Genomic DNA, 115343 nt, shown 5'->3' with positions numbered 1-115343 from the left:
TGGTTAGTCGCAGGGAGGAGAGATGTGGTTCGTGGGGGAGGCGGGGTAATTGTCGCGCCACAATTCTCGCCGTCGTCCTGGCGAAAGCCAGGACCCATTACCCCAGAGAGAAATTTGGCGAAGATTGTTCGTCGGTACCAGGACCATCCGCGCTCGATAGATTCCGCGGTATGGGTCCTGGCTTTCGCCAGGACGACTCGGGGTGGTTTTGGTCGCCTCAAAGGCCAGAGGGAGATCGCGAACTCACCCCCTCCTTCGCGCCGCCGCAGCAGCATCCACCACATTCTCCACTTCCTCGCGCCAGCTCAAAATCTCCATCGCCAGCACCGGGTGATTGAATCCCTTGAGCTGGAGATCGTCGAGTGCGCGGGCCTCGACCCAGGGCTCGACCATGCCGTAGACGCGGCGGCTGACGACGATCTGGTTGGGCTTGGCTTCGCTGCAGAGGCGGGAGGCGAGGTTGGTGACGCTGCCGATCGCGGCATATTCCAGCCGCTGCTCGAAGCCGACCTGGCCGAGCGTGGCATAGCCGAGCGCGATGCCGATGCCGAAGCCGAGGCTGTGGCCGCGGTTGCGCCAGCGCTCGGTCAGCGGGCCGATGGTGTCGCGCATCTCCACCGCCATCTTCACCGCGCGCTGGGTGTGGTCCTCGAATTGGATCGGCGCGTTGAACAGGATCATCACGCCGTCGCCGGCATATTTGTCGAGCGTGCCCTCATATTTGAAGATCAGCTTGCCGAGCGCGGCGTGATACTCGCGCAGCACGTTCATCGCCTCTTCGGGCTCGGTCGCTTCCGTGAACGCGGTGAAGCCGCGCAGGTCGCAGAACACGACCGTGACCTCGCGGCGCTGGCTGGTGAGCAGCCCCTCGGGGCTGTCGGAGGAGGCGATCAGCTGCGCCACCTGCGGCGCCAGGAAGCGCTCGAGCTTGCGGATGCGCTCGATTTCGCCGAGCTGGGTCTTGACGCGCTCCTCCAGCGACTTGTTCCAGTCCTTGAGCTGCTCGGTCTGGACGCGCAGCTTGTCGGCCTGGGCGCGTACGGTCTCGTGCGCCGCCTCCAGCGCGTGGCTCTTGTGATCGACCTCGGTGAACAGCTGCGCATTGCGCATCGCCAGCACGGCCTGGTTGGCGAAGGTGCGCATCAGGCCGATGATGCTGTCGGCGAACTCGCCACTGGGGCGTCGCAGCACCACCAGCGAGCCGAGCGTGCCCTGCTGGTCGACCAGCGGCACCACCAGCACCGAGTGGAAGCCGGCAGCGATCGCGGCGTCGCGCAGCGGCTGCCCGGCCGCATGGTCGAGATCGGCAAGCGCGATCGGCTCGCCGCTTCTGGCGGCATCGCTCAGGATGTTGTCGCCTTCGTCGATGGTGACATGGGCGCCCTCGGCTGATCTGTCGATGCCGCCCGCTTCCACCAGGTTGAAGCGGCGCGCCTCGGCGTCATAGCCGTAGATCAGCACCGCTTCGGCATGGGTGATCTCGATTGCGCGGGCCGCGATCGTGGGCAGCACGGCGTTGAGATCGAGTGAGGAGGAGACCGCGCGGCCGACCTCTTCCAGCACCTTGAGCTCGTTGATCGACTGCGCGAGATCGCGGGTGCGCTCCTCGACCTTGGTCTCCAGGCTCGAATAGGTCTCCTGGAGTTGCGTCGCCATGCGGTTGAACTGGCCGGCGAGATCTTCCAGCTCGTCGGAGGTGTGCACGTCGATGCGATGGCTGAAATCGCCTTCGCCGAGCTTGTGCGCGCCGTCGCGCAGCGCCGTGATCGGGATGATCATGCGGCGTGCCAGCAGCGTGCCGGCAAGGATCGCGACCATCAGGCCCATGCCGATCAGAAGCGCGATGCGCACCAGCTGGTCGCGGATCGGCGTCAAGGCCTGCGTGGTCGGCTGCTCGAACATCACGCTCCAGCCGAGCTTCGGCACGGTGCTTGCGGCTGACAGCACCGCATGGCCGTTGAAGTCGGTGCCTGACGTCTCGGGCGCGCCTCCGGGCGAAATCGCGGCCGCCACCTGCGGCAGCTTCGACAAATCCTTGCCGATATCGGGGCCTTTGGCTGATGTCGCCAGCACGCGGCCGCGCGGATCGACCACATAGGCGAAGGCGGCCTTGCCGACCTGCGCGTCGGACAGGAAGTCGGAGAGGAAGCTGAGGTCGATCTCGGCGACCGTGACGCCGGCGTTGAAGCCGGAATGCGCCACCGAGATCGACATGAACGGGGTCCGGTCGGAGAACCAGGCCGGCGCGTAGCTGACGCCGCGCGCGACGGTGTCGGTGAAACGCATGTCGCGGGAGAGGTCGGCATTGCCACCGGTCGTGGTCGACTGCCGCGAGACGCGCAGCACCTCGCGTCCGTCGCCGTTGAGCTGGAACAGCTGGTTGACGACCGAGACCTGGTGCAGCAGCGAGGCGTAGTCGGCGCGGCGCTTCTCGAGCGTGTCCTGGCTCGCCCGCGTCACCCAGCTGATCTGGCGCTCGAGCTCGGAGATCGACTGTTCGATCCGCCGGGCGGCGCCTTGCGCCTTGTCCTCCAGCCCGCCGGTCAGCTGCGTCTTGGTGGCGCGGTAGGAGATCCAGGTCTCCATCGCGCCGTTGACGGCGAGCACGAACACGACGAGGCCGACGAGGGAGACGACGTATTTGGCGAACAGGCCCTCGCGCAGAAACCGTGTCTTGTCGTTCGCCCCAGCCATCCGGATCCTCTCGCGCCGCCATTGACGGTGCGCGCTACGGGCCGTGCAGCCCAATGGCCCTTCTAGCACAATTTGGGCCGGCGGACGGGTGGACCGCCGGCGTGGTTACCCGTTGTCGACGCCGGGACGGGTCGAAGGGTGGTGAATTGTCGCAGCCTCATCCGTTTGGAGGAGGCAGCAGATGGAGAGGCCGATGTAAGGGGATCGGCGTGAATTCATCGATTGAAAAGCTGCCGCAGAACGTCGTTCATCGGCTGACTGTCCTGCTGCGCCACCGGCGGGTCGTCCGGGGCGGGGGGCGCGGGCGAGGCCTGCGGCGCCGGGGTCGACGGCGTTGCCGGCAGGCCGCGGCTGCGGCCGGTGCTGGCTCCTGCTCCGGCGCCACTGGAGAGCCCCTGCTGGATCAGATTGCCGAGCGCCTCGCCGAGGGGGCCACCGAGCAGATTGTTCTGCCCCGGTTGCTGGGCTTGCGGATTCGTATTGCCGGTTGCGTTGCCGCCGCCGGGCGTGGTGGCGCCGCCGAGACCGAGGCTGCCCAGGATGTTGCCGAGCCCGGCGCCGTCAGGTCCGAACAGGCCCTTGCCCATCTCGCGCAGCTTGGCATAGGCGGCGTCGGGATTGTCGAGCATGCCGGCCATGTCGGGGTAGATCTTCGGCTGCGACCAGCTGCCCTGGATCATCACGGGGATGCCGAAGCCGACCGGGTCGGAGGTGCGGCCCTGGCCTTCGGTCGTCATCACCAGCTTGGGCTCGACGCGAAAGCCCATCATCTTGGTATCAAGCGCGATGGTGCCGGCGCCGGTGACGCGCACCAGCGGCCCGATCAGGTTGAGATCGGTCGTCACCGCCTGCCCCTTGTCGATGCGGAAGGAGGCCGAGAGCTGCGACAGATCCGTGCTCTGCTCCTGGCTGCTGTTCTGGTTGTCTTGCCAGCCGGAGAGCGTGCCCGTGGTCAGCGAGCGGATCATCTGCGCGACGTTGATGCCGCGGATGGCGCCGTCCTGGAAATTGACGAAGGCCGTACCCTGCATGTTCGCCATCAGCGCGCGCTGGCTGGTGCCGGCGCTGCGCAAAGCGAGCTTGGCCTGCAGCTTGCCGTCGATCCGGTCGAATTCGGCGAGGCCCTGGAGCAGCGGCAGCGCGCGCACGCCGACGAGGTCGGAATGCATCGCAAAGCTCGGCGCGCCGGTGGTTGCATCCAGGATCACCTCGCCCGAGACCTGGCCGCCATAGGCGCCGAGATTGGCGGTGCCGACCTTCAGCACGCCGCCGGCGAGCTTTGCATCGAGCGCCAGCGGCGCAAGGCGCGCATCGCCGATCACGGCCTCGTTCGCGGAGATCCGCAACTGCGCATCGACGTAATTGAGCCCGGACACGTCGATCGGCGCATTGCTCCAGGGCCGTCCCGGCACGCCGTCAGGCGTTTTCGCCAGCGGGATCGCGAGGCGCTGGAAATCGAGATCGACCTTGACCAGAGGCTTGCTCGCGATGTCGACGGAGGCCCAGCCGTTGAAGGCGCCGTCGCCGAGCCTGCCGCTCACGCCGTTGATCATCACGACATCGCCATTGAGCCGCATCTCGGCATGGCCGGTGAGCTGGGACTTCAGCACGTCAGGCATGTCGATGGCGAAATCCACCGGAACGGTCGGCCGCTCGGCCGGCGGCGTCGGCGCCGTCGCCTTGATGTCGAACTTGGTCGGGTGATCGCCGACCCGCGCGGTGCCGGTGATGTCAACCTTGCGGTCGCGGCCGACGACGGCGTCGGCGTTGATGGCGCTGATGCGGCCCTCGACGCGGTCGCGCAGGCGCGCGAATGCGACCTCGCCATCGGTGACCTTGACGCGGTCGATGGTCGCCCCGGCCGTGTCGAGCGCGATCGGCTTCGTCGCGGCGCCGGCATTGGGCAGGCGCTCGCGCAGCAGCGGCTGGTAGAGCACGGGATGGGTGACGATGAGCTCGCGGATCTCAGGGGTGCCCGACCACACGCTGGAAAGCGACATGTCGGCCTGCACGCTGTCGATCGTCAGACGGGTGATGCCGCTGCGGTCCTTGGGGTCGGCAAGGGTGAGGTCGTTCAGCGTGACATTCAGCGTCGGCCACAGGCTGATCTTCGTGGTGCCGTCGATCGAGAGGCGATAGCCGGTCGCGCTCTCGACGCGCGAGGCAATTGTCGAGGTCAGGAAGCCCGAGGGGATTCCGACCACGAGCAGAAGCGCGATCACGATGATGACGGCGGCGACCGCGGCGCCGGCGAATTTCACTGCTCTCATGTCGACTTTCCAACGACGGACGAACGGCGCCGAAACCGGCCGCTTACCCGTCCCTTGCGCGTGAGTTTATCCCCGGACGGGAAGCGGCTCCAAGCGATCAAAAATAGTCAGGGGGTGCTGCAAAGTTATGTGACTTATGACACACTTCTCCGGCGCGATTTTACGCGATCCTGATGCTGATGGTTCCAAGCGGTTTGCCGGCGAAATTTGACAAGCAAATTCACAAGGACGTTCAAATGAGCAAACAGGCCGAATTTGCGGTCATCCTGAAGATGAACCCGATGTTCGCCGATCTCGGCGCGGACGAGCTCCAGCGCCTGTCCAATCTCTGCCACACCCAGCATCTGGCGAATGGCGAGGTGCTGTTCCAGAAGGGCGACCCCGGGGACGCGCTGTTCGGGGTGCGCCGCGGCCAGGTCCGCATCGAGACCGGCGCCTCGGACGGCAGCCGGCTGACGCTGAATTTCATGGGGCCGGGTGACCTGTTCGGCGAGGTCGCGGTGCTGGACGGCCAGGACCGCACGGCGGACGCGACCGCGGGTGAGGTCAGCGAGCTGTTCGTGCTGCGGCGCGAAGACTTCCTCGGCTTCCTCGAGCGCGAGCCGAGGGTCGCGATCAAGATCATCGCGCTGCTCTGCCAGCGCATCCGCTGGCAGAGCGAGCGCATGGAGGAGTCCATGCTGCAGCCGCTGCCGGTGCGCCTCGCGCGGCGGCTGTGCGCGCTCGCCGCCGATTTCGGCTCCGAGGTGCACATTTCGCAGGAGCAGCTCGGCGTCTTCGTCGGCGCCGCCCGCGAGAGCGTCAACCGCCAGCTCCAAGCCTGGCGCAAGGAAGCCATCCTCGATCTCCAGCGCGGCCGGATATTGCTGCGGAACATGACCAAGCTGACGGCGATCGCGCGGAACGAGTAGAGGTGGCTAGGCCGCTTCCGGCACGTAGTGCAACGTCAGTAACTCAGATCGCGGGCACGGGGCGACGGCATATGGCCGCCCATCGTCGTCGCTGAATTCGACGAGCACGGTCTTGTCGTCGAGCTCTTCGAGGATTGTGCCGACGTTTCCTCGCGCCAACCGGTGTTCCGGAAGGCTTGCGAGCAATGCGACAACGTCCAGTGCTCGCGGTGTCCGATCTTCCTCGCTATTTGCAGCACTCATCACTCAGCCGCCGGATGCACGATGTTCTTCGGCGCTGGCCCCGCCTCCGCCGGCGCAGCCCCGTGATGCTTCGTGGTTTCCGCATCCTCGCTGTGCACGATCAGGCGCTTTCCAAAACGCCAGATCAGGGCGCCGAGATCGTCCATCACCATGAACATCGCGGGCACGAACACCAGCGACAGGATGGTCGAGAAGATCAGGCCGCCGATCACCGCGAGCGCCATCGGCGAGCGGAATTCGCCGCCGGCGCCGACCGCGAGCGCGCTCGGCATCATGCCGGCTGCCATGGCGATCGTGGTCATCACGATCGGGCGGGCGCGCTTCATGCCGGCGTCGATCATGGCATCTTCGCGCGGCTTGCCGTCGCGGATCGCTTCGATCGCGAACTCCACCAGCATGATCGCGTTCTTGGTGACGATGCCCATCAGCATCAGGATGCCGATCCACACCGGCGTCGTGAGCTGCTTGCCGGTGATGAGCAGGGCCGCGATCGCGCCGCCGATCGAGAGCGGCAGCGAGAACAGGATGGTGATCGGCTGCAGGAAGGTGCCGAACAGCAGCACCAGCACCGCGTAGACCATCATCAGGCCCGCCGTGATCGCGGTAGCGAAGCCGTCGGACAGCTCGTTCAGGCTTTCGGCATCGCCGGACGGTGAGACCTTCACGCTCTTCGGCAAGGTCTTCATGACCGGCAGGTCGTAGATCTTCTTGGTGGCGTCGCCGAGTGCGGCGGAGCCGACGAGGTCGGCCGCGACGGTCGCCTGCCGCTCGCGGTCGTAGCGGTTGATGCTGGTCGGGCCCTGGTCGAGCTTGACGTCGGCGATCACCGAGAGCGGCACGCCGCCCTTCTCGCCGCGCTCGCCGAGCGGCACCCGCAATTGTTCGAGCGTCTTCAGATTGCCGCGCGCTGCGTCCTCGAGCTGCACCCGGATCGGCACCAGGCGGTCGCCGACGTCGAACTTGGCGAGCGCCGGCCCGACGTCACCGATGGTGGCAACGCGAATGGTCTGCGACAGGCTTTCGGTGGAGACGCCGAGGCGGGCGGCGAGATCGGCGCGCGGCTCGATGCGCAGCTCGGGCCGCTCCAGCGTGGTTTCCGAGATCACGTTGGAGATGGTCGGAATCCGCTTCATCTGCGTCGCGAGCTCGCTGGCGACGTTGTTGACGATGTTGGCATCGACGCCGGTCACGACCAGCGAGATCGCGCGCAGGCCGTTCTCGTCGAGGAACCAGAAGCGGATGTCCGGAATGTTCTCCAGCTCCTGGCTGATCGAGAATTCCAGCTCGCGCTGCGTGATGTCGCGATCGGCCTTGGGCGTGTAATTGATGATCAGGGCGGCGCGCCGGACTTCCTGGGTGCCGGGCGGAACGCGCCCGCCGTCGACGAAGATGCTCTTCACCTCGGGCCGCTTGCGCAGCCGCGCGACGATGTCCTCGGTGACCTTCTCGGTGTAGGCGAGCTGGGTGCCCGGCGGCAGCTCGAGCGCCAGCAGCGAGCGCGCGCTGTCCTGGGCCGGCAGGAAGCCCTGCGGCAGCAGCGTGATGCTCCAGATCGAGGCGGCGAAGATGCCGAGGCCGATCAGCACCGTGATGAAATAGTGCTTCACCGACCAGGCCACGATCCCATGATAGGACCGCAAGATGCGGCCGGGCGGCGGCTCCTCGTGATGGCCATGTTTGAGGAAGTAGGCGGCCAGCACCGGCGTGACGAAGCGCGCGGCGAGCAGCGAGAAGAACACCTGCACCGAGACGGTGATGCCGAACTGCTTGAAGAACTGCCCGGCGATGCCCGACATGAAGCTCGCAGGCGCGAAGATCGCGATGATGGTGAGCGAGATCGCGATCACCGCGAGGCCGATCTCGTCGGCCGCTTCCAGCGCGGCACGGTAGGGCGATTTGCCCATGTTCATGTGCCGGACGATGTTTTCGATCTCGACGATGGCGTCGTCGACCAGAATACCCGTCGACAGCGTGATGGCGAGGAAGCTGACGAGGTTGAGCGAGAAGCCGAGCAGGTCCATCGCCCAGAACGCCGGGAAGATCGACAGCGGCAGCGAGATCGCGGCGATGATGGTGGCGCGCAGGTCGCGCAGGAACAGCAGCACGATGACGACGGCGAGGATGGCGCCCTCGAACAGGGTCGAGATCGCCGCTTCGTAATTGCCGTTGGTGTATTCGACCGAGGTGTCGATCAGCTTGAGGTCGACGTCGGGATAGGCGGCCTTGAGCGCATCGATGCGCTTCTGCACGGCGGCGGCGACCTTCACGTCGCTGGCGCCCTTGGAGCGCTTGATGCCGAGCGCGACCACCGGCTCGCCGTTGAAGCGGGCGAAGGTGCGGCGGTCGGCGATGGTGTCGGTGACGGTGCCGAGATCGTCGAGCCGCACCTCGCCGCCGCCGAACAGCGGGACCATGGTGCCGGCGAGATCGCTCAGCGTCTTGGCGCCGGCCAGCGTGCGGATCGCCTGGTCGTTCTTGCCGATCTCGGCGCGGCCGCCGGCGACGTCGACATTGGTGCCGCGCAGGCTCTGGCTGACATTGACCGCCGTCAGTCCCATTGCCTGCAGGCGGTCGGGATCGAGCGAGACCAGGATCTCGCGTTCGACACCGCCGATGCGCTCGACCTGGGCGACGCCGCGCACGCCCTGCAGCGCGCGCTTGACCACGTCGTCGACGAAATAGGACAGCTGCTCCGGCGTCTTGCCGGGCGAGATCGCGGCATAGGTGACGATCGGCAGGCCGATCACGTCGACGCGCTGGATCAGCGGCTCGGTGACGTTCTGCGGCAGGTTCGAGCGCACGCGCGTCACGGCGTCCTTGACGTCGTTGAGCGCGCGGTCGGTGTTGGTCTCCAGCGCGAACTGGATGGTGGTCAGCGACAAGCCGTCGGTGATCTGCGAGGTGATGTGTCTGACACCCTCGACGCCGGACACCGCGTCTTCAATGGTTTTGGTGACCTGGGATTCGAGCTCGGCGGGCGCTGCGCCGAACTGCGACACCGCGACCGAGATCACGGGGATGTCGGCCGAGGGCAGCCGCGTCACCGCGAGCTTCACGAAGGATGTCCAGCCGAGCACCAGAAGAATGATCGAAAAGACGACCGACGGCAGCGGATGACGGATCGACCATGCCGAAATATTGAGAGCCATCAGCGTACCCGCGTGCGATCGAGTTCATCGGCGAACATGGTCTTGATCTGGTCGCCGTCATGGAGCGAAGAGCCGGCGTCGGCCACGACGATTTCGCCGACGTCGAGCCCTTCCAGGATTTCGGTCGCGGTGTCGGACGACAGTCCGACCCGCACCTTGCGCGTCTCGACCGTGTTGCCTTTGACGACCTGCACGGTGAGATGGTCGATCGCGGTCTTGGGGACCGCGACGCCGCAGCTACGCTTGGCGTCGATCGAGGCGCGGGCGAACACGCCGACCTTGAGCGAGGGATTGTTGGTGACGCTGATGCGGACGCGGCCGAGCTGCGTGGTGCGGTCGATCTCGGGCGCGACCAGCCGCACCCGTCCGATCAGGTCGGGCGCGTCGTCGCGGCTGATGCGCACGGTCGCGCCGGGGCTGAGCTTGGTCATGTGGACCGCCGGAACCTGAGCGTCGAGCTCGATCTCGTTGTTGACGGCGATGCGGAACATCGGCCCGGCCTGCGGCGAAGCGGGCGCGCCGACGATGGTGCGGACCTCGGTGACGAGGCCCGGCGCAGGCGCCTTCAGCGAGATCGGACCTTGCGGGCCCGGCCGCTGCGGCTGGCCCGGAATCTGCGGCGGCGCGGTCAGGCGCGCCAGCTCCTGGTTGTCGGTGACCAGAGTACCTTCAGTGACGAAGAGGTCGGTGACCCTGGAGCCTTCCTGGTCGGCGACGACCACCGCTTCGCGGCGCGGCACGAAGAATCCGGTCACCCGCACGAGGTCGGAGAAGCAGGCATTGGTCGACTTCGTCACGATGACGAGCGCCGTGCTCGGCGTCTCCTTCGCCTCGGGGCGGCGCCGATGCTCGAACAGATAATAGCCGACGCCGAGGGCCACGACGAAGGCCACGGTTCCGGCTGGCTTGAGATATTCGGAGAGGTTCATCGCCGGATCATCCTGGCCTGGCTCACGGCCGTCCGTACGAGGCCCATGAAGAGCATTTCCCTGAAATAAAGCGGCGTCCCGCAAGGCTGCGGGACGCGCTTTGGACGCGAGACTTTACACCACATCACGATTGGTCACTGCAAAGGATTACGCCGTACTTACTTCGATGCAGTGGTCTTGTTTTCCATGTTGACCACCTGCACGCGGCGGTTGACCTCGGCCATGGGCTGGCCCGGGTTCTTCAGCTTGCTCTTGCCGTAGCCGACGGTGACGAGGTCGGTTGCCGAGATGCTGTACTTCTCGACCAGGTAACGCTTGATCGAATCCGCGCGGCGCTCCGACAGGTCCTGGTTGTAGGCCTCGCCGCCGGCGGCGTCGGTGTGGCCGGCGACCACGAAGGTCGAGCCCTTGAGGTCGGGGCTGGTCAGCGCGCGGCCGAGCGCCTGCACCGAAGGCATCGACTTGGCGCTGATATTGGCCGAGTTGTAGTCGAAGGTGATCTCGAGATCGATGTTCGGCTTGTCCTTGGCGACCGATGCGATCTCCTCGCGTTCGGTTGACGACAGCGAGCGCGTCGAGCGGCCGCGCACGGACTGGATCAGCTTGGTCTCCGCCGCGTTCGGCGCGGGATCGGCCTGCGGGGCCATCGAGAGGCCGCGGGTCAGCGGCTTCTTCGCCGGCGGCGCCAGCGCGCGGAGGATCTCGTCCTCGGTGACGTTCTTGCTGTTGCCGTCATCGGCGGCGAATGCGGGTGCGGTCGGCAGCGACAGCGTCGCGCCGATGGCCATGATGGACAGGATTGCGGTCAGTCCCTTTGCAGCCAATCTCATACCTAGTCCCTCCTGCGCAGCGAACCCGCGCGGTTCCAAAATTCGTGCAATGGGCCCCCCGGGAAAGGCCGCCTGCGGCATCCGACCGTTAGTCTTCCGTGGGCCGCCAAGGGTTCGAGGCGTCTGCTGCCTGAACCCAAAAAAATACTAGCGGACTCCGTAGCTTGCGAATTCCTGAACGATGTTCGGATCCATCGCCTTGGCATTGGCGATGTCCAGCGCGCCTTCCTGGGCGGAGCCGTTACGCTGCTTGGCGAGGCCACGGCCGTAGAGCGAGGAGGTCAGGCGCGGATTGATCTTCAGGGCCGCATCGAAATCGGCGATCGCGTTCTTGACCGCGCCCGACTTCAGGTTGACGAGCCCGCGGCTGTCCAGCGCATCGACGAAGTTCGGCCGCAGCCGCAGCGCCTCGTTGCAATCCTTCAGCGCGCCCTGGAGGTCGCCGACCACGGTGCGGGTCCAGCAGCGGTTGTTCAGCGCCTCGACATCCTTCGAATTGATCCGGAGCGTGTCGTCGAAATCCTTGATGGCGAGGTTGTAGGCGCCCTTGCTGGCATAGACCTGGCCGCGCCGGTACAGCGCGTTCACATCATCCGGATTGGCCGCGATCTTGGCCGTCAGGCCCTTGATGGTGGGATCCTCCGCCAGGACGGCCGCACTCGGCCCGCTATCCGCGTTCGGCGCGGGCGCGGGATCGACCGGTTTTGCCGGCGGGGGCGGCGGGGGCAGGGCGGCCTCGACCTGCGGCTTCGGTGACGGAGCCGGTGCGGGCGGTGGCGGAGGGGCAGGCGCTGCAACCGTCTCAGCCGGCTTCGAGGGCGCCGGGGGTGACGGCGGCGCGGGCGGTGCCGGCGGCGGGTTGTTGGCGACGACGGGCGGCGCAGGCGGCGGGGGCGCCGTCGTCGTTGTCGTCGGGCGCGACCCGGCGGCGCCCGGAATGAAGGAGAAATCCTCGGCCAGCGAGGAGGAGATCCACGGCACTTGCTCGCCGCGCGAGGCGCGGGTGACGCCCATCTTGGTGCGGTTCAGCGTCTCCTCGGCCATCAGGTCGGGGACGCGGATTTCCTTCAGCAGTTCCTGCACGAACAGGCTGTGCTCGCCGCCGGCGTCCGAGACCACCGAGGCCAGCGCCGCCGAATACATCACCAGCGTGCCGTTCGGCGCGATGACGGGCGTCAAGCCGGCCGAGAAGCTGCGGAACCGGCGTTCGAACGGGTTGCGCCTGGAGGCATCGACCAGCGCGATCTTGACGCCGGCGCCGCGCGTGTTGAGCTCGCCGAGCACGGTCTCCAGGCTGAAACCGTCGCGGCGCACGTCGGATTCGGTCCAGATCTGCGCATCGACCGGCAGCATGTAGCTCTGGCGCGCCGACTGGATACCGAAGCCGCTGAAGAACACCAGCGCCACCGAGCCCGGCTTGATCTTGCCATAGAGCTTGTCGAAGGCGCGGCGCATGCCGTCGCCGGTCAGGTTCTCGCCGATCTCGACCGAGAAGCCGTCGCGCTTGAGCTCGTCGGCCATGTCGCGCGCATCGTTGAGCGGTTCCTTCAGCGGAGCATCCGCATCCGGATATTTGGCGTTGCCGATGACCAGCGCATGGCGGTCGCCGGCCGCCAGGGATGGCGCAGTCGGGACGAGCGAAACGAGCAAAGGGAGAAGGAAAAGAAAGCGAATTTTCATAATCAGCGCGGTCCAGCCAAAAAGGCGCCGTTCCAGCTTGCGCCGCGGCGACCTTAACTTACGCTCCATGCATTATCAAACCGGGGGGAGGGGGCGTCAACCTCTTGGAGATTCGGCATTATCGCGACGATTGACCGCAACGCAGGGTCGCGCCGGTAGCGGAATGAACGGACTGTCATGTTTGTGTTCGATCCGATCTGGTTGGGCATTGCAGCGGCCATGCAGCAGTGATGTTAGGGGAGTCATGGCGACGAAAATGTGATTGGTCTCACATTGCAGGCCCGCGGTTGTCGCGGCCTCAGCTGTTTGACCTTTGCGGCGGACGATGGCTTGGTGCGTCCGCTCGTTCAGGTCCCCTCAAAAGAAGCAAAGCCAAGAGCCATGGGAAACGTCTACGAAATCTACGCCCTGCGCTACGCGACGATGTCGCCGCGCACCCCCAGCATGAACTTTCTTGCGCCCGATCCGCATGACAGCGCGGCGCAGGATCTCGACTATTTCGTCTGGCTGATCCGCGGTGACGGACGCGACATCCTGGTCGATACCGGCTTCAATGCCGAGGAGGCGAGCGCGCGGGCGCGCAAGCTGACGCTCAATCCGGTCGATGCGCTGGAGCGCTTTGGCGTCGCGGCTTCGAGCATTCGCGACGTCATCGTGACACATCTGCACTACGACCATGCCGGCAATCTCGACCGCTTCCCGAATGCGCGCTTCCATCTCCAGGAGCGCGAGATGGCCTACGCGACGGGGCGCTGCATGTGCAACGGACTGCTGCGACATCCATTCTCGGTCGAGCACGTCACGCAGATGGTGCGTCATGTCTATGGCGAGCGCGTCACCTTCTATTCGGGCGACGGCGAGGTCGCGCCGGGCGTCACCGTGCACCGTGTCGGCGGCCATTCCGACGGCTTGCAGGTGGTGAAGGTCGAGACCGCGCGCGGGTCCGTGGTGCTGGCCTCAGATGCCGCGCATTACTACGCCAATCTCCAGCGCCGCAGCCCGTTCCCGATCGTCTACAATGTCGGCGACATGGCGCAAGGCTGGGAAACGATCGAGCGCCTCGCCGGCCATCCTGACAGATTCATCCCCGGCCATGATCCGATCGTCACGGAAATCTATCCGCGCGCCAGCGACAAGGTCGATGTCTGGGCGCTGCACCTGCCGCCGACGCGATCGTTTGCGAAGTGACGGTGAAGGCCCGCCCATGCTCGTCGTCCCGGACAAGCGCGCCCAAAGCGCGCGTAGATCCGGGACCCATAACCCCAGGGAGGCGTCGCCGCGCGAGCTGGCAACTCCGAGTCTTCGCCAAACATCTCCCTGTGGCTATGGGTCCCGGATCTGCGCCTCGCTTCGCTCTGCTTGTCCGGGACGACGATTGAGTTTTGGGCGGCGCGGCGCTTCGCGCCTCCTCACCATGAGGATCAACTAGTACGCCAGCTTCGCGTCCGCCTCTTCGCTGGTCTGGATCAGATCGAGGCTCGCTTCGAATTTGCTGAGCAAGGCTGAGAGCGCTCTTGCTGCTCAGATCAGCCGGGCCTGATATCCGTTGTGCTCCTGAAAGCAGCGCGCAAACGAGCATCGCCGGAGGTCCGAGTCGGGCCATAAGCGGAACATGCGAAATGCCGATGGTCTACGGAAGCGTGTTCTTCGGGCCGAAGATAACAGGAGATTACATGACGCACTACATTATCTATTTCAACCAGCAATGGGTCGGTGATCACTCCGAAGAGTGGTTTCAGTCCCGTGGGCCGTTGGTCAGGGCAGTCGTAGCGGAGATGAAGGAGGCGGGCGTGCTCATCTTCGCCGCGGGAGTAGATGAAGACCTGAGCAAGGCTTTCAGTGCTGACGAGACCAGCGGCGAACTGCACTTCGGCGAAGGTCGGTATTCCAATGTCCCCGAGTATCTCGGTGGCTTCACCGTCGTCGATGTCTCCAATCAGGAGTCCGCAAAGTTTTGGGCCGGCAAGATCGCAACGGCTTGTGGCTGGCCACAAGAGGTCCGACCACTCCATGTATGACGACTGCAGGACATGGGGCCGAACCGACGCTGAGGTCAAATGACGGAACGTTTCGCGTCGTTCATAATGACTGGTTTGGGTCAAAAGCGCCGGTTTGAGTCTCAGTCGGCGACTTCCGGTCTGACCTCTCTTCGGACACGTTCAGCCTCTGAGACGGGCGGCTGGCGTGGTGTCAACGAGCGCCGGCAGGATTCCGGCAAGCAACGATATCGCGGGGAGATTTTCGAGCCGCTAGCTCCGGCGGAGAGAATACCGCCAAATATCCTCCGTCCCCTGCGAGCTTATATGTGGCGACCTCGCGATAGCCGACGGCGGCCAATTCGCAGCGCAAGAGCTCAATTGGCGTGCCATGCTTCGACGTCGGAAGCTCGAGATCGACAATTCCGACCCGCGCACCCGGCTTCAAGGCGGGCGCGAGGTTGTAGAGGAAGGCATAGGGTTGGGCTATCTCGTGATACATGTGCACGAGGATTGCGGCATCCAGCGAGGAAGCGGGTAGACGCGGGTCGTGTGGTTCGCCGAGCGCGAATTGCACGTTCGTCAACTTCAGAAGTTCTGTTCGCCTGGCGAGTTCGATGAGGTAATCCCGCGTGACGTCCTGGGCAACGACAGAGCCGGCGGGTCCGACGAGGCGGGAGAGCCTGACCGTGTGGTAGCCACTGCCTGCTCCAATGTCGCCGACTGTCATGCCTGGTTTCAGTTCAAGAACATTTGCGATTTGACCGGCCTCATTGAGGGCGTCGCGGCGCTCTTCGGCGGCGCGGCGTGGGCTGACGATCCGTGCAACAGGGCGCTGCGGTGAAGGAAACTCGTTTGCAGCGACTCCGGGGGGAGCCAGATAACCTATGTCAGCGGCGTATGCGCGAGTTGCGGCAAACGCCATAAGAAGCATCGCTATGTACGCCAGTGCCGTCACGGGCCTACCAAGCTTCCTCAACCGGACCCCAAATGCCGACGTCCGCGCCTCTATGAGTCCCTAATACGCCTGCTTCGCATCCGCCTCTTCGCTGGTCTGGATCAGATCGAGACTCTGTTCGATCTTGCCGAGCAATGTCGACAATTGCTTGCGCTCCTGTGTGGAGAGGCAGGCGAGGATCTCGTCTTCACGCCGCAGCAATTGCGGGAACAGCTCCTCGTAAAGCGCACGTCCCTTCTTCGTCAGTTGCAGGCGGAATTCGCGGCGGTCGGCTTCGTTCTCGACCCGCTCGATCAGTTGCTCATTGAGCAGCGTGGTCACCGCGCGGCTGATGGTGGATTTGTGCGTGCGGGTGCATTGCGAGATGTACTGCGCGCTGCAGGCATCAACGCGGAAGCCGAGCGTGGCGATGACGCGCCAGGCCGGAATGTCGAGGCCGTGGCGCTCCTGATATTCGACCGCGAGCGCGGAACTCACCTCCGCCGCCAGCCGGTTGAGACGGAACGGCACGAACTTGAACAGATCGAGCCGTGCCTTCGGTCGCGGCGAAGCCTCGCCGGGGTCGCGTGTCTTCAGCGCGATGTCGCTGGATGTCCTCGCCAAGGAGAGCGCTCCGATTTCCAGTTGACGGCCGGCCGGCTCCGGTCCAAAATAGTTGCACGTGAGACTATCTAGCAGATCAGTCCTCTTTTGACCAGAGCCGAGGTTAGTGTATGGCGCCGGCCAATACGCATCAGGCCAAAACCCAGTTCGGCTATCGCCGCCACCCCGATCAGGACCGCCCCGGCCCAGGCCCCGCGGAGCATCCGGTCGTGATCGTCGGCGCCGGCCCGGTCGGCCTGTCGCTGGCGATTGACCTTGCCCAGCGCGGCCAGCGCGTGGTCCTGCTGGATGATGCCGACCGCATCGGCGAAGGCTCGCGCGCGATCTGCTTCTCGAAACGCTCGCTGGAATATTGGGACCGGCTCGGCGTCGGCGACCGCATGGTCCACAAGGGCGTGGTATGGAGCGTCGGCCGGATCTTCCACGGCGAATCCCAGCTCTACCAGTTCAATCTGCTGCCCGAAGACGGCCACAAGCGGCCGGCCTTCATCAATCTTCAGCAATATTACGCCGAGGCCTATCTGGTCGATCGCATCAACGAACTGCCCGAGATCGACCTGCGCTGGCGCAACAAGGTGACGGCGCTCGAGCAGCGCAACGATTCCGCCATGCTGACGATCGAAACGCCGGAGGGCGCCTATCGCCTGAATGCGCAATATGTTGTCGCCTGCGACGGCGCGCGGTCTTCGCTGCGGCAGATGGTCGGTGCGGAATTTGCGGGCCAGGTGTTCGAGGACCAGTTCCTGATCGCCGACGTCAAGATGACAGCGGAATTTCCGACCGAGCGCTGGTTCTGGTTCGATCCGCCGTTCCATGCCGGGCGTTCGGCGTTGCTGCACCGGCAGCCCGACGATGTCTGGCGCATCGACCTCCAGCTCAATCGCTATGCCGATCCCGTTGTCGAGAAGAAGCCCGAAAACGTGCGGCCGCGGATCGCGCGCATGCTCGGCCACGACAAGTTCGAGTTCGAGTGGATTTCGCTCTATAAATTCCAGTGCCGGCGGATGGACCGCTTCATCCATGGCCGCGTGATCTTCGCCGGCGATTCCGCGCATCAGGTCTCGCCCTTCGGCGCGCGGGGTGCCAATTCGGGACTTGAAGACGCGGAAAACCTGTCCTGGAAGCTCGATCGCGTCCTGCGGGGCAAATCGCCCGCGAGCCTGTTGGAGAGTTACCACGTCGAACGCAGCATGGCCGCCGACGAGAACATCCGCGAATCCACCCGCTCGACCGACTTCATGGCGCCGAACTCGCATCAGGAGGCGCGGCTGCGCAAGGCGGTGCTGTCGCTGGCCAAGGAGACCGAGTTCGGCAAGCGCATGGTCAATGGCGGCCGGCTCTCGGTGCCCTGCAGCTACGATACGCCGCTGTCGTCGCGCGATGCGGATGCATGGGCCGGTGGGCCCTGTCCCGGCTGTTCCATGCTCGACGCCCCCGTTGGCGATCAAGCCTATCTGACGGACGCCTTCCGCAAGGGTGGAACGGACTTCACCTTGCTGTCGTTCAGCAATGGCGCCGCGATTGATGCGCCTGACGGCGTCAGGGATATCCGCGTCGGCGCCGCCGGCGGACCGGCGGATCCTTTGGGCCTCGTCGCAAAGCGCTATGACGCCGAGCCGGGGACGACTTATCTGCTCAGGCCCGATGGCTATGTCGCCGCGCGCTTCCGCCATCCGACGCGCGAGGCAGTTGCGGCCGCGCTGTCGCGGGCTCAAGGCTTGAATTGAGGTTTCGCATGCCGCTCTCCACCAGCTCCAACTTCGTACGCCCTGACGACGCCTTCCGCGCCATCGTCGAGGCGCATCGCGGTCTCACGGAGGAGCAGAGCGCCGATTTCGACGCGGCACTGGTGCTGATCCTCGCCAACCATATCGGCGACATCGATGTGCTGCACGAGGCGATCGGGCTCGCCAGGCGCCGCATGATCGACGGTCAGCAGCAACAACAGCAACAACAATAACCTCGTAAGGACGAATTGATGGTGAAGAACTTCGCGTCCACCGGTGATCTCTCCGAAAAGAAGATCACCTTCTCCGAGATCGGCACCGATCTCTACGCCTTCACCGCCGAGGGCGATCCGAATACGGCCGTGATCGTCGGCGACGACGGCTGCCTCGTGTTCGATGCGCAGGCAACGCCGGCGATGGCGAACAAGGTGATCGAGCGTGTGCGCACGGTCACCGACAAGCCGATCAAATATGTCGTGCTGTCGCACTATCACGCCGTGCGCGTGTTAGGGGCCTCCGCCTACAAGGCGCAGGGCATCGTCGCCTCGCAGGAGACCCATCGGCTGATCGCGGAGCGCGGCCAGCAGGATTGGGATTCCGAATACGGTCGCTTCCCGCGCCTGTTCCAGGATGCGCAAAGCATTCCGGGCCTGACCTGGCCGACGCTGACCTTCGAAGGCGAGATGTCGATCTATCTGGGCAAGCGCGAAGTGCGCCTGATGCAGCTTGGCGCCGGCCACACCTCCGGCGACATCGTCGCATGGGTGCCGGATGCCGAAGTCATGTTCTCAGGCGACCTCATCGAATACCATTCGGCCTGCTATTGCGGCGACGCGCATTTGCGCGAGTGGCCGTTGACGCTGAACGAGATCCGCAACTTCAATCCCAAGGCGATCGCGCCGGGGCGCGGCGATGCGCTGAAGGGCACCGCCACCGTGCGCGAAGCCATCGCGATGACGCGCGATTTTGTCACCTCGCTCTATGGCGCCGCCGAGATCTCGGTCGCCAAGGGCCGCACGCTGAAGGAATCCATGGCGGCGACGCGCGACGTGATGGATCCAAAGTTCCACAGTTTTGCCATCTACGAGCACTGCCTGCCGTTCAACGTGTCGCGCGCCTATGACGAGGCGTCGGGGATCGACGACCCCGTGATCTGGACCGACAAGCGCGACCAGGAAATGTGGGCTGCCCTGCAAGGAGGAGGATAGTCATGAACATCAATACCTCGCCTGATCAGATCGTCCGAAGCTCGGCCCAGGTCACGCCGGGCTACATGTCCGGCTTCGGCAACAGCTTTGAGACCGAGGCGCTGCCGGGCGCGCTGCCGATCGGACGCAACTCGCCGCAGCGCTGCGCCTACGGGCTCTATGCCGAGCAATTGTCCGGCTCGCCCTTCACCGCGCCGCGCGGCACCAATGAGCGCTCCTGGCTCTACCGCATCCGTCCCTCGGTGAAGCATTCCGGCCGCTTCGAGAAGGTCGATGCCGGGCTGTGGCGCTCGGCGCCGTGCCAAGAATATGATTTGCCGATCGCGCAGCTGCGCTGGGACCCGACGCCGCTGCCGAAGGAGGACGTGACCTTCGTTCAGGGCGTGCAGACCATGACGACGGCCGGTGACGTCAACACGCAGGCCGGCATGGCCGCGCATGTCTACCTCATCACCAAATCGATGGTGGATCAGCACTTCTACAATGCCGACGGCGAGCTGATGTTCGTGCTGCAGCAGGGCAATCTTCGCCTCGTCACCGAGTTCGGCCGCATCGATGCCGAGCCCGGCGAGATCGTGGTGATCCCGCGCGGCGTCAAGTTCCGCGTCGAGATCCCGAACGGGCCGGCGCGCGGCTATCTCTGCGAAAACTACGGCGGCGCCTTCACGCTGCCGGAGCGCGGTCCGATCGGCGCCAATTGCCTGGCCAACGCGCGCGACTTCCTGACGCCGGTCGCGAATTACGAGGACAAGGATACGCCGACCGAGCTGTTCGTGAAATGGGGCGGGGCGCTGTTCAAGACGACCTTGCCGCATTCGCCGATTGACGTCGTCGCCTGGCACGGCAATTACGCGCCGTACAAATACGATCTGCGCGCGTTCTCGCCGGTCGGCGCGATCAGCTTCGATCACCCCGATCCGTCGATCTTCACGGTGCTGACCTCGCCGTCGGAGACCGCGGGCACCGCGAATATCGACTTCGTCATCTTCCCCGAGCGCTGGATGGTCGCCGACAACACCTTCCGTCCGCCCTGGTATCACATGAACATCATGAGCGAGTTCATGGGCCTGATCTACGGCGTCTATGACGCCAAGCCGCAGGGTTTTGTCCCCGGCGGCATTTCGCTCCACAATTGCATGCTGCCGCATGGCCCGGACCGCGATGCCTTCGAGCACGCCAGCAATGGCGAGCTGAAGCCGGTAAAGCTGACCGGCACCATGGCCTTCATGTTCGAGACCCGCTACCCGCAGCGCGTCACCGCGCATGCGGCGAACTCCTCGACACTGCAGGACGACTACGCGGATTGCTGGAAGGGCCTGGAGAAGCGCTTCGATCCGAACAAGCCGTAGCCTTTATTACTCGTCCTCGGCGGGTTCGCCCCGGCGATGCGATGTTGCTCTTATCCCGTCATTCCGGGGCGATGCGAAGCATCGAACCCGGAATCTCGAGATTCCGGATCTGGTCCTTCGGACCATCCCGGAATGACGGGCCACATGATTGGAGACTTGCATGCCCCACCCCAACGACCCCAGTCTCCGCTCCTTCATCGAGGTCGACCCTTCTTCCGACTTCCCAATCCAGAACCTGCCCTATGGCGTGTTCTCGACCGCGGCCAATCCGACGCCGCGGGTCGGCGTGGCGATCGGAAACTACGTGCTCGATCTCTGGGAGCTGGAACAGGATTCCCGGCTCGATGTCGGCCCGCTCGGCGTGTTCTCTGGCGCCTCGCTCAATCCTTTCATGGCGCTGGGGCCGAAGGTGTGGACGAAGACGCGCGCACGGATCAGCGAGCTGCTGCGTCACGATCATCCCGAGCTGCGCGACAACGAGGAACTGCGCAAGCAGGCGCTGGTGCCGATGCGCGATGCAAGACTGCATCTGCCGTTCGCGGTCTCCGGCTATACCGATTTCTATTCCTCGAAAGAGCACGCCACCAATGTCGGTGTGATGTTCCGCGGCAAGGACAATGCGCTGCAGCCGAACTGGCTGCATATGCCGATCGCCTATAACGGCCGCGCCTCCACCGTCGTGGTCTCCGGCACCAAGGTGAAGCGCCCGCGCGGGCAGCTGAAGCCGCCGAATGTGGATGTGCCGAGCTTCGGCCCCTGCAAGCGGCTCGATTTCGAGCTGGAGATGGGCGTCGTGATCGGCCAGCCCTCAGCCATGGGCGGCATGCTGACCGAGAGCCAAGCCGAGGAGATGATCTTTGGCTTCGTGCTGCTCAACGACTGGAGCGCGCGCGACATCCAGCAATGGGAATATGTGCCGCTCGGCCCGTTCCTGGCAAAGGCCTTCGCGACCTCGATCAGCCCCTGGGTGGTGACGCGCGAGGCGCTGGAGCCGTTCCGCCTGAAAGGGCCGGAGCAGGAGCCGGTCCCGCTCGATTATCTGAAGCAGACCAAGCCGCAGAACTACGACGTCGAGCTCGACGTGTCCTTGCGCGCCGCCGGCGCAAACGCGCCCGCCAGCATCAGCCGCACCAATTTCAAGTACATGTACTGGTCCTCGGTGCAGCAATTGATGCACCACGCCTCAAGCGGCTGCGCCATGAATGTCGGCGATCTCTTAGGGAGCGGCACGATCTCCGGCCCCGAGAAGAACCAGCGCGGCAGCCTGCTCGAGATCAGCTGGAACGGCACCGAGCCGGTCGACCTGCCCGGCGGCGCCAGGCGCTCGTTCCTGGAAGACGGCGACAGCCTCGTCATGCGCGGCTGGTGCCAGGGCAACGGCTATCGCGTCGGGTTCGGCGAGGTCGAGGGGACGATTTTGGAGGGGGAGTGATTGCCGCGGGGACGGTCCCGTAGGGTGGGCAAAGGCGCGCTCTTCGCGCGCCGTGCCCACCATAAGCAGATGGTGGGCACGGCGCCGACGCGCCTTTGCCCACCCTGTACCCTTTTGGGGTTCGCATCCAGTCGAAGGTGTAGACTGGAACACGGGCCGATCCGCCGGGAGCAGCCTTGCCCACCTGTGTCTTGAACACCGACGTAGGAGCCGCGCCCGGGCAGAGCGGCCGCGGTCGAGATCCAGTAGGAGGTTCGCGCCGAGAGCGCCAGTACAGGGATCGATCAGGATCGCGGTGGCCCGCTTTTTGAGAGCAAGGAGGTCCCAACAATGCTCGAAGATGTACGCTGGTTCGTCGGGATCGATTGGGCAACGCAGAGCCATAGCGTTTGCCTGCTGGATACCGAAGGAAGACAGGTTGCTCACTGCGAGTTCGCCCATGAGGGTGCGGGCCTGACGGAGTTGCGCGACTGGCTGCTGCAGAAGACCAACGCCGCACCGGGGCAGATCGCCGTGGCGATCGAGATGCCGCACGGCCCGGTGGTGGAGGTGTTGCTCGAACACGGGTTTGCGGTGTTCGCGATCAATCCCAAGCAGCTTGACCGCTTCCGTGATCGCTTCACGGTGGCTGGTGCCAAGGATGACCGCCGCGATGCCCATGTGCTCGGAGCTTCGCTCCGCACGGATCGCGCGGCGTTCCGTCGGCTTGTGGTCGACGATCCCACGATGATCGAGCTGCGCGAGTGGTCGCGCTTGGCCGACGAACTGCAGCAGGAGCGCACACGTCTTGCCAACCGGCTGCGCAAGCAGTTGTGGCGATATTATCCGCAGGCCACCAAGCTGACCGACGATGTCGCTGACGAATGGTTCCTGGCGCTTTGGCAGATGGTGCCGACGCCGGCCCGTGCGGCCAAGGCCAGCGAGAAGGCAATTGCACGCGTTCTGAAAGCCCATCGCATCCGCCGCCTTGATGCGGCGGGGGTGCTTGAAACTTTACGCGAGGCCCCGCTGTTCGTGGCACCCGGCACCACCGAGGCCGCCTGCGCACACATCCGCAGCTTGGCGGCACGACTGCACCTGGTCAATCAGCAGATCAAGGAGGCGCATCAGAACCTGGACCGTCTGTGCGTCGCAATCGAAGGCGAGGAGAAGGCCTCGGGGCAGAGCTCGGAGCAGTGCGACGTGACGATCCTTCGCTCCTGGCCAGGAATCGGCAGGATCCATCTCGCCACACTGCTCGCCGAGGCCGCAGAGCCTCTGCGCAGGCGAGATTATCATGCTCTGCGCGCCTTGGCAGGGGCCGCGCCGGTGACGCGGCAAAGCGGCAAGCAACGCTTCGTGATCCGTCGCCTCGCCTGCAACAGGCGGCTACAGAGCGCCGTCCATCACTGGTCGCGGGTCGCCATCCAACACGATGAGGCCAGCAGGCGACGCTATGATGCCTTGCGACAGCGAGGACATGGCCACGCGCGTGCTCTGCGCACTGTAGGGGATCGCTTGCTCTTTGCCTTGTGCACGACGCTCAAGCGACACACCCCATACGAGGCGGACTATAGCGCAAGGACCTCCACTAAAGCCTGAGCCTCATTCCTTTGTTCGGCCGGTGTGACCATTCCTTCGTCCCGACCTGCCGATCGCCACAGCGCCGCGCGCAGACGCTGTCCAGGAGGCCGTCGGCACCGGCAACGCCGGCGCGAAGCGTCCTGGACGGCGGCGAGCACGGCGCTATGCTCGCCCATCAAGGACGTCTACCTCTTGACCACGGGTAGGAGGTCCTACGGGACCTATCGTTTCTCCGGCGGCACGTCGCGCACCCGTGCGCAATGCGCCGCGACATCCTCGACGCTGTACTTCAGATGCACCCGCTTGTCCGACGGCACCTGCCTGGTCGTGCAGACGCCCGGCCGCCATTCCTGCGTCGGCCTGATCGGGCGCGGGGCGAAGCCGCCGCCGCAGTTCGGGCAGACGTTGAAGAGTTTTGTCTCGACGCAGTCCGCACAGAACGTGCATTCATAGGAGCAGATCCGCGCATTCGTCGCGTCCGGCGGCAGATCGCAATCGCAATATTCGCAGTTCGGTCGCAGCTGGAGGGCCATGGCTCGATCTCCGAAAGTCAGGCCATGATCATCGCAGACCGCGCGCGCAGCGCGAATGCCGTAGTTCCCTCGATTTCAGCCAGGCTTGATCTCCTTGAGCGGCAGCTTCGAGCTTTCCTTCAGCCTGTCCAGCACGATCGACGAGCGCACATGCGCCACGCTCTGATGCGGCATCAAGACATCGTTGACGAGGTTGGAGAGTCCCTTGAGATCGCGCAGCACGGCCTTGAGCACATAGTCGGCATCGCCCGTGAGCGAATAGGCCTCCTGGATTTCGTCGATCCGGTTCACCAGCGCGCGGAAGCGTTTTGAGTTGTCCGGTGAGTGCGTCGCAAGCCCCACCTGGATGAAGGCGATCACGCCGAAGCCGAGCACCTCGCTGGAGAGGTCGGCGTGATAGCCCGATATCACCTTCTCCTCCTCCAGCCGCATCCGCCGGCGCGAGCATTGCGACGCCGAGAGGCCGGCGAGATCGGCGAGCTCCTGGTTGGTGAGGCGGCCGTCGTCCTGCAGCGCGGTCAGGAGCTTGAGGTCGAAGGCATCCACGGAGATCATGCGCGTTTTGTCCAATTGGTGCACGGATCGTGCATAGGATAGCCAATCTGCGTCCCGTTTGCACGCTCCTTGCGCGTCCGATGAAGGATAGTTCCTCCCGGCAGCAATTTGGGAGAGCAGCATGGGTCCGTTTCCGCACGATGCACCGCCGGCCACCGTCAGCGCCGACAATCCGATGGGCACCGACGGCTTCGAGTTCGTCGAATATGCGCATCCCGATCCGGGCGAGCTGCACGCGCTGTTCAAGCTGATGGGCTATGCGCCCGTCGCGCGCCACAGAACCAAGAAGATCACGGTCTACCGCCAGGGCGACATCAACTATCTCGTCAACGAGGAGCCGGGCACCCACGGTTATGAGTTTGTCGCCGCCCACGGCCCCTGTGCGCCGTCGATGGCCTTTCGGGTGGTCGATGCCAAGGCGGCCTATGAGCGCGCGATCGCGCTCGGCGCCGAGCCCGCCGACGTGCCGTCGGCGCAGAAGACGCTCGATGTTCCCGCGATCAAGGGCATCGGCGGCAGCTTGCTCTATCTGGTCGACCGCTACGGCGCCAAGGGCTCGGCCTTTGATGCCGAGTTCGAATGGTTAGGGGAGCGCGATCCGCGGCCCACCGGCGCCGGCCTGTTCTATCTCGACCATCTCACCCACAACGTCCATCGCGGCCGCATGGATGTCTGGGCCGGGTTTTATGAGAAGCTGTTCAACTTCCGCCAGATCCGCTTCTTCGACATCGAGGGCCGCGCTTCGGGCCTGTTCTCGCGCGCGCTGACCAGCCCGGACGGCAAGATCCGGATTCCGATCAACGAGGACGCCGGCGATTCCGGCCAGATCGAGGAATATCTCAAGACCTATCGCGGCGAGGGCATCCAGCATATCGCCTGCGGCTGCCGCGAAATCCATGGCACGATCGAGGGCCTGCGCGCGGCTGGCCTGCCTTTCATGCCGTCGCCGCCCGGCACCTATTTCGAGAAGATCGATGCGCGGCTGCCCAAGCATGGCGAGGATGTCGCGCGGCTCCAGAAGAACGGCATCCTGATCGACGGCGAAGGCGTGGTCGAAGGCGGGCAGACCAAGGTGCTGCTGCAGATCTTCTCGGCGAATGCGATCGGCCCGATCTTCTTCGAGTTCATCCAGCGCAAGGGCGATGACGGCTTTGGCGAGGGCAATTTCAAGGCCCTGTTCGAATCGATCGAGGAAGACCAGATCCGGCGCGGGGTGTTGAAGGTGGGGAACGCGGCGTAGGTTGCCGTTGTTGGGTACGCTGTGGCATCAAACACAGTCGTCGTCCTGGCGAAAGCCAGGACCCATTACCCCAAGAAGGAGTCGTGGCGCGAACTGGTAACTCCGAGTCTTCGTCAAACCACGTTCGGTGGTTATGGGTCCTGGCTTTCGCCAGGACGACGACTGAGTGTGGCGCGGCGACGTAGGTGTTGCCGCGCCTACCGCCCCGCCCACGCCTTCGTCACCGCCGCGATCTCCGCCGCCTCCGGCTCGCGCACGGCGGACGGCGTCCGCGAGAATCTCGGCGCCGGTGCCGGCTGCTTCACGCCGTGGCGCTCGACGAAGACGTTGCGGGCGACCATGTGCGGATGCTCCGTTGCTTCCGACATGGTCAGCACCGGCGCGAAGCAGATGTCGGTGCCTTCCATGATCCTGCACCAGTCCTCGCGCGTCTTGCTCTTGAACACCGCCGTCAGCTTCTCCTTCAGCGCCGGCCAGGCCTTGCGGTCCATCTGCGCGTCGAAATCGGCATCGGAGAGGCCCGCATGCTCGCGCAGCAGCGCGTAGAATTGCGGCTCGATCGAGCCGATCGAGACGAAATGGCCGCAGGCGCATTCATAGACGCCGTAGAAATGCGCGCCGCCGTCGAGGAAGTTCTGGTTGCGGCCCTCGGTCCAGCGGCCGATCGTTGTCATGTCGAAGAAGAACGACATCAGCGAGGCCGCGCCGTCGCACATCGCGGCGTCGACCACCTGGCCCTTGCCGGACTTCTGCGCTTCCAGCAATGCGGCGAGCACGCCGACAACGAGATAGAGCGCGCCGCCGCCGAAATCGCCGACCAGGTTGAGCGGCGGCACCGGCGCTTCCTTCGTGCCGATCGCGGCCAGCGCGCCGGTGATGGAGATGTAGTTGATGTCGTGGCCGGCGGCGTTCGCAAGCGGGCCTTCCTGGCCCCAGCCGGTCATGCGGCCGTAGACGAGTTTTGGATTGCGCGCGAGCACGACGTCCGGCCCGAGCCCGAGCCGCTCCATCACGCCGGGACGAAAACCCTCAACCAGCGCGTCGGCGCTGGCGAGCAGGTCGAGCACCTCTGCGATCGCTGCCTTGTCCTTGAGATCGAGCTCGATGACCTTGCGGCCGCGGCCCGCCACCGACTTCATGCTCTTCTTCGCGCCGACCCGGTCGAGCGTGACGACGTCGGCGCCCATGTCGGCCAGCATCATGCAGGCGAACGGGCCGGGCCCGATGCCGGCGAATTCGACGATTCGGAAACCGGCGAGCGGGCCGGAGCTGCGGACGGACGAGCCTTCTGATTTTTCTTGGGCGGGTTTATCGAGCACGTTGTTGTTTCCTCGGGTCGCGGGCAAGTGCCGATGTCCGGCAAACGCCTCACGTTGCTCTTGGGGGCGAGTTAATTGGCTGATTAACTTTTCCCGCCTTCCCGCCAGCGAGGCAAGCGGTTTTCATGCCGCATGGGCAAAATAAAACGGCGCGCACCGAAGTGCGCGCCGCGGAAAATTTGTGTCGAGACGCTGGAGCGCTCTATTCGAGCATGATGTTGCCGGAAAACCGCTTCACACTTTTCCGGATCATGCTCAGCCCGCTGCAGCGACCGCGCGCTGCGCCATCACCTTGACGAGGTTGGCACGATATTCCGCCGTGCCGTGGATGTCGGCCAGCAATCCGCTCGCGGGAATGCTGACATTGTCGAGCGCCGACGGCGACCAGTTCGCCTTCAGCGCAGCTTCGATGACGCCAACCCGCATCACGCCGCTCTGCGACGCCCCGGTTGCGGCGACGCGGATCTCGCCGGATTTCGTCTGCGCAACGAACACCGCGGTGAGCGCGAAGCGCGAGGCGGGGTGCCGCATCTTGGCGTAGCCTGCCTTGGCCGGAACCGGGAACGATACGGCAGTGATGATCTCGCCGTCTTCGAGCGCCGTGGTGAACAGGCCCTTGAAGAAATCGCCGGCCGCGATCGACCGCTTGTTGGTCTTCACGGTGGCGTCGAGCGCGAGCAGCGCGGCCGGATAGTCGGCGGCGGGATCGTTGTTGGCGATCGAGCCGCCGATCGTGCCGCGATAGCGCACCGCGGGATCGCCGATCAGCGAAGCCAGATAGGCGAGCGCGGGAATCGCCTTCTTCGCGGCATCGCTGGTCGCCACATCGTAATGCGGCGTGGCGGCCTTGATGGTCAGCGTGTCGCCGGACGCCTCGACGCCGATCATGTCCTTGATCTTGCCAAGGTCGATGACATCGGAGGGACCTGCGAGGCGCTGCTTCATCACCGGCAGCAATGTCTGGCCGCCGGCTAGGAATTTCGCCTCGCTGCTCTTGCCGAACAGGCTGGCAGCCTCGTCGACCGAGGAGGCGCGATGATAGGTGGTCTGGTACATCTTGGTTGCTCCTGAAATCTTTTCTCTGTCATTCCGGGATGCGCCACAGGCGCAGACCCGGAATCTCGAGGTTGAATTCGTGGCTCCAGATTCCGGGTTCGACGCTATGCGTCGCCCGGAATGACGATGATGAGGCGGTTAAGCCGCGTTGATCGTGCGCCACACCCGGTCCGGGGTTGCGGGCATTTCCAGGTTGTTCTTGCCGATCGCATCCGTGATCGCGTTGATCACGGCCGCTGACGCCCCGATCGCGCCGGCCTCACCGCAACCCTTGATGCCCAGCGGATTGCCCGGGCACAGCGTCGTGGTGTGGGAGAGGTTGAACGAGGGCACATCGTCGGCGCGCGGCATGGCGTAGTCCATGAATGAGGCCGTGACCGGTTGGCCATTGGCATCGTAGATGGCGTGCTCGAGGAGCGCCTGTCCGATGCCTTGAACCAGGCCGCCATGGACCTGACCCTCGACGATCATCGGGTTGATCAGCCGGCCGAAATCGTCAGCCGCGACGAAGTCGACGAAGGAGGTCTTGCCGGTGCCGGGATCGACCTCGAGCTCGCAGATATAGGTGCCGGCCGGGAAGGTGAAGTTGGTCGGATCGTAGAAGGCGCTTTCCTTCAGTCCCGGCTCCATCCCGTCAGGCAGATTGTGCGCGGTATAGGCTGCGAGTGCGACCATCGGGAAGGCAATGGCCTTGTCGGTGCCGGTCACCTTGAACTCGCCGTTCTCGATCACGATGTCGGCTTCCGACGCCTCCAGCGCGTGCGCGGCGATCTTCCTGGCCTTGGATTCCATCTTCTCCATGGCCTTCAGGATCGCCGTGAGGCCGACGGCCGCAGAGCGCGAGCCGTAGGTGCCCATGCCGAACTGCACCTTGTCGGTGTCGCCATGGACGATCGAGACCTGGCTGATCGGAACACCCAGGCGATCGGCGACGAGCTGGCAGAACGTCGTCTCGTGGCCCTGGCCGTGGCTGTGCGAACCGGTGAGGATCTCGATGGTGCCGACGGGGTTGACCCGCACTTCTGCGGACTCCCACAGGCCGACGCCAGCGCCCAGGCTGCCGACCGCCTTCGACGGCGCGATGCCGCAGGCCTCGATGTAGCAGGACACGCCGATGCCGCGCAGCTTGCCTTGTGACTTTGCCTGGGCCTTGCGTGCGGCGAAGCCGGCATAGTCGATCGCCTTCATCGCGGCATCGAGCGAGGCATTAAAGTCGCCGGTGTCGTAGGCCATGATGACAGGCGTCTGGTGCGGGAACTGGGTGATGAAGTTGGTCCGGCGCAGCTGGGCCGGATCGACATTCAGCTGCCGCGCCGCCGTCTCCATCAGGCGCTCGATCAGATAGCTCGCCTCGGGCCGGCCCGCGCCGCGATAGGCGTCGACCGGCGTGGTGTTGGTGTAGACGCCGATCACCTCGGCATGGATCGCCGGGATGTTGTACTGGCCCGACAACAGCGTCGCGTAGAGATAGGTCGGCACCGACGACGAGAACAGCGACATGTAGGCGCCGAAATTGGCGTAGGTCTTGACCTTCAGGCCGGTGATCTTGTTGCTCGCGTCGAACGCCATCTCGGCATGGGTGACATGGTCGCGGCCGTGCGCGTCGGTGAGGAAGGCCTCGGTGCGGTCGCCGGTCCATTTCACGGGACGGCCGACCTTCTTGGAGGCCCACAGCGCCACCATCTCCTCGGGATAGATGAAGATCTTCGAGCCGAAGCCGCCGCCGACGTCGGGTGCGATCACGCGCAGCTTGTGCTCGGGGGCGATGTTGTAGAACGCGGACAGCACGAGGCGGGCGACGTGCGGGTTCTGCGACGTGGTGTAGAGCGTGAAATGCTCTTCCGCCGCATCGTAGTCCGCGATCGCCGCGCGCGGCTCCATCGCGTTCGGCGCGAGGCGGTTGTTGGTGACGTCGAGCTTGACCACATTGGCGGCCTTGGCGAAGGCGGCGTCCGTCGCGCCCTCGTCGCCGATCACCCAGTCATAGACCTGGTTGCCGGGCGCTTCGGGGTGAAGCTGCGGCGCGCCGGCCTTGATGGCGGCTTGCATGTCGGCGACGGCCGGAAGCTCTTCATAATCCACGACCACGGCCTCGGCCGCGTCACGCGCCAGGTTCTTGCTGTCGGCGATCACGACGGCGACGGCCTGACCGACGAAGCGCACTGTCTCCGGCGCCATCGCCGGCCACGCGCCCATCTTCATCGGGCTGCCGTCCTTGGAGGTGATGGCCCAGCCGCAGATCAGGTTGCCGACCTTGTCGTCGACGAGCTGCTGCCCCGTGAGCACCGCGACCACGCCCGGCATCTTCAGCGCAGCGGAGGAGTCGATCCCCCTCACCTTGGCATGTGCATGCGGGCTGCGGATGAAATGGGCATGGGTCATGCCCACCAATTTGATGTCGTCCACATACCGGCCCTTGCCGGTAATGAAACGCTTGTCTTCCTTGCGCACGACGCGCGCGCCGATGCCTTCAACACCCATTGTCTGGTCCTCCCGACCGGAAATTTTATGGCTGCGCTTTCCCTCGAAAGCAGCAGCGGTGGTTTTTCGTTCGAGGCGTGCCGCTTTACTCGGCCGCCTGCGAGACCTTCATGCGTCCGGCTGCATCCAGCACGGCCTTGACGATGTTGTGGTAGCCGGTGCAGCGGCAGATGTTGCCTTCGAGCTCCTGGCGGACGGTGGCTTCGTCGAGATCGCCACTGTGACGGTGCACGATATCGATGGCCGACATGATCATGCCCGGCGTGCAATAGCCGCACTGCAGGCCGTGATTGTCGCGGAAAGCGGCCTGCATCGGGTGCAGCTCGTCGCCCTTGGCGATGCCCTCGATGGTGGTGACGTTGGCGCCGTCGGCCTGGCCCGCCAGCATGGTGCAGGATTTCACCGCGCGGCCGTCCATGTGCACGACGCAGGCCCCGCACTGGCTGGTGTCGCAGCCGACATGGGTCCCCGTCAGGTTGAGGTGATCGCGCAGCAGATGGACCAGCAGCGTGCGGTCCTCGACATCGACAGCAACGGCCTTGCCGTTGACCGTCAGTTTGACTGTAGACACGGTGTAGTCCTCCCGAATGTTTGTAGTTATTCTAATTAGAGACAGCGCGAACGAAACTTTGCAACTGGGTTTTTGCTGACCGCGGTCATGGAAGGGTCATCGTGGCGGCCGCCGCATATGTACGATTCGGTCGCGACATCTCGTGCCGCCACCAGCGCATGGCGCGACCTTGCAATGAGCCCAGCGAAAACGGTGTCCACGTCGTCAGCTGCGGCCTGCGCTCAACCGCTATCCCGCGAAGCGCTGGCCTTGAGCGCTGCTGGCCTTGGACGTCGCGCTCCTCGCGCGTCGTTTCTCCCTTTGATGCCTTGTTCCTTGTCGCGAATAGGAGCACGCGCTCACGCCCTTGTAATCGCGATCTTGGTAGTAGGCCGAGGTGGGCTAAGCCATTGATTTTGCTTATGGCGATGCAGCGAAGCTGCGCCCGCACCAGGCCCGCCGGCAAGCCGCCTCTACCACGACCTCCTAGTACTTCCTGGCGATTGATCGCAGCCGGGCGCCCCCCTAGTCGAACCGTACAAGCAACGGCCAAAAGGGGTGGAAGCGATGCAGATGAACGACAGTCAGCGGATCCCGGCGTCAAAGGCCACGGTGCGGGCCGCGCTCAACGATCCCGATATTCTCAGGCACTGCATTCCCGGCTGCCAATCGCTCGAGATGGCATCGCCGACGGAGATGACGGCGACCGTCGTGCTGAAGGTCGGTCCGGTGAAGGCGACGTTCAGCGGCAAGGTGACGCTGACCGACATCGATGCGCCGAACGGCTACCGCATCGTCGGCGAAGGCGCCGGCGGCGTCGCCGGCTTTGCCAAGGGCGGCGCGAAGGTCAGGCTGGAAGAGGAATCGCCTGACGTCACCATCCTGCACTACGAGGCCGACGCGCAGATCGGCGGCAAGCTCGCACAGCTCGGCTCGCGCCTGATCGACTCGACGTCGCGAAAACTTGCCGCGAACTTCTTCGAAAGTTTTGCGGCGGTGGTAGCGCCATCATCGTGACCGATGCGCGGTACCGTCTCACCTCAGTCGTCGTCCCGGACAAGCGTAAGCGCAGATCCGGGATCCATAACCACAAGAAGAAGTTTGGCGCGACGCCGTAACCGCGAATCTTCGTCGCCACGGCTTCCTGTGGCTATGGGGCCCGGATCTGCACGTCGCTTCGCTCCGCTTGTCCGGGACGACGGTTGAGTCTTGGGTCTTGCCGTAATCCGATAGCGCGTTTCGAGCTGAAAAATACGGGCAAGACGCAAGCCAGGACAACGAGATGAGCGGCGAAAGCCGCCGATGATCTGCACTACTACCTTCCGCCTATACTAAGCGCGCAAAGGCGATGCTGTAATTTCGAACGATGGCTCGCAGGCGAACTGCGCATCACGAGCGCAGCGCGCTCAGGCGCCCAACGAGGCGTTCACAACAACATCGCGGAGGGAATACATGACCTTTGGAACGAAGGGCTTCTTGGCCGGCATCTCCATGATTGCGATGCTCGCCGCCGCTACATCCGGCACTCGGGCCAACGAGACGGTGCTCAAGGCGCAATCCGATTCGAACCAGTGGGCCGTCGCCGGCCACGACTACGGCAACACGCGCTTCAGCCCGCTCAAGCAGATCAACACCGAGAACGCCGGCAAGCTGACGCTTGCTTACTCCTTCTCTCTGGCGTCGCTGCGCTCGAACGAATCCTCGCCGATCGTCATCGGCAACACGCTCTACGTTTCGAGCTCCTGGGGCCCGAAATACGTCTATGCGCTCGATGCGGCCACCGGCGCGCGCAAATGGACCTGGGAGCCCGACATTCCCGAGGACGTGCTGCAATACGCCTGCTGCGACGTGAATAATCGCGGCGTCACCTATGCCGACGGCAAGATCTTCGTCGGCCGCCTCGACGGCAAGCTGACGGCGCTGGATGCCGCGACCGGCAAGGCGCTGTGGACGACGAAGGTGGTCGACTACAAGCAGGGCTCGGTCATCACCTCGCCGCCGCTCGTCGTGCGCGACAAGGTCATCACCGGTTTCGGCGGCGGCGAATACGGCGTGCGCGGCTCGCTGCAGGCCTTCGACATCAACACCGGCAAGCAGGTGTGGCAGACCTTCACCGTTCCTTCGCCGGATGAGCCCGGTGGCGACTCCTGGAAAGGCGATTCCGCCCAGCACGGCGGCGGCGCGGCCTGGCTGGTCGGCTCCTACGATCCGAAGAGCGACACGGTCTATTGGGGCACCAGCAATCCCGGCCCGTGGAACACCGCGGTGCGCTCGACCGGCGACGGCAATTTCGGCAAGCTGACCAACCTCTACACCGCTTCGACGGTGGCGTTCGATCCCAACACCGGCAAGATCAAGTGGCACATCCAGACCACGCCGGCCGATGCCTGGGACTATGACGGCGTCAACGAAGCCGTGCTCGCGGATCTGAAGATCGGCGGCAGCACCGTTCCGGCACTGATGAAGGCGGATCGCAACGGCTACTTCTTCGTCGCCAACCGCGAGACCGGCAAGGTGTTGTCGGCGGAGAAATATGTGTTCTCCAACTGGGCCAAGAAGTGGGACGTCGCCACGATGCGCGCGGTCGAGGATCCCGACAAGCGCCCCGGGCCGAATCATCCCGCCAAGGACATCTGCCCGAACCTGATCGGCGGCAAGAACTGGCAGCCGATGTCGTTCAATCCGCAGACCGGCCTCGTCTACATCCCGTCCAACAATGTCTGCATGGACTGGTCGGTCAGTGATGTCGCCTACAAGCGCGGTGTGTTCTATCTCGGCGCCGAATTCCCGACCAAGGAAGGGCCCGGCGGCTTCCTCGGCGAGCTCGTTGCCTGGGATCCGGTCGCGCAGAAGAAGGTCTGGTCGATCAAGGAAGACCTGCCGTTCAACGGCGGCACGCTGACCACCGGCGGTGGCCTCGTGTTTGCCGGCAACATCCATGGCGACTTCCGCGCCATCGATGCGAAGTCCGGCAAGGTGCTGTGGAGCAAGAATCTCGGCTCCGGCATCGGCGCAGGCCCCGTGACCTACCAGGTCGACGGCAAGCAATATGTCGCCATCGTCGTCGGCCGCACGGCTGCGCTGCCTGCGTTCCTGGGCGAGGTAGGAAAGAAGATGACGGCCGCAGCTCCCGAGGGCGGTTCGCTCTTCGTGTTCTCCGTCCAGTGACCACTCGCGCGCGTATCCTCGCGGTGACGGATACGCGCGCGCTTTTTCCAGACTTTAGCTGCGGCATCGGCCGATGCCTGATGTCGCCGCGCCTGGCTCAACAAGCTCCGGCCCAACAACGCTACGGGAGACGAGGATGCGTGCCAATCATTCTGCCATCGGTGCGAGCCGACATCGCGCCATCGCTGGCCTGCTCGCATGTGCCGCCGCGGCGCTGATCATTCCGGCCTCGCCGCTGCACGCCGACGAGGCCCAGCCGTTCCGTCTCTGCGCCGATCCGACCAACCTTCCATTCTCGAGCGATAGTCCGTCCCGGCCGGGCTTCTATGTCGAGATCGGGCAGGCCCTGGCGCAGGCGCTCGGCCGGCCGATCGCCTATGACTGGTACAAATCCTATTTCGGCAAGCGTACCGTGCGCGTCACGCTGCTCGGCAAGCAATGCGACGCCATGATCGGGCTGCCGCGGTCCGAGGATTTCATGGGACCGGCCGTGATCTTCTCCAACACCTTCGCCAAGGAGGGCTATGCTCTCGTGGCCGCCAAGGGCCAGATGCTCGGCGGCATCGACGGCCTCAGGGGCAAGCGGGTTGCCGTGCAGTTCGCCAGCACGCCGCAAAACCTGCTCGCGAGCCGCGACGACATCCAGAAGGTGACGGTGCTGTCGCCCGAGGAAGGCATGCAGGCGCTCGACCAGGGCAGGGCCGACGTCGCCTTCATCTGGGGGCCGGTCGCCGGCTGGCTGAACAAGACCACCTATAACGGTCGCTATCAGATCGAGCTCACCGAAGGCGAAGGCCTGTCATGGGATGCGGCCATCGGCTTTGCGAAGACCTCGACCGAGCTGCGTGATCGCGTCGATGCCGTGTTGCCGCAGCTTCGGAGCACGATCGGCGAACTCGCGGTGAAATACGGTCTGCCGACCGGCGAGCCGGTTCGCTTCGGTGCGGTGCCGGCGGCCGCCACGACGGGGACGGGAACCGGAGCCAGCGTGGCGCAGATCGCCAATGTGGTGGCGACCGAGACCAAGGGCGACGCGGCCGCGCCAGGCGCTGAAGCCGTTGGCGCCGGCAAGGAGATCTTCAACGGAACCTGTGCGCATTGCCACGGTCCCGACGCGATCCAGAGCGAGCGAAAGATCGATCTGCGGCTGCTGCGTCACCGCTACGGCGACGAGATGCGCGAGAAGTACTGGACGACCGTGCACGAGGGACGGCCGACCAAGGGGATGCCGGCCTGGAAGGAGGTCTACACCGACGACCAGTTCGACAGCATCTATTCCTTCCTGCTGACGGTCCAGTCCGAATCGAACGACTGAACGATCTTGACCGAACCCGATCGGGAGGATGTGCTAGCGTCCATCCGGCACCATCCCGGCGCCGGACGGGCGCCGCGTGGTTCTGCCTCTTCCGCTACGGCGGTAGATGCCTGTACGGTGCAGCATTCGGCGGTGCAGTCCTGTGAAGGCGCCATGACCAGCTTCCTGATCATCGATGATCATCCGCTGTTTCGCGAGGCGCTCGGCAATGCGGTGCGTCTGGCCTTGCCGGAGGCGCGGATCTTCGAGGCGATGTCGATCGAGGATGCCCTTCATATCCTGACGGCCGAGCAGGCCGAGGGCATCGACCTCGCGCTGCTCGACCTCTTGCTGCCGGACGCGACCGGCTTCTCCGGCTTTCTGCGTTTGCGTGAGGCCCATCCGCGCCTGCCTGTCGCCATCGTGTCGAGCGACGAGGACCAGCGCGTCGTCCGCGAGGCGCTGGAGCTGGGGGCCGCCGGTTATCTGCCGAAGTCGATGTCGAAGCGCGAGCTGGCGCAATCGATCGAGGGCGTGCTGAAGGGATCGGTGTCGGTGCCGAAGGATTTCGTGGCGACGCCGCGGCGGCGGGCCGAGGCCAGCAAGGCGCTCGAGGTCAAGCTGCGCGAGCTCACGCCGCAGCAGCTTCGCGTGCTCGATCTGCTGCGGCGCGGCTATCCGAACCGGCAGATCGCCCAGGAGCTTCAGCTCGCCGAATCCACGGTGAAGGCGCACATCACCGAGATCCTGCGCAAGCTCGGCCTGTTCAGCCGCAACAAGGCGATCATCGAGATCGGCAAGATGGACTTGCCCGATCCCAAGGCCCGGCCCTATGCGCGGGCCGACCGCGGGCGGCCGCAATGACGCGCGATATCGTGCTTGACCTGGATCAACCCGGTCTGACCCGGTTGGGACATTCTCGTTTCGACTTCGAACCCGGCAATAATTTGGGCAATCATCAGGGAATGGCTCACACGTGATGCGATTTCTGATTGTCGAAGACCATCCGCTGTTTCGCGAGGCCCTCGAGGGCGCGCTCCAGATGGTGGCGCCCGCGGCCGAGATCCTTCAGGCGACGTCGATCGACGGTGCGCTCGAGCAGGTCGCCGCGACCACGGAGCTCGACCTCATCCTGCTCGATCTGTCGATGCCGGGCACCACAGGCCTTTCGGGCATCATCCGCATCCGCAAGGCATTTCCCAGGATTCCCGTCGTCATCGTGTCCGGGCATCAGGATCCGCAGATCATGTCCGGCGCCCTGTCGCTCGGCGTCTCCGGCTACATCCTCAAATCGTCGTCCAAGCAGGAGCTGGCGCAGTCGATCGGCGAGGTGCTGCGCGGCGCGGTCTGTGTCCCCGCCGCCTATCGCGCGCTCGTTCGCCCGCAGCGCGCCTGCGGCCCCGCGCAGGATCTGTTGAAGCGCCTGCACGAGCTGACGCCGCAGCAATTGCGCGTGCTCGAAATGCTCAAGCGCGGCCTGCAGAACAAGCAGATCGCCTATGAGCTGAAGATTTCCGAGACCACCGTGAAGGTCCACGTCTCCGACATTCTGCGCAAGCTCAACGTGCTGAGCCGCACCAAGGCGATCGTCGAAATGTCCCGGATCGATTTCGCGACGCTGGCAGCCGAAGGCACCAGGCGTGAGCGGCCACAGCCGGATCAACAGTGACGCGTTTGTCTCCTGCCTTGCCTCGCAGACCGAGCACGCGCGATCGATGATCTTGAATTCAAATCATCAGCTTGGTCGCAAGTAAGATACTACCGGTACTGTGCATGGGGTTGTTTTCGACCTTTTTATTGGGGCCCCATGCTAGCTCAGCAGGAACGACAGCAGCGCCCGCATCTCGGCGGGCTTGATCGGCTTCTTCAGCACTTCGAGGCCAAAGAGGCTCGCCTCCTTCGCTGCCTTTTCGGAATAGTCGGCGGTGATGATCATGGCGGGGGTGTCGAGCTGCAGGTGCTCGCGGACGGCGGCGATGGCCGACAGGCCACTCTCGCCGTGATCGAGATGGAGGTCGGCAATCACGGCATCGGGCGCGCCGCCGAGCTCGCTGAGGCGCACGAGCGCGTCCGCGCCCGATCGCGTGGTCGCGACGTCGCAGCCCCATCCCTCCAGCAGCGCGGCCATCGCCTCCGAGCCGTTCGGATCGTTCTCGATCAGCAGGATCTTGGCGCCTTCGAGCCCGCTATAATTGTAGTGCCGCTCGGCGAGCTTGACCTCTTGCACCTCGTCGCCGACTTCAGTGAGGTCGGCCGGCTCGAGCTCCAGGGTGAAGGTCGATCCCCTGCCGAGCTGCGACGACAGCCGCACCTCGTGCCCGAGCACGGTCGCGAAACGGCGTACGATGGAGAGGCCGAGCCCGAAGCCGGCCTGGTCGGTCGCAATCGCCTCGCCGCGCTGGAATTCGCGGAAGATCGCCTCCTGCTGCGCCTGTGCAATTCCAGGTCCGGTGTCGGAGACCTGGACGCAGATCTGGCCGCCCCGCGGCCGGCATCCCATGACGACGCCGCCGCTGCGGGTATAGCGAATGGCGTTGGCAAGCAGGTTCTGCAGGATCCGTCGCAGCATCATCGCATCCGACATCACCGCCAGCTTCGAGGTGCGGATGCGCAAGGACAGGCCTTGCCGCGCGGCGACCGGCTCGAACTCGTTGCGGAGCTGCTCGAACAAGGGCGCCAGCGCAAACGCGCGCACGTCGGGCTTGAGCGCGCCGGCGTCGAGCTTGGCGATCTCCAGCAGCGACCGCAGCAGATCCTCCAGCATCACCAGCGAGCGGTTGGCCTGATCGATCAGCAGGCCTGCCTCCTGCGACTCCATCATCTCGGTCAGCGCGGACAGGGTCAGGCGCGCCGCGTTGAGCGGCTGCAACAGGTCGTGGGTGACCGAGATCAGCACCGAGGATTTCAGCGAGCTTGCGGCCTCCGCCTGCTGCTTGGCGCGGTAGAGACCCTCATTGGCGCGCTCGACCGAATGCAGCGCTTCGCGCAACTGGTGCGTCCGGTCGCGAACCTTGTGGTCGAGCGCAATGGCGGTCTCGAACAGCGAGAAGGCGTTGAGCTGCTGGTCCATCGAGCGCTCGACGCGCGACATCAGCGCGGCATTGATCTTCCTCAGCTTGGCGGCCTCGCGCCGCAGCTGGTCGACCGCATCGGGGCCCTGCCACATGTCCGTCACGACGGACGCCTTCCGATCGCGACGCCCGTGAAGGTCTGGTTCACATGCATGGAGCCGAACTGCTCGCCATAGGTGTGAAAGCCGACGACCCGGTTCTGCCGGTACAATTCGGACATGTCGCGGGTGAGCTGATGCTGCTCGGCGTCGAGCCGGCGGAGCAGGCACTCGAAACCGATATAGAGCGAGACCTCTCCGATCTGGTCGCGGATGTCGGCAAACGTCTCGCGGGTCGCGCCGACCAGGCTTCGCGACGTCGCCGCCGTCAGCACCATGCCCTCGTCGATGGCGCAGAAGAAATGCAGCGAGCCGTCCGGTTCGACGCGCTGGATCGACCGCGCGTAATAGGAGCCGCCGACGCGCACCAGGACCGGATGCGAGGCAAAGGAGAACGGATCGAGCTTGGCATCCATGATGCCGACCACACGCGAATATTCCAGTGCGGCAGGCTCTGCGTTCAGCTCCCTGACCATTCGATTTTCGATGTCGGCCTCGGTCACGACCATCTTCTGCGCCCGCGGCTCGAAATTGTCGCACTTGAAGACGCGGAACGGCAACGATGTGTTCAACAGGATCAGCAGGGCGGCATTGGTGTGCGCCTTGCCGTCGACGAACACAAAGGTCTTCTCGAAGCGCATCCCGTCGCCCGCGGACCCGCCGACGACCGGAATGTCGTCCAGCGATGCATAGATCGCGGACATCACCGCTTCTTCGCGGCGGCACAGGCCGTCGATCAGGACCAGGCCGAAGGGACTGCCGCGGTCGACCTGCGGAGTGGCCCGCAACAGCTCGTGCCGGAGCTCGCCGCCGATCCTGCGGCCGTCCTCGACGCGGAAACTGTCGAGGTTGAAAATGGGCCGCACCGCTGCGGAGAAGTCGCTACGGCTGAACGCCAGCGCGACGACGCTGTTCTCGTCCCAGCCATCAGGGGCAAGCTCGCCCGCGGTGGTGCAACCGCAGACCTGGGTCTCGTCGAATTGCCGGGTGATCTCGGCGATGAAGTGATGGGGATCGTAGCTGGGGGAGAGGAACACCAGGATCAGCGCAAGCTCGTCGGAGGGGAGCTGGGCCGCCAGTTCGGCCACGGCTTCGTCGACGCTCGCAGCCTTCGACTTGGCCACGGCAACGCCAGACGCACCGCCAAACCGAAAATCGGTTTGCCCCACTCCGTTTCTCCCCTCGAGGACCAGCTCGGTCTAATGCCAAGTGCCTGATAAGTATTCGAGAGTAGGGCGTTTTCCGGTGAGCCGCAACACGGCGCCCGTCCTCGCAAGGATGCAGGCCGGACGGATTTACCACCCCTTGACGATTCTGCCTTAATTTTCCGCACGGTTCGGAGAGGGCTGCTTCCGGGCCGCTAGTCGTTGCAAGAACATAAGCTGGGGGTTGGGAATGTCCGGGCGTATCGCGTCGCCGTCGAAGCGTGCACTAATTCCGACCCTCAGGTTCCGCGCAAAAATCATTCTCGGCTTTGCCGCAGTGCTGGTGATCTCGGCCGGCAGCATGGCTTTTGCCTATTTCGGCTTCGAGCGGGTGTCGTCCGGTGTCGGATCCTACCGCACCAGCGTGTCCGAGGCCGACCTCGCCCGCAACATAGACCGCGAGTTGCTCGCCTACCGTTCGGCGGTCAAATATTTCGTCGTCACCGGTAAGGAAGACGATGCCAAGGCGGCGCTCGACACTGAAGCCAGCCTGAAGAGCGCCATCGACCAGGCCCTCAAGAGCGCCAAAAAGCCGGCGCGGCAGGAGAGCCTCGGCAAGCTCGCCAAGGAGTTCTCCAATTTCTCCGCGACCTTCGCAAAGGTGCTCCAGGCCAAGCGCGACAGTGCGCTGCTGGTGCAGAACCAGCTGACCCGTAACGCCAACCTGCTGAAGTACAAGCTCGACGATATCGGCAACAACGCCTCCGATTCCGAGGCGCAGGCGATCGAGTTCGGCACCAAGCAGGTCAACGCCCAGTTCCAGACCGCGAGTGCGGCGGCCACCAACTTCGTGCTGACGTCCGACCAGGCGATCGCCACCAGCGCGCTGGCGCGGTTGAAATTCGTCGAGAACTCGCTCGGCGCGGTCTATTCCATGGACGACAAGATCGTCGCCGGCCTGAAGGACGCCAAGGGCCTGCTCGGGGCCTATCGCGAATCGCTGGAGAAGCTGATCGCCAACGCCAAGATGGTCGACGATCTCGTCACCGAGATGAGCGGCTCGGCCGGTGCGATCCTGCAAGGTGCGACCGCCATGAAGGCGGACCTCGTTGCCGAGCAGCAGCGGCTGGATTCGGAGTCGGAAGCGACCATCGGGCAGACCGAGCAGCTGGTGCTGATGCTGGCGGTCGGTGGCACGCTGTTAGGTGCGATCCTCGCCGTCCTGCTCGGCACCGGAATCTCGCGGCCGATGATCGCGATGTGCAAGGCGATGCGCGAGCTTGCCTCGGGCAATTTCGACGTCGTGCTGCCCGGCCTCGGCCGCAAGGACGAGATCGGCGAGATGGCGGGCGCGGTGGAGGAGTTCAAGGTTCAGGCCATCGCCAAGGCCGAGCGCGATGCTGCCGCCAGCGAGGTCCAGAACCGGGAGCAGGCCGCCAGCAGACGCGCCGAGCTGATCCGCTTTGCCGACGATTTCGAGAGCGCGGTCGGCGCCATCGTCTCCAATGTCTCGTCCTCGGCCGTGCAGCTGGAATCGGCGGCGTCCACGCTGACCCGCACCGCCGAGACCACGCAGACCTTGTCGAGCCAGGTTGCCGGCGTCTCCGAACAGGCTTCCTCCAACATGCAGTCGGTCGCGACCGCAACGGAAGAGCTCTCGGCCTCGGTCGAGGAGATCGGCCGTCAGGTCCGCGATTCCAGCCGCATCGCCGAGGCTGCCGTGGTCCAGGCCAAGGAGACGGACGGCCGCATCGGCAAGCTGTCGCATGCCGCCCAGCAGATCGGCGAAGTGGTCAAGCTGATCACGGCGATCGCCGAGCAGACCAATTTGCTGGCGCTCAACGCCACCATCGAGGCGGCGCGCGCCGGCGAGGCCGGCCGCGGCTTTGCGGTGGTCGCGAGCGAAGTGAAGTCGCTGGCGAGCCAGACGGCCAAGGCCACCGACGAGATCTCCTCGCACATCGCGGGCATGCAGGGCGCCACCGCCGAATCGGTCGCCGCGATCAAGGAGATCGGCGCCACCATCGGCCAGATCTCGTCGATCTCGACCTCGATCGCGAGCGCGGTCGAGCAGCAGGGCGCGGCCACGCAGGAGATCGCCCGCAGCGTCCAGACCGTGGCGCAGGGTACCCAGACCGCGGCCACCGACATCGGCGAAGTCAACCGCGGCGCCGCCGAGACCGGCACTGCGTCGGAGGAGGTGCTGAACTCGGCCAAGTCGCTGTCCTCCGAGAGCACCCGCCTGCGCGCCGAGCTCGACCGCTTCATGGGGAATATCCGCGCGGCGTAGCGCTCTCTCCGCCGTCGTCCTGGCGAAAGCCAGGACCCATTACCCCAACGAGCAGTTGGGCGAAGACCGGCAACCCAAGTCTTCGCCAAACCACGCCCTGTGGTAATGGGTCCTGGATCAGCGCGCGCTTTAGGCGCGCTTGTCCAGGACGACGAGCGGGGATTGGCGCCGGCCTTCAATTTGTAGCGGCGCGAGAAAGCCCGCCTTAACATTCCCCGCGACACCTAACCGCCAGTTGCGACGCCATAAATTTACCGCCGCTTATCCTTTGCCAACTACCGTGCATACGAGTCGGGGAGCGGGCTGCTTCCGGGCTGCGCCTGGTTTTCCGCGAATGGAATGGGGTGGGGGAATGCCCGTCAAGTCGAAGCCGAACACATCGAAGCTGCTCACCTTGCGTTTTCGTGCAAAAATCATCCTCGGCTTCGTGGCGGTGCTGGCCATCCTCGCCGTCAGCATGGCTTTCGCCTATTACGGCTTCGAGCGGATCCAGGCTGCCGTGGCCTCCTACCGGACCAGCGTATCCGAAGCGGACCTTGCGCGGAACGTGGACCGCGAGCTGATCGCCTATCAGGGGCTGGCGCGGGCCTATACGCTGACCGGCGCGAACGATGACGAGACCGCGGCCAAGGCGGCGGAAGAGAATCTGAAGGGTGCAATCGCCAAGTCGATGGCGGCCACGACCGGCGCTACGCGCCGCGAGCAGGTCGGCAAGCTCGAGGCCGAGTTCCAGCGCTTCACCAAGGTGTTCGGTGAGATCATCGGCCTGACCCGCGAGAACAACAAGATCGCGGCCGACGAGCTCAACAGCGTCGGCAACAAGATCCGCTTCAAGTTCGACGACCTCGCCGATACCGCGGCGCTCGCCGGCCTCGCCTCGGTCCAGACCACGGCCAAGGACGTCACCTCGCAATATCTCGCGGTCTCCACCTCGGTCAGCGCCTTCGTCGCCAAGCCCGAGCCGAAGACCGCTGACGGCGTGATCGCGCGTATCAAGTTCCTGGAGACCCTGCTGGTCTCGATCTACGCCAACGACCAGAAGATCACCGACCGCGTCACCGAGATCGGCAACCTCCTGAAGCAGTACCGCACTTCCTTCTCGAAGCTGACCGAGAACGTGAAGGTCATCGTCAAGTCGAACGGCGACATGACCAAGACAGCGGCGTCCATTCTCAAGCTTTCGGCCGATCTGCGCTCGGATCTGACCGCCGATCAGCAGCGCATCGAGACCAGCGCCAACGCCACCATCGTCGAGACGGAGCGGCTGATGCTGATGCTGGCATTGGGTGGCCTCGCCGTCGGCGCTGCGCTCGCCCTGATGCTCGGCAACGGCATCTCGCGTCCGATGATCGCAATGTGCAAGGCGATGCGCGAGCTCGCCTCGGGCAATTTCGACGTCGTGCTGCCCGGCCTCGGCCGCAAGGACGAGATCGGCGAGATGGCGGGCGCGGTGGAGGAGTTCAAGGTTCAGGCTATCGCCAAGGCCGAGCGCGATGCTGCCGCCAGCGAAGTCCAGAACCGGGAGCAGGCCGCCAGCAGACGCGCCGAGCTGATCCGCTTTGCCGACGATTTCGAGAGCGCGGTCGGCGCCATCGTCTCCAATGTCTCGGCCTCGGCCGTGCAGCTGGAATCGGCGGCCTCGACGCTGACCCGCACCGCCGAGACCACGCAGACCTTGTCGAGCCAGGTCGCCGGCGTCTCCGAGCAGGCTTCCTCCAACATGCAGTCGGTCGCGACCGCAACGGAAGAGCTCTCGGCCTCGGTCGAGGAGATCGGCCGTCAGGTCCGCGATTCCAGCCGCATTGCCGAAGCCGCCGTGGGGCAGGCCAGGGAGACCGACAGCCGCATCGGCAAGCTCTCGCATGCCGCCCAGCAGATCGGCGAGGTGGTCAAGCTGATCACGGCGATCGCCGAGCAGACCAATCTGCTGGCGCTCAACGCTACCATCGAGGCCGCGCGTGCGGGCGATGCCGGCCGCGGCTTTGCGGTGGTCGCGAGCGAAGTGAAGTCGCTGGCAAGCCAGACGGCCAAGGCCACCGACGAGATCTCCTCCCACATCGCAGGCATGCAGGGCGCGACGGCAGAATCGGTCGCCGCGATCAAGGAGATCGGCGCCACCATCGGCCAGATCTCGTCGATCTCGACCTCGATCGCGAGCGCCGTCGAGCAACAGGGCGCGGCCACGCAGGAGATCGCCCGCAGCGTCCAGACCGTCGCGCAGGGCACCCAGACCGCGGCCACCGACATCGGCCAGGTCAACCGCGGCGCCGCCGAGACCGGCTCGGCGTCGGAGGAGGTGCTGAACTCGGCCAAGTCGCTGTCCTCCGAGAGCACGCGCCTGCGCGCCGAGCTCGACCGCTTCATGGGGAATATCCGCGCGGCGTAAGCGCATCGTCGTCCTGGCGAAAGCCCATGGGCGCTAAAATAGTTGCATTGCTTGATAGCGACGTTTTCGTCTTGGTGGTTCGTGTAGGTGCCGTCCGAGCGTGGAGCGAAGTCTGCGCAGGCAAGCAATCGCGGGTTGGGGCATGATTGCTTGTCGAAGCGAGGCGACGAGTTGGCGGAGCAGACGCCAGGTCCCTGGACGGGTCAGGCGGCCTCGGCCAAGCGGGGAGAGTCCTCGAGTTCGTCGACGAGTGGCTCGAGCAGGAGAATGATCAGCAGATGAGCGAGGATGTGGGGCCTGGCGGACCGCTCGTCAGTTCCGGGAGGGCCCTTCAGGCCAATCAAACTCTTGAGCCGCTTGAAGCCGAGTTCAATGCGCCATCGCAGCCGATAGAGGGCAAGGACATCGCTCGTTGAGAAGTCCTCCGGTGCGAGCGAGGTCACCAGGATCACCCAATCTGCGGCGTCAAGTGTTTGCCTGGAGAGCTGGTGGCCTCCCTTTTGTGCCGTTCGGCGCGCCTTGCGTCGTGCGACCGCGGCCGCTTGCGCCGGCTTCCTGACGGCAACCAGGCGCAGAGCGAGCAGCGGTGCGCCAGACTTGCGTTTTATCCAGATCGGTCGATCGATCAGGCCACATGCCGAAGCCTTGCGCAGTTCGGCCGTCAGATCGACCAGACCACCTTTGGCATCAACCCAACGCGCGCTCTTCCAGCCGGACCGGATCACGAAGTCCGCGCCGGCATCGACGAGACGTGCCATGCGCTCCGGTTGCAGATAAGCGCGGTCGCCAAGACGGATTTCGCCGGCAATCACCGGTATCCGGTCCAGCGTCTCGCCCGCTCGCTGATCGGTCAGCTCGAAGTGACCAAAGCGCTCCTGCGGAAGATCGAACGCGCTGTGTATGCGCCACACCGCGTTCTTGTTCCTGCCGCTCGTCCCAGCCTTCGGGACCGTCGTGGCGTCAACAATGCGGATCAGGCGGCCGTGGCTCGCCTTCGGCGCACCGCTCGCCAGTGCTTGGCCTATCAACTTCGCCAGCCAATCTCCGCACTGACGCAACCGATACAACAGAGCCACGTTGGAGATATCGACAAGGCCCACCGACGCGGCCCATGCCGCCGTCAACCGCAGACCTCGCTCGCCAAGGCAATACGCCAGGATCAAGCGCAGCAAATCCACCGCATTGCTGATCTCCCGCGGGCGGACAAACGCCTTCGTCTCGCGCGCGCTAACGTTGAGCGCTTCGGCGCCGCCAAGCCGGGCGACAACACGCGCCCAGTCCTCGTTCACAAGCGATTCGTGTGCCATCCCAATTTGGAATCACAAGCGAATCCAACGCGCAAACCCTATTTTAGCGCCCATGGGCGAAAGCCAGGACCCATTACCCCAACGAGCAGTTGGACGAAGACTGACAACTCCGAGTCTTCACCAAACCAGGTCCCGTGGTAATGGGTCCTGGATCAGCGCTCGCTCCGCTCGCTTGTCCAGGACGACGACTGATGCTCTTGGGCCGTCGCCTCATACTCCGCTGTCGTCCCGGACAAGCGCGCCTGAAGCGCGCGCCGATCCGGGACCCATACTCCCAGGAAGAAGTTGTGGCGCGAGCTGGTAACTCCGAGTCTTCGTCAAACGCGATCCTGTGGCTATGGGTCCCGGCCTTCGCCGGGACGACAGCGGAGTAGAGAGCGCAAACCTCACTCCCTCCCGAACGCCCGCTTCAGCTCCACCTTCGCGCGCTCCAGCCGCGAGCGCTGGGTCTTCGGCAGCGTCTTGCCGGCGCGGTTGATGTAAAACGTCAGCATCGACAGCGCCGAGCGATAGGCGCCGGCCTTGCGGCGTGAGCTGTGCTCGGCCGATCGCTTCAGCGAGGCCGCGATCTTCTTTGCACTCGTCAGCTTGAAGACGCCTTGCTTGAGGTCGAGCGCGTCGCTCTCCTTGGTCACGCGCTGCGACCAGCGCTTCGGCGTCGCGCGCTTCGTCCCCCTGCGCGCGGTGCTACGTCTCGCACTGGTCTTTCGGCGTACAGTTTTGTGCGCGCCGCTCTTTCGCGAATGTGTCGTCTTTCTGGCATGAGCCATGCGTCAATTCCTTGCGGCTCCACCGCAAACGGACGGCCCGTGAGACTGTTCCTGCGGGAACCGGACATCGCTGCAGACGTTGTCGCAGGTGGCAGGCGGAATGCCGCACCCCGATGATCGGATCGCCCCGTCCACGTCATCTGAACCGGGGCCGCTTCCTTTGGTCGGATCCAACAACCCGATGGAATTGCAGCAAACCCCAGCGCTGAACTACGGACCTGCCGTCCCTGTGGCGGCCGCGACCGATCGCATCGTCGAGACCAGCATTCCCTCGCGTCTCGACGCGCTGCCGTGGAGCGGCTTTCACACCCGCGTCGTGCTGGCGCTTGGCATCACCTGGATCCTGGATGGGCTCGAGGTCACGCTTGCCGGCGCACTCTCCGGCGCGCTGAAACAGAGTCCTTCGCTGCACTTCTCCAATCTCGATCTCGGCATCGCCAACTCCGCCTATCTCGCCGGCGCCGTGCTCGGCGCGCTCGGCTTCGGCTGGCTCACCGACCGCATCGGCCGCAAAAAGCTGTTCTTCATCACGCTCGCGGTCTATCTCTCGGCGACGGCCGCGACCGCTCTGTCATGGAATGTCGCGAGCTACGCACTATTCCGTTTCCTCACCGGCGCCGGCATCGGCGGCGAATACACCGCGATCAATTCGACCATTCAGGAGCTGGTGCCGGCGCGCTATCGCGGCTGGACCGATCTCGTCATCAACGGCAGTTTCTGGATCGGCGCTGCAATGGGCGCGGTGGCGGCCATCGTGCTGCTCGATCCCGCATTGATGGGCCCGGATCTCGGCTGGCGCCTCGCCTATCTCATCGGTGCCGCCATCGGCCTCGTCGTGCTCTTGATGCGGATGTGGATTCCGGAGAGCCCGCGCTGGCTGATGATCCACGGGCGGCCAGACCAGGCCCATGCCATCGTCGACGACATCGAGCGCTCGGTGATGGGGCCTGACCACGATGCGAGCGGCGGAGGCTTCACAAAGATCCGGCTGAGGATGCGCGATCACACGCCGATTCGCGAGGTCGTGCATACGCTGTTTTCCGTCTATCGCCAGCGCGCGCTGGTCGGCCTCGTGCTGATGAGCGCGCAGGCGTTCTTCTACAACGCCATCTTCTTCACCTTCGCGCTGGTGCTGACCGATTTCTACGGGATCAGCGCCGATCATGTCGGCTGGTACCTGCTTCCCTTTGCCGCCGGCAATTTCCTCGGCCCGCTGCTGCTCGGCCGCCTGTTCGACACGCTCGGACGGCGGACCATGATCATGTTCACCTATGGCATCTCCGGCCTGCTGCTGGCGCTCTCGGGCTATCTGTTCACGATCGGCGCGCTCAGTGCGCAGGGGCAGACCATCGCCTGGATGGTGATCTTCTTCTTTGCCTCGCCCGCCGCGAGCGCGGCCTACCTCACCGTCAGCGAGACCTTCCCGCTCGAAGTGCGCGCATTGGCGATCGCGGTGTTCTATGCGGTCGGCACCGGCATCGGCGGCGTGATCGGCCCTGCGCTGTTCGGTGTGCTGATCGATACGGGATCGCGCACCAGCGTGTTCGCCGGCTATCTGCTGGGGGCCTTCCTGATGATCGCGGCTGCGATCGTCGCGTGGCGCTACGCCGTCTCCGCGGAACGAAAATCGCTCGAACAAATCGCGCGGCCTCTCGCCTTTATGGAGTAGACTGATGAAATCGGAACTTGCGGATATGGCATTGGACGAGAAGCGCACCATGCTTGACGACGACGCGCCCGACTCGGTGCCGGTGCCGCATGCACTCGTCCCGCATCTCGACGAGACCGCGATCCTGCTCGACATCGACGGCACGCTGCTCGACCTGATGCCGACGCCGCGCGAGGTGTGGGTGCCGCCCGGCCTGTCGGAGACGCTCAACCGGCTGACAGAGCGCACCTCCGGAGCGCTGGCACTGGTCAGCGGCCGCTCGCTCAACGACATCGATCTGATCTTCGCACCCGACGTCTTCCGCGCCGTCGCCGGCCACGGCGCGGAGATGCGGCTGTCGGTGGACAGTGAAGCGGACGACGTGCACGCGCCGCCGCTGGACAAGGAGCTGAAGCGGCGGCTCGCCGCGATCGCCAAGCTTTCGCCCGGCATTCTGCTCGAGGACAAGGGCTATTCGCTGGCACTGCATTACCGCCTCGCGCCGCATGCGGAAAAGGCGATCTACGAATCCGTCTCGTTGATCCGCGCCGACCTGCCCAGCGCGCCCATTGAAGTGCTGCCGGGCAAGTTCGTCTGCGAGATCAAGCATTCCGGCTTCACCAAGGCGAGCGGCGTGCGCGAATTGATGAAACATGAACCTTTTAGGGGGCGCCGCCCGCTGTTCATCGGCGACGACGTCACGGATGAGACGGTATTCGCGATCATGCCCGACATGGACGGGCTCGCCTTCTCGGTCGGCCGCCGCGCCATGGGCGTGAACGGTCACTTCGATGCGCCGGCCGATGTACGCATGTTCCTTGCGCGCCTGCTCGATCCAAGGTGAAACGAAGGCAGCGCCACGTCACAGACACAATGCAGTCGGCACGGCACCTTTGCGCGCCGCAATGCATGCTGCGCGCAAGGCCGCAAATCCTGTCTTTGCAGTGAAATTTCCGGGTTCCGCAGGCGAATCCAGTTCCAACGCGCATGCCCGATTTTGGTTTCAATCCGAAGAAATCATGACAGGAACCATATTGATGAACGGCAGTTAAACGGGGTGGAATGAACAGGAGGGGACGACCTGTGAACTTAGTCGTCGTTTCAAATCGCGTCGCCCGCGGCAAGCCCAATGAGCCCATGACGGGCGGTCTGGCCGCGGCATTGCTTCCCGTTGTCGAGCATTCAGGGGCCATCTGGGTGGGATCGTCAGGCCGCGTGCGTGACGGCCATCAGAAGGAACCGTTTGCCGAGATCGAGGCGCTGGGGACAGGCGCGATCGCAACGCTGGATCTGCCGGCGGCGCATTACGGCGGCTATTACGAAGGTTTTGCCAATTCGGCGTTGTGGCCGGCCCTGCATTCGCGCAGCGATCTGATCCGCGTCTCACGCGAGGATTATGTCAGCTATCGCGAGGTCAACGCCTTCATGGCGCGCGCCTTGATGCGTTTCCGCAAGGCCCGAACCGCGTTCTGGGTGCAGGACTATCATTTCCTCGCGCTCGGCGCGGAGCTGCGCGAACTCGGCGTCGACGATCCGATCGGCTTCTTCCTGCACACGCCCTGGCCGGTGACCGCGGTGATGCAGGGCGTGCCCAATCATCGCGAGCTGATCACGGCGATGCTGGCCTATGATCTGCTCGGCTTCCAGACCGAGGAGGACCGCCAGAATTTTCTCGGTTATGTTGGCGGCGAGCTTGGTCTCACCATCGAAGATGGTGTCGTGATCTCGCAGTATGGTCGCACGCGCTGCGAAGTCTTCCCCATCGGTATCGATGCGGAAAAATTCGCAGCCTATGCCGCCAAGTCGGCATCGCATCCCGACGTGTCGCGGCTGCGCCGCAGCCTCAATGGCGAGCGGCTCGCGATCGGCGTCGACCGGCTCGACTATTCCAAGGGCCTCGTCAACCGCATCAGCGCGTTCGACCGGCTCTGGACCGAGCAGCCGCAGTTTTCGCGCAGCATCTCGCTGCTTCAGATCGCCAATCCCTCGCGCGGCGCGATCGAGGCCTATGGCAATCTCCAGAACGAGGTCGCGCGCCTCGTCACCGACGTCAACGGCCGCCACGGCGAAGTCGACTGGACACCGATCCGCTATTTGAACAAAGGCTTCAGCCAGGCCGTGCTCGCGGGCCTCTATCGCACCGCGCAGGTCGGCGTGGTGACGCCGCTGCATGACGGCATGAACCTCGTTGCCAAGGAATATGTCGCCGCGCAAAACCCGTCCGATCCCGGCGTGCTGGTGCTGTCGAAATTTGCGGGTGCCGCCAACGAGCTCGACGCCGCGCTGCAGGTCAATCCGCACGACATCGACGGCATGGCGCGCGCGATCGCGATCGCGGCCGCGATGCCGCTCACCGAGCGCAAGATGCGCTGGGACGCGATGATGAAGAAGCTGCGCGGCCACACCATCCAGCAATGGTCGGCGGATTTCGTCACCAGGCTGGAGAAGTGCCGCACCGAGAAGGCGGCCGTCGCGCCACTCGCAGCCCAGCCGCCGCAGGCGCTGCGCTGGCTGAAGTCGGCGATATCGGGCGTGCGGTTGATTTAGTTCTTCTCCCTCTCCCCGTTCTTACGGGGAGAGGTGAAAAACGACCGCCTCAATAACAATACGACACGCCCTCCAGAAGAGCGCACTGCCGCTTGTTCGGCGCGTTGGGATCGTCCAGCGGCACCACGCCCTTGCCCTGGCCGACGAACACGCCGGGGCCGACATGTATCGAGCTCTTGTTGCCGATGATGACGCTCTGATGCGGCGTCGAGCTCGAGCGCGTCCCGTCCGGCCACGGGATGGCATTGCCCGACAGCACCCCGCGCCGGCCGTCGTCGCAGCTGACATCCACGCCTTGCCGGGTGCAGACCTGGGCCAGCGCCGGCACGGCAAAGGCGGAGCCGAGGGCCGGAATCAGGCTCAGTGCGGCGATGGTCTTGCGGATGGTCATGGCGTCCCCGGTTGGTGTTTGGTGGCCTCAGGTGAATCGTCGCGCCAAACCCGCCTCCGGTTCAGCCCGCGGCGGTTCCGTGGGGCCGGTTGACACTTCATATTATTGTTTAAATACAACATCTTACGGAAAATTCACCCGATTCTCCCGCGATCCCTTGCAAAATCACCGGCGCCCCTTCAAGAGAGGGCGCTCCGGAGAGATGGCCGAGTGGCTTAAGGCGCACGCTTGGAAAGCGTGTGTGCGGGAAACCGTACCGTGGGTTCGAATCCCACTCTCTCCGCCAGTTGGCCTCATCCCACCAATTTCCACTTCCCATCCCCCGCCCGTTTCAGCGCGGGATCGCTTACCTTTACGTGCTCTGCGAGGAAATCGATGAAGGCGCGCACGCGGGCGGGGAGCGGCGCGGTGTGGCCGACATAGACCGCGTGGATGTCTTCGCGGTCGCCGGGATTGTAGCTCTGCAGCACCGGCACGAGGCGGCCGGCTTCGATGTCGGGGCCGATATGGAAGAGTGCGAGGCGGGCTAGTCCCACGCCGCCGAGGCAGAGGCGGCGGGCGACTTCGCCGTCGCTGGCACGTGCGACCGGCGGCGGCACGGCTTCCTCGGTGCGGTCGCCGCGCCGGAATGGCCAGCCGCCGCGGATGCGCGGAAAGGTCCAGCCGATGCCGCGGTGATCGGCGAGATCGGCCGGTGTCTTCGGCGTGCCGAAGCGGGCGAGATAATTCGGCGCGCCGACCACGACCATGCGGCTGGTGCCGAGCTTGCGCGCAATCAGGCGCGACGTCTTCAGAGGTCCGACGCGGATGGCGACGTCGGCGCGCTCCTGCATCAGGTCGATCAGCGTATCGGTCAGCACGAGGTCGAGCGTGATTTCGGGATGCTGTTCGAGGAAGCGAGGGATCAGCGGCATCATGTGCAGCATACCGAAAGGGATGTTGCTGTTCACCGTGAGACGGCCGCGCGGCGCGGCGCCCGAGGCGGCCTCGCGCTCGGCTTCCTCCATCTCGCCGAGGATGCGCACGGCGCGGTCGTAAAAGGCCTGGCCTTCCTCCGTCAGCGTGAGCTTGCGCGTGGTGCGGTTGATCAGGCGTGAGCCGAGCCGCGCCTCCAGCCGCGAGATCAGCTTGCTCACGCCCGACGGCGTCAGGCGCAGTTTGCGCGCGGCCTGGGTGAAGCCGCCGAGGTCGACGACGCGGACGAAGACCTCCATCTCGGCGGAGCGGTTGGTGTCGAAACGGGCCATGTTGAATTCACATCACAAATGATTGGATTGCGGACATTCTAATGGTTTTGCCGCGGTGCAGCTATCTGCGTGGCCCGTCTCATCCATTGGAGCAACGCATGCCTCCCGCCGTCCTCGCGCTCACCGCCGGTGCCTTCGGCATCGGCACCACCGAATTCATCATCATGGGCCTCTTGCTGCAGGTCGCCGCCGAGATGCACGTCTCCGTGCCGGTCGCGGGCCTGCTCATCTCCGGCTATGCGCTCGGCGTGTTCGTGGGGGCGCCGGTCCTCACCCTGGCGACGCGCAAAATGCCGCGCAAAACCGTGCTGCTGGCGCTGATGGCGATCTTCACGCTCGGCAATGCGGCCTGCGCGCTGGCGCCCACTTACGAATTGCTGATGGCGGCGCGGGTGCTGACCTCGCTCGCCCACGGCACGTTCTTCGGCGTCGGCTCGGTGGTGGCCACCAGCCTCGTCGCCGAGGACAAGCGCGCCTCGGCGATATCGACCATGTTCATCGGCCTCACGGTCGCAACGCTGCTGGGGGTGCCCTTCGGCGCCTGGTTCGGCCTGATGCTCGGCTGGCGCGCGGCGTTCTGGGCGGTGACGGTGATCGGCGTGATTGCCTTTGCCGTGGTGGCCGCGCTCGTCCCCGGTCATGTCGGCAAGGGCGACAAGCCGATCTCGCTCGCTGAAGAGGTTGCCGTGCTCGGCAAGGCGCAGGTGCTGCTTGGTCTTGCCATGACCGTGTTCGGCTTTGCCGGCCTGTTCGTCGTCTTCACCTATATCCAGCCGATCCTGACGCGTTTCACCGGCTTTTCGGAGGCCGCGGTGTCGCCGATCCTGCTGGTGTTCGGCGTCGGGCTCGCGATCGGCAACGTCGCCGGCGGCAAGCTCGCCGACCGCGGCCTTGCGCGCGCGCTGATCGGCACGCTCGCCGCGCTCGCCCTCGTGCTGCTCGGGCTTGCCGCGGTGCTATCGGTCAAGATTGTCAGCGTCGTGCTGATCCTGCTGCTCGGCGTCGCCGCCTTCGCAACCGTCGCGCCGCTCCAGCTTCGCGTATTGGAGGCTGCCGGCCCGAGCGGCCGCACGCTCGCCTCCAGCCTCAACATCGCCGCGTTCAATCTCGGCAACGCGCTGGGGGCCTGGGCCGGCGGCGTTACCATCGACCGCGGGCTCGGCCTCTCGGCGTTGCCGCTGGTCGCAGCCGCCATCACCGTCATCGGCCTCGTGCTGGCGCTGTGGAGTCTCCAGCTCGACCGCAGGCAGGCCGTCGTCGCGGCGTGCCCGGCGGAATAGGAGAGCGATCATGCAATACCGCAATCTCGGCGCTTCCGGGCTCAAGGTCCCCGTTCTCAGCTTCGGCACCGGCACGTTCGGCGGCCAGGGCCCGCTGTTTTCCGCCTGGGGCCGCAGCGGCAGCGAGGAGGCGCGCAGGCTGGTCGACATCTGCCTCGATGCCGGCGTCAATCTGTTCGACAGCGCGGACGTCTATTCAAATGGCGCCTCCGAGGAGATCCTCGGTGCTGCGATCAAGGGCCGCCGCGCCAAGGTGCTGATCTCGACCAAGATGAGCCTGCCGATGGGCGACGGCCCGCTCGATGCCGGCTCGTCGCGGCAGCGGCTGCTTGCCTCGGTCGATGCGGCGCTGCGCCGGCTTGGCACCGACACGATCGACCTGCTTCAGCTCCATGCCTTCGACGCGTTCACGCCGATCGAGGAGGTGCTGTCCACACTCGATACGCTCGTGCGCGCCGGCAAGCTGCGCTATGTCGGCGTCTCGAATTTCGCGGGCTGGCAGCTGATGAAGTCGCTCGCCATCGCGGACCGGCGTGGCTGGCCGCGCTATGTCGCGCACCAGGTCTATTACTCGCTGCTCGGCCGCGACTATGAATGGGAGCTGATGCCGCTCGCACGCGACCAGGGCGTCGGCGCGCTGGTCTGGAGCCCGCTGGGCTGGGGCCGGCTCACCGGAAAGATCCGGCGTGGCCAGCCGCTGCCGCACGAAAGCCGCCTGCACGCCACCGCACAGTTCGGCCCGCCCGTGGACGATGCGCGCCTCTACGCCGTCGTTGACGTATTGGACGCAATTGCCGTGGAGACCGGCCGCACCGTGCCGCAGATCGCGATCGCCTGGCTGCTGTCGCGCCCCACGGTCTCCTCCGTGATCATCGGCGCCCGCGACGAAGCGCAGCTGCGCGACAATCTCGGTGCGGTCGGCTGGTCGTTGAGCGCGGATCAGATCAAGCGTCTCGACGAGGCCAGCGCGGTGATGCCGCCCTATCCCTATTATCCCTACCGCATCCAGGAGGGCTTTGCGCGGTTGAACCCGCCCCTGGTCTAGCCAGGTGACTGATAGAACGCCGCGATAGCCGTTGCGATTCCGTCGGGAAGATTCGACTCGCTCTTCAGCGTGTCCAGGAAGACGGGATCGCCCGCCACGGTGAGGCCATCCAGCTTGATCGGATGCAGCGGCTCGTCGGTCACGGCCACCGCCGCCAGGTCGGGACCGGTGCGGACGCCATTATATTCGAGCCGCGGGCGCAATTGGACATTGTTGCCGAACTGCTCGTCCAGCGCGAGGCGCCAGCCGGTGCGTGACACCGTTCCGCGGGCGATCGCATCGCTCATGGCGAGGCTTTGCGGTTGCAGCGTGCCGAGATCGCCAAGCGCGGCCTTCAGGCGGGTCGTCGCCTCTGCCAGTGTGACTTTCTCGATCCCTGGATCCTGGTCGGGCGAGGAGAAGTCGATCATCCGTGCGCTGCTGCCGATCTTGAGGGCCTCACCGCTTCCGCCCGCCTTTTGCATCACCGTCTTCATTCCGTAGCGCGGCCGTCCGCCGATCGTGACGAAGACGACATCCTTCTCGCGCGACTTGATGAGGTGAGCATAGGGATCGCCGGTCACGCCCTTCACGACCAGGAGATCAGCGAACTTGCCCTTGGCGATCGTCCCGAGCTTTGCATCCCACTTCAGGATCGAGGCGGGATTGCGCGTTGCCATCGAGACGATGTCGTAGTCGCTGAAGCCGAGACTGAAATGTGCGGACACGACCTTCGCCGCCTTCAGCTCGCCGAGCAGGTTCTTGCTGCCTGACGGCGACCAGTCCGAGCCGAGCGCGATGGTGAGGCCGGCGGTGCGTGCGGCGGCGACGTCGGTCGTCTTGCCGTAGAGCAGCAGATTGCTCAGCGGCGACCAGACGACCTTGGCATGATTTTCGGACATCGTTCCGAAGTCGGTCGCGTCCAGCGCCGTGCAATGAATGCCGGCCAGCGACGGTTCGATTGCCCAGTCTCCCTGGGGGTTGCGCAGGGCGAGGAAGTGGCTGTGCGCCTTGGTATCGATGCCCTCGCTCAGGTGCAGCAGGAAGCACGATGACGATTTGAGCTCCTTGTCGAACTTTGCCCAGTCCTCGGCGTCGATGTCCGGAATCTTGGAGTGGGCGCGCGGCAGATCCGGCGGGCTGCCGATCTCGGCGGCGCGCAGCGCACCCTTGTAATATTTGTGGATCGTGCCGCTCCAGTTCGACAGCGTGATCCCCTGGCTCGTCGTCGTTCCCGCGACCATGCATTTGGCTTCGACATAACGGACGAGGGCCGGCAGCAGCGAGCCGTCATCGGCAAGCGCGATCGCGCTCATCGGGCCGGTCACGGACGTCTTGTAGGATTTGGCGTTCTGCCACTGGTCGCGATTGCCGTAGAGCTGCGGCACCTGCCAGAGCGGCAGGATGTTGTAGCTCAAATGATTATGCAGCTCGATCAGGCCGGGATAGATGGTCCCGCCGGTCGCCACCGGAGCGACGGCTTCGAAGCCCGCGGGCGCCGGCTCTCCCTTCGGAACGACCGCGGCGATGCGACTATCCTCGATGAAGATCGTCCCGCTCTTGATGACATCGCCCTCGGCGGCCATCGTCACGATCCGCCCGCTCAGCGCCCAGCGCTTCGGGCCTGCGGCCGGGCTCATGGGATCACTCCGTCAGGGATGGTGATCGTGATGTTGCGCCGCTTAGCGGCCGCGTCGGCGCCCTGGCGCACGGCCCATGGCGTGTCTCTGCGCATCCAGGCCGGCAGCCCCGCCGGAAAGTCCTTGGCGATGATGTCGACGAGTTCGGATGCCTTGAAGGCATCGCCATAGGGCACGAGCGATGTCTGGACGTCGGGATGCTTTATCCTGGGCGCGAGCGCGGCGAGGGCCGCATTCCATTTGGTCAGCATGGTCTTGGTATTGGCGGCCTGCGTCGCGGCATCATGGGCGGAGCTTTCCGGCCAGGTCGGGTGCGTGATGTGCTGATAGGCGAGGGCCTTGTAGGCCCCGCCATCGGCCGTCTTCAGCCACGCCTTCCAGGCCTCGTCCGCAAGGCCGCCAAGCGAGACGACGGCCTCGATGTTGCCCGTGCCGAGCACGGCCTTGAACCATCTGTTGCGATAGTCGACGATGCCGGGTTCGTTCTTGTGCTTGGAGCCGCCGCTCTGCCCGTAGACGCTGTACAGGAAGGTGTTCACCATCACGTAGCTCCGCGTGATGCCGAGCTTGGCGAGGAAGCCTTGCGTCCGGCGGCCCGCGGTGCCGACCAGGATCCGGCGCACGATCGTCTCATGCTGGGCGGGGTCCTGCCCGACGACAAGCACGCGCGCCGATCCGTCGAGCCGGCCGCGATGGAAGATCGGCCCCCATTCAATGCGGAAATCGTGAGGGTCGTAGGCTTCAGGGCCGGGGTAGTTGGTGCACAGATCGCGAAAGGGTTGTTCGCCGTATCCGCCGTCGAACTCCGTGAGCATGGCAATGCTCCAATCCGTCGAGGTCAAAATAGCTGCGTCACTGAACCTGCTTATGCGGCAATCTTGGCGGTCATGTCCTAAATCACTCAACCAGTATATGGGTCGAGCCAGATCGCCAAAGGTTCACGATTGTCTGCCGCTTCGTCACCGGGCGTGACAGAGCGTCGCGACAACGGGCCATGCAGAAACGCACCTGTACACGGTCGCGTGACCTCCATAACCTCCGCGGCGCAATTTTTGGGAGATGCGACGTGGCGAAGAAGGCGGCAGCCAAGAAGAAAACGACTTCAAAGAAGGTAACGAAGACCTCGAACAAGACGAGCACCGCCCGAAAGGGCGTCGTCGCGAAAACCGCGAAGACGACAGTCAAGAAGGCCGCATCGAACAAATCGGTCACGGCACGCCGTCCCAAGGGGCCGGTCTGGCAATGGTCCGCGGTCGAGACCGCGGCCGCGATCCGCTCCGGTGCAATCTCCGCCGTCGAGACGGTCGAGGCGCATCTGGACCGGATGCGCGCGGTCAATCCCCGGCTGAATGCGGTCGTCGTCGATCTCGGCGAGGAGGCGTTGAAGGCGGCGCATGCGGCCGACAAGCAGCGCGCCAGGGGCGGCGAGCTCGGCCTCCTGCACGGCGTGCCCATCACCATCAAGGAGAACGTCGACTACGAGGGCCGGCCGAACTTCAACGGCGTGCCGGCGAACAAGGATCTGATCGCGCCGTCGGATTCACCTGTCGTCCGCAACCTGAAGAAGGCCGGCGCCATCGTCATCGGTCTCACCAACACGCCGGAATTCTCCTTCCGCGGCTTCACCGACAATCCCCTGCACGGGCTGACGCTCAATCCCTGGAATCCTGACATCACCTGCGGCGGTTCGTCCGGCGGCGCGGGTTCGGCGGTTGCCGCCGGCATCGGCACCATCGCCCACGGCAACGACATCGGCGGCTCGCTGCGCTGGCCGGCGCATTGCAACGGCGTTGCCACCATCAAGCCGACGCAGGGCCGCATCCCCGCTTTCAATGGCAGCGCAACGGCCGAGCGGCCGATGCTGGCGCATCTGATGTCGGCGCAGGGCCCGCTCGCACGTCACGTCGCCGACGTTCGCCTTGCGCTGGAGGCGATGAGCCAGCGTGACCCGCGCGACCCCTGGTGGGTGCCGGCGCCGCTGATCGGGCCAAAGCCGAAGGGGCCGATCAAGGTCGCGCTGGCGAAGATCCCTGACGACATGGACGTCGATCCCCAGGTCGGCGCGGCGCTGCGCCAGGCCGCCGATCACCTCGAGCGTTCCGGCTACCGCGTCAGCGAGGTCGAGGTGCCCGATATCAACGGCGTCTGGCAGACCTGGTGCGACATCATCACCAACGAGACGGTGGTGATGCAGGAGGCCAGCATGCTGAAGGTCACGACCGAGGACTTCCACAAGGCCTGGGGCGGCATGAGGGCCAAGGCCAATGGGCTCGATCTCAAGGCCTGGATGCAGGCGACGGCCGCGCGCAACGGCCACATCCGCGCCTGGCAATTGTTTTTCGAGGAGTACCCGGTGGTGCTCGCGCCGACCACGGTGAAGCCGACGCCGGGCCCGCGCGACGACACCGTCAGCGCCGAGCGCGTGCAGGAGATCTTCTGGGGCGAGATTCGTTTCATCTCCGCGATCAACGTGCTGGGCCTGCCCGGCGCGGTGGTGCCGGTCGCCGTCCACGGGGGCCAGCCGATCGGTGTGCAGCTCATTGCCGGCCGCTATCGCGAGGACCTCGCGCTCGATGCCGCAGCGGCGATCGAGAAGCGTGCCGGGGTGATCGCCCATCGTCTCTGGGAGACGATGGCCTGATGCCATGCGCAAGGGCTCCGCGTTACGCGCGGAGCCCGCGGGGGCCGATCAGTTGGTCAGATGCGCGGCGGCGATCGCCTTCTGGAACAGCGCGTTCAGCGCGTCGGTGATGCTCGAGTCGCTCGAGACCTCGTAGTAATAGCCCGACGTCGCGCAGGCCTGCATCTTGGTTGCGATCGAGCTGCGCCACGGTGCGATGTAGGTGTTGTACCAGCTGTTGTTGGTGATCGCCAGGTAGGTGGTGTAGAGCACGGCGATCTTGACGCCGCGCGCCTTGATGGTGTCGCAGATCGTCGTCGTCAGCGGCTCCTGGCATCGGCCCGACGAGCTGATCACGGTCTGACTGCAGCTCGACGGGTAGTAGTAGTCGGCGACGCCGTCCGAGACGAAGAACAGCCATTTCTGCGGCGAGGACGACGAGCCGTCGCCGGGTGTCGGGATCGCGCCGTTCATCGACGACAGGATGCCGTCGAAATCCGTGCACATGTCGTTGTTGTAATTGGTGTAGGGAATCGTCATCAGGTCGACGGCGGAAACCGCCGTCTTCACCGAAGAAAGGCTCGAGGTCAGCGCCGAGATCGTCGTCAGGCCGATCGAGGCGCAATCGCTGCCCATGGTGTAGACTGCCATCCGGTACTGGTTGCTGACGAGCTGGCTTGCGGTCGCGGTGTCCGTCAGTGACTGCGTTGCGTCGCGCACCAGGTCGATCCGCATCTTGATCCTGAGGTTCTTGGCGATCGAATAATAGCTCTTGGTCTGCTTGGTCTTCTTCGAGCTCGACGTGTAGATGTCGTGGCAGGCGAAGGCGCAGCTGTCGGATGTCGCGTTCTGCAGCGCGGTCATGTCGGCCGTGGTGGCACCGAGCCCCTGCGACGGCGAATTGTCCAGCAGCACGTAGAAGTCGATATAGGACGGCAGCGAGGCCGCAGCGCTCGATGTGGCCGAGAAGCCCAGGGTCTTGTAGCCCAGGATTCCCATGAAATAGGTCGTCACCGACGACGCCGCCGTTCCCGTGGCGGTGCGCGTGGTGACGCTGTCGGTCACGGTGATGGTCACCGAGCCCGTCGCCAGGCCGTACGCGGACATCTGTCCGGTAAAGGTGTTCAGGGCGTCGCTCTGCGCGGCCGAGGCGCTCTTGGTGATCTCGCTCTTTGCGGTAGCGACCAGCACGGCGGTGTCGAGCGCGGCGATCAGCTTCGTTCTCGCCCGTGCGGCGAGGGAGTAGTCGACGGCCGCGCCGACGAAGGACAGCAGCGGCACCAGCGCCAGCGCGAAGATGACGGCGATGTTGCCGCGTCGGTCGGAGACGAAGCGCGAGAGCAGGTGACCTCTGTTGGCGTTCGTCAAGCCGGCATATCCCAAAGCAGGAAACGATGCGCCAGCGTAAAATCGACGAACTTACGCAACGATTGACCGTGGCGTGATCGTTCGTGTCCGCTGATTGCGGATCGTGTCGCCGGAGCTTTGAGAGACGTTGCGAAACGATTGGGGCGGGGGCTCGTGCCGCGCCGTTGCGGAACGGAAGCGGGCGGCACTTCCGGCAGGGCCGCCATGGTGCATCAATTCATTAATCCAATTTAACTCGGATTTCAGCCAATTCACCAACAACCGTTAGGGTTACTTCCTCGATCTCTAAGCGAATTATTGTCCGCTTTACCACCCGCCTCTAACAGAGGAACGGCGGACAACGCACGCGCCTCATACAGGCCCATAAGTGCGGCCCGCCCCACGCGGAGGTGGCACGATGCGCAACGAGACGATCGCTATTCACGCCGGCTACGAACCCGAAGCCACCACGCACGCGGTCGCCGTGCCGATCTACCAGACCGCAGCCTACGCTTTCGACAGCGCCGATCACGGCGCGGCCCTGTTCAATCTCGAGGCCGAAGGCTTCCGCTACAGCCGCATCGCCAATCCGACCAGCGCGGTGCTTGAGAAGCGCATCGCCCAGCTCGAGGGCGGTGTCGGCGCGCTCGCGGTCGCGACCGGCCAGGCGGCGCTGCATTTCGCCTTCGTCAATGTCGCCGATCACGGCGGCAACATCGTCTCCGTGCCGCAACTCTACGGCACCACGCACACGCTGCTCTCGCACATCCTGACGCGCCAGGGCATCACCGGCCGCTTCGCCGAAAGCGACAAGCCCGAGGCGATCGAAAAGCTGATCGACGAGAACACTCGCGCGGTATTCGCCGAGACGATCGGAAATCCCGCCGGCAACGTCTGCGACATCGAGGCGCTGGCGAAAATCGCGCATGCGCATGGCGTGCCGCTGATCGTCGACAACACGGTCGCAACGCCGATCCTGCTCAAGCCGTTCGACTACGGCGCCGATATCGCCGTGCACTCGCTGACCAAGTTCCTGGGCGGCCACGGCACCACGCTCGGCGGGGCCATCGTCGATTCCGGCAATTTTCCGTGGGCCAAGCACGCCGACCGCTTTCCCGCCTACAACAAGCCGGACGCCTCCTATCATGGCCTCGTCTATGCCGAGCGCTTCGGCCGGACCGCCTATATCGAGCGAGCGCGCAGCGTCTATCAGCGCACCATGGGCTCGGTGCTGTCGCCGTTCAACGCCTTCCTGCTGCTCCAGGGCATCGAAACCGTGGCCCTGCGCATGGAGCGCCATGTCGAGAACGCCCGCAAGGTCGCCGAGTTTCTGCGGACTGACCCGCGCGTCGCCTGGGTGAACTACACCGGCTTTCCCGACAGTCCCTACTATCCGCTGGTCCAGAAATACCTCGACGGCAACGCCTCGTCGCTGTTCACCTTCGGCATCAAGGGCGGCATGGAAGCCGGCAAGACCTTCTATGATGCGCTGAAGCTGATTACGCGCCTCGTCAACATCGGCGATGCCAAGTCGCTGGCCTGCCATCCGGCCTCGACCACGCACCGCCAGATGTCGGCGGAGCAGCAGCGCGCCGCCGGTGTGCTGCCGGAGACGATCCGCCTGTCGATCGGCATCGAGCATTCCTCTGATATCATCGAGGACATCGACCAGGCACTGGAAAACGCCTGTCCGTCGCGCCTTGAGGCCGCGGAGTAGGCGGACGGCTCGGATGACGATCTTGATCGACAGGGATCAAGGCATATCGAGCCCGGCGCTGGTGCCGGCCGAGGGCGATCTGGCGCGCGACCATGCCGGCGCCGAACTTTCCATCGGACTGATCAACAACATGCCGGATCCGGCGCTGAAGGCGACCGAGCGGCAGTTCATGAAGCTGCTCCAGGCCGCCGCAGGCCCGCGCCGCATCCATTTCCACTGCTTCTCGCTGCCGTCGGTGAAGCGCTCGCCGGAAGCGAAATGGCATGTCGAAAGCGAATATTCCGATCTTGCGGATCTCAAGCGCGGGCGATTCGACGGCCTGATCGTGACCGGCGCCGAGCCGGTCGCGCCCGAGCTGCATCAGGAACCGTATTGGCGCGACCTCACCGATCTGATCGACTGGGCCAGGACCAACACGCGCTCGACGATCTGGTCATGCCTCGCCGCACACGCGGCAGTGCTGCATCTCGACGGCATCGAGCGGCGCCGGTTGCCGGCCAAATGTCACGGCATCTTCGACTGCGAAGCGGTGGTGGGCGATTCCCTCACGCACGCGGTGCCTGCACCGCTCAAGGTTTCGCATTCGCGCCTGAACGAGATCGTCGAGAGCGACCTCGTGCAGGCCGGCTACCAGGTGCTGACCCGCTCGGCTGAGGCCGGGGTCGACGTCTTCGTCCGCCAATATGCCAGCCGCTTCGTGTTCTTCCAGGGCCATCCGGAATATGATGCGCTGTCGCTCCAGCGCGAATATCTGCGCGACATCGGCCGCTACCTCGCGCGCGAGCGCGAGACTTACCCGCATGCGCCCGTGAGCTATTTTGACGCAGTCACCGAAGAGAAGCTGGCTCGCTTTGAGAAGCGGGCGAGGCACGAGCGCCATCCGGCGCTGACCAACGACCTGCCGGCGCTTCATTTGCGCGCCGATATCGCCGCCGGCAGCGCGGCTGCGGCGCTCTTTCGCAACTGGCTGCAATATCTCGGCGCGGAAGCCGATGCCTCGGTCCTGGCGCGCTAGGCCAAAGGGCATTCGTTCCGCGTTAGGATTACCAAAGCGTTAGGCTTGCCTCAGCCAGCGCACGAATGTTTCAGTAGAGACATACGGAATCACAGGAAACGCTGTCGTGTGGTCGGCACTCCAGGGACGCGTGAGCAATCGGCTGGCCCGGCATTTTCGCGCCGCGCCGCATCGGCTGCCTGCGCATGCGCCGATGGTGAGCTTCACCTTCGACGATGCTCCCGATAGTGCCGCCGGCGAGGGCGCCTTGCTGCTCGAGGCGCATGGCGGTCGCGGCACGTACTACATCGCCGGCAGCCTGATCGATCAGCCGTCGGATCACTGGCATGGGCTGTCGAACGACGCGATCGTGCGGCTTCACCGTGCTGGCCACGAAATTGCCTGCCACACCTTCTCGCATCAGAGCTCGGCCGATCTCGACGAAGCCTCCATGGCCCGCGAGATCGAGCGGAACCGCAGCCATTTCCGCGGCATCGATTCTTCGATCACGCTGGAGAATTTCGCCTACCCCTACGGGATCGCCTCGGTCTGGCGCAAGCCGCAGCTGGCGAAGGCGTTCCGCTCGGCGCGCGGCATTCTTCCCGGCGTCAACCGCGACGTCATCGACCTCCAGTTCCTGCGCGCCTCGCCGTTGGTCGATTGCGAGATCGACAAGACAGGCGTCGATCGCTATTTCGACCAGGCGGTCGCAAGCGGCGGCTGGCTCATCTTCTACAGCCACGATATCGCCAACGCGCCGAGCCCTTATGGCTGCACGCCGCATTTGATGCGCCATGCGCTGGAGGCGGCGGGCAAGCGCAACATGCCGATCGTGACGGTCGCGGAAGCGCTGCGGCGAATCGGGGCGTAGCTGCTGTACCTCTCCCCGCTTGCGGGGAGAGGTCGGATCGCCCCCGGCGATGCGAAGCATCGTCCGGCGCGATCCGGGTGAGGGGGGACAGGTCCATCGGCGGTTCATGAGTGGAGAGAAGCCCCTCACCCCAACCCTCTCAGCGCGAGCGAAGCTCGTCGCGGCCCCGTAAGAACGGGGAGAGGGAGAAGAAGCAGCGGTGCAAGCCCTCCAAACAGTCTTGCCACGGCGACGCCAGCATGCGACTGGCCTTGTGACGAATCCCACGGCCTCGCTCCGATACACCCATGAACGCTCCTTCCACCGCTCCGCTGCCCGCGCCGGCCAACGGCCGCGACGCGCTGTCGGTGCTGCATTCGGTGTTCGGTCTGCCTGGGTTTCGCGGGGCACAGGGCGACATCATCCGGCACGTTACCGGCGGCGGCAATTGCCTCGTGCTGATGCCGACCGGCGGCGGCAAGTCGCTGTGTTACCAGCTGCCGTCCTTGCTGCGCGAAGGCTGCGGCATCGTGGTCTCGCCGCTGATCGCCCTGATGCGCGACCAGGTCGCGGGCCTGCTGGAGGCCGGCGTCAATGCCGCCGCGCTCAACTCGTCGCTGTCGCCGCAGGAGGCCTCGGACGTCGAACGCCGCCTGATCGCAGGCGATCTCGATCTGCTCTATGTCGCCCCGGAACGGCTGGTCACGCCGCGCTGCCTGTCGCTGCTGGCGCAGGCGAAGGTGGCGCTGTTCGCGATCGACGAAGCCCATTGCGTCTCGCAATGGGGACACGACTTCCGCCCGGAATATGTCGGTCTCTCCATCATCGCCGAGCGCTTTCCCGACGTGCCGCGCATCGCGCTCACCGCGACCGCCGACGAGTTGACGCGCAAGGAGATCGTCGAGCGGCTCCAGCTTGCCGGTTCCCCGCAATTCGTCTCCAGCTTCGACCGGCCCAATATCCGCTACGAGATCGTCGACAAGCGCAACGCCGTGTCGCAGCTCAAGGAGTTCATCCGCGAGCGTCATACGGGCGACGCCGGCGTGGTCTATTGCCTGTCGCGCAACCGGGTCGAGGAGGTTGCCGCCGCGCTCGAGGAGGCCGGCATTGCCGCGCTGCCCTATCATGCCGGTCTCGACAGCAGCGTCCGCTCGCGCAACCAGGACCGCTTCCTCAACGAGGACGGCATCGTCATCGTCGCGACCATCGCCTTCGGCATGGGTATCGACAAGCCCGATGTGCGTTTCGTCGCCCATCTCGACCTGCCCAAGAGCATCGAGGCCTATTACCAGGAGACGGGGCGCGCCGGCCGCGACGGCAAGCCGTCGGCGGCGTGGATGGCCTATGGCCTCTCCGACATCGTGCAGCAGCGCCGCATGATCGACGAGTCGGCGGGGTCCGAGGATTTCAAGCGGGTCTCGATCGGCAAGCTCGACGCGCTGGTCGGCCTTGCCGAAACACCGCATTGCCGGCGCAAGCGCCTGCTCGCCTATTTCGGCGAGGTCGTGACGGCCGACACCTGCGGCAATTGCGACAACTGCCTGACGCCGCCGAAGATGCGCGACGGCAAGGTGCTGGCGCAAAAGCTGCTGTCCTGCGCCTATCGCACCGGGCAGCGCTTCGGCGCGATGCACCTGATCGACGTGCTGGTCGGGCGCCTGACCGAGAAGGTCACGCAGTTCGGTCACGACAAGCTCTCGGTGTTCGGCATCGGGCGCGAGCTCAACGAGAAGCAGTGGCGCACGGTGCTGCGGCAGCTCGTGGCGATGGGCCATTTGCAGAGCGACAGCGAGGCCTATGGCGCGCTGAAGCTGACGGAGTCCGCGCGCGGCGTGCTGCGCGGTGAAACGGAAGTGTGGCTGCGCGAGGAGGCGCCCGGCACCCGCATCCGTTCCAGCCGTGCAAAATCCCGCCGCGGCGATCTTGCGCCCGCGGCGAACGCGCCCCAGGGCGACGTCGATCCCGAATTGCGCGCGCGGCTGCGGTCCTGGCGTTCGGACGTCGCGCGCGAGCGCGGCGTGCCGGCCTATGTGGTGCTGCACGATGCCACCATCGACGGCATCGTGCGGGCCTGGCCGACCACGCTGGACGAGCTGCGCAACGTGCCGGGCATCGGCGACAAGAAGCTCGAGCACTACGGCGACGATCTGCTGCAGATCATCAGGACGCGGTAGAATGGGCACAGCTGCCGCGGCTGCTGGTGCGCACAACTCCCCCCACATCGTCATCCCGGACAAGCGCGCCCAAAGCGCGCGCAGATCCGGGATCCATACCGCGTGATCTGTCGATTGCGATCGGTAGGAGTACCGAACTGCAAGTCTTCGCCAAACCACTCCCTGTGGTTATGGGTCCCGGGTCTGCGCTGACGCTTGCCCGGGACGACACAGGTGTATGAGGCGAGAGTTACGCTATCTCACCCGTTCCGGAATGCGTAGCCGTAGCCGTTCAGCGCCGGCGCGCCGCCGAGATGAGCGTAGAGGATCTTCGCGCCCTTCTCGAAATGGCCCTTCTTGGTCAGGTCGATCAGGCCTTGCATCGACTTACCCTCGTAGACGGGGTCGGTGATCATGGCCTCGAGACGCGCGGTGAGGCGGATGGCTTCCTTGGTCTCTTCCGACGGCACGCCATAGGCGGGATAGGCGTAATCCTCGATCAGCACGACGTCATCGGCGACAATCTCTTTGCCGAGTTCGACGAGCTTGGCCGTGTTCTGCGCGATCGAGAGCACCTGCGCTTTCGTCTGCGCCGGCGTGAAGGACGCATCGATGCCGATCACCTTGCGCGCACGGCCGTCGGCGGCGAAGCCGACCAGCATGCCGGCATGGGTCGAGCCGGTGACGGTGCAGACGATGATGTAGTCGAACTTGAAGCCGAGCTCCTTCTCCTGCTTGCGCACTTCCTCGGCAAAGCCGACATAGCCGAGACCGCCATATTTGTGCACGGACGCGCCGGCGGGAATCGCGTAGGGCTTGCCGCCCGCCGCCTTTACTTCCTCGATCGCCTGCTCCCAGCTCTTGCGGATGCCGATGTCGAAGCCGTCGTCGACGAGGCGCACGTCGGCGCCCATGATGCGCGACAGCATGATGTTGCCGACGCGGTCATAGACGGCGTCCTCGTGCGGCACCCAGGCTTCCTGCACCAGGCGGCACTTCATGCCGATCTTGGCGGCGACGGCGGCGATCATGCGGGTGTGGTTGGACTGCACGCCGCCGATCGACACCAGCGTGTCGGCGTTGGAGGCGATCGCATCCGGGATGATGTATTCGAGCTTGCGCAGCTTGTTGCCGCCATAGGCGAGGCCGGAATTGCAGTCCTCGCGCTTGGCATAGATCTCGACATTGCCGCCGAGATGCTTCGACAGCCGCTCCAGCTTCTCGATGGGCGTCGGGCCGAAGGTCAGCGGGTAGCGCGCGAATTTTTCCAGCATGGTCAGGTGATCCCGTTTGGCGTTGGTGGCTGGGATCTGGCTAGCATCGCTGCAGGGAAATGTGCTCTCAAATACTGCGCCAATATTGTGCGTCTTCTTGCGTAGTTTGCGCCATCTGCTAATATTTCTTCCATTCTATTCTAAGTTTATGGAAGTTTCTTCCATGGCCGCCAGACTCGATCGAACCGATCTTAAGATATTGAGATTGCTGCAAAATAACGGCCGGCTGAGCAACGCCGAGCTGGCCGAAACGGTCGCGATCAGCCCCGCCACCTGCCACCGCCGCACCCAGCGCCTGTTCGAGGACGGCTTCATCGCCGCGGTCCGCGCCATGGTGGCACCGAAGAAGGTGGCGAAGGGCACGCTGGTGATGGTGGGCGTCGTGCTCGACCGTTCGACGCCGGAGAGCTTCGCCATCTTCGAGCAGGCGGTTGCCAAACTGAAATTCGTGCTCGACTGCCACCTCGTCGCCGGCGACTTCGACTACTTCCTCAAGATCCGGGTCGGCGACATGGAGGACTTCAACCGCATCCATGGCGAGCAGCTCATCGCGCTCCCGGGTGTGCGCCAGACCCGCACCTTCTTCGTGATGAAGGAGGTCGTCGACAACGCGCCGCTGGAGTTTTGAAGCAGAGCGTTTTCCAGCGAAGTGGAAACCGGTTCGCGTCAGAAAACGCGTCAAAACAAAAATCCAGCGCACTTGATGCGCGATCCGCATCATGAGAGATTCATGCGATGCAGACATTCCCCTTCCGGCAGCACAATCCGGCCGGGCCGGCCTATCGGCGCGGCTGGGTCGACGAGGCCGTCGCCGCGATCGAGGCCGACCAGTGCCGCACCGCCGACACGCATCTGATCCGGCTGATCGTGCCGGCGCTATCAGGCATCGACATCTATCTCAAGGATGAATCCACGCATCCGACCGGCAGCCTGAAGCATCGCCTGGCGCGCTCGCTGTTCCTCTATGCGCTCTGCAACGGCCACATCCGCGAAGGCACGCCCGTGGTCGAGGCATCGTCGGGATCGACGGCGGTATCGGAAGCCTATTTCGCGCAGATGATCGGCGTGCCCTTCTATGCCGTGATGCCGCGCACGACCTCGGCCGAGAAGATCGCTGCGATCGAGCATTACGGCGGCAACTGCCATCTAATCGACGACGGCCGCGCGCTCTATGCGGAGGCCGCCGCGCTCGCCGCCCGGCTCCACGGCCATTACATGGACCAGTTCACCTTCGCCGAGCGTGCCACCGACTGGCGCGGCAACAACAACATCGCCGAATCGATCTTCACGCAATTGGCAGGCGAGCCGCAGCCGATCCCGGACTGGATCGTGATGGGCGCGGGCACCGGCGGCACCTCGGCCACCATCGGGCGCTATCTGCGTTATCGCCAGTATCCGACGCGGCTGTGCGTTGCCGATGTCGAGCATTCCGCCTTCTTCGACTGCTTCCGCTCGCAGGACCGCTCCCATGTTTGCGACCGCCCGTCGCTGATCGAGGGCGTCGGCCGTCCCCGCTGCGAGCCGTCCTTCGTGCCCGGCGTGGTCGACCGCATGATGAAGATCCCGGACGCGGCGACGATCGCGGCGATGAACGTGCTGTCGCGCCGGCTGCGCCGCGTGGTCGGCGGCTCCACCGGCACCAACTTCCTGGCGCTGTGCCGGCTTGCATCGGAGATGCGCAAGGCAGATGTGACTGGATCGCTGGTGACGCTGATCTGCGATTCCGGCGAGCGCTACCGGCAGACTTACTACGAGCCGGAATGGCTGAAAGCGCGCGGCCTCGATCCGGCGCCGTTCGAGGCGGCGTTGGCGTCGTTCCTTGCGACAGGTGAGCCGCTGACGCTGGACGTCGACGACGTCGTCAATCCCCAGAGCGTACGAAGCCCCACGGCATCATAGCCGAGCGTCGCCTTACGATTTGCGAAATGGCACGGTCGTCACGGCAACTTCACTTGCCTTGCGCAGGCATGCGGGCGAGCCTCGCCTCTTCTCAACGAGGAGATCCCGCCGTGCGCCTCCCCATTCTCGATCCCAAGGATCTGACCGCCGAACAGAAGCCGCTCTATGACGACATGCAGGCCGGCATCAAGGACCACTTCAAGGGCTTTGTGAACATGCGCGACGACGGCGCGCTGCTGGGACCCTGGAATCCCTGGATCCGCGAGCCGCGCTTCGGCAAGCCGGTGTGGGAGCTGGTCAAGGCGATCGCGTCGAACCCGCTGCTGCCCGCAGCCGTGCGCGAGGTCGCGATCCTCGTCACCGGCTCGCATTTCCGCTCCGGCTATGAGCTGTATGCCCATGTGCTGGTGGCCGAGCAGCGTGGTCTCTCCGACGAGAAGCTCGCGACCATCGTCGCCGGCCAGCGGCCGGTCGATCTCACCAAGCAGGAAGCTGTTGCCTACGACATGGCCTCGGCTCTGGTGAGCGGCGGCGTGCTGCCGGAGCTGACTTATCGCGCGGCGGTGAAGGAGTTCGGCGAGCACGGCGCGGCCGAGCTGTCCTATCTCGTCGGCGTCTACTGCATGGTCTCGGTCACGCTCAACACCTTCGACGTGCCGGTGCCGGAGTAGACGCTTTGCGTCGATCACTCCGCCGCCTTGCTTGCAGGCGGCGGGGGCGCCCAGGCGATGCAGCGATTGCGGCCTTCGCTCTTGGCCTGGTAGAGCGCATGATCGGCCGCGCCCATCAGCGCGTCGATGCCGGACATGCTGGCGGTGGCCTCGGCGATGCCGATGCTGACGGTGAGGCCGAACTGGATCTTCTCGGCAAGGACCTGCGTGCTCATCACGCGCTTGCGGATGCGCTCGGCCACCGTCCTCGCCCGGGACAGGCTGGTCTCGGGCAGCAGAATGGCGAATTCCTCGCCGCCGAGACGGCCGACGATGTCCGACTTGCGCTTGCCGTCGAGACAGGCGGCCGCAACGGCCTTGATCGCGGCGTCGCCCACCGCATGGCCGTAGCGATCGTTGACCGACTTGAAGTGATCGATGTCGAGCATCAGCACCGAGACGGAGCGATAGTAGCGCTGGAAGCGGCTCCATTCCGCATCGAGGTTCTCGAGGAAGTGGCGGCGGTTGTAGAGGCCGGTGAGCGGATCGGTGGTGGCGAGCGTCTCCAGCATCGCGGCCTTTTGCGTCAGATCGGTGATGTCGACATAGGTCAGCATGCGCCCGCCATTCGACATCGTGGTGCAATGGGCCCTGATGCGGCGGCCGTCCGGCGTCTGCAGGTCACGCACGTGATCACCGGCCTTGACCTCCTCGACGCGCCGCGCCGGAAACTTCGCGAGCTCGCTGTTTGGAAGATTGGGCGCGCTGGCGCGATGCAGGCGACGCACCAGCGATGAATAGGCCGGCCGGCTCGTCGCCTCGTCTTCGCTGACCTCCCAGAACCGCCGCATCCGCCGGTTCATGAAGGTTGCGTTCAAGTCGGAGTCGAGAAGGAGGACGCCGTCCTGAACATTCTCCAGCGCATCCCGCAGCAGCTTCAGCTCGTCGGAGGTACGCACGATGTCGGTGACGGGCGTATAGGTCAGCATGCGGCCGCCATCTGGCAGCGGCGTGACCTGGACGCGCACGACATCGCCATTGGTCCGGCGCAGATCGATCGGGGTCGGATCACCCGCCTCGATCACACGGACGCGCTCTGCCACGAGGGCATCGAGCTCGGGGTCCGGCACTTCATAGGCGCCGGTGTCGCGTCCGTGATGAAGCAGCGTAAGAATGGATGGATTGCTGTCGGCAACCTCGTCGGGCAGGCGCCACATCTGGCGGAACGACCGGTTGATCAGGCGCGCCCTGAGGTGGGAGTCGAGCAGCACGATGCCTGTCGGCACATGATCGAGTGCGGCGCGCAGCGCCAGCATCTGGCCGCGCATCAACGCGTCGGACGAGCGTTCCCGCTCCTCGCCCGCCGGGCGCTCGCCGCCCGGCTGCTCGAAGGCGACCCCGACCTGGCGATCGGATCGCCAGACCACGCGGCAGGCCAGAATCTCGCGCCCCGCGAGCCTGAGCTGGAACCGCTCGGGCACGCCGAGGCCGCTCTCCATCTCGAGCGTCGCGGCCTCCTCGGTCAGCCGGCGTACGATGCAATCGATCGACGACTGGCCGAAATTGAAGAAGATCTTCCCTGCAAGGAACGTCCGTTCCGGGACCAAGCGGGACATTCGCAGTCTCCGACGCGTAACGACGTGAAAAGTTGGCGTAGTGTCGCGCAAGGTTCCTTGCGTCGGGGTAACGCAACCGATGTTTTGGGATGAGGATTAACGATCGGTTGACGCCCGACCCCGGAATGTTGTTCCGGCCGGTCAAGAGCGGCCGCGCATTGTCGAAAATCCGCTACGACCCAGTCAGTTGCGCACCGCATAGAGCGGCGTGCGCAGCGTCAGCTGGTAGGCCGGCTTCGGCGTCCACGCGATCTGCGCGGTGATGCCGAACAGGCGGTTGTCGTTGTCGTCCATGCGGTCGAGGTCGAGCCGCAGGGTCGGCTGGGTGAAGGACGCCGCCAGCGTCCGTCCGGCGAACTGCGCGCCGCCGAACGACTGCATGCCGAGCCGCCCGGTGAACTTCCAGTTGCTCGGCCATTGATAGTAGCCGCCGGCATAGAGGATCGTGTTCGCTCCGATGTTGGCGAACGGGCTGGCGATGGTGGTGTAGGTATATTGCATGCCGGCCAGCCAGCCCCGCGTTTCGTCCTCGTCGAGCGCGTAGTCGAATTCCAGAATGTTGTTGAAGGAATTCGTCATGCCCTGCTCGTTCGGCACCGATTGCGTCAGCGTCGATTGCAGCGTGATGGTCGGGATCTTGCCGCCATTCTGCTGGTAGAGGTCGGCCTGCACGCCGATGTTCCAGCTGGTGATGTCCAGGGATGACCAGCCGCTGCCGATATCCACGGTCGAGCCCGACACGCCGCCATAGAGCGAGACGCGGTCGCTGACGTCGACGGTCAGCGGCAGGTCGACGGCGATGGCTTTGGCCGCCGGCAAGCCGTTCGGCAGCGTCGTGCCGCGTCGTACCGCCAGGGATTGGAATGCGGCCGACAGCGAGGTGGTGCCGAATCCGAGCCCGAGCGTGCCTGCCGGGATCGCCGCATAGCTGGTGCGCAGGTCGAGATAGATGTTCGGCACCGCCGGCTTTGTCGGTTTGTCCTCCTCATCGTCGGCCGCGAAGGCGGCGCCTGCCGGGATCGCCAGGCAAAGCAGTCCCGTCGCGGCAGCGCGCAAAACCGGACGACGGGATTGGCTGCGATAGGGCACGTGACGATCCGACGCGTGGCGATTTGATGGCGAAACCGTTGTTAGATGGAACGTGATCACGCGTGTGGTCAAGCGCTATCCGCAAGCGATGGACGGCATGGATGTGTGGGGTTACCCTGCCGTGATCGCACTGACACACGCGCCGGCCACTGTGCAGGCCGGACAACGGAAGGACGACAGCCATGAATACGTCACGCCGCATCCTGCTCACTGGACTGGCGGGGCTCGCTGTTGCTCCGACCGCCGTTGCCGCCGCTGTACCGTCGGCCGAACCCGGCGACGTGACGGTAGCCGAAGAGCGTTTCGCGCGTACGATCGCAGCCGCGCATGCGCCCGATATCGCCTGCGCGCGCCAGGCCGAACGTTACGCGGACGCGCACTGGCCGGAGTATGTCGTGGCGGCCAGGGCCGTGCTCGGCGTGCGCGTGTGATTCGCGCGTTTACCTCTCCACCGCCCGCCGCACCTGCTCGCCGATCTGCGACAGCACGAGCTGCGCCTGCGGCAGGATCGCGCCCATGGCGTGGAAATTGTGAACCATGCCGTCATGGCAGACGTGTTCGACGGCAACGCCCGCGGCGAGCAGCTTGCGTGCATAGGCATTGCCTTCGTCCCGCATCGGGTCGAACTCGGCGGTGTGGATGATCGCGGTCGGCAGGCCTGTAAGCCTGCTCGCGCGCAGCGGCGAGATGCGCGGATCGGCGGCATCGACGTCGCCGGTCAGATAGTCGGCGAGATCGGCTTCGATCGTGACGCGATCGATCAGATGGTCCTCGGCGAATTCCTCGCGCGAGGGCGAGGTCTCCTCGAAATCCAGCACCGGGCAGATCAGGCATTGCGCCACGATGGAGAGGCCGGCGTTTTGCAAAGCCTCCTGGCACACGATCGCCGCCAATGTGGCGCCGGCGGAATCGCCGCCAACCACAAGCCGCTCGGCATCGATGCCGAGCGAGGGCGCCTCGCGCGCGACCCATTCGGTCGCGGCGACCGCATCGTCCACGGCCGCGGGAAATCTGTGCTCGGGCGCGAGCCGGTAGTCGACTGAGACCAGGCGGCATCCGGTCGCATGCGCCAGCGCCGCAGCGATGCGGTCATGCGTGGCAATGCTGCCGGCAACGAGGCCGCCGCCATGGAAGAACACGAAGCCCGGCGCGGATTCGCCGGCGGACGCGGGCGAATAGAGCCGGTAAGGAAGCTCTCCGCCCGGACCGGGCAGCATGCCGTCGGACGCGGTCACGTCAGGCGCATCAGTGCGTGCGAACTGCATCAGCTTTGCCAGCGATTGCCGCCGTGCCTCGACGCTGGGCCGGCTCCGAGCTTGCGGCCCGGCTGCAGCCATCATGGTCAACAAACGCTTTGCGAGCGGATCGAGCGGCATGCTGCTTCCTTCTCCCTTATGGGAAAGGGTAGCCTACCTCATGGGAAAAGGTAGCCTACCTCTTCTGCGCAGGGAATCATTTAGAAGTTCCGCCAATAGTGGCGCTATAGTGCGGCATCGTGCCAAGGGAGGCCGGTCATGGCCGAGATCAAGAAGCCGATCGAATATTCACCGAGCTGGACCTTCTTCGAGGGCAAATGGCATGACGGCAATGTGCCGATCATGGGGCCGCGCACGCATGCGGCCTGGCTTGGCTCGATGGTGTTCGACGGCGCCCGCGCGTTCGAAGGCGTCGCGCCCGATCTCGACCGTCATTGTGCGCGTACCAATCAATCCGCGATCAGCTTTGGCCTGAAGCCGGTGGTCGATGCCGGCACCTGGCTCGCGCTCGCAAACGAAGGCATCGCGCGTTTCGCGGCGAATGCCGAGCTCTATATCCGCCCGATGTACTGGGCGCAGAGCGGGTTGGGCGGCGGCGTGCTGTTCGATCCCGACTCCACCAACTGGTGTCTGAGCATCTACGAGGCGCCGATACCGAAACCCGTCGGCAACGCGATCACGCTGTCGCCGTTCCGCAGGCCCACCGCCGAATGCGCGCCGGTCGAAGCGAAGGCGGCCTGCCTCTATCCGAACAATTCGCGCGCGCTTGGCGAAGCGGCCTCGCGCGGCTTCCAGAACGCGCTGATGCTCGACATGCTCGGCAATGTCGCCGAGTTCGGCAATTCCAACGTGTTCATGGCCAAGGATGGCGTGGTGTTCACGCCGGTGCCGAACGGCACCTTCCTCAACGGCATCACCCGCCAGCGCGTCATCAGCCTGCTTCGCGGCGACGGCGTCACCGTGGTCGAGAAGACGTTGCGCTATGCCGACTTCCTCGCCGCCGACGAGATCTTTTCATCGGGCAATTTCGCCAAGGTCGCGCCGGTGATCCGCATCGACGAGCGCGAGCTGAAGCCGGGCCCGTTCTACACCAAGGCGCGCAAGCTCTATTGGGACTTTGCGCATGCGGTGAAGCTGGCGGCGTAGGCAGCGCATACGCGCCAAGAACTCCGCTGTCATCGTCCGCCTTGTGCGCGCTTGCGCACTGGGGCGGACGATCCAGTATTCCAGAGACAGCAGTGATTGATCCGATGAGCCGCGGCGTACTGGATGCCCCGCCTTCGCGGGGCATGACAGCTCCGTCTTAGCCGCGCCTCCGAAACCGGCTGAACTGAAACGACTGCTTCGAATCCCACGGCGTGCGGTGCATCTCGCTCCGCGCCTCGACGAGCTCGAACTCCGGCCCGAGCTCGGCTGCAAGGCTCGCGCTGTCATGGCGCTGCACCGGCAGGCCGCTGCATTTTTCCGGACCATCGGGCGCAAACGTCGCGATGACGACTTGTCCGCCGGGGCGAACCGCCGATCGCAGGCGCTCGACGTACGCCGCTCTGTCGTCGGGATCGGTCAGGAAGTGAAACGCCGCGCGATCGTGCCAGACATCGTAGGTCCTGGTTGGCGGCCATGTCGTGACGTCGGCGACGATCCAGTCGACCGTTGACGCGGCTGCGCCGATTCGCGCCTTCGCGACGCCGAGTGCGTTGGCGGAGAGGTCCAGCACGGTGAGACGGCGGTATCCGTCCTGTAGCAGCGCATCGACCAGCCGCGATGCGCCGCCGCCGATATCGATGATGGCCGCGTCATGATCGGAGTTGGCTGCGCGAATCATCGCGAGCGAGATCGCCGGGCTGGCCTGATACCAGCTGACCTCGGCCTCGCCCTTGGTGGCGTAGACGTTGTCCCAGTGCGTGGTGCGGTCAGACATGGCGGCTCCGGCCCTGGCCGGGGACGGCAGCGCGTCAAAGGCGCTGCCGGGATCAAGTGGCAATTCGCGCGTCCGCCGCATGCGGACGCGCCGGCACGAACGGAGGACCTATTCGTCCTTCTTCGACATCCGCTCGAGACGCTCCTGCATCTCCTTCATCTGCTGACGCAGATCGTCGATGTTGCTGTCCTTCGGCGCCTCGGCGTTCGCATCGGGCTCCGGCTCGGGGCTCGCCGCCGGGCGGGGCGCTGCGAACGGCTTGAACATCGAGAAGGTCTGCTGGAACAGCTCCATGTTGCGGCGGACCTGTTCCTCCAGCGGCGCAAACGGAGTGCCGGACAGCGTGTTGGCGATCTGCTTGCGGAACTTCTCCTGCTCCTGGGTCAGCGTCGCGATCGACTGCTCCAGATATTTCGGCACCACCATCTGCATGCTGTCGCCGTAGAAGCGGATCAGCTGGCGCAGGAAGGTGGTCGGGAGCAGGTTCTGGCCGGCCTTGTTCTCCTGCTCGAAGATGATCTGGGCCAGCACGGAACGGGTGATGTCGTCGCCGGTCTTGGCGTCGTAGACCAGGAAATCTTCGCCGTCCTTGACCATGGCGGCGAGGTCTTCCAGCGTCACGTAAGTACTCGTTCCGGTGTTATAGAGCCGGCGGTTCGCGTATTTCTTGATGGTGGTGGGTTGGTCTGATTTCGCCATGGGCTCTCACTTGCAAAAACGCTGAGAACGGGAACCCGGCGGGCTATGCCGCAGGGCGGGAAGAGTACGCAACGCAACAAAATAAGCATTTTCAAAGGGCTTACGCTACCGTTTTGTGCGCCACGGTTAATTGCAGAGCAAAAACGTGCTTGCGAAAGCGCCAGAACGCTATTTTGAATGCGCTGCGGCATTGACATGCTTCAATGACGTTAACAGGATGCCGGACGAGACTGACGGGCCATTTCCCATCGCCCGCCCGCCCCTATTCTTCAGAACCTCAAGCCTCAGGAGATGCCCATGTCAGACGATGTCGTCATCGTCAGCGCCGCTCGCACCCCGGTCGGAAGCTTCAACGGAGCCTTCGCGACCCTTCCTGCCCATGACCTCGGCGCCGTCGCCATCAAGGCCGCGCTGGAGCGCGGTGGCATCGAGCCCGGCCGGGTCTCGGAAGTCATCATGGGCCAGATCCTGACCGCGGCCCAGGGCCAGAACCCGGCCCGCCAGGCCTCGATCGCCGCCGGCATTCCGGTGGAGAGCCCGGCCTGGGGCGTGAACCAGCTCTGCGGCTCGGGCCTGCGCACGGTCGCGCTCGGCTATCAGGCGCTGCTCAACGGCGATTCCGAGATCGTTGTCGCCGGCGGCCAGGAATCCATGAGCATGGCTCCGCACGCCCAGTATCTGCGCGGCGGCGTCAAGATGGGCGGCCTCGAACTGGTCGACACCATGATCAAGGACGGCCTGTGGGATGCCTTCAACGGCTACCACATGGGCAACACCGCCGAGAACGTCGCGCGGCAGTGGCAGATCACGCGCGCCCAGCAGGACGAGTTCGCAGTCGCCTCGCAGCAGAAGGCCGAGGCCGCGCAGAAGGCCGGCAAGTTCAACGACGAGATCGTCCCCGTCACCATCAAGACCCGCAAGGGCGACGTGGTCGTCAGCGCCGACGAATATCCGCGCCATGGCGCCACGCTCGACGCGATGGCGAAGCTCAAGCCGGCCTTCGAGAAGGACGGCACGGTCACCGCGGGCTCGGCCTCGGGCATCAATGACGGCGCTGCCGCCGTGGTGCTGATGACCGCGAAGCAGGCCGCCAAGGAGGGCAAGAAGCCGCTCGCGCGCATCGTGTCCTGGGCGCAGGCCGGTGTCGATCCGAAGATCATGGGCTCGGGCCCGATCCCGGCCTCGCGTCTCGCGCTGAAGAAGGCCGGCTGGAACGTCGGCGATCTCGATCTGATCGAGGCCAACGAGGCCTTCGCGGCGCAGGCCTGCGCCGTCAACAAGGACCTCGGCTGGGACACCTCGAAGGTCAACGTCAATGGCGGCGCGATCGCGATCGGCCATCCGGTCGGTGCTTCCGGCGCGCGCGTACTGGTGACGCTGCTGCACGAGATGCAGAAGCGCGATTCGAAGAAGGGCCTCGCCACGCTGTGCATCGGCGGCGGCATGGGTATCGCGATGTGTCTGGCGCGCGACTGAAAGTCGCTGACGTGAAACTGACGCGTGCGCCGCACACCTGATTGAGTGCGTTGCACGCGACTAAAAAGGCGGCGGTTGCAAATCAAATATTCTTCGCAACCGCGCAGGCCTCGACTAAAGAGAAACGCCCGGCTCACGCCGGGCGTTTTGTTCTTGATGTCCGTCAAACGTCCCGCATAATCCGCAGCTAAAAACGATCACTCAAAAGCGTCCGAAGAGTCCAAGGAAGAGTCCAAGGGAAGGAATACGATATGGCACGTGTTGCACTGGTGACGGGTGGTACGCGGGGCATCGGAGCTGCGATCAGCAAGGCGCTGAAGGCGGCCGGCTACAAGGTCGCGGCAAGCTATGCCGGCAACGATGCGGCGGCGGAGAAGTTCAAGGCCGAGACCGGCATAGCCGTCTACAAATGGGACGTCAGCAATTTCGACGGCTGCGCCGAAGGTGTGAAGAAGGTCGAGGCCGAGGTCGGCCCGATCGATGTGCTCGTCAACAATGCCGGCATCACCAAGGACGGTGCCTTCCACAAGATGAGCCTCGAGCAATGGAACGCCGTGATCGGCACCAATCTCGGCTCGCTGTTCAACATGTCGCGCCAGGTGATCGAAGGCATGCGCGGGCGCAAGTTCGGCCGCATCATCAACATCTCCTCGATCAACGGCCAGAAGGGCCAGTTCGGACAGGTGAACTATTCCGCGGCCAAGGCCGGTGAGATCGGCTTCACCAAGGCCCTGGCGCTGGAGAACGCCAAGGGCGGCGTCACCGTGAACGCGATCTGCCCGGGCTACATCAACACCGAAATGGTGCAGGCGGTGCCGAAGGACGTGCTGGAGAAAGCGATCCTGCCGCTGATCCCGATCGGCCGCCTTGGCGAGCCCGAGGAGATCGCGCGCGCGGTTGTGTTCCTCGCCGCGGATGAGGCCGGCGCCATCACCGGCTCGACGCTGACGGTCAACGGCGGCCAGTACATGGTGTGATGCGATCGCATCACGTTCGATCTTAAGGCCAACGTCTCGTGATGCCCGGGCTTGTCCCGGGCATCACGACCTGTCATTCCGGGGCGCCGCGACAGCGGCGAACCCGGAATCTCGAGGTTCCGGATCTGGCGCCAGGCGCCGTCCCGGAACGACGAGACCTTCTGCAATGACTCCCCGCACCGCGACGCTGATCGGATTGACCGCGATCCTGATGTGGTCGCTACTCTCTGTGATGACGGTGGCGACCGGAAGGATCCCCGCGTTCCAGCTCGCCGCGATGACGTTTGCGATCGGCGGTCTCGTTGGCCTGCTCACCTGGATCGGCCGCGGCGATGCCGCCAAAAGCCTGCGCCAGCCGCTGGTGGTATGGGCCGTCGGTGTCGGCGGATTGTTCGGCTATCACGCGCTGTATTTCCTTGCGCTACGCTTCGCGCCGCCGGCGGAAGCCGGCCTGTTGAACTATCTCTGGCCACTACTGATCGTACTGTTCTCGTCGTTCCTGCCGGGCGAGCGGCTGGCCCCGCATCACATCATCGGCGCGGTGCTCGGCCTCATTGGCACGGTGCTGCTGTTCGCTGGCAACACCAGCGGTTTTGCGCCCGGAGCTGTGCCGGGGCTGGTCGCGGCCTTCATCGCCGCCTTCGTCTGGGCCGCCTATTCGGTGCTGTCGCGTCGCTTGAAAGCGGTGCCAACCGACGCGGTCGCAGGCTTCTGTCTCGCCACATCGGTGCTCGCCGCAGTCATGCATGGCGCGCTGGAGACCACCGTGTGGCCGGAGACCACGCTGCAATGGCTTTCCGTGATCGCGCTCGGTATCGGGCCTGTGGGCGCCGCCTTCTACGCCTGGGACATCGGCATGAAGCGCGGCGATATCCGCGTGCTCGGTGCCGCCTCCTACGCGACGCCGCTGCTCTCGACCGGCTTCCTCATCGCTGCCGGCTTTGCAAAAGCCAGTGCCAACATCGCCATCGCCGCAATCCTGATCGCCGGCGGCGGCCTGATCGCGGCGAAGGACATGGTGTTGCGGAAGCGATGATTGTCATTCCGGGGCGCACGAAGTGCGAGCCCGGAATCCATTTATCCGCGTCAATGGTGGCGAGATAGATTCTCAGATGCGCAATTGCGCATCATAGTTCGCCGCTTGCGCGGCGCCACGGAATGACAGCGTGGAGCTACGGCTCCCAGCCCTTCGGCGCGAGCTCGAACTTCGCGAATTCGAACGCGGGCGCCACAGTGCAGCCGACCAGTGTCCACTCGCCCGTGGTCTCCGCCATCTGCCAGGCATTGGCCGGCACGATTCCCTGGGGGCGCTCGCCGCCGATGAGGTCCGTGCCGAGCCGCACCTCGTGCTGCGAGCAGCCGTCATGGGCGATGCGCAGCATCAAGGGGCTGCCGGCGTAATAGTGCCAGGTCTCGACCGCGTCGATGCGATGCCAGTGCGAGCGTTCGCCGCGTGCGAGCAGGAAGTAGATGAGCGTCGAGCGCGAACGGCCGTTGGCATCCGTGGTCTGGTCGCGGAACGTCTCGCGATAATGCCCGCCTTCGGGATGCGGGCGGAGTTCGAGGCGTGCAATGATCTCGGCTGCGGTCGGCATCGATCCCCGTCAGGACTTGTTCTTCAGGATTTGTTTTTGCGCTCGCGGAGCTCGCCGAACACCGTGGCGGCATCCGCGCCCTTCATGTGCAGCCGGGCCGCAACCGACGGCTCATCGGCGCGCAGGAACACGTTTGCCCGCTTCTCGTCACCGAGCAGTGAGGGAATGGTCGGCTTGTTCTCGGCCCGGAGCCTCGCCACCTCCGCCGCGCGCGCCTGCAGCGCCGCATTGTCGGGGTCGATGGTGAGGGCGAACTTGACGTTGGACGCGGTGTATTCGTGGCCGCAATAGAGCTTGAAGTCGTCGGGCAGGGCGCGCAGCTTCAACAGCGAATCCCACATCATCGGATAGGTGCCCTCGAACACGCGGCCGCAGCCGATCGAGAACAGCGTGTCGGCGGCGAACACCGTCTTCTCATTGTCGAACACATAGGAGATGTGGTCGAGCGTGTGGCCGGGCGTCTCCACCACGCGCGCCAGCAGATTGCCGATCTTGACCACGTCGGCATTGGCGACGCGCAGATCGACATTCGCAATCTTCGTCGTCTTGTCATGCGGCGCGACGACGCGGCAGTTGTATTTCTGCTTGAGTTCGGCGACCCCGCCGACATGATCGCCATGGTGATGGGTGATCAGGATGTCGGTGAGCTGCCAGCCCTCGCGCTCAAGCGCCTTCAGGATCGGGCCGGCCTCCGGCGCGTCGATCGACGCCGTCGCCTTGGTTTCCAGATCGTGGATCAGATAACCGAAATTGTCGTTTAAACAGGTGAAAGTACGAATTTCGGCGGCCATGACCTCTCCATCGCGCTCAGCCCCGCCAGACAAATATGGCGTTAAGGTTGCCCAGGCAATGCAATATTCCGCGCGCAGGCGTGCCCTCGCGCATGTTACATTGCCGTCATGACAATCGATGTCGTCGACCTCCGCGAGTTCTATTCCCGCCGCCTCGGGATCGTGGCGCGGCAGATGATCAATCGCGGCATCCGCGAGCGCTGGCCGGGCGCCGAGGGCCACCGCGTGCTCGGTATCGGCTATCCGACGCCCTATCTGGGGTTGTTCCGCGAAGACGCCGAGCGCTGCCTCGCCTTCATGCCGGCGGCCCAGGGTGTCCTGAAATGGCCGACGGGCCGGCCGGCGCTGGCCTCGCTGGTCGATGAATTCTCGCTGCCGCTTCCCGACGCCGCAGTCGACCGCATCCTGCTGGTCCATGCGCTGGAGATGTCGGACGATCCGGCTGCGCTGCTGCGCGAGGTGTGGCGGGTGCTGTCGGGCTCGGGCCGCGTCATCGCGGTGATTCCGAACCGGCGCGGCGTATGGACGCGCACCGACAGCACGCCGTTCGGTCACGGCCGGCCGTATTCGCGCTCGCAGATCACCGACCTGTTGCGCCAGACCTGGTTCACGCCGACCGCCTGGGGCGAAGCGCTGTTCATGCCGCCCTATGCCGGCGGCTGGGTATTGAAATCGGCGCAGATGTGGGAGCGTGCCGGTGCGGCACTGTCGCTGCCATTTGCGGGTGTGCACATCGTCGAGGCCACCAAGCAGGTCTATCGCGCGATCCCCGCCAAGCGCGAGCGGGCGCGGCTGATTCCCTCGCTGGCCAAGCCCGTGCTGGTGCCGTCGTCGACGACGGTGACGCGCAGCTGAAACAAATCGTCCCGGCGAGGCCGGGACGATCGAGGTCACAAAATCAGAGAAAATCAGAAGAGCCCTTACTCGCCGGAGGCGACCTCGTCGCTGGACGCGGCGGGAGCCGCTTCACGCTCGGGGCGGGGGCCATGCGGCCTGCGGCGCCGGCGCGGATAGCGCTCGCCGCCACCGCCACCGCCACCGCCTTCGAAGCCGCCCTGGCCGCCATTCACCTGCGGCTGTGCGCCGGTGATGAAGGAGGGCAGGCGGTCGACGCTGCCGGCATCGGCGATGACGGGCTGCGGCTGGTTCGCAGGTTGCGGTTGCGCCTGATATTGCGGCTGCGGGCGATGATCGCGTTCGCGGTGCTCGCGCGGCTGCTGGTTGTCGCGCTGATAGGGCTGCTGGTTGTCGCGCTGCTGGTGATCACGCTGGTGGTGATCGCGCTGGCCGTCGCGGTCGCGCATGAAGGGCTGCTGCGGCGGCTGCGGAACGAAGCCCGGCTCCTGGCCGAACGCCGAGAAATTCTCGCCGTCGTCCTCGCTGTCGTCGCCGCTGGTGTTGCTGACCGGCTCGTCGCCGCGCGGCTGCTGGTTCTGGCGGAACTGCTCCTGGGCAGCTGCGATCAGGCGGAAATAATGCTCGGCGTGCTGGTAGTAGTTCTCGGCCGCGACGGGGTCGCCGGAGGAGCGCGCATCGCGCGCGAGTTGGAGATACTTCTCGGCGATATGCGAAGCCGTGCCGCGGATCTTGATGTCGGGCCCGTTGGACTCGTAGACCCGGGTCATCGGGTTCTGGCCGCGCCGGTTATTGTTGTTGTTATTGTTGTTGCGGTTGCGCATCCGCTGCTTGTTCTGACCGTTTCTCATGTCCTGCCTTTAATTCCAGCCCTAAAGGTTGCACGCATTACTGATTGCAAGAGAGTGACCTGATGACAGCGGTTCACAGTGCTCGCACGCACCGCGCGCGAGAGCGGATTGAACCCTGCCAATGTTCGTCGACCGTCGCGTTCAACAAAGACGCGTTCCCCACCCGCCAGCATTCATTGCCAGCGAACCCATTCATATCGCCTGCCGAAACAAGCCCAGCTTTCTTGCGTAAGTGTTCAAGCGCAATATCAGGCTTTCGTTCACGTTGCGGTCGGAGAGCAGCGCAGCTCACTGGCCAATCGCGCTCAACAGGACCTGCGGCTTGGAACCTTCAAATCAGTAAAGCTCTCGCCCGAGAGCCCGGCTTTCGCCGTAGGTAGGTCTACGGGGCCGGCACCGATGTGTTGACCGGAACGTAGTCGTTCCCAAGGGATATTCCAAGAGCTTTTTACAGACCAATCCGGCTTTTATGGGGGCATTTTTCGGGCCGAGACGGCCCTTGGGATTCCCGCCAAATCGGCCTTGGGTGGCCTGTCCACCACTAACGCGCTAGCTGCCATCAAGGTTTCAATATTTCGGGCCTGGCCCTGTCCGGCCTCGACGATCAGCGCCCCGCCGGGGGCGAGGCGCTCGGCTGCCTGCGGGATCAGGACCCGGTAGGCATCATATCCGTCATTGCCGCCGTCGAGCGCCAGATGCGGATCGTGCTCGCGCACCTCGATGCTCAATTTCGGAATTTCGGCCGAAGGAATATAAGGCGGATTCGACACGATGAGATCGAACGGGCCCGAGAGCGCCGCCAGATAGGAGCAGGCGACAAAGGCAGACCGGTTGCCGAGGCCGAGGGCCGCGGCATTGCCTCGCGCGGTGCCGAGTGCGGTGAGGCTGAGATCGGTGCCGACACCGAAGGCCCCGGGAATCTCGTGCAGCAGCGCGAGCAGGATCGCGCCTGAGCCGGTGCCGATATCGGCGAAGCGGGGCCGGTCGGTTCTCTGCTCGCGAAAGAGCTCGAGCGCGCGCTCGACCACCGTTTCGGTGTCGGGCCGCGGGACCAGGGTCGCCTCCGAGAGGCGGAAGGGCAGGCCCCAGAATTCGCGGGTGCCGAGAATGCGCGCCACCGGCTCGCCCGCGATCCGTCGCTCTGCATATTGCGCGAGTTGCAACGCTTCGGCTTCCGTGAGGGGCCGCGTCCCCTGCGCAATCAGGCCGGTGAGATCGAGGCCGAGGGCCGCACCGATCAGGATGCGGGCGTCGAGCTCGGCTTCGTCGAGCTGTGCGGATCGCAACTGTGCCGCCAGCGCGCGGCGTACGCTCTCGATCGATTGTCCGGTGAAGGCGTTGCTCACGCGGCGCGTCACGCCGCCGCGCCTTGCGCGGCGAGCTGCGCAGCCTGGTGCTCGGTGGTCAGCGCATCAGTCAGTTCGCCCAGCGCTTCGCCGGCGATCACCTGTGGCAGCTTGTAGAGCGTCAGGTTGATGCGGTGGTCGGTGACGCGCCCTTGCGGGAAATTGTAGGTGCGGATGCGTTCGGAGCGATCGCCGGAGCCGACTTTCTCCTTGCGCTCGGCCGAGCGTGCCGCGTCGACGCGCTGGCGCTCGGCGTCGTAGATGCGCGAGCGCAGGATGTTCATGGCCGAGGCGCGGTTCTTGTGCTGCGAGCGGCTGTCCTGCATCATCACCACGATGCCGGTCGGGATGTGGGTGATGCGGATCGCCGATTCGGTCTTGTTGACGTGCTGGCCACCGGCGCCCTGCGCGCGCATGGTCTCGATGCGCAAATCCTCGTTCTTGATGTCGACGTCGACATCCTCGACCTCGGGCAGCACTGCGACGGTGGCGGCCGAGGTGTGGATGCGCCCTTGGGTCTCGGTATCGGGCACGCGCTGCACGCGGTGCACGCCGGATTCGAACTTCAGCTTCGAGAACGCGCCGCGGCCCTGCACCTCGGCGATGATTTCCTTGAAGCCGCCGACGGTGCCTTCGCTCGCCGAGATCACCTCGACCTTCCAGCCCTGCAAGGCAGCGAAGCGCTCGTACATCCGGAACAGGTCGCCGGCGAACAGCGAGGCCTCGTCGCCGCCGGTGCCGGCGCGGATTTCCAGCACCACGTTGCGGTCGTCCATGGCGTCCTTGGGCAACAGCGCGACGCGGATCTTCTGGACCAGCTCCTCGATTTTCGGCGCCAGCTCGTTGCGCTCGGCCTCCGCCATGCTGCGCATCTCGGCATCGGTTGCGGGATCGGCGATCAGCGCCTCGGTATCGGCGAGCTCCTTCACGGCGGACCGATAAGTTTTGACGGCCTCGATCAGCGGGGTGATCTCGGCGAGCTCGCGCGTGATCTGCACATAGCGCTCGGAGGCGAGCTGTCCGAGCGATTCGGCCTCGAGCGAGGCGTGATGCGCGAGCAGGACGTCCAGTTTGGCTTCGGGGAGTGACGACATCGGTAAAGTCTCAAAGGGCGGAAGGAGGCGAGGGCGGCGGGGAGCGGGCGACAGGCCCGCTACAACGCAAGGCCCTCGGCCTCGGCAAATTCCGTCAGCTTCTGCCGGATCGAGACGCTGCCCGCAGGCGCATCCAGCAGAGGGTTGAGCATCGCTTCGGCCTTCTTGGCGTCGAGATCGAGCACCATCGCCTTGACCGGGCCGAGCGCGGTCGCCGAGAGCGACAGCGAGCGATAGCCGAGCGCGATCAGCGCCAGCGCGCCGAGCGGCTTGGAGGCCATCTCGCCGCAGAGCGAGAGCGACTTCTGCGCGCCTTGCGCCTTGCGCGCGATGTCGCGCAGCGCGCGCAGGATCGGCGCCGACATGGTGTCGAAGCGCTCGGAGACCTTGGCATTGCCGCGGTCGACCGCGAACAGGAACTGGAACAAATCGTTGGAGCCGACCGAGATGAAATCGACCTTCTTCAGGAGCTCGTCGAGCTGATAGAGCAGGGCGGGCACCTCGACCATGGTGCCGATGTCGATTCTTTCAGGCAGCGTGTGGCCGTGCTGGCGTAAGTATGTCAGCTCGCGCTCGACCAGTGCCTTCGCCGAATCGAATTCGGCGACCTCCGAGATCATCGGGAACATGATGCGCAGCGCACGGCCGCCGCCGGCGCGCAAGAGCGCACGGATCTGGCCGCGCAACAGGCCGGGACGGTCCAGCCCGAGCCGGATCGCGCGCCAGCCGAGCGCAGGATTTTCCTCGATCACCGCTTCCATGTAGGGCAGCGCCTTGTCGCCGCCGATGTCGAGGGTGCGGAAGGTGACGGGCTTGGTGCCCGCCGCATCCAGCACGGTGCGATAGAGCGCGAGCTGGTCGCTGGTGCGCGGCAGGCTCTGGCCAACCATGAACTGCAGCTCGGTGCGGAACAGGCCGATGCCGGCGCTGCCGGTGTCCTCGATATGCGGCAGGTCGATCGCGAGACCCGCGTTGATCATCAGCTCGACCTTCTGGCCGTCCCTGGTGACACAGGGCCGGTCGCGCAGCGCCAGATACTGCGCCTGGCGGCGGGCGCGGAAGCGTACGCGCTCGGCGAAGGCGGCCTCGATCTCCTGCGACGGACGCACATAGATCGAGCCCGAGGTGCCGTCGACGATGATGGCATCGCCGGGATCGGCGATGCCCGGTGCGTTCGGCACCTCGCCGACCGCAGGGATTCCGAGCGCGCGCGCCACGATCGAGACGTGGGAGTTGGCGGTGCCTTCCTCCAGCACGATGCCGCGCAGGCGCTTGCGGTCGTAGTCGAGCAACGCCGCGGGACCCATCGCGCGGGCGATGACGATGGCATTGTCGGGCAATTGCTCGCGGGAAGGCGCATGGTCCTGGCCGACCAGCTGCCGCATCAGGCGATAGCCGAGATCCTCGAGGTCGTGCAGGCGGTCGCGCAAATAGGGATCGGTCGAGCGCAGCATGCGCGCGCGGGTGTCGGACTGCACGCGCTCGACCGCCGCTTCCGCGGTGAGGCCGGTGGCGACCGCCTCGTGCAATTTGTGCGACCAGCCCTGGTCGTTGGCGAACATGCGGTAGGCTTCCAGCACCTCGCGATGCTCGCCACCCTCGGCGACGTCGCCGCGCTCCAGCATGCGGTCGAGGTCGGCGCGCAGCTTGGCGAGCGCGGTGTCCAGCCGCTTGATTTCCTTCGGCAGGTCCTCGGCGATGTAGTCCTTGATGACGACGCGCGGCTCGTGCAGCACGACATGGCCGAGCGCGATGCCTTCCGACAGGATGGCGCCGACCTTCTGCGCCGAATGGCGCGCGGCAGGCTCCAGGCCCGGCTGTGCCAGCGCGGACAGTTCTCCGGAGGCGATCAGTTCCGCCAGCACCATGGCGGTGGTCTGCAGCGCCTCGAGCTCTTCCTCGACATAATTGCGCTTGGCGCGGTTCTGCACCACCAGCACGCCGAGCGTGTTGCCGGCGCGCAGGATCGGCACGCCGAGGAAGGAGTGGTAGATTTCTTCGCCGGTCTCGGGACGGAACGAGAAGGCCGGATGGCTCTGCGCATCGCTTAAGTTGAGCGGCGTTGCCTCGCTGGCGACGAGACCGACCAGGCCCTCATGGGCGCTGAGCACGGTATGGTGCACAGCCTCGCGGTTGAGACCTTCGGTGGCGTAGAGCTCGAGCGTGTTGTCGACGCGCAGCACGTAGACCGAGCACACCTCGGCCACCATGTTGGCGGCGATCAGCACCACGATCTTGTCCAGCCGCTCCTGGGCCGAGACCTGCTCCGCCATGGTTTCGCGGAGCCGTCTCAACAAGACGCGGGGACCTCCCGACGCGCTCCGCATGTACCGTCAATCTCCTCCGTCTGCCGGGGCCGAAAGGCCCGCGGCGGCTCGCCCGAAATCCAGAAAAACAACAAATTGCTCGTCCGGCGCCGGCCCCGGCGGTTGCCAGGGCCGAATCAGCACCGCCTGAACTGGGGCACAGTTTCCGGCAGCCCACCCTGTCCGCGTATAGCGAATTGGGGCTTGTTTTGCCAAGCAAAACGCCTGCCAAACGCGAAGGTGTGTACACCTTCGCGTTTGCTGCGACCGCTAAGAGAAAATTAGCCTAGGCCTGATCGAGGCCGTAGAGCGTATGCAGGGTGCGCACCGCAAGCTCTGTGTAAGCCGTGTCGATCAAAACCGAGAATTTGATCTCGGAGGTTGTAATGGCCCGGATGTTGATATTCCGCCCCGCGAGGGCCGAGAACGCCTGGGCGGCGACGCCGGCGTGGCTGCGCATGCCGCTGCCGATCACCGAGATTTTCGCGACGTCGGTAGCGGTATCAAGCCGGGCATAGCCGATTTTGGCCTTGGCAGCGGTAATCGTGTCCTTGGCGCGGGTGTAGTCCGCGGCCGGAACCGTGAAGGTGAGGTCGGTGGTCTTGCCGTCCTCGGAGACGTTCTGCACGATCATGTCGACGTTGATGTTGGCCTCGGCCAGCGGGCCGAAGATCGAGGCCGCGACGCCCGGCTTGTCTTCGATCTGGCGCACCGAGATCTGGGCCTCGTCCTTCGAAAAGGCGATGCCAGTGACGACGTGGTTTTCCATGATCTCCTCCTCGCCGCAGATCAGGGTGCCGGGCGGCTGGTTGGCATGCGGGTCGATATCCTCGGGCTTGTCGAAGCTCGAGCGGACGAAGATCGGCATGTTGTGGACCATGCCGAGTTCCACCGAGCGGACCTGGAGCACTTTTGCGCCCTGCGAGGCCAGTTCCAGCATGTCCTCGAATGCGATCTTATCAAGCCTTTTGGCTTTCGGCACGATTCGCGGGTCGGTGGTGTAGACGCCATCGACGTCGGTGTAGATGTCGCAGCGATCCGCCTTCACGGCTGCGGCGACCGCCACGGCGGAGGTGTCCGAGCCGCCGCGGCCGAGCGTGGTGATGCGGCCCGTTTCGGCGTTGATTCCCTGGAAGCCGGCGATGACGGCGACCTCCTTGCGCTCCTGGAAGCGCTTGATGAGCTCGCCGCCGTCGATGTCCTCGATCCGGGCCGAGGCGTGGGCGTCGCTGGTCTTGATCGGGATCTGCCAGCCCTGCCAGGAGCGGGCCTGGATGCCCATGCCCTGCAGCACGATGGCAAGCAGGCCGGACGTGACCTGCTCGCCGGAGGCGACGACGGCGTCGTATTCGCGCGCATCGTGCATCGGCGAGGCCTCGGTGCACCAGGCCACCAGCTCGTTGGTCTTGCCCGACATCGCCGAGACGACCACGGCCACTTCATGGCCGGCGTCGACCTCACGCTTCACATGGCGCGCGACGTTGCGGATGCGTTCGATGTTGGCGACGGATGTGCCGCCGAATTTCATCACGAGGCGGCTCATGACGACGCGTGCATTCCCTCATAAGGATCAGTATGGTGGCCCGCACCGGACGGGTGCCTGCGGATACCGACCGCGCGTATACAGAGCGGCGGGGCCGGGGGCAAGCGGGTTCCTGCGGGGGCAGGGTGCGGGGGTAGTGGGTTAACCGAGATCATGGCGCGTTATATCGACGAGATCCTGCAGCCCGGCGAGCGGGTGCTGTATTCGACCAATGCGCACTGGATCTTCTATTTCCCGGCGATTGTGGCCTGGATCGTGGCGCTGGTCCTGTTCGTCCTGTCCCGGCAGGCCACCGCCGATGGGCTTGTCTTGCTTTGCCTCGTCGCTGCGGGCCTCGTGGCTCTGGCGGCCCTGTATTGGACGCTCAAGGGCTGGTTCCATCGCTTCACCACCGAGACCGACGTCACCAACCTCCGGGTCGTGCACAAGACCGGGTTCATCAAGCGGCGCACCTTCGAGATGGCGCTGGACAAGGTCGAGAGCGTCGATGTCGATCAGACCATTCTCGGACGTATTCTCAACTACGGCGACGTGACGATTCGCGGCGTCGGCGAGGGCATCGAGACGATCAGGACCATCTCCTCGCCGCTCGCCTTCCGTAGTTCGATCACCACGCGGTAGGACCGCGCGTAACCATGAGCATGCAGCAAAATACTTCCCTCTCCGCCCAGCCGGGCTCGACCGTCGACGCCGCCGAGATCGCGAAATTCTCAAAACTCTCGGCGGAGTGGTGGGACCCCAAGGGCAAGATGGCACCGCTGCACCGGATCAACCCGCTGCGGCTCGGCTATATCCGCGACGCCGCCTGCCGCAAGTTCGAGCGCAACGTGCGCAGCCTCAACTGCCTCGGCGGCTTGCGCGTGCTGGACATCGGCTGCGGTGCCGGCCTGCTCTGCGAGCCGCTGTCGCGGCTCGGCGCGCAGGTCATCGGCATCGATCCGTCGGTCAGCAACATCGCAGCGGCAAAGCTCCATGCCGACAAGAGCCATCTTGCGATCGACTATCGCTGCACCACGGTGGAGGAGATCGACCCGCGCGAGCGCTTCGACATCGTGCTGGCGATGGAGGTGGTCGAGCATGTTGTTGACGTCGGTGTTTTCTTAAAGCGCTGTGCCTCGATGCTGAAGCCGAACGGCCTGATGGTGGTCTCGACGCTGAACCGGAACTGGAAGAGTTTTGCGCTCGCCATCGTCGGCGCCGAATACGTGCTGCGCTGGCTGCCGCGCGGCACGCACGAGTGGAACAAGTTCGTCACCCCCGACGAGCTGACCAAATATCTGCTCGACAACCGCCTCGTCATCACCGAGCAGACCGGCGTCGTCTACTCACCCTTCGCCGACAAATGGAGCCTCTCGTCCGACATGGACGTGAACTACATGGTGGTGGCGGAAGGGATGGTGTGAGGGCGAGACGCAGCTTCTAGGGCTCCGCTGCCTCAGCACCAAAGGCGTCGTCCTGGCGAAAGCCAGGACCCATTACCCCAAGGAGAGGTTGCAGCGCGAGACGGCTAACCACGAGTCTTCGCCAAACCACTCCCTGGGGTAATGGGTCCTGGATCTGCGCTTCGCTTGTCCAGGACGACGGCGGAGTTTGTGGCGTGAGCATCGCTCCCATGACATCCCTGCGGTTGACCGCGCAGGGCGCAACTTGCACGTTGGTCGCGAATTCTTTCCTGCCCACCCACCCCCATGCTCACCGTCACCAGCCTCTGGATTCCCTTCACAATCATTGCTGCGCTCGGCCAGGTCGCGCGCAATGCGATGCAGCGGTCGTTGACGAAGCCGCTGGGGACCTGGGGCGCGACCAATATCCGCTTCCTGTTCGGCTTCCCGTTCTCGCTGCTGTTCCTCGGCCTGGTGCTGGTCGCGACCGGCGATCATATTGGCATGCCGCCGGCCGTGTTCTGGCCGTGGCTGCTGCTCGGGGCGCTCAGCCAGATCGTTGCCACCGGCTTGATGCTGCTCGCGATGAACGACCGCTCCTTCGTGGTGACCACGGCGTATCTCAAGACCGAGGCGATCCAGACCGCGATCTTCGGCTTCGTCTTCCTCGGCGATCATCTGACCTGGTTGAAGGTGCTGGCGATCGTGATCGCGACCGTCGGCGTCGTCATCACCGCGCTGCGCCCCGGCGGCGAGAAGAGTTTTGCCGAGCTGAAGCCGACCATCACCGGCCTCGTTGCAGCTGCGGCCTTCGCGCTGTCCGCCGTCGGTTTTCGCGGAGCGATCATCACGGTGCCGAACGTGTCCTTCGTGACGGCCTCGTCCTTCACGCTGGTCCTCGGCCTGTTCGTGCAGACGCTGGTGCTGACGATCTACCTGCTCTGGCGCGCGCCAGACGTATTGCGGGGAATCCTCGGACTATGGCGGCCGTCGATGCTCGCGGGCTTCACGGGCGCCTTCGCCTCGCAGTTCTGGTTTTTGGCCTTCGCGCTGACGGCGGCCGCCAATGTCCGCACCCTCGCGCTGATCGAGGTGCTGTTCGCGCAAGGCGTGGCCTACTACTCGTTCAAGCAGCCGATCGCGCCGCGCGAGATTTTTGGCATCGCGCTGATCGTGATCGGCGTGGCGGTGCTGGTGGGGGTCTAGTCGTCATTCCGGGGCGATGCGCAGCATCGAACTATGGTGCGCAGTTGCGCACCAGAGAATCTCGAGATCCCCCGATGCGCAATTGCGCATCTGAGGTCTGGTCCTTCGGACCATCCCGGGATGACGCGCTTCGCGCGTCAGTTCCGGTCTTCCGGCAGCGTCGGCAGCGGCGAGACCTCGATGCCTTCGTCGATCAGCGACTTCGCCTCTTCCGGCGAGGCCTCGCCGTAGATCGGGCGGTGCTCCTTGTCGCCGTAATGCATCGCGCGGGCTTCGTTCGGAAAACGCTCGCCGACATTGTCGGCGTTCTTGACGATGTGATCGCGCAGCTCCTTGAGCTTGGCGCGCAGCTCGCGCTCCTGCGCCATCAGCAGCGAGGTCGGTCCTGACGGCGCAGCCTCGGGCGTGGTCGCAGTCGTGGGCTCCGGCGGCGGTGTCGCGCGCCCGCGGCCCTTCTTTCCGACGATGCGCGGGGCCATGATCGCCTTGTCGACCTTGGCCGAGCCGCAGATCGGGCAGGTCACGAGCTTGCGCTTCACCTGGGAATCATAGGCCGACGAGCTCTGGAACCAGCTTTCGAAGGCGTGGTTGCGGTCGCAGTGGAGCGCGTAGCGGATCATGCCGATCCCCGTACGAGGTGCAAATGGTCCGGCCCCGCCTTCGGGTCGGCGACGCCGAAGCGGCGGCCGTGCTGGAGCGACGGAATCGCGCGGCGCGCGGTCTCGACCTTGGCCGGATCGATCTTGGCCATGATGATGCCGGGCTCGACGTCGCCCTCGGCGAGGATCTCGCCCCAGGGATCGATAATCAGCGAGTGGCCATAGGTCTCGCGCTTGTTCTCGTGGGTGCCTGCCTGCGCCGCGGCAAAGACGAAGCAGCCGGTCTCGATCGCACGCGCGCGCAGCAGCACGTGCCAATGCGCTTCACCGGTCTTGCGGGTGAAGGCTGAGGGCACCGTGATGAAGTAGGCGCCGCTTTCGGCGAGCGCGCGGTACAGCGCGGGGAAGCGCACGTCGTAGCAGATCGTCAGTCCGACCCGGCCCCAGGGCAGGTCGGAGATCACGGCGGTCTCGCCCGGCTGGTAATTGGCGGATTCGCGATAGCTCTCGCCGTCCGGCAGCTCGATGTCGAACATGTGGATCTTGTCGTAGCTCGCGAGCACGTTGCCCTCGGGCCCGATCAGGAAGGAGCGATTGACCGCCTTCTCTTCCGAGAAGCGCAGCGCCAGCGAGCCGACATGGATGTGGATTTTCAGCTCCGCCGCCAGCGCGCGGTAGGCCTTCAGCGAGGTGTCGTCCTCTTCGCTCTGGAGATGCTCGAACAGCGCCTTGCGGTTCAGCTGCATCATGTTGCTGACCTCAGGCGTCTGCACGTAGTCGGCGCCGCCCGCCGCCGCCTGCCGGATCAGCCTTGTGGCCTGCGCGAGGCTCGGCTCCGGCATCAGGCCGGTGCGCATCTGCACCATCGCGGCGGTGAAGGTCCTGTTGTCGCTCATGATACCGCCTTGACGCTTTCGAGCATGCCGTCGAGCTTGCCTTCGCGGTCGAGTGCGTAGAGGTCGTCGCAGCCGCCGACATGGGTGCCGCCGATCCAGATTTGCGGGAAGGTCGAGCCCTCGCCGGCGCGGCCGTACATCTCCTGGCGCCAGGACGGGTTCTTGGCGACGTCGAATTCGGCGAAGGTCGCCTTCTTGCGGGTCAGCAGCGACCGGGCCGCAGAACAATAGCCGCAGCCCGGCCTGGTATAGATCTCGACAGCAGCAGTCATGTTGTCTGGCGCTTTCATGTCACGAATTCATTGAATTATATGGGACTTCACCTGATCTCCACAACCCGGGCGAACACCAGCACGTCGACCTGGGCTGCCTTGGCGCGCAGCAAGGCCCGTGCGCAGGCATCCAATGTCGCACCTGAGGTCAGGACATCGTCGATCAGGACGACGCGGCGGCCCTGGACCTCGGCCTGACGGTCGGGAGATACCTGGAATGCGCCCTGCACATTGGTGGCACGCTGGGCCCGCGACAGGCCGATCTGCTGCTCGGTGGCGCGCACCCGCCGCAGCACGTCGCCCCGCACCTTGACCCCGCTCTGCCGTTCGATGATGCGCGCCAGCGCTCCGGACTGGTTGTAGCGCCGGCGCCAGGCCCGTCGCCAATGCAGGGGCACCGGCACCAGCATGTCGGCGCCCGTCAGCAGCTCGCCGCCTGCGCGCGCCATCCAGCGGCCCATGGCCGGCGCCAGGTCGGTGCGGTCCTGATATTTCAGCGCATGCACCAGCGTGCGTGCGACATCGTCATAGCGCACCGCCGCGCGCGCCCGCTGGTAGGCCGGCGGGCTCGCGATCGCCTCCATCGACAGCATGTCGGGGCCAGGGTCATAAACAAAGGGGATGCCGAGCCGCGGACAATAAGGCCGTTCGATGAACGACAGCCGCGCCCAGCACGCCGCACAGACGCCCTCGCCATCGACCGGCTCGCGGCAGGACACACACAGCGTCGGCAGCGCGATGTCGAGTGCGAGCCGTGCCGCGCGCGACAGCGCATGGCGGCCCGCGGTCAATGCGGCTCGCAATGGTGCAGAGATGGAACGGGCGGGGGCGGCGTCGGTTTCCATCGGAGAAGGCTAGCGTTCCCGTCGGCGGCGCTCAAGCGCCGGTGGCCCGAAACGAGATCAGGAAATCAGTTCGTAATGCTCTCTCAGGATGGCGCGGGCACTTCGTCGCTCCGAGGCCGGCGCGAAGATCGAGTCGTAGGCAAGCCGCATCTGGCGGGCAGCCCGCGCAGGGGGCATTGCGCCTACGCCCGTCCCCAGACCCGGGACGAGCAAGGACTGGATTGTCTCGTCGTCTCCGGCATTGTGTGTGATGACAGCGATCAGGGCTGCCCGGAATGCGAGATACACATTCACGGTCTGATCAATGCGCGTCGGGACACGCATCGTGGGCGCACTCACGAGGAACGGGAAGCGCACGTGGCCTGTGGCAAGCACGATCGCCTGGCCGACCGGGAGTTCTCCGTAATGGTGCTCTGCCAACGTGGCTTGCAGATTGGTCTGAAGGTCCCAGCCGAAATATCGCGAATAGAGAAGGTCGATCCCGCCATCCATGTGCCCGAAACTGTTCGCGGGGCTCAGGATCGCATCGGCCTCCTGCGCAAAAATGTCGCCGAGCGAGACCTCGACGTCTGCTACATCGGCAAACGCTGCTCTCCATGCTTCGACAACGTCTGCGTTGATATCGCGAAGATGAATGCTGAACACTGCCGGAGCCTCGGTGAGGCCTGATTATACGACGGCCCGTCTGGCCGTTCCACCTGCCTCTCTATTGCGTGGGTTGCCAGAGTGGCTGTCATGAGCGTAACCAAACCGCATGGCTGCACCTGCGCAAATCCCGCCCGCCCTGTTCGATCGCGCCTTGCTGCATGCGCGGCAGCGCCGCGCGCAGGCGCAGGGCGCCGTGAGCTTCCTGCTCGACCGTGTCGCCGAGGACATGTCCGACCGGTTGGCCGCAGTGATGCGGGAATTTCATGCGTCGGTCGATCTCTGGAGCCCCGGCGAGGGTCTGGCCTCGCTGCGCGCGCGCCTGCCTTCCATCGAACGGGTCGCGCTCGATGCGGCTGGTGCGGAGACGCTGCCCTTCGCGCCCGAATCGCTCGACCTCGTTGTCTCCGCGCTGGCGCTGCAATTCGTCAACGACCTTCCCGGCGTGCTCGCGCAAATCCGCCGCGCGCTCAAACCGGATGGCTTGCTGCTTGCCGCGATGATCGGCGGCGACAGTCTGACCGAACTGCGTCAGGCCTTTGCCGCGGCGGAGGCCGAATGCGAGGGCGGCGTGTCGCCGCGTGTCGCCCCCTTCGCTGACCTGCGCGACATCGGCGCGCTGTTGCAACGGGCGGGGTTTGCGCTGCCGGTGACCGATGTCGACCGCGTCGTGGTGCGTTATGGCAATGCGTTCGCGCTGATGCAGGATCTTCGCCGCATGGGCGCGGCCAATGTGCTGATCGAACGGCGGCGTACACCGAGCCGGCGCGCGACGTTGCTGCGGATGGCCGAAATCTATGCCGAGCGCTTTGCCGATGCCGACGGCCGCATCCGCGCGACGTTCGACATCATCTGGCTCTCGGGCTGGGCGCCGCATGCGAGCCAGCAGCAGCCGCTCAAGCCGGGGTCGGCGAAAGCGAGCCTGGCGGAGGCGGTGAAGAAGGCGGGGAAGGAGTGAGGCGTGTCCCGGACGCGCTGCAGCGTTCTTACGCTGCTGCGCAGAGCCGGGACCCAGCTTGGCGTTAGCGTGGGCCCCGGCTCTGCAGCGCATCGCTGAACCGGACGATGCTTCGCATCGCCGGGGAAGCGCTGCGCTGCGTCCGGGGCACAGTGCGCGTCACATCAGCAAATCGATCAAATGCGGGATCAGCGGAATGTCCGCGGGCGGCATCGGGTAGTCGCGCAGCTTGTTGGCGCGGACCCAGGCGAGGTTCTGGCCCTCGCGTGCGGCGACCATCCCCTCCCAGCGCCGGCAGATGTAGAGCGGCATCAACAGGTGGAAGGTCTCGTAGCCGTAGCTGGCGAAGGTCAGCGGCGCCAGGCACGGCTCGGCGACGGTGATGCCGAGCTCCTCGTGCAGTTCGCGGATCAGGCTCTGCTCCGGCCGCTCGCCGGGCTCGAGCTTGCCGCCGGGGAATTCCCACAGGCCCGCCAGTGCCTTGCCTTCGGGGCGCTGCGCGATCAGGACGCGCTTGTCGGCGTCGACCAGCGCGCAGGCCACCACCAGTGTTAGTTTGAGATCGGCCATCGACGTCCGCTTACGACCTGTAATCCCCGTTGATCGCGACATATTCCTTCGTGAGGTCGCAGGTCATGACGCGGTCGCGGCCCTTGCCGAGGCCAAGCGAGACCTTGATCGCGATCTCCGGCGCCTTCATCGCCTCCGACACCTGCGCCTCGTCGTAGTCTGGATCGCGCGCGCCGCTCTTGGCGACGCGGATGCCGTTGAAAGAGATCGAGAGCTTGTCGCGATCGGCCGGCTCGCCGGCCTTGCCGACGGCCATCACGACGCGGCCCCAATTGGCGTCCTCGCCGGCGATCGCGGTCTTCACCAGCGGCGAGTTGGCGATCGACATCGCGATCTTGCGGGCGGAGGCCTTGGTCTTGGCGCCCTCGACGGTGATCTCGACCAGCTTGCGCGCGCCTTCGCCGTCGCGGGCCACCTGCTCGGCGAGATTGGCGAGCACCTGGTTGAACGCCTTGACGAAGGCCTTCAGGCGCGGATCGCTGGCGCGGCTGATCTTTGGCGCGCCATGCTCGGCGGCGGCGCCGGTCGCGAACGCCAGCAGCGTGTCCGAGGTCGAGGTGTCACCGTCGATCGTCACTGCGTTAAAGGTGTCCTCGACGCCGCTCTTGAGCAGGGCCTGCAGCGCGGCGGGCGCGATCGGCGCGTCGGTGAAGATGAAGGACAGCATTGTCGCCATATCAGGAGCGATCATGCCGGCGCCCTTGGCCATGCCGTTGATGGTGACCTTGGCCTTGCCGAGCTTGACGGTCGCGGTCGCGACCTTCGGGAAGGTGTCGGTGGTCATGATCGCCTTGGCCGCGGCGAGGTAATCGCCGACCTCGGCGGTCTCGGCGAGACGGCCGAGCACCCCGTCGAACTTGGTGGCGTCCAGCGGCTCGCCGATCACGCCGGTGGAAGCCAGGAAGATTTCGCCTTCGCTGCAGCCGACAGCCTTGGCCGCGATCTTCGCGGTCAGCGCGGTTGAGGCGCGGCCGGTCTTGCCGGTGAAGGCGTTGGCATTGCCGGAATTGACCACCAGCGCGCGCGCCTTGCCGCCCTTCAGCTTGGCGCGGCACCACTCCACCGGCGCCGACGGGCATTTCGACTTGGTGAAGACGCCGGCCACCGCGGTGCCCTTGTCCATCACCGCCAGCAGCACGTCGGTGCGGTTCTTGTAGCGGATGCCGGCCTCGGCCGTCGCAAGTCGGATGCCCGCGATCACGGGCATGTCGGGAACGGTTTTCGGGGCGAGCGGGGAGACGGCTGAGGACATCGTGGGGCGCCTTGGTGGGTCTGGATATGCAGATGGCCGGGCATTTGCCCGGCCATTGCGACGTTAGATACTATTGGCGTCCGCGAAGTGACAGCGAATTCTTACTTCTTCGCCGGCGGAGCCATCTTGCTGTCGGAGGGCTTGGCCGCGTCGGCCGGCTTGGCATCCGCCGCCGGCTGGTCCAGCCGCTCGACCTTGGCTTCGGCACGGAGCTTGGCGACGTAGTCGGCCTGGGCCTTGCGGGTGACGTAGTTCTCGATCTGGGCCTTGACCTGCTCGAAGTCCGGCGCCTTGCGGCTGCGCTTTTCCTCGACCTTGATGATGTGCCAGCCGAATTGCGACTTCACGGGGTCGGAGATCTTGCCCGGCTCGAGCGCGAAGGCCACGGCCGAGAATTCGGGCACCATCTGCTCCTTGGTGAAGAAGCCGAGGTCGCCGCCGTCGGCGGAGCCCGGATCCTTGGACTTCTTCTTGGCGAGCTCGGCGAAATCGGCGCCCTTCTCGAGCTCGGCCTTCACCGCCTTGGCCTCGTCCTCGGTCTCGACCAGGATGTGGCGGGCGCGCACCTCCTGCTCGCCCGTGATCTGCTTGGAGGCCTCCTCATAGACCTTCTTCATGGCGTCGGGGGTGGTGGCGGCCTTGCCCTCGTTGGCGAGCAGGCTGTCCATCAGCAGCCGGTTGCGGGCAAACGCCAGGCGCTTCTTGAACTCCTCGCTGTCGGCGACCTTCTTGTCTTCGGCAGCCTTGCTGACGATCTTCATGTCGATCAGGAAGGACAGGACGTTCTCGTCCTTGGTCGCCGGGTCCATCTGGGCGAGGCTCGGCCCGAGTTCCTCCTCGGCCATGGTCACGTCGCTCTTCTTGATTTCCGCGCCATTGACCTTCGCCAGGACCGGATCGTCGGCGGCCCGGAGCGGGCCCGCGAACGCCAGGGTCAGCGCCAGAGCGAGGCCGCCGGCCAGGGCGGAGGCTTGGCGAAAACGCTGGCCGGTGGTTACCGGGAACGAGGTGGTCATGGAAAATCCTTTTGTTGAAGCAGGGGGCTGCTCGAGCGGGGCGGACACTCGCCCAATCAGGGGGGCTTGGCAACGCGAAAAGTCTGTCAAAATGATGAATTAGCGGCAGGGCGCCCGCCGTTGACAAGGCCCTGACCGGGCCATATCTCTGCCCGGTCGCGTCCATGGCGATGGCGTTTATTTTGCTGCGTTTTTGGCCGTTGAACCCAGACTTGCCCAATTCCCACCCATATGGCGGATGATCCCCCGCAGTCCGGGCTCTGACGCCATCAGGCGTCACGGTGAGTTGATAAGGCAGGCGGGTGACAACTTCTTGGCTGCAACGCGGTTGAATCGCGAACACAGGAACTAGGCATGATCGGCGCGCTCGCCCGCAAGTTTTTCGGCTCCGCCAACGACCGGCGGGTGAAGGGATATCAGTCCCGCGTCAACGCGATCAACGCGCTGGAGCCCGAGATCGTCAAGCTCTCCGACGACGAGCTCAAGGCCCGCACCGCCGAGTTCAGGAAGCAGCTCGCCGAGGGCAAGACGCTCGACGACCTGCTGGTGCCCGCCTTCGCCACCGTGCGCGAGGCCGCCAAGCGCACGCTCGGCCAGCGTCATTTCGACGTCCAGCTGATCGGCGGCATGGTGCTGCACGAGGGTGACATCGCCGAGATGAAGACCGGCGAAGGCAAGACGCTGGTCGCAACGCTCGCGGTCTACCTCAACGCGCTCGCCGGCAAGGGCGTCCACGTCGTCACCGTCAACGACTACCTCGCCCGCCGTGACTCCGGCTGGATGGGCCAGATCTACAGCTTCCTCGGCATGACCACCGGCGTGATCGTGCACGGCCTCGACGACGCCGAGCGCAAGGCGGCCTATGCCTGCGACATCACCTACGGCACCAACAACGAATACGGCTTCGATTACCTCCGCGACAACATGAAGTACCGGCTCGAGGACATGGTCCAGCGGCCGCACTTCTTCGCCATCGTCGACGAGGTCGACTCCATCCTGATCGACGAAGCGCGCACGCCGCTGATCATCTCCGGACCGCTCGACGACCGCTCGGATTTCTACAACACCATCGACGGCTTCCTGCCCAAGCTCGACAAGACCGACTACGAGGTCGACGAGAAGCAGCGCACGGTGACGCTGACCGAAGGCGGCATGGAGAAGATCGAGACGCTGCTGCGCGATGCCGGCCAGCTCAAGGGCGAGTCGCTCTATGACGTCGAGAACGTCTCCGTCGTGCACCACATCAACCAGGCGCTCCGCGCCCACACGCTGTTCACCCGCGACAAGGACTACATCGTCCGCGACGACGAGGTCGTCATCATCGACGAGTTTACCGGCCGCATGATGCCGGGCCGGCGCTATTCGGAAGGCCTGCACCAGGCGCTGGAAGCCAAGGAGCACGTCCAGGTCCAGCCCGAGAACCAGACGCTGGCCTCGATCACCTTCCAGAATTACTTCCGCATGTACGAGAAGCTGGCCGGCATGACCGGCACGGCCGCGACCGAGGCGGACGAACTGTTCGACATCTACAAGCTCGAGGTCGTGGAGATCCCGACCAATCTGTCGATCGCGCGCCTCGACGAGGACGACGAGGTCTATCGCACCCAGAAGGAAAAATACGCCGCCATCCTCGCCGAGATCGAGCGCGCCAATGCGCGGCTGCAGCCCGTGCTGGTCGGTACGGCCTCGATCGAGAAGTCGGAAGTGCTCGCCGAATTCCTCAAGGCGCACGGCTACAAGCAGATCGATTTCGGCAAGGAGAATGCGCTCGACAAGCTCTACGCCGCCGCCCGCGCCGGCAAGCCGTCAAAGCTGTTCGCGGTGCTGAACGCGCGCTTCCACGAGCAGGAAGCCTATATCGTCGCCGAAGCCGGCGTTCCCGGTGCGATCACGATCGCGACCAACATGGCCGGCCGCGGTACCGACATCAAGCTCGGCGGCTCGCTGGAGATGCGCATCCAGCAGGAGACCGCTGGCATCACCGACGAGGCCGAGAAGGCGAAGAAGATCGAGCAGATCAAGGCCGACATCGCGCACTTCCGCGATATCGTGCTGAAGGCGGAGGAGACCGTCGAGATCGAGCCGGCCAAGGGCTCCAAGTCCGCCAAGACCGTGAAGAAGCCGGGCGGCCTCTACATCATCGGCTCCGAGCGTCACGAATCCCGCCGCATCGACAACCAGCTGCGCGGCCGTTCCGGCCGTCAGGGCGATCCCGGCCGGTCAAAATTCTTCCTGTCGCTGGAGGACGATCTGATGCGCATCTTCGGCTCGGATCGCCTCGACAGCATGCTGCAGCGTCTCGGCCTGCAGGAGGGCGAGGCGATCATCCATCCCTGGATCAACAAGGCGCTGGAAAAGGCGCAGCAGAAGGTCGAAGCCCGCAACTTCGACATCCGCAAGAACCTCTTGAAGTTCGACAACGTCCAGAACGACCAGCGCAAGGTGATCTTCGATCAGCGCGTCGACCTGATGAAGGACGACAGCGTCGCCGAGACCGTCGCCGACATGCGCCACGCCTTCATCGACGACCTCGTCGCCAAGCACGTGCCCGAGCACGCCTATGCCGAGCAGTGGGACGTCGCCGGCCTGAAGGAGGAATTGAAGCGCGTGCTCGATCTCGACCTGCCGGTCGACGAATGGGCCAAGGAAGAGGGCATCGCCGACGAGGAGCTGCTCACGCGCATCGAGACCAAGGCCGACGAGCACATGGCGGCCAAGGTCGCGCAATGGGGTCCCGACGTGATGCGTTACGTCGAGAAGACCATCCTGCTGCAGACGCTCGACCATCTCTGGCGCGAGCACCTGATCATGCTCGACCATCTGCGCCAGGTCATCGGCCTGCGCGGCTACGGCCAGCGCGATCCCTTGCAGGAGTACAAGACCGAGGCCTTCAACCTCTTCCAGGAGATGAGCGCTCACTTACGTGAGGCCGTCACCGCGCAGCTGATGCGGGTCGAGATCGTCCCGCCGGAGCAGGAAGCTCCCATCCTGCCGGCGATGGAAGCGCACAAGTTCGACCCGAACACCGGCGAGGACGAGATGGCGCTCGCCAGCGTCACGCTGGGCGCACAGGCCACCGACGCGGCACTGCGCGATCCCAAGAACCCGGCGAGCTGGGGCAAGGTCGGCCGCAACGAGGACTGCCCGTGCGGCTCGGGCAAGAAGTACAAGCACTGCCACGGGCGGTATGCGTAAGGTGTGAGGCGCGATACCAGCGCCTCATTCCCCGCTGTCGTCGCCCGGCTTGACCGGGCGACCCAGTACGCCGCGGCTTCTCGGCTCAATCACATCCGTCTCTGGAATGCTGGATCGCCCGATTAAATCGGGCGATGACAGTTGAGTGTGTGGCGAACAGTTAGCCCCACAACGTCGTCCTGGCGAAAGCCAGGACCCATTACCCCAAGGCGAAGTTGTTGCGTGAAGCTGGCGACCGCGAGTCTTCGTCAAACCAAATGCGGTGGTAATGGGTCCTGGATCTGCGCTCCGCTCGCGACAACGCTACGCGTAGTCGCGAGCTTCGCTTGTCCAGGACGACGATGGAATTGATATTCACGCAGCTCAATTCGAGCTGTCGATCAAGCTCTCCAGCAGCCGCTTGAGCTCGCTCGTCGACTTGTCGCCATAGCTCTCCAGGATATGCTCCTCCTGGTCCACCGCGAGCGAGTTGAGCTTCTTGCACAGCACCTTGCCGCGGTCGGAGATGAACATCAAAACCTTGCGGCGGTCGTTGGGGTCCTGCACGCGATAGACCAGCGTGTCGGAGACCATGCGGTCGATCATCTTGGTCAGCGTCGGATGGTTGAGCAGCACGGCGTCCGCAAGCTCGCCCATCGAATGACCGTTGCCATCGGAGAGAACTTTCAGAATGCGCCATTGCTCGACGGGAACGCCCTCCTTGCTCAAGCGCAGTTCCAGCTGCCGGTTGATCTCCCGGTTGGCTTGCGCGAGCAGGTAAGCGAGATGTTCGGTGATCGGGGTGTTTTCTTTCGACGGTTTTGCCACGGCTAAGACTTCGTCTTGACCCAAATGAGTGAATGTCTTGCAATCAATGCTGCATCTATATGCACTTCAATTCTTGAATATTCAATATTTTCAAAATAGGATCATTGCCCAACAAAAGGGCGGAAGCCGCGGCCGCCTGCTCAATGTGCTTTCAGGTCTGTTGCCAGACAGGAGTTGGCGTGCGCGCGACGGTAAACTTCCCGGCTCACGGCGGTCCGGCGTTGCCGCCGTCCCTGCTGTTCAGGAATCTGTCGTCGTCGGCGGCCGACTTCGACCTGTCTCCGGTCGACGCGCATTTCATGAAGCGCCGCGGCGCGCGCAACAAGCTGCGCATCGGCAATTTCCTCACCTTCACCGGCTCGCCCGGGATCTGGGGCCCGACCTCCACCAACAGCGCGATGCTGGCGGTCGCCGAGATCAACAAGCGCGGCGGCATCCTGGGCCGCGAGCTCGAGCTGTCGATCTACGATTCCGGCGGGCCGATCGACGAGGTGGTGCGCCGCGCCGAGCAGGCGATCGCCTTCGACGAGGTCGATCTCATCATGGGCTCGCATATCAGCGCGGTCCGCGTCGCGCTGCGCAAGGTCACCGGCAACCGCATCCCCTACATCTACACCCCGGTCTATGAGGGCGGCGAGCGCACGCCGGGCGTGATGGCGATCGGCGAGACGCCGCGCTGGCAGAGCCGGCCGGCGATCCACTGGCTCGCGGACGTCAAGAAGGCCGCGCGCTGGTACCTGATCGGCAGCGACTATGTCTGGCCGTGGCAGTCGCATCGTTCGGTCAAGCGCTACATCAAGGAGGCCGGCGGCCAGGTCGTCGGCGAGGAGTTCGTGCCCGTTGGCGAGGACAATCACGAGCCGCATCTGGCGCGCATCCGCGCCGCCAAGCCCGATGTGGTGCTGATCTCGCTGATCGGCACCGACAGCATCACCTTCAACCGCGCCTTTGCCGAAGCGGGGCTTGCCACCTCGACGCTGCGGCTTGCGGGGGCGATGGACGAAACCGTGCTGCTCGGCATCGGCGCCGACAACACCGAGAATTTGTTCTGCGCCTCCGGCTATTTCAACGGCATGGTCTCGCGCGCCAATGACGAGTTCCTCAGTGCCTATCATTCCATGTTCGGTGCCAACGCGCCGCCGGTCGGCTCCGTCGGTCAGTCGAACTATGAGGGGCTGCGCTTCCTTGAATCCGTCGCCAACCGCGCCGGCTCGCTGGCCTTTCGTCCGCTGCTCAAGGCCGCGCGCAACACTGTCTATACGGCTGGCCGCGGCCCCGTGACGCTGCGCGACGGCCGCGCCGAGATGCCGATGTACCTCGCCGAAGCCGACGGTCTCGACTTCAGGATCATCAAGACGCTCTGAGCGGCCGCTGGCCCAGCGCGGTGGACTTGCGAAATAATACTTGAAAAGGAAAATATTTCCGTCTGTAATATCCACGCGAAGCCGGCTGGCCCGCGCCGTGCAGGCGCGAGCGAGAGGCTTCCAACGCCAGGGATCAAGAAGCCTCAGAGGAGAGCGCCGTGACAGTTGTCCTTCCAACGCCCGCCCAACTTCGCAGTGTCGCCGAGCAGTGCGGCCTTTCGCTCACCGATGACGACGTCGCCTCGTTCCGCGGCCTGATGCAGGGCTCGATCGAAGCCTACAATCTCGTTGCCGCGATGCCGGACGAATTGCCGGAGGTGAAATATCCGCGCACGCCGGGCTATCGGCCCTCGGCCGAAGAGAACCCGCGCAATGCCTGGTATCGCAAGTCGACCGTGAAGGGCGCCGCCAGCGGCAAGCTCAAGGGCAAGACCATTGCGCTGAAGGACAACATCATGCTGGCCGGCGTGCCCATGACCAACGGCTCGTCGACGCTGGAAGGCTACGTGCCCGATTTCGACGCCACCATCGTCACGCGCATGCTGGATGCCGGCGCCGAGATCAAGGGCAAGGTGCATTGCGAGCATTTCTGCCTGTCCGGCGGCAGCCACACCGGCTCCTACGGCCCGGTGCATAATCCGCACAAGATGGGTTACTCGGCCGGCGGCTCGTCGTCAGGCTCGGGCGTCGTGGTCGCACTCGGCGAGGTCGACATGGCGATCGGCGGCGATCAGGGCGGCTCGATCCGCATGCCGTCCTCGTTCTGCGGCATTTACGGCATGAAGCCGACCTGGGGCCTCGTTCCCTACACCGGCATCATGCCGATCGAGATCTATGTCGACCATACCGGTCCGATGACCGCGACGGTCGCCGACAACGCGCTGCTGCTCGAAGTGCTCGCCGGCGATGACGGCTACGATCCGCGCATCAAGGCGCCGAAGGTCGAGGAATACACCAAGGCGCTCGGCCAGGGCGTCAAGGGCATGAAGATCGGCATCCTCAAGGAAGGTTTTGAGCAGCCGGTCGCAGAGGCCGCGGTGAATGAAAGCGTGCGCGAGGCGGCAAAGCGCTTCAGGGATCTTGGCGCCACCGTAGAGACCGTCTCGATCCCGATGCATCTCCTCGGCGGCGCGATCTGGACCCCGATCGGCACCGAAGGCCTGACCCAGACCATGATGTTCGGCGACGGCTACGGCCTCAGCCGCGGCGATCTCTATTCGACCTCGCTGATGGATTTTCATCGCGGCTGGCGTCGGCAGGCCGACTCGCTGTCCGAGACCACGAAGCTGTTCATGATGCTGGGCACCTACATCAACAACAATTTCGGTCCGCGCTTCTACGGCAAGGCGCTCAACATCTCCCGCCGGCTGACCGCCGCCTACGACAAGGCGTTCGGCGATTACGATCTGCTGCTGATGCCGACCACGCCGATGAAGGCGACCAAGCTACCGGAGCCCAATGCCAGCCGCGAGGAATACGTTGCGCGCGCGCTCGAGATGATCTCGAACACCGCGCCGTTCGACATCACCCATCATCCCGCGATGTCGCTGCCCTGCGGCATGGTCGACGGCCTGCCGGTCGGCCTGATGCTGGTCGGTCGCATGTTCGAGGAATCCACCATCTACCGCGCCGCCCATGCCTTCGAGCAGATCGGCGACTGGAAGAAGATGTGAGCGAGGTAGTGATGCAGACGGAGCGTTTTCGAGCGAAGTGGATACCGGTTCGCGTCAAGAAAACGCGTCAAAACAAGAATCTACCGCATGGCTAACGCGTTCGTCGCGGCGTTCGAGATCCTGAGCTTCGGCGCGATCATCGTCCTGATCGTGCTGGGGCTCGGGATCATCGCCAGCATGATGGGCATCTTCAACTTCGCGCAAGGCGAGTTCGTCCTGCTCGGCGCCTACATCACCTATCTTGCCTATGCCAAGGGCCTGCCGATCTGGGCCGGCATGGTCGCGGCGCCCTTCTTGGTCGGCGCGCTCGGCTTCGTGCTGGAGGCGCTGATCATCCGACGCTTCTATGCCGCGCCCATCGTCGCCATGCTCGGCACCTATGCGCTCGGCCTCATCATCCGCGAATCCGTGCGCGGCCTGATCGGCGGTTTCTATCTCACCGTGCCCGAGCCGATCGGCGGCTCGATCGACATCGGCGCCATGCACATCTCGGCCTGGCGCTTCACCATCATCGTCATCACGCTGCTGGTGATGGGCGGCTGCTACCTGCTGCTGTCGCGTACGAGTTTTGGTTTGCGCGTCCGCGCCACGCTGGAGAATCCGTCGCTGGCGCGCGCCTCAGGCATCTCAACGCCGCTGATCTACGGCGCCACTTTTGCATTCGGTGCCGCGCTCGCCGGCCTTGCCGGCGCGCTGATCGTGCCGGTGTTCAGCCTGTTCGCCGATCTCGGCCTGCGCTTCCTGATCCAGGGCTTTGTCGCCGTCATGGTCGGCGGGGTCGGCTCATTCATCGGGCCGGTCGCGGGCGCCGGCGTCATCGGCACGCTGAGTGCCGCACTGCCATGGGTGATGGCGCCCGTCGTCGCCGACGTTCTCGTCTTCGTGCTCGCCATTGTCTTCATCAAATTCCGCCCGCAGGGCCTCATCGCTGGAAAAGGGGTTTAGTCACATGTTCGATCGCACTCAGCTCACACGCCGTCGTTTCCTCTCCAATTTCGCCTTCACCACCGGCGCGGTCGCGACCGGCGTCGGCAGCTGGGTGATCCCGGCCGACTGGGCCAACGCGGCGGAAGGCCCGATCAAGGTCGGCATCGCCACCGACCTCACCGGCCCGATCGCCTATGCCGGCAATGCCGATGCCAATGTCGCCAAGATGGTGATCAAGGAGATCAACAATTCCGGCGGCCTGCTCGGCCGTCCGCTCGAGCTCTATATCGAGGACACCGCGTCGAACGAATCCGTTGCGGTGGGCAACGTGCGAAAACTGATCCAGCGCGACAAGGTCGATATGGTGCTCGGCGGCATCACCTCCTCGATGCGCAACGCGATCAAGGACCCGATCGTCGCGCGCGGCAAGACGCTCTACATCTATCCGCAGCTCTACGAAGGCAAGGAGTGCACGCCCTATCTGTTCTGCACCGGCCCGACGCCGGCTCAGCAGTGCGACGAGTTCATTCCCTGGCTGATCAAGAACGGCGGCAAGAAGTTCGCGCTGCCGAGCGCCAACTATGTCTGGCCGCATACGCTCAACGTCTATGCCCGCAAGGTGATCGAAGCGAGCGGCGGCGAGGTCGTGTTCGAGGAGTACTATCCGCTCGACCAGGTCGACTTCTCCTCGACCGTCAACCGCATCATCTCCAACAAGGTCGACGTCGTTTTCAACACCGTCATTCCGCCCGGCGTCGGCCCGTTCTTCAAGCAGCTCTACGAAGCGGGTTTCCTCAAGAACGGCGGGCGTCTGGCCTGCGTCTACTATGACGAGAACACGCTCAACATCAACCAGGCCGCCGAGATCGAGGGTCTTGCGAGCTGCCTCGACTATTTCAAGGTGCTGACCAAGGAGAACCCGTTCGACGCCAAGATTCAGGCGGCTTACGAGAAGGACTTTCCGGGCAACTTCCTGTTCGCCGCCGGCAGCGCCGCGACCGGCACCTATCGCGGCCTGAAGCTGTGGGAAGCCGCCGTCAAGGAAGCCGGCAAGATCGACCGCGAATCCGTTGCTGCCGCGCTCGATCACGCCAAGATCGCCGAAGGTCCCGGGGGACCAGCCGAGATGGTGCCGGGCAAGCGGCACTGCAAGATGAAGATGTACACCGCAGTCGCCAAGGGCGGGAATTACGAGATCGTCGCGCGCAGCAACGGCCTCGTCGATCCCAAGGAATGCTGACGTAGAATGCCGAAAGCGATGGGCGCAGTGAAGCAGGCGGTCCCCGCCGAGATCGGCGGGGAGCAGGGCGTTGCAAGGGCGAGCATTGGAACGGAGGCACAAGCCGCCGCGGGACGAAAAGTCCTGCCGATCGTGGAGGGCGTCGTGCTGGTCGCGGCGCTGCTGGCGCCGCTGGTGCTGCAGGATTATCTCACCGTGTTCGCGACGCGTGTGATCATCCTCGCGCTGTTCGCGCTGTCGTTCGACCTGGTCTGGGGCTATGCCGGCATCATGAGCTTTGGCCAGGCCCTGTTCTTCGGCTCGGCCGGCTATGGGGTCGCGCTGCTCGCGCGCGACCTCGACATCACCAATATCTTCCTGGTGCTGCCCGCCGGCACGCTGATCGGCCTCACCTTCGCGCTCTTGCTCGGCGGCTTCCTGCTGCTGGGCCGGCATCCCTCCAGCGTGATCTTCGTCTCGCTCGGCACGCTCACCGGCTCCTACGCCGCCGATCGCCTCGCGCGCGGATGGTACTATCTCGGCGGCCAGAACGGCATTCCCTCGATCGCGCCGATGTCGCTCGGTGGTTACGAATTCTCGGAAGGACCGCCGTTCTACTATCTCGTGCTCGGCATCCTCGTCGTCGTCTACCTGCTCTGCCGCTTTCTGGTGCGCTCGCAGTTCGGCCTCGCGCTCGCCGGCCTGCGCGAGAACGAGCAGCGCATCGCCTTCTTCGGCTACAAGGCGCAGCACCTCAAAGCGATCATCTTCGCCATCGGCGGCGCCATCGCAGGCCTCGCCGGCAGCCTCTATGCCTTTCACGAAGGTTTCGTCTGGCCCAATATGGTCGGCGTCGTCGTCTCGACGCAGGTCGTGCTCTACGTCCTGTTCGGCGGCTCCGGCACGCTGATCGGCGCCGTCATCGGCACCGTGATCGTCGAGGGCGTCAGCTTCTGGCTCTCGGACAATTACCGCGACATCTGGCCGATCATCCTGGGCTTGCTGCTGCTGCTCGTGATCCTGTTCCGGCCGCTGGGCCTGATCAGCTTCGTGCTCGGCGAGCGCGAGCGGGTCGGCAGCTTTGGTGCCAAGATCAAGGAGAAGCGCAATGCTCCTTGAAGCCGCCGGCATCAAAAAAGTCTTCGGCAAGCTCACCGCGCTCGACGGCGCCGCGCTCACCGTCGGCGAGAACGAGTTTCACGGCCTGATCGGTCCAAACGGCTCCGGCAAGAGCACGCTGATGAAGTGCATCGCCGGCGCCGAGGTGCCGACGCAGGGAAAAGTCTCCTTCGTCAACACCGACATCACCGCCTTCACGCCGACGGAGCGGGCCCGCGCCGGCATGAGCCTGAAATTTCAGATCACCAGCGTGCTGCCAACGCTGACGCTCTACGACAACATTCTGCTCGCGCTGCAGGCGCAGTCCTCGCTGTTCGATCTCGTGTTCTCGCGCACCCGCGGTGCGCTGCACGACCAGGTCATGACCATGCTGACGCAGTTCCGGCTTGCCGATCGCGCCTTCGATGCCGCGGCGGCGCTGTCGCATGGCCAGCAGCAATGGCTGGAGATCGCGATGGCGCTCGCCGGCAAGCCGAAACTTCTGCTGCTCGATGAGCCGACCGGGGGCATGAGCCTGGAGGAGCGCCGCGTCACCGGCGAGCTGCTGCAGCCGATCAAGAAACATTGCTCGCTCGTCATCGTCGAGCATGACCTCGATTTCATCCGCGACATCTGCGATCGCCTGACCGTGCTCGACCAGGGCAAGGTGCTGGCATCGGGCACGGTGTCGGAGATCCAGGCCAACAAATCCGTCCAGGAGATCTATCTGCGCCGTGCCTGAATTTTTGGACATCAAGCATCTCGACGCCGGCTACGGCCGCAGCCAGGTCCTGTTCGACGTCACAATCGGCATCCCCTGGCGCGGCGGCGTCGCCGTGCTCGGGCGCAATGGCGCCGGCAAGACCACGCTGATGAAGACCATCGTCGGCGAGCTGTCGGCGTGGAAGGGCGAGGTCGCCTTCGACGGCCGCGACATCAGCCGCCGCGCCACCCAGGAGCGCGTCCGCGCCGGCATCGGCTATGTGCCGCAGGAGCATTCGGTGTTCGCGCGCCTGTCGGTGCGCGACAATCTCGCGGTCGGCTCGCTCGCGAACAAGGATGCCACCGCCGTCGACCGCGTGCTGACCATCTTCCCCAAGCTCGGCCAGCGCCTCGACCAGCCCGCCGGCACGCTCTCCGGCGGCGAGCGCAAGATGCTCGCCATCGGCCGCGCGATGTTAGGCGATCCAAAGCTATTGTTGCTGGATGAGCCGACCGAAGGCGTCTGGATTGGCGTGATCGAGGAGATCACCGAACGCCTGATCGAGCTCGCCAAGGAGATCGCCGTGATCATCGTCGAGCAGCACCTCGACCTCGCCTTGCGCGTCGCCGACTACGCCTATGTGCTGGACCGCGGACGGATCGCACTGCAGGGAGAGGCCGGCGAGGTGAGGGGCAATCCGGAGCTGATGCGGTATCTGGCGCCGTAGACGTCGCCCCCCGTCGCCTTCAATCCTTCGCAACGTGCACCCACCGGTCCCGTCATCCTGAGGTGCTCGCCGCGCGGTGCAAGGCACCGCGCGGCGAGCCTCGAAGGATGAACGGCCGAGCTGCCAGCCGGGCCGTCGCCCTTCGAGGGCCGCTGAAGAAGCGGCCACCTCAGGGTGACGGTAAGGAGAGGCTTGGCCGTTACCGCTCGTTTGCCTCGTCGCGATCGAACTTGTAGTCAGCAGGCAAGGGAGGCCAGTCGCGTGCTCGCAGATTTTCGATCGCTCGCCGGCGCTGCTCCTCCTTGGTCTTGACTTCGATCGTACCCTCGCGGGCGATGACCACTTCAAGTTCGTCGCCCTCCTTTAGACCAAGCTGCTCTACTAGTGCTTCGGGCAAGCGCACCGCGAGGTCGTCGCCCCATTTTGAAACCCGCATGATCGCCTCCACGATATTCGGCCCGAAGACCCCGGGCGTCAGGACGACGCGACTTTGCCCCACCTGGCTGGGCCTGTCGTATGCCCGCTGATCGCTCATCGGACAACCCGCCCTGCGACCACATCTGGCGCCAGCGCCGCCCACGTCCACCGCAACTCACCCCACGAACCGTGACGATCGCGACCCGCCCCTTCCGGAGGGTTGAGATGGCGCGGAGGATAGAGGTAGGGACAATTTCTAGTTTAGCGGAATGGTCAATTCAATGCAGCTGTTTTAATATTCCTAGCGCATCGAAAGCGAGGCATGAGAATGGCTGAGGAGCGCCCGATTTGGGGCATACATATGAATAGGCGGTTCGGCGCCCGGCCCATCGATGACGGCTTTGTCGCTATTGGGTGGCTCTCGATGGGTGACCTTTCAAAGCTGCCTCCAAAGCGAGAGTCGTACAAGAAAGCAGTGTCTGCGGCGTATCCGACCATCAAGCCGGGAGCCATTCCAGTTGTCGCGGGTACGCTCTTCAAATTCGTCCACGAGATGAAAAGGGGCGATCTGGTCATCTATCCTTCAAAGGAAGACCGGATGGTCAACCTTGGCGTCGTCGAGGGCGACTATCAGTTTTTAGCAGCCGCGGACGAGATGCTGTGCCCCAATCGACGAAAGGTCAGATGGACACATCGGATCGCGCGGCCGACCTTCTCTCAAGGTGCTCTGCATGAGATAGGGTCTGCGGTGACGCTGTTTAGCGTGAAGAACAATGCCGACGAGTTCATGGCTGCGTTCGAGGGGAAACCTTTGCGCAGTGAAGACGTGGATGCAGAAACCGGAGACGCTGCGGCGGCATTTGCGGAGGAGGAAGTCGAAGATTTCGTCCTTAAGCGCCTAAAGTCGGGATTGTCGTTTCGACAATTCGAGTACTTCATTGCACATCTTCTAGAACGTATGGGCTATCACTGTCGGGTAACTCAAGCGACGGGAGATGGCGGTGTAGATATTCTCGCTCACAAAGACGAGCTTGGCTTCAAGGACGTAATCAAAGTTCAATGCAAGCAAACCCTGAACACGATCGGGCAGCCGCAAGTGGCGCAACTGTACGGGCACATACAAGATAACGAGAACGGCCTCTTTGTAACCCTGGGCAACTATTCGGCGCCGGCTTTAGAGTTCGAGCGCGCCAACCAAAATATTCGACTTATGACCGGGGACGAGTTGATTAAGCTGATCTTCGATCATTACGAAGAGTTCGAGCCAAGGTATAGAATGCTGTTGCCGTTGAAGCGGACGTACGTCGTTGCGACGGACGACGATGGACTAAGCGAATAGAGGCGATCGGTCTACGACTCTAAAGAGATCTGCTACTTCATCGCCCCAAAGCGGCTGTCGAACGAGTTCGACTGCACCACCGGCGCGGCTCCCATGATCTGCGTCGCTTCACCCGCGCCATCCGAAACGGACGGCTTTAGCGCGGGACGCGTTGCGGCAAGCCGCGTATCCGGCTTCGGCGGCTCGGCGGGCTTCGCGGCCACGGCGACGGCCGGCTTCGGCGCTTCCTTGGCCGTGTCGCGGCCGGGTACGAACCGGGTCACAGCAGCCTTCAGCCGCGATGCTGCGGTCGGCGGCGTCGCGGAGGTCGTGGCCGGAGCAACCGACGCGGTGGCTTGCGGCGGAGGCGTCGTGGTCGCCGTGGTGTCGGCGGTGCCGAGGCCCATCTTGCGGCCGAGATTGGAGAAGAAGCCGCCGGATTTTTCGGCAGGCTGAGTCGCGGCGACGCGGGTGTTGGCAGCGGGCGCGCTGCTAGCTGTGACCGGCTCTTCCTGCGGCGCAGGCGTGGCCGCGGCCGCGTCGAGATTCGGCTTGGGCGGATTGACGTGGCCAGGGATCGTGCCGGGCGCCTTCGCCATCGCCAGCATCTGCAGCGTATTGCCTTCGGCGCCTTCCGACAGGCCCGTCGAGCCTTCCGGAATCTTCGCCGCAAAAATCTTGTTCATGCCGCCGTCGATGCCGGTGTTCATGCGCGCCACCGGCGTGCCCTTGGCGACCAGCCTCGCGTATTCGGCCTCGTCCTTCGTCTGCTTCTCGCGCACGGCGCTGGTGACGTCCTCGGGGATCACATAGGCCGGACATTTTGCCGAGGCGTCGAACACCGGATCGCGCTTGGCGTCGGCCGGCTTCGTTGCGTCGAAGACGTACTTCTTCTCGCAGAAATCGACCCTCGGCTCCTGCCGCGTCACCTCGAAATGATCATAGCCTTCCTTGATCATCTTCCAGAAGGCCATGTTCGGATTGTTCCGGTGCTTGGCCATGTTCACCGGCGTCATCTTGAACGGATAGGCCTGCAGCTGGAACGCCTTCTGGCCGCCGAAGAAGGATTCGCGGCCGAGGGAATAGATCTCGGCGATCTGCTCGTCCGTCATGGCGTAACACCCGCGCGAAGAACAGTCGCCGTGCACCATCAGCTGCGAGCCGGTGCGGCCCAGCGCCTTGTCGAATGCGTTCGGATAACCCGTGTTGAAGGACAAGTAATAGGCCGACTGCGGATTCATCTGGCCCGGATTGATCGAATAAAATCCTTCCGGCGCCTGGCGGTCGCCTTCGCGCACCTTGGGGCCGAGGTCACCCGACCAGCGGCAGATCGGATAGGTCTTGAGCAGCGCGAACTGGCCGTTGCGGGTCTGCTTCCAGACCTCGAGCTCGGCCTCCTGCTTGAACAGGCGCACCAGGATCGGCGATTGCAGATCCATGTCCTTCTCGACCATCGCGGCGAGCAGCTTCGGCGGCACCGGCTGGTTGGCCTTGGCATTGGTCGCGAGCGAAACCTGGTCGGTGTCGCAGCCGGCCAGCAGAACACCGGCCGTCATCAGCGCAACCGAAGCCAAGAGCGCGCGAGCAAGCGAACGAGAAATCAAGATGGACCCCACACCGTGCCGGGCAGAGAGCGCGAACCCCAATTCATTTGGCGCATGATCCGACCGGAAAACCACCCGCCGTGACGGGCTCGTTCAGACCACGCTCCAGCGCTTATGCCCTGAAGCCATTGATTAAAATTCTAACCTCTGGGTCATGTGGTCGCAACCCGAGCGGGGATCACGAGCCCGTTGGCCCAGTGGCATGGTCAACAGAGACTAAATGGACGCGACTTTGGGCCTTACTTGGGCTTTTCGGCCCAATCCGGACTCAGATCGCCGATTTGGGCAAAAAAAGGGTTAACGCGGGGTTACCCGGGGGCTGCTCGAAAGGTCTCGTAGGGTGGGCAAAGGCGCGAAGCGCCGTGCCCACCATCTACCTACCCGTACGGCTTGGAATGGTGGGCACGCTTCGCTTTGCCCACCCTACGAGACCGGAATCGAGGCGAATCAGCCCAGTTTCCGGCCGATATCGAGGAATTTTTGCCGCCGCTGCTTGCGGATGGCGTCGCCGTCGAGGCCCTGGAGCTCGTCGAAGGCCTTGGCGATGGCATCGCCGGTGGTGGCGATCATGGCGGCGGGGTCGCGATGGGCGCCGCCAACCGGCTCCTTCAGGATTTGATCGATCACCCCGAAGCGGAGCATGTCCTGGGCGGTGATCTTCATGTTGTTGGCCGCTTCCTGCGCCTTGGTGCCGTCGCGCCAGAGGATGGAGGAGGCCGCCTCCGGCGAGATCACGCTGTAGATCGCGTGCTCCAGCATCAAGACCTTGTTGGCGGTGGTGATGGCGATGGCGCCGCCCGACATGCCCTCGCCGGTGATGATGGCAACGTTCGGCACGGTCAGCGCGAGGCACGCATCGGTCGAGCGCGCAATCGCCTCGGCCTGGCCGCGCTCTTCGGCGCCGATGCCGGGATAGGCGCCGGCGGAATCGGCGAGCGACAGCACCGGCAGGCCGAACCGCTCGGCCATCTCCATCAGCCGCACGCATTTGCGATAGCCTTCGGGGCGCGCCATGCCGAAATTGTGCCGGATGCGGCTCTCGGTGGAATCGCCCTTTTCCTGGCCCATGACGCAGATCGGCTCGCCGCGGAAGCGGCCGAAGCCGGCGACCAGTGCCTCGTCCTCGCCGAACTTGCGGTCGCCGGCGAGCGGGGTGAATTCGGTGATCA

The 115343-nt window shown here is 64.9% G+C and carries 98 protein-coding genes, 1 tRNA gene and 1 pseudogene (1 of these 100 cut by a window edge); 50 read left to right on the top strand and 50 right to left on the bottom strand.

Annotation, left to right across the window (positions count from 1 at the left end):
• Positions 1-243 precede the first annotated feature (243 nt).
• Positions 244-2694, bottom strand: a complete 2451-nt coding sequence (locus tag ACVJ19_RS11655; RefSeq protein WP_453949013.1) for an adenylate/guanylate cyclase domain-containing protein — start codon at positions 2692-2694, stop codon at positions 244-246.
• 215 nt (positions 2695-2909) lie between these two features.
• A complete protein-coding gene (locus ACVJ19_RS11650; protein ID WP_453949014.1) occupies positions 2910-4964 on the bottom strand; it encodes an AsmA family protein in 2055 nt (684 codons plus the stop codon).
• Positions 4965-5200: 236 nt separating this feature from the next.
• Between ACVJ19_RS11650 and ACVJ19_RS11645 the strand changes: the two genes are divergently transcribed.
• Complete coding sequence (locus tag ACVJ19_RS11645; protein ID WP_453949015.1) at positions 5201-5875, top strand: Crp/Fnr family transcriptional regulator; 675 nt, start codon at positions 5201-5203, stop codon at positions 5873-5875.
• Positions 5876-5881: 6 nt separating this feature from the next.
• Here ACVJ19_RS11645 and ACVJ19_RS11640 read toward each other — a convergent pair whose 3' ends face one another.
• The 5 genes from ACVJ19_RS11640 to ACVJ19_RS11620 form a co-directional block, all read right to left on the bottom strand.
• Positions 5882-6118, bottom strand: coding sequence for a DUF4926 domain-containing protein (locus ACVJ19_RS11640; protein ID WP_453949016.1), 237 nt, complete (start codon positions 6116-6118; stop codon positions 5882-5884).
• Positions 6118-9267, bottom strand: coding sequence for an efflux RND transporter permease subunit (locus tag ACVJ19_RS11635; protein WP_453949017.1), 3150 nt, complete (start codon positions 9265-9267; stop codon positions 6118-6120). The genes ACVJ19_RS11640 and ACVJ19_RS11635 overlap by 1 nt, the downstream gene beginning before the upstream one ends.
• Positions 9267-10196 carry an efflux RND transporter periplasmic adaptor subunit gene (locus ACVJ19_RS11630; RefSeq protein WP_453949018.1) on the bottom strand — a complete coding sequence of 310 codons (930 nt, stop codon included), beginning with the start codon at positions 10194-10196 and terminating at the stop codon, positions 9267-9269. Before ACVJ19_RS11630 ends, ACVJ19_RS11635 begins: the two co-directional genes overlap by 1 nt.
• Before the next feature lie 158 nt (positions 10197-10354).
• Positions 10355-11026 (bottom strand): OmpA family protein, encoded by a 672-nt coding sequence (locus tag ACVJ19_RS11625; protein ID WP_453949019.1) that lies wholly within the window; start codon positions 11024-11026, stop codon positions 10355-10357.
• A gap of 147 nt (positions 11027-11173) precedes the next feature.
• On the bottom strand, positions 11174-12706 hold the full coding sequence (locus ACVJ19_RS11620; protein ID WP_453949020.1) for a caspase family protein: 1533 nt from the start codon (positions 12704-12706) through the stop codon (positions 11174-11176).
• A 381-nt stretch (positions 12707-13087) separates the two neighbouring features.
• Here ACVJ19_RS11620 and ACVJ19_RS11615 point away from each other — a divergent pair, with 381 nt between their 5' ends.
• A complete protein-coding gene (locus tag ACVJ19_RS11615; protein WP_453949021.1) occupies positions 13088-13894 on the top strand; it encodes an N-acyl homoserine lactonase family protein in 807 nt (268 codons plus the stop codon).
• 237 nt (positions 13895-14131) lie between these two features.
• On the opposite strand, the pseudogene ACVJ19_RS11610 reads toward ACVJ19_RS11615, so the two are convergent.
• A pseudogene (locus ACVJ19_RS11610) lies at positions 14132-14221 on the bottom strand (MarR family winged helix-turn-helix transcriptional regulator); the annotation flags it as partial.
• Positions 14222-14379: 158 nt separating this feature from the next.
• Here ACVJ19_RS11610 and ACVJ19_RS11605 point away from each other — a divergent pair.
• A complete protein-coding gene (locus tag ACVJ19_RS11605; protein ID WP_453949023.1) occupies positions 14380-14724 on the top strand; it encodes a YciI family protein in 345 nt (114 codons plus the stop codon).
• 172 nt (positions 14725-14896) lie between these two features.
• Here the strand turns inward: ACVJ19_RS11605 and ACVJ19_RS11600 are convergent, their stop codons facing one another.
• Both ACVJ19_RS11600 and ACVJ19_RS11595 read right to left on the bottom strand, forming a co-directional pair.
• Positions 14897-15607, bottom strand: coding sequence for a class I SAM-dependent methyltransferase (locus tag ACVJ19_RS11600; RefSeq protein WP_453949024.1), 711 nt, complete (start codon positions 15605-15607; stop codon positions 14897-14899).
• A gap of 93 nt (positions 15608-15700) precedes the next feature.
• Complete coding sequence (locus ACVJ19_RS11595; RefSeq protein ID WP_453949025.1) at positions 15701-16243, bottom strand: MarR family winged helix-turn-helix transcriptional regulator; 543 nt, start codon at positions 16241-16243, stop codon at positions 15701-15703.
• A 110-nt stretch (positions 16244-16353) separates the two neighbouring features.
• On the opposite strand from ACVJ19_RS11595, the gene ACVJ19_RS11590 reads away from it, so the two are divergent.
• The 6 genes from ACVJ19_RS11590 (at position 16354) to ACVJ19_RS11565 (ending at position 23540) form a co-directional block, all read left to right on the top strand.
• A complete protein-coding gene (locus tag ACVJ19_RS11590) occupies positions 16354-17970 on the top strand; it encodes an FAD-dependent oxidoreductase (protein WP_453949026.1) in 1617 nt (538 codons plus the stop codon).
• Between the two features lie 8 nt (positions 17971-17978).
• Positions 17979-18203, top strand: coding sequence for a DUF2783 domain-containing protein (locus ACVJ19_RS11585; protein ID WP_453949027.1), 225 nt, complete (start codon positions 17979-17981; stop codon positions 18201-18203).
• Positions 18204-18221: 18 nt separating this feature from the next.
• Positions 18222-19178 (top strand): MBL fold metallo-hydrolase, encoded by a 957-nt coding sequence (locus ACVJ19_RS11580; protein ID WP_453949028.1) that lies wholly within the window; start codon positions 18222-18224, stop codon positions 19176-19178.
• Positions 19179-19180: 2 nt separating this feature from the next.
• Positions 19181-20527, top strand: coding sequence for a homogentisate 1,2-dioxygenase (hmgA, locus tag ACVJ19_RS11575; RefSeq protein WP_453949029.1), 1347 nt, complete (start codon positions 19181-19183; stop codon positions 20525-20527).
• A gap of 160 nt (positions 20528-20687) precedes the next feature.
• Positions 20688-21959 (top strand): fumarylacetoacetase, encoded by a 1272-nt coding sequence (fahA, locus tag ACVJ19_RS11570; protein WP_453949030.1) that lies wholly within the window; start codon positions 20688-20690, stop codon positions 21957-21959.
• A 330-nt stretch (positions 21960-22289) separates the two neighbouring features.
• Positions 22290-23540 carry an IS110 family RNA-guided transposase gene (locus ACVJ19_RS11565; RefSeq protein WP_453948482.1) on the top strand — a complete coding sequence of 417 codons (1251 nt, stop codon included), beginning with the start codon at positions 22290-22292 and terminating at the stop codon, positions 23538-23540.
• Between the two features lie 203 nt (positions 23541-23743).
• Here the strand turns inward: ACVJ19_RS11565 and ACVJ19_RS11560 are convergent, their stop codons facing one another.
• Both ACVJ19_RS11560 and ACVJ19_RS11555 read right to left on the bottom strand, forming a co-directional pair.
• Positions 23744-24055 (bottom strand): DUF1272 domain-containing protein, encoded by a 312-nt coding sequence (locus ACVJ19_RS11560; RefSeq protein WP_453949031.1) that lies wholly within the window; start codon positions 24053-24055, stop codon positions 23744-23746.
• 75 nt (positions 24056-24130) lie between these two features.
• Positions 24131-24610 (bottom strand): Lrp/AsnC family transcriptional regulator, encoded by a 480-nt coding sequence (locus ACVJ19_RS11555; protein WP_453949032.1) that lies wholly within the window; start codon positions 24608-24610, stop codon positions 24131-24133.
• A 121-nt stretch (positions 24611-24731) separates the two neighbouring features.
• Here ACVJ19_RS11555 and hppD point away from each other — a divergent pair, with 121 nt between their 5' ends.
• Entirely contained in the window at positions 24732-25850 is a 1119-nt protein-coding gene (gene hppD / locus ACVJ19_RS11550; protein WP_453949033.1) for a 4-hydroxyphenylpyruvate dioxygenase, read from the top strand.
• Between the two features lie 197 nt (positions 25851-26047).
• Here hppD and ACVJ19_RS11545 read toward each other — a convergent pair whose 3' ends face one another.
• The 4 genes from ACVJ19_RS11545 to ACVJ19_RS11530 form a co-directional block, all read right to left on the bottom strand.
• Positions 26048-27169 carry a CaiB/BaiF CoA transferase family protein gene (locus ACVJ19_RS11545; protein ID WP_453949034.1) on the bottom strand — a complete coding sequence of 374 codons (1122 nt, stop codon included), beginning with the start codon at positions 27167-27169 and terminating at the stop codon, positions 26048-26050.
• 255 nt (positions 27170-27424) lie between these two features.
• A complete protein-coding gene (locus ACVJ19_RS11540; RefSeq protein ID WP_453949035.1) occupies positions 27425-28225 on the bottom strand; it encodes an FAD binding domain-containing protein in 801 nt (266 codons plus the stop codon).
• A 138-nt stretch (positions 28226-28363) separates the two neighbouring features.
• A complete protein-coding gene (locus tag ACVJ19_RS11535; RefSeq protein WP_453949036.1) occupies positions 28364-30706 on the bottom strand; it encodes a xanthine dehydrogenase family protein molybdopterin-binding subunit in 2343 nt (780 codons plus the stop codon).
• Positions 30707-30791: 85 nt separating this feature from the next.
• On the bottom strand, positions 30792-31277 hold the full coding sequence (locus ACVJ19_RS11530) for a (2Fe-2S)-binding protein (protein WP_453949037.1): 486 nt from the start codon (positions 31275-31277) through the stop codon (positions 30792-30794).
• 546 nt (positions 31278-31823) lie between these two features.
• Between ACVJ19_RS11530 and ACVJ19_RS11525 the strand changes: the two genes are divergently transcribed.
• From ACVJ19_RS11525 to ACVJ19_RS11505, 5 genes are all read left to right on the top strand, one after another.
• Positions 31824-32273: an SRPBCC family protein gene (locus tag ACVJ19_RS11525; RefSeq protein WP_453949039.1), complete on the top strand. Its 450-nt coding sequence runs from the start codon at positions 31824-31826 to the stop codon at positions 32271-32273.
• Between the two features lie 435 nt (positions 32274-32708).
• Positions 32709-34424, top strand: a complete 1716-nt coding sequence (locus ACVJ19_RS11520; RefSeq protein WP_453949040.1) for a PQQ-dependent methanol/ethanol family dehydrogenase — start codon at positions 32709-32711, stop codon at positions 34422-34424.
• A 136-nt stretch (positions 34425-34560) separates the two neighbouring features.
• Positions 34561-35739, top strand: coding sequence for a c-type cytochrome (locus ACVJ19_RS11515; RefSeq protein WP_453949041.1), 1179 nt, complete (start codon positions 34561-34563; stop codon positions 35737-35739).
• A 153-nt stretch (positions 35740-35892) separates the two neighbouring features.
• A complete protein-coding gene (locus ACVJ19_RS11510) occupies positions 35893-36582 on the top strand; it encodes a response regulator (RefSeq protein WP_453949042.1) in 690 nt (229 codons plus the stop codon).
• Positions 36583-36697: 115 nt separating this feature from the next.
• Positions 36698-37387, top strand: a complete 690-nt coding sequence (locus tag ACVJ19_RS11505; protein WP_453949043.1) for a response regulator — start codon at positions 36698-36700, stop codon at positions 37385-37387.
• 141 nt (positions 37388-37528) lie between these two features.
• Here the strand turns inward: ACVJ19_RS11505 and ACVJ19_RS11500 are convergent, their stop codons facing one another.
• Together ACVJ19_RS11500 and ACVJ19_RS11495 are read right to left on the bottom strand one after the other, a co-directional pair.
• Positions 37529-38884 (bottom strand): hybrid sensor histidine kinase/response regulator, encoded by a 1356-nt coding sequence (locus ACVJ19_RS11500; protein ID WP_453955108.1) that lies wholly within the window; start codon positions 38882-38884, stop codon positions 37529-37531.
• Between the two features lie 5 nt (positions 38885-38889).
• Positions 38890-40056: an FIST N-terminal domain-containing protein gene (locus ACVJ19_RS11495; protein ID WP_453949044.1), complete on the bottom strand. Its 1167-nt coding sequence runs from the start codon at positions 40054-40056 to the stop codon at positions 38890-38892.
• 226 nt (positions 40057-40282) lie between these two features.
• On the opposite strand from ACVJ19_RS11495, the gene ACVJ19_RS11490 reads away from it, so the two are divergent.
• A complete protein-coding gene (locus tag ACVJ19_RS11490) occupies positions 40283-42322 on the top strand; it encodes a methyl-accepting chemotaxis protein (RefSeq protein ID WP_453949045.1) in 2040 nt (679 codons plus the stop codon).
• Positions 42323-42674: 352 nt separating this feature from the next.
• On the top strand, positions 42675-44708 hold the full coding sequence (locus tag ACVJ19_RS11485) for a methyl-accepting chemotaxis protein (protein ID WP_453949046.1): 2034 nt from the start codon (positions 42675-42677) through the stop codon (positions 44706-44708).
• A 203-nt stretch (positions 44709-44911) separates the two neighbouring features.
• On the opposite strand, the gene ACVJ19_RS11480 is transcribed toward ACVJ19_RS11485, so the two are convergent.
• Positions 44912-46015, bottom strand: a complete 1104-nt coding sequence (locus ACVJ19_RS11480) for an IS4 family transposase (protein WP_453949047.1) — start codon at positions 46013-46015, stop codon at positions 44912-44914.
• A gap of 386 nt (positions 46016-46401) precedes the next feature.
• Positions 46402-46785 (bottom strand): DUF3175 domain-containing protein, encoded by a 384-nt coding sequence (locus ACVJ19_RS11475; protein ID WP_453949048.1) that lies wholly within the window; start codon positions 46783-46785, stop codon positions 46402-46404.
• A gap of 181 nt (positions 46786-46966) precedes the next feature.
• Between ACVJ19_RS11475 and ACVJ19_RS11470 the strand changes: the two genes are divergently transcribed.
• The 3 genes from ACVJ19_RS11470 to ACVJ19_RS11460 all read left to right on the top strand — a co-directional run bounded on the left by ACVJ19_RS11470 (position 46967) and on the right by ACVJ19_RS11460 (position 50980).
• Positions 46967-48454 carry an MFS transporter gene (locus ACVJ19_RS11470; protein WP_453949049.1) on the top strand — a complete coding sequence of 496 codons (1488 nt, stop codon included), beginning with the start codon at positions 46967-46969 and terminating at the stop codon, positions 48452-48454.
• A gap of 4 nt (positions 48455-48458) precedes the next feature.
• Positions 48459-49277 carry a trehalose-phosphatase gene (gene otsB / locus ACVJ19_RS11465; RefSeq protein ID WP_453949050.1) on the top strand — a complete coding sequence of 273 codons (819 nt, stop codon included), beginning with the start codon at positions 48459-48461 and terminating at the stop codon, positions 49275-49277.
• A gap of 239 nt (positions 49278-49516) precedes the next feature.
• Entirely contained in the window at positions 49517-50980 is a 1464-nt protein-coding gene (locus ACVJ19_RS11460; RefSeq protein ID WP_453949051.1) for a trehalose-6-phosphate synthase, read from the top strand.
• A gap of 49 nt (positions 50981-51029) precedes the next feature.
• Here ACVJ19_RS11460 and ACVJ19_RS11455 read toward each other — a convergent pair whose 3' ends face one another.
• Positions 51030-51371, bottom strand: coding sequence for a hypothetical protein (locus tag ACVJ19_RS11455; protein ID WP_453949052.1), 342 nt, complete (start codon positions 51369-51371; stop codon positions 51030-51032).
• Between the two features lie 196 nt (positions 51372-51567).
• Here ACVJ19_RS11455 and ACVJ19_RS11450 point away from each other — a divergent pair.
• A tRNA-Ser gene (locus ACVJ19_RS11450) sits at positions 51568-51657 on the top strand.
• Between the two features lie 7 nt (positions 51658-51664).
• Here ACVJ19_RS11450 and ACVJ19_RS11445 read toward each other — a convergent pair.
• Entirely contained in the window at positions 51665-52618 is a 954-nt protein-coding gene (locus ACVJ19_RS11445) for a LysR family transcriptional regulator (RefSeq protein WP_453949053.1), read from the bottom strand.
• Positions 52619-52716: 98 nt separating this feature from the next.
• Between ACVJ19_RS11445 and ACVJ19_RS11440 the strand changes: the two genes are divergently transcribed.
• On the top strand, positions 52717-53898 hold the full coding sequence (locus tag ACVJ19_RS11440; protein WP_453949054.1) for an MFS transporter: 1182 nt from the start codon (positions 52717-52719) through the stop codon (positions 53896-53898).
• 10 nt (positions 53899-53908) lie between these two features.
• On the top strand, positions 53909-54943 hold the full coding sequence (locus ACVJ19_RS11435; RefSeq protein ID WP_453949055.1) for an aldo/keto reductase: 1035 nt from the start codon (positions 53909-53911) through the stop codon (positions 54941-54943).
• Here ACVJ19_RS11435 and ACVJ19_RS11430 read toward each other — a convergent pair.
• Both ACVJ19_RS11430 and ACVJ19_RS11425 read right to left on the bottom strand, forming a co-directional pair.
• Complete coding sequence (locus tag ACVJ19_RS11430) at positions 54940-56562, bottom strand: amidohydrolase family protein (protein ID WP_456739380.1); 1623 nt, start codon at positions 56560-56562, stop codon at positions 54940-54942. The two genes, ACVJ19_RS11435 and ACVJ19_RS11430, sit on opposite strands and share 4 nt — an antisense overlap.
• Positions 56559-57377 carry a uracil-DNA glycosylase gene (locus ACVJ19_RS11425; RefSeq protein WP_453949057.1) on the bottom strand — a complete coding sequence of 273 codons (819 nt, stop codon included), beginning with the start codon at positions 57375-57377 and terminating at the stop codon, positions 56559-56561. Before ACVJ19_RS11425 ends, ACVJ19_RS11430 begins: the two co-directional genes overlap by 4 nt.
• 251 nt (positions 57378-57628) lie before the next feature.
• Between ACVJ19_RS11425 and ACVJ19_RS11420 the strand changes: the two genes are divergently transcribed.
• Positions 57629-59203 carry an amidase family protein gene (locus ACVJ19_RS11420; protein WP_453949058.1) on the top strand — a complete coding sequence of 525 codons (1575 nt, stop codon included), beginning with the start codon at positions 57629-57631 and terminating at the stop codon, positions 59201-59203.
• Positions 59204-59251: 48 nt separating this feature from the next.
• Here ACVJ19_RS11420 and ACVJ19_RS11415 read toward each other — a convergent pair whose 3' ends face one another.
• Positions 59252-60550 carry a TadE/TadG family type IV pilus assembly protein gene (locus ACVJ19_RS11415; RefSeq protein WP_453949059.1) on the bottom strand — a complete coding sequence of 433 codons (1299 nt, stop codon included), beginning with the start codon at positions 60548-60550 and terminating at the stop codon, positions 59252-59254.
• 397 nt (positions 60551-60947) lie between these two features.
• On the opposite strand from ACVJ19_RS11415, the gene ACVJ19_RS11410 reads away from it, so the two are divergent.
• The 4 genes from ACVJ19_RS11410 to recQ all read left to right on the top strand — a co-directional run bounded on the left by ACVJ19_RS11410 (position 60948) and on the right by recQ (position 66264).
• On the top strand, positions 60948-62246 hold the full coding sequence (locus ACVJ19_RS11410) for an O-acetylhomoserine aminocarboxypropyltransferase/cysteine synthase family protein (protein ID WP_453949060.1): 1299 nt from the start codon (positions 60948-60950) through the stop codon (positions 62244-62246).
• A gap of 13 nt (positions 62247-62259) precedes the next feature.
• Entirely contained in the window at positions 62260-63261 is a 1002-nt protein-coding gene (gene metA / locus ACVJ19_RS11405; RefSeq protein ID WP_453949061.1) for a homoserine O-succinyltransferase MetA, read from the top strand.
• Between the two features lie 106 nt (positions 63262-63367).
• Positions 63368-64111, top strand: coding sequence for a polysaccharide deacetylase family protein (locus tag ACVJ19_RS11400; protein ID WP_453949062.1), 744 nt, complete (start codon positions 63368-63370; stop codon positions 64109-64111).
• Between the two features lie 287 nt (positions 64112-64398).
• Complete coding sequence (gene recQ, locus ACVJ19_RS11395) at positions 64399-66264, top strand: DNA helicase RecQ (protein ID WP_453949063.1); 1866 nt, start codon at positions 64399-64401, stop codon at positions 66262-66264.
• Between the two features lie 239 nt (positions 66265-66503).
• Here the strand turns inward: recQ and ACVJ19_RS11390 are convergent, their stop codons facing one another.
• Positions 66504-67517, bottom strand: a complete 1014-nt coding sequence (locus tag ACVJ19_RS11390) for a 1-aminocyclopropane-1-carboxylate deaminase (RefSeq protein WP_453949064.1) — start codon at positions 67515-67517, stop codon at positions 66504-66506.
• A 163-nt stretch (positions 67518-67680) separates the two neighbouring features.
• On the opposite strand from ACVJ19_RS11390, the gene ACVJ19_RS11385 reads away from it, so the two are divergent.
• The 3 genes from ACVJ19_RS11385 (at position 67681) to ACVJ19_RS11375 (ending at position 70087) form a co-directional block, all read left to right on the top strand.
• A complete protein-coding gene (locus tag ACVJ19_RS11385; protein ID WP_453949065.1) occupies positions 67681-68145 on the top strand; it encodes an Lrp/AsnC family transcriptional regulator in 465 nt (154 codons plus the stop codon).
• Between the two features lie 107 nt (positions 68146-68252).
• Positions 68253-69416 carry a PLP-dependent cysteine synthase family protein gene (locus tag ACVJ19_RS11380; protein ID WP_453949066.1) on the top strand — a complete coding sequence of 388 codons (1164 nt, stop codon included), beginning with the start codon at positions 68253-68255 and terminating at the stop codon, positions 69414-69416.
• Between the two features lie 110 nt (positions 69417-69526).
• The gene (locus ACVJ19_RS11375) at positions 69527-70087 is read left to right on the top strand and encodes a carboxymuconolactone decarboxylase family protein (RefSeq protein ID WP_026312077.1); all 561 of its coding nucleotides are present in this window, start codon (positions 69527-69529) and stop codon (positions 70085-70087) included.
• A gap of 14 nt (positions 70088-70101) precedes the next feature.
• Here ACVJ19_RS11375 and ACVJ19_RS11370 read toward each other — a convergent pair whose 3' ends face one another.
• Both ACVJ19_RS11370 and ACVJ19_RS11365 read right to left on the bottom strand, forming a co-directional pair.
• Positions 70102-71682 carry a diguanylate cyclase gene (locus tag ACVJ19_RS11370; protein WP_453949067.1) on the bottom strand — a complete coding sequence of 527 codons (1581 nt, stop codon included), beginning with the start codon at positions 71680-71682 and terminating at the stop codon, positions 70102-70104.
• A gap of 183 nt (positions 71683-71865) precedes the next feature.
• On the bottom strand, positions 71866-72738 hold the full coding sequence (locus tag ACVJ19_RS11365) for a hypothetical protein (protein ID WP_453955109.1): 873 nt from the start codon (positions 72736-72738) through the stop codon (positions 71866-71868).
• 215 nt (positions 72739-72953) lie between these two features.
• On the opposite strand from ACVJ19_RS11365, the gene ACVJ19_RS11360 reads away from it, so the two are divergent.
• Positions 72954-73202: a hypothetical protein gene (locus ACVJ19_RS11360; protein WP_453949068.1), complete on the top strand. Its 249-nt coding sequence runs from the start codon at positions 72954-72956 to the stop codon at positions 73200-73202.
• A gap of 9 nt (positions 73203-73211) precedes the next feature.
• On the opposite strand, the gene ACVJ19_RS11355 is transcribed toward ACVJ19_RS11360, so the two are convergent.
• The gene (locus ACVJ19_RS11355; protein WP_453949069.1) at positions 73212-74147 is read right to left on the bottom strand and encodes an alpha/beta hydrolase; all 936 of its coding nucleotides are present in this window, start codon (positions 74145-74147) and stop codon (positions 73212-73214) included.
• A gap of 138 nt (positions 74148-74285) precedes the next feature.
• Here ACVJ19_RS11355 and ACVJ19_RS11350 point away from each other — a divergent pair, with 138 nt between their 5' ends.
• A complete protein-coding gene (locus ACVJ19_RS11350; protein WP_453949070.1) occupies positions 74286-75173 on the top strand; it encodes a branched-chain amino acid aminotransferase in 888 nt (295 codons plus the stop codon).
• Positions 75174-75330: 157 nt separating this feature from the next.
• Here the strand turns inward: ACVJ19_RS11350 and ACVJ19_RS11345 are convergent, their stop codons facing one another.
• Positions 75331-75948 carry a class I SAM-dependent methyltransferase gene (locus tag ACVJ19_RS11345; RefSeq protein ID WP_453949071.1) on the bottom strand — a complete coding sequence of 206 codons (618 nt, stop codon included), beginning with the start codon at positions 75946-75948 and terminating at the stop codon, positions 75331-75333.
• Between the two features lie 108 nt (positions 75949-76056).
• Positions 76057-76647: a polyhydroxyalkanoate synthesis repressor PhaR gene (gene phaR / locus ACVJ19_RS11340; protein ID WP_080140538.1), complete on the bottom strand. Its 591-nt coding sequence runs from the start codon at positions 76645-76647 to the stop codon at positions 76057-76059.
• Between the two features lie 297 nt (positions 76648-76944).
• Here phaR and ACVJ19_RS11335 point away from each other — a divergent pair, with 297 nt between their 5' ends.
• The 3 genes from ACVJ19_RS11335 to yddG all read left to right on the top strand — a co-directional run bounded on the left by ACVJ19_RS11335 (position 76945) and on the right by yddG (position 80136).
• Positions 76945-78123, top strand: a complete 1179-nt coding sequence (locus tag ACVJ19_RS11335) for an acetyl-CoA C-acetyltransferase (RefSeq protein ID WP_453949072.1) — start codon at positions 76945-76947, stop codon at positions 78121-78123.
• A gap of 251 nt (positions 78124-78374) precedes the next feature.
• Positions 78375-79100, top strand: coding sequence for an acetoacetyl-CoA reductase (gene phbB / locus ACVJ19_RS11330; RefSeq protein ID WP_453949073.1), 726 nt, complete (start codon positions 78375-78377; stop codon positions 79098-79100).
• Positions 79101-79266: 166 nt separating this feature from the next.
• Positions 79267-80136: an aromatic amino acid exporter YddG gene (yddG, locus tag ACVJ19_RS11325; protein ID WP_453949074.1), complete on the top strand. Its 870-nt coding sequence runs from the start codon at positions 79267-79269 to the stop codon at positions 80134-80136.
• Between the two features lie 136 nt (positions 80137-80272).
• Here the strand turns inward: yddG and ACVJ19_RS11320 are convergent, their stop codons facing one another.
• Positions 80273-80695, bottom strand: coding sequence for a cupin domain-containing protein (locus ACVJ19_RS11320; protein WP_183249076.1), 423 nt, complete (start codon positions 80693-80695; stop codon positions 80273-80275).
• Positions 80696-80718: 23 nt separating this feature from the next.
• Positions 80719-81486, bottom strand: a complete 768-nt coding sequence (gloB, locus tag ACVJ19_RS11315; RefSeq protein WP_453949076.1) for a hydroxyacylglutathione hydrolase — start codon at positions 81484-81486, stop codon at positions 80719-80721.
• 108 nt (positions 81487-81594) lie between these two features.
• Between gloB and ACVJ19_RS11310 the strand changes: the two genes are divergently transcribed.
• Positions 81595-82341 carry a methyltransferase domain-containing protein gene (locus ACVJ19_RS11310; RefSeq protein WP_453949077.1) on the top strand — a complete coding sequence of 249 codons (747 nt, stop codon included), beginning with the start codon at positions 81595-81597 and terminating at the stop codon, positions 82339-82341.
• Between the two features lie 65 nt (positions 82342-82406).
• Here ACVJ19_RS11310 and ACVJ19_RS11305 read toward each other — a convergent pair whose 3' ends face one another.
• From ACVJ19_RS11305 to ACVJ19_RS11285, 5 genes are all read right to left on the bottom strand, one after another.
• Complete coding sequence (locus ACVJ19_RS11305; protein WP_453949078.1) at positions 82407-83192, bottom strand: DUF4167 domain-containing protein; 786 nt, start codon at positions 83190-83192, stop codon at positions 82407-82409.
• 467 nt (positions 83193-83659) lie between these two features.
• Positions 83660-84550 (bottom strand): peptide chain release factor N(5)-glutamine methyltransferase, encoded by an 891-nt coding sequence (gene prmC, locus ACVJ19_RS11300; RefSeq protein WP_453949079.1) that lies wholly within the window; start codon positions 84548-84550, stop codon positions 83660-83662.
• Complete coding sequence (prfA, locus tag ACVJ19_RS11295) at positions 84547-85632, bottom strand: peptide chain release factor 1 (protein ID WP_453949080.1); 1086 nt, start codon at positions 85630-85632, stop codon at positions 84547-84549. Before prfA ends, prmC begins: the two co-directional genes overlap by 4 nt.
• A gap of 59 nt (positions 85633-85691) precedes the next feature.
• Positions 85692-87959, bottom strand: coding sequence for a phosphoenolpyruvate--protein phosphotransferase (ptsP, locus tag ACVJ19_RS11290; RefSeq protein ID WP_453949081.1), 2268 nt, complete (start codon positions 87957-87959; stop codon positions 85692-85694).
• Positions 87960-88224: 265 nt separating this feature from the next.
• A complete protein-coding gene (locus tag ACVJ19_RS11285; RefSeq protein WP_453949082.1) occupies positions 88225-89481 on the bottom strand; it encodes an aspartate kinase in 1257 nt (418 codons plus the stop codon).
• A gap of 153 nt (positions 89482-89634) precedes the next feature.
• Between ACVJ19_RS11285 and ACVJ19_RS11280 the strand changes: the two genes are divergently transcribed.
• The 3 genes from ACVJ19_RS11280 (at position 89635) to ACVJ19_RS11270 (ending at position 92069) form a co-directional block, all read left to right on the top strand.
• On the top strand, positions 89635-90102 hold the full coding sequence (locus tag ACVJ19_RS11280; RefSeq protein WP_453949083.1) for a PH domain-containing protein: 468 nt from the start codon (positions 89635-89637) through the stop codon (positions 90100-90102).
• 14 nt (positions 90103-90116) lie between these two features.
• Positions 90117-90884, top strand: a complete 768-nt coding sequence (ubiG, locus tag ACVJ19_RS11275; RefSeq protein WP_453949084.1) for a bifunctional 2-polyprenyl-6-hydroxyphenol methylase/3-demethylubiquinol 3-O-methyltransferase UbiG — start codon at positions 90117-90119, stop codon at positions 90882-90884.
• 285 nt (positions 90885-91169) lie between these two features.
• Positions 91170-92069 (top strand): EamA family transporter, encoded by a 900-nt coding sequence (locus ACVJ19_RS11270; protein WP_453949085.1) that lies wholly within the window; start codon positions 91170-91172, stop codon positions 92067-92069.
• A 137-nt stretch (positions 92070-92206) separates the two neighbouring features.
• Here the strand turns inward: ACVJ19_RS11270 and ACVJ19_RS11265 are convergent, their stop codons facing one another.
• From ACVJ19_RS11265 to ACVJ19_RS11245, 5 genes are read right to left on the bottom strand one after another with little or no spacing between them, the layout of a single operon-like run.
• Positions 92207-92689 carry a DUF1178 family protein gene (locus tag ACVJ19_RS11265; protein WP_453949086.1) on the bottom strand — a complete coding sequence of 161 codons (483 nt, stop codon included), beginning with the start codon at positions 92687-92689 and terminating at the stop codon, positions 92207-92209.
• Entirely contained in the window at positions 92686-93564 is an 879-nt protein-coding gene (locus ACVJ19_RS11260; RefSeq protein WP_453949087.1) for a carbon-nitrogen hydrolase family protein, read from the bottom strand. The genes ACVJ19_RS11265 and ACVJ19_RS11260 overlap by 4 nt, the downstream gene beginning before the upstream one ends.
• A complete protein-coding gene (grxC, locus tag ACVJ19_RS11255; protein ID WP_453955110.1) occupies positions 93561-93836 on the bottom strand; it encodes a glutaredoxin 3 in 276 nt (91 codons plus the stop codon). The genes ACVJ19_RS11260 and grxC overlap by 4 nt, the downstream gene beginning before the upstream one ends.
• Before the next feature lie 47 nt (positions 93837-93883).
• Positions 93884-94681, bottom strand: coding sequence for a ComF family protein (locus ACVJ19_RS11250; protein WP_453949088.1), 798 nt, complete (start codon positions 94679-94681; stop codon positions 93884-93886).
• A 57-nt stretch (positions 94682-94738) separates the two neighbouring features.
• Positions 94739-95326 carry a macro domain-containing protein gene (locus ACVJ19_RS11245; RefSeq protein ID WP_453949089.1) on the bottom strand — a complete coding sequence of 196 codons (588 nt, stop codon included), beginning with the start codon at positions 95324-95326 and terminating at the stop codon, positions 94739-94741.
• A 109-nt stretch (positions 95327-95435) separates the two neighbouring features.
• Here ACVJ19_RS11245 and ACVJ19_RS11240 point away from each other — a divergent pair, with 109 nt between their 5' ends.
• Positions 95436-96284 (top strand): methyltransferase domain-containing protein, encoded by an 849-nt coding sequence (locus tag ACVJ19_RS11240; protein ID WP_453949090.1) that lies wholly within the window; start codon positions 95436-95438, stop codon positions 96282-96284.
• A 159-nt stretch (positions 96285-96443) separates the two neighbouring features.
• Here ACVJ19_RS11240 and ACVJ19_RS11235 read toward each other — a convergent pair whose 3' ends face one another.
• The 3 genes from ACVJ19_RS11235 to ACVJ19_RS11225 all read right to left on the bottom strand — a co-directional run bounded on the left by ACVJ19_RS11235 (position 96444) and on the right by ACVJ19_RS11225 (position 99122).
• On the bottom strand, positions 96444-96854 hold the full coding sequence (locus ACVJ19_RS11235) for a (deoxy)nucleoside triphosphate pyrophosphohydrolase (protein ID WP_453949091.1): 411 nt from the start codon (positions 96852-96854) through the stop codon (positions 96444-96446).
• A 10-nt stretch (positions 96855-96864) separates the two neighbouring features.
• A complete protein-coding gene (argJ, locus tag ACVJ19_RS11230) occupies positions 96865-98106 on the bottom strand; it encodes a bifunctional glutamate N-acetyltransferase/amino-acid acetyltransferase ArgJ (RefSeq protein WP_453949092.1) in 1242 nt (413 codons plus the stop codon).
• A 101-nt stretch (positions 98107-98207) separates the two neighbouring features.
• Positions 98208-99122, bottom strand: a complete 915-nt coding sequence (locus ACVJ19_RS11225; protein WP_453949093.1) for a peptidylprolyl isomerase — start codon at positions 99120-99122, stop codon at positions 98208-98210.
• Between the two features lie 354 nt (positions 99123-99476).
• Between ACVJ19_RS11225 and secA the strand changes: the two genes are divergently transcribed.
• Positions 99477-102317 carry a preprotein translocase subunit SecA gene (secA, locus tag ACVJ19_RS11220; protein WP_453949094.1) on the top strand — a complete coding sequence of 947 codons (2841 nt, stop codon included), beginning with the start codon at positions 99477-99479 and terminating at the stop codon, positions 102315-102317.
• Between the two features lie 363 nt (positions 102318-102680).
• On the opposite strand, the gene ACVJ19_RS11215 is transcribed toward secA, so the two are convergent.
• On the bottom strand, positions 102681-103124 hold the full coding sequence (locus tag ACVJ19_RS11215) for a MarR family winged helix-turn-helix transcriptional regulator (protein ID WP_018643508.1): 444 nt from the start codon (positions 103122-103124) through the stop codon (positions 102681-102683).
• 179 nt (positions 103125-103303) lie between these two features.
• Between ACVJ19_RS11215 and ACVJ19_RS11210 the strand changes: the two genes are divergently transcribed.
• From ACVJ19_RS11210 to ACVJ19_RS11180, 7 genes are all read left to right on the top strand, one after another.
• Positions 103304-104488 carry a substrate-binding domain-containing protein gene (locus ACVJ19_RS11210; RefSeq protein ID WP_453949095.1) on the top strand — a complete coding sequence of 395 codons (1185 nt, stop codon included), beginning with the start codon at positions 103304-103306 and terminating at the stop codon, positions 104486-104488.
• A gap of 158 nt (positions 104489-104646) precedes the next feature.
• Complete coding sequence (locus tag ACVJ19_RS11205) at positions 104647-106161, top strand: amidase (RefSeq protein WP_453949096.1); 1515 nt, start codon at positions 104647-104649, stop codon at positions 106159-106161.
• 87 nt (positions 106162-106248) lie between these two features.
• Positions 106249-107106 (top strand): branched-chain amino acid ABC transporter permease, encoded by an 858-nt coding sequence (locus ACVJ19_RS11200; RefSeq protein WP_453949097.1) that lies wholly within the window; start codon positions 106249-106251, stop codon positions 107104-107106.
• Positions 107107-107110: 4 nt separating this feature from the next.
• Positions 107111-108328, top strand: coding sequence for a substrate-binding protein (locus tag ACVJ19_RS11195; RefSeq protein WP_453949099.1), 1218 nt, complete (start codon positions 107111-107113; stop codon positions 108326-108328).
• A 6-nt stretch (positions 108329-108334) separates the two neighbouring features.
• Entirely contained in the window at positions 108335-109426 is a 1092-nt protein-coding gene (locus ACVJ19_RS11190) for a branched-chain amino acid ABC transporter permease (protein WP_453949100.1), read from the top strand.
• Positions 109416-110147, top strand: coding sequence for an ABC transporter ATP-binding protein (locus ACVJ19_RS11185; protein ID WP_026312070.1), 732 nt, complete (start codon positions 109416-109418; stop codon positions 110145-110147). The genes ACVJ19_RS11190 and ACVJ19_RS11185 overlap by 11 nt, the downstream gene beginning before the upstream one ends.
• Positions 110140-110835, top strand: a complete 696-nt coding sequence (locus ACVJ19_RS11180; protein ID WP_453949101.1) for an ABC transporter ATP-binding protein — start codon at positions 110140-110142, stop codon at positions 110833-110835. Before ACVJ19_RS11185 ends, ACVJ19_RS11180 begins: the two co-directional genes overlap by 8 nt.
• Positions 110836-111034: 199 nt before the next feature.
• Here the strand turns inward: ACVJ19_RS11180 and ACVJ19_RS11175 are convergent, their stop codons facing one another.
• Positions 111035-111271, bottom strand: coding sequence for an AbrB/MazE/SpoVT family DNA-binding domain-containing protein (locus tag ACVJ19_RS11175; RefSeq protein WP_453955111.1), 237 nt, complete (start codon positions 111269-111271; stop codon positions 111035-111037).
• Positions 111272-111580: 309 nt separating this feature from the next.
• Between ACVJ19_RS11175 and ACVJ19_RS11170 the strand changes: the two genes are divergently transcribed.
• Positions 111581-112591, top strand: coding sequence for a restriction endonuclease (locus ACVJ19_RS11170; protein WP_453949102.1), 1011 nt, complete (start codon positions 111581-111583; stop codon positions 112589-112591).
• A gap of 32 nt (positions 112592-112623) precedes the next feature.
• Here ACVJ19_RS11170 and ACVJ19_RS11165 read toward each other — a convergent pair whose 3' ends face one another.
• On the bottom strand, positions 112624-114126 hold the full coding sequence (locus tag ACVJ19_RS11165) for a L,D-transpeptidase family protein (protein WP_453949103.1): 1503 nt from the start codon (positions 114124-114126) through the stop codon (positions 112624-112626).
• 495 nt (positions 114127-114621) lie between these two features.
• A protein-coding gene (locus tag ACVJ19_RS11160; RefSeq protein ID WP_453949104.1) for an acetyl-CoA carboxylase carboxyltransferase subunit alpha crosses the window boundary here: on the bottom strand, positions 114622-115343 show its 3' portion. The gene runs 241 nt beyond the window's last position; the window shows 722 of its 963 coding nt (coding positions 242-963); its start codon lies off the right edge, out of view; the stop codon is at positions 114622-114624.

The sequence above is a fragment of the Bradyrhizobium sp. USDA 376 genome (assembly GCF_054063675.1).
The sequence above is the reverse complement of the archived record's forward strand: the minus strand, read 5'-3'. Positions and strand labels throughout refer to the sequence as shown.

Coding starts and splice junctions, on each gene's coding strand:
- ACVJ19_RS11655 (WP_453949013.1), bottom strand. CDS start 2,694: ATGGCTGGGGCGAACGACAAGACACGGTTTCTGCGCGAGGGCCTGTTC.
- ACVJ19_RS11650 (WP_453949014.1), bottom strand. CDS start 4,964: ATGAGAGCAGTGAAATTCGCCGGCGCCGCGGTCGCCGCCGTCATCATC.
- ACVJ19_RS11645 (WP_453949015.1), top strand. CDS start 5,201: ATGAGCAAACAGGCCGAATTTGCGGTCATCCTGAAGATGAACCCGATG.
- ACVJ19_RS11640 (WP_453949016.1), bottom strand. CDS start 6,118: ATGAGTGCTGCAAATAGCGAGGAAGATCGGACACCGCGAGCACTGGAC.
- ACVJ19_RS11635 (WP_453949017.1), bottom strand. CDS start 9,267: ATGGCTCTCAATATTTCGGCATGGTCGATCCGTCATCCGCTGCCGTCG.
- ACVJ19_RS11630 (WP_453949018.1), bottom strand. CDS start 10,196: ATGAACCTCTCCGAATATCTCAAGCCAGCCGGAACCGTGGCCTTCGTC.
- ACVJ19_RS11625 (WP_453949019.1), bottom strand. CDS start 11,026: ATGAGATTGGCTGCAAAGGGACTGACCGCAATCCTGTCCATCATGGCC.
- ACVJ19_RS11620 (WP_453949020.1), bottom strand. CDS start 12,706: ATGAAAATTCGCTTTCTTTTCCTTCTCCCTTTGCTCGTTTCGCTCGTC.
- ACVJ19_RS11615 (WP_453949021.1), top strand. CDS start 13,088: ATGGGAAACGTCTACGAAATCTACGCCCTGCGCTACGCGACGATGTCG.
- ACVJ19_RS11605 (WP_453949023.1), top strand. CDS start 14,380: ATGACGCACTACATTATCTATTTCAACCAGCAATGGGTCGGTGATCAC.
- ACVJ19_RS11600 (WP_453949024.1), bottom strand. CDS start 15,607: ATGGCGTTTGCCGCAACTCGCGCATACGCCGCTGACATAGGTTATCTG.
- ACVJ19_RS11590 (WP_453949026.1), top strand. CDS start 16,354: ATGGCGCCGGCCAATACGCATCAGGCCAAAACCCAGTTCGGCTATCGC.
- ACVJ19_RS11585 (WP_453949027.1), top strand. CDS start 17,979: ATGCCGCTCTCCACCAGCTCCAACTTCGTACGCCCTGACGACGCCTTC.
- ACVJ19_RS11580 (WP_453949028.1), top strand. CDS start 18,222: ATGGTGAAGAACTTCGCGTCCACCGGTGATCTCTCCGAAAAGAAGATC.
- hmgA (WP_453949029.1), top strand. CDS start 19,181: ATGAACATCAATACCTCGCCTGATCAGATCGTCCGAAGCTCGGCCCAG.
- fahA (WP_453949030.1), top strand. CDS start 20,688: ATGCCCCACCCCAACGACCCCAGTCTCCGCTCCTTCATCGAGGTCGAC.
- ACVJ19_RS11565 (WP_453948482.1), top strand. CDS start 22,290: ATGCTCGAAGATGTACGCTGGTTCGTCGGGATCGATTGGGCAACGCAG.
- ACVJ19_RS11560 (WP_453949031.1), bottom strand. CDS start 24,055: ATGGCCCTCCAGCTGCGACCGAACTGCGAATATTGCGATTGCGATCTG.
- ACVJ19_RS11555 (WP_453949032.1), bottom strand. CDS start 24,610: ATGATCTCCGTGGATGCCTTCGACCTCAAGCTCCTGACCGCGCTGCAG.
- hppD (WP_453949033.1), top strand. CDS start 24,732: ATGGGTCCGTTTCCGCACGATGCACCGCCGGCCACCGTCAGCGCCGAC.
- ACVJ19_RS11540 (WP_453949035.1), bottom strand. CDS start 28,225: ATGTACCAGACCACCTATCATCGCGCCTCCTCGGTCGACGAGGCTGCC.
- ACVJ19_RS11535 (WP_453949036.1), bottom strand. CDS start 30,706: ATGGGTGTTGAAGGCATCGGCGCGCGCGTCGTGCGCAAGGAAGACAAG.
- ACVJ19_RS11525 (WP_453949039.1), top strand. CDS start 31,824: ATGCAGATGAACGACAGTCAGCGGATCCCGGCGTCAAAGGCCACGGTG.
- ACVJ19_RS11520 (WP_453949040.1), top strand. CDS start 32,709: ATGACCTTTGGAACGAAGGGCTTCTTGGCCGGCATCTCCATGATTGCG.
- ACVJ19_RS11515 (WP_453949041.1), top strand. CDS start 34,561: ATGCGTGCCAATCATTCTGCCATCGGTGCGAGCCGACATCGCGCCATC.
- ACVJ19_RS11510 (WP_453949042.1), top strand. CDS start 35,893: ATGACCAGCTTCCTGATCATCGATGATCATCCGCTGTTTCGCGAGGCG.
- ACVJ19_RS11505 (WP_453949043.1), top strand. CDS start 36,698: ATGCGATTTCTGATTGTCGAAGACCATCCGCTGTTTCGCGAGGCCCTC.
- ACVJ19_RS11500 (WP_453955108.1), bottom strand. CDS start 38,884: ATGTGGCAGGGCCCCGATGCGGTCGACCAGCTGCGGCGCGAGGCCGCC.
- ACVJ19_RS11490 (WP_453949045.1), top strand. CDS start 40,283: ATGTCCGGGCGTATCGCGTCGCCGTCGAAGCGTGCACTAATTCCGACC.
- ACVJ19_RS11485 (WP_453949046.1), top strand. CDS start 42,675: ATGCCCGTCAAGTCGAAGCCGAACACATCGAAGCTGCTCACCTTGCGT.
- ACVJ19_RS11480 (WP_453949047.1), bottom strand. CDS start 46,015: ATGGCACACGAATCGCTTGTGAACGAGGACTGGGCGCGTGTTGTCGCC.
- ACVJ19_RS11475 (WP_453949048.1), bottom strand. CDS start 46,785: ATGGCTCATGCCAGAAAGACGACACATTCGCGAAAGAGCGGCGCGCAC.
- ACVJ19_RS11470 (WP_453949049.1), top strand. CDS start 46,967: ATGGAATTGCAGCAAACCCCAGCGCTGAACTACGGACCTGCCGTCCCT.
- otsB (WP_453949050.1), top strand. CDS start 48,459: ATGAAATCGGAACTTGCGGATATGGCATTGGACGAGAAGCGCACCATG.
- ACVJ19_RS11455 (WP_453949052.1), bottom strand. CDS start 51,371: ATGACCATCCGCAAGACCATCGCCGCACTGAGCCTGATTCCGGCCCTC.
- ACVJ19_RS11445 (WP_453949053.1), bottom strand. CDS start 52,618: ATGGCCCGTTTCGACACCAACCGCTCCGCCGAGATGGAGGTCTTCGTC.
- ACVJ19_RS11440 (WP_453949054.1), top strand. CDS start 52,717: ATGCCTCCCGCCGTCCTCGCGCTCACCGCCGGTGCCTTCGGCATCGGC.
- ACVJ19_RS11435 (WP_453949055.1), top strand. CDS start 53,909: ATGCAATACCGCAATCTCGGCGCTTCCGGGCTCAAGGTCCCCGTTCTC.
- ACVJ19_RS11430 (WP_456739380.1), bottom strand. CDS start 56,562: ATGAGCCCGGCCGCAGGCCCGAAGCGCTGGGCGCTGAGCGGGCGGATC.
- ACVJ19_RS11425 (WP_453949057.1), bottom strand. CDS start 57,377: ATGCTCACGGAGTTCGACGGCGGATACGGCGAACAACCCTTTCGCGAT.
- ACVJ19_RS11410 (WP_453949060.1), top strand. CDS start 60,948: ATGCGCAACGAGACGATCGCTATTCACGCCGGCTACGAACCCGAAGCC.
- metA (WP_453949061.1), top strand. CDS start 62,260: ATGACGATCTTGATCGACAGGGATCAAGGCATATCGAGCCCGGCGCTG.
- recQ (WP_453949063.1), top strand. CDS start 64,399: ATGAACGCTCCTTCCACCGCTCCGCTGCCCGCGCCGGCCAACGGCCGC.
- ACVJ19_RS11390 (WP_453949064.1), bottom strand. CDS start 67,517: ATGCTGGAAAAATTCGCGCGCTACCCGCTGACCTTCGGCCCGACGCCC.
- ACVJ19_RS11385 (WP_453949065.1), top strand. CDS start 67,681: ATGGCCGCCAGACTCGATCGAACCGATCTTAAGATATTGAGATTGCTG.
- ACVJ19_RS11380 (WP_453949066.1), top strand. CDS start 68,253: ATGCAGACATTCCCCTTCCGGCAGCACAATCCGGCCGGGCCGGCCTAT.
- ACVJ19_RS11370 (WP_453949067.1), bottom strand. CDS start 71,682: ATGTCCCGCTTGGTCCCGGAACGGACGTTCCTTGCAGGGAAGATCTTC.
- ACVJ19_RS11360 (WP_453949068.1), top strand. CDS start 72,954: ATGAATACGTCACGCCGCATCCTGCTCACTGGACTGGCGGGGCTCGCT.
- ACVJ19_RS11355 (WP_453949069.1), bottom strand. CDS start 74,147: ATGCCGCTCGATCCGCTCGCAAAGCGTTTGTTGACCATGATGGCTGCA.
- ACVJ19_RS11350 (WP_453949070.1), top strand. CDS start 74,286: ATGGCCGAGATCAAGAAGCCGATCGAATATTCACCGAGCTGGACCTTC.
- ACVJ19_RS11345 (WP_453949071.1), bottom strand. CDS start 75,948: ATGTCTGACCGCACCACGCACTGGGACAACGTCTACGCCACCAAGGGC.
- phaR (WP_080140538.1), bottom strand. CDS start 76,647: ATGGCGAAATCAGACCAACCCACCACCATCAAGAAATACGCGAACCGC.
- ACVJ19_RS11335 (WP_453949072.1), top strand. CDS start 76,945: ATGTCAGACGATGTCGTCATCGTCAGCGCCGCTCGCACCCCGGTCGGA.
- phbB (WP_453949073.1), top strand. CDS start 78,375: ATGGCACGTGTTGCACTGGTGACGGGTGGTACGCGGGGCATCGGAGCT.
- yddG (WP_453949074.1), top strand. CDS start 79,267: ATGACTCCCCGCACCGCGACGCTGATCGGATTGACCGCGATCCTGATG.
- ACVJ19_RS11320 (WP_183249076.1), bottom strand. CDS start 80,695: ATGCCGACCGCAGCCGAGATCATTGCACGCCTCGAACTCCGCCCGCAT.
- gloB (WP_453949076.1), bottom strand. CDS start 81,486: ATGGCCGCCGAAATTCGTACTTTCACCTGTTTAAACGACAATTTCGGT.
- ACVJ19_RS11310 (WP_453949077.1), top strand. CDS start 81,595: ATGACAATCGATGTCGTCGACCTCCGCGAGTTCTATTCCCGCCGCCTC.
- ACVJ19_RS11305 (WP_453949078.1), bottom strand. CDS start 83,192: ATGAGAAACGGTCAGAACAAGCAGCGGATGCGCAACCGCAACAACAAT.
- prfA (WP_453949080.1), bottom strand. CDS start 85,632: ATGTCGTCACTCCCCGAAGCCAAACTGGACGTCCTGCTCGCGCATCAC.
- ptsP (WP_453949081.1), bottom strand. CDS start 87,959: ATGCGGAGCGCGTCGGGAGGTCCCCGCGTCTTGTTGAGACGGCTCCGC.
- ACVJ19_RS11285 (WP_453949082.1), bottom strand. CDS start 89,481: ATGAGCCGCCTCGTGATGAAATTCGGCGGCACATCCGTCGCCAACATC.
- ACVJ19_RS11280 (WP_453949083.1), top strand. CDS start 89,635: ATGGCGCGTTATATCGACGAGATCCTGCAGCCCGGCGAGCGGGTGCTG.
- ubiG (WP_453949084.1), top strand. CDS start 90,117: ATGAGCATGCAGCAAAATACTTCCCTCTCCGCCCAGCCGGGCTCGACC.
- ACVJ19_RS11270 (WP_453949085.1), top strand. CDS start 91,170: ATGCTCACCGTCACCAGCCTCTGGATTCCCTTCACAATCATTGCTGCG.
- ACVJ19_RS11265 (WP_453949086.1), bottom strand. CDS start 92,689: ATGATCCGCTACGCGCTCCACTGCGACCGCAACCACGCCTTCGAAAGC.
- ACVJ19_RS11260 (WP_453949087.1), bottom strand. CDS start 93,564: ATGAGCGACAACAGGACCTTCACCGCCGCGATGGTGCAGATGCGCACC.
- grxC (WP_453955110.1), bottom strand. CDS start 93,836: ATGACTGCTGCTGTCGAGATCTATACCAGGCCGGGCTGCGGCTATTGT.
- ACVJ19_RS11250 (WP_453949088.1), bottom strand. CDS start 94,681: ATGGAAACCGACGCCGCCCCCGCCCGTTCCATCTCTGCACCATTGCGA.
- ACVJ19_RS11240 (WP_453949090.1), top strand. CDS start 95,436: ATGGCTGCACCTGCGCAAATCCCGCCCGCCCTGTTCGATCGCGCCTTG.
- ACVJ19_RS11235 (WP_453949091.1), bottom strand. CDS start 96,854: ATGGCCGATCTCAAACTAACACTGGTGGTGGCCTGCGCGCTGGTCGAC.
- argJ (WP_453949092.1), bottom strand. CDS start 98,106: ATGTCCTCAGCCGTCTCCCCGCTCGCCCCGAAAACCGTTCCCGACATG.
- ACVJ19_RS11225 (WP_453949093.1), bottom strand. CDS start 99,122: ATGACCACCTCGTTCCCGGTAACCACCGGCCAGCGTTTTCGCCAAGCC.
- secA (WP_453949094.1), top strand. CDS start 99,477: ATGATCGGCGCGCTCGCCCGCAAGTTTTTCGGCTCCGCCAACGACCGG.
- ACVJ19_RS11200 (WP_453949097.1), top strand. CDS start 106,249: ATGGCTAACGCGTTCGTCGCGGCGTTCGAGATCCTGAGCTTCGGCGCG.
- ACVJ19_RS11195 (WP_453949099.1), top strand. CDS start 107,111: ATGTTCGATCGCACTCAGCTCACACGCCGTCGTTTCCTCTCCAATTTC.
- ACVJ19_RS11190 (WP_453949100.1), top strand. CDS start 108,335: ATGCCGAAAGCGATGGGCGCAGTGAAGCAGGCGGTCCCCGCCGAGATC.
- ACVJ19_RS11185 (WP_026312070.1), top strand. CDS start 109,416: ATGCTCCTTGAAGCCGCCGGCATCAAAAAAGTCTTCGGCAAGCTCACC.
- ACVJ19_RS11175 (WP_453955111.1), bottom strand. CDS start 111,271: ATGCGGGTTTCAAAATGGGGCGACGACCTCGCGGTGCGCTTGCCCGAA.
- ACVJ19_RS11170 (WP_453949102.1), top strand. CDS start 111,581: ATGGCTGAGGAGCGCCCGATTTGGGGCATACATATGAATAGGCGGTTC.
- ACVJ19_RS11165 (WP_453949103.1), bottom strand. CDS start 114,126: ATGACGGCCGGTGTTCTGCTGGCCGGCTGCGACACCGACCAGGTTTCG.